Source organism: Bacillus sp. ISL-57, from assembly GCF_018613135.1.
Taxonomy (GTDB): Bacteria; Bacillota; Bacilli; order Bacillales; family DSM-1321; genus Peribacillus; species Peribacillus frigoritolerans.
This window is the reverse complement of sequence record NZ_JAGGQV010000017.1, coordinates 66,553-169,491: the sequence shown is the minus strand read 5'-3', so window position 1 is coordinate 169,491 and position 102,939 is coordinate 66,553. Positions and strand designations below refer to the sequence as shown.

The following is a 102,939-nucleotide window of genomic DNA, read 5'->3' as shown; positions in this document are numbered from 1 at the left end:
ATTGGCAGCCAAATGGCGATGACAGAGAAGTAGTTGCCCTTATACTGTTTTCCTTAAATGCTCTCTCAAATAAATTCAAGAACAGTATAAAGAAAACTCTTCGATTGGCGAAGCCGAAGGGATGTTCGTCAATTTGGAGTTTTCACTCTTGAATTGGGGTGTTTATTCGTCAATTTCGAGATTTCACTCATGAATTGGGATTTCCACTCGTGAATCGATACTTTTATTCGTGAATTTGAAGATTTTACTTAGGAATTGGAGTTTTACTCGTGAATTTCGGGCTTTTACTCGTGAGTTTTGCGTATTTACTCGTGAGTTTTGAGCTTTTACTCGTGAATTTGAAGGTTTTACTCGTGAATTTTTGCGTTCTCGTAAATTCGCAGCTTTCACTCGTTCATTTCTTTTGGGAGAAACAAGCAATATGAGTTGCCTTTATTTGTTTTTCTTTAATATTCCCCTTCCAGAAACAAAAAAAAGACGGGATTCCTTTTTACAAAAGGAATCCCGTCTTTTTAATTACAAATTATTTTGCAGCGCTGTAACGTTTTGCAACTTCATCCCAGTTTACAACATTCCAGAAAGAATTGATGTATTCAGGACGGCGGTTTTGGTAGTTTAAGTAGTAAGCATGCTCCCAAACGTCCAATCCAAGTAGCGGTGTTTTACCTTCTGATAATGGATTGTCTTGGTTAGGTGTACTTGTTACTTCCAACTCGCCATTGTTGACTGCAAGCCAAGCCCAGCCAGATCCGAAACGAGTAGTAGCAGCTTTAGCGAACTCTTCTTTAAAGCTGTCAAAGCTTCCGAATTTTGAAGTGATGGCATCCGCTAATTCACCAGTTGGTTGTCCGCCGCCGTTAGGTGAAAGGATTTCCCAGAATAAAGTGTGGTTAGCGTGTCCGCCACCATTGTTGCGTACAGCTGTACGAACAGCTTCAGGTACCGCGTCAAGGTTAGCGACGATTTCTTCTACGCTTTTGCTTAGAAGTTCTTGGTTGCCTTCAAGCGCATTGTTCAGGTTTGTCACATATGTGTTGTGATGTTTAGTGTGGTGAATGTTCATTGTTTCTTTGTCGATGTGTGGTTCTAATGCATCATATGCATACGGTAATTGTGGAAGTTCAAAAGCCATAATAAAATTCCTCCCTATGTAAGCTGTTTTTTTGAGGGCTTCAGTTCTCGAAAGATACCTAAAGCTCGCTAGCAATAGAGTATCAAATTTTTGTAACCGTTTCAAACCATATGCCTCAATTTTTCATTTTTCGATTAATTTTCCTATGAGAATACCACGAATATAAAATATCCTATCATCAGAAGCTGAATGATGCCTTTTGTGATTACGCTGCTTATAAAGCCTACAACGGAACCAAGGCCGATTTTGGAAGCAGTAACAGGGTCTTGTTTATGTACCAGGATCTCTGCCAGGAATGCCCCGATGAACGGACCTATCAGAATTCCTACGAATGGAATCACGAATGGCCCGACCAGGAGCCCAATCGTACTGCCCCATATCCCCGCTTTCGTGCCGCCATACTTTTTGACCCCGACCATGTTGGCAATATAATCGGCTGCAAATAAAAGGATGACGAATAAAATTTGGACCGTCCAGAAAAACCAGCCAAAAGGTTCAAAAGAATAAAAAAGTCCATATAACAATATTCCGCCAAAAATGAACAAAACACTTGGGATGATCGGAAAAATCAGACCGACAAATCCCATTATGAACATGAGGGTGATTATTATCCAAAATAGTGTGTCCATATCTCAAAATCCCCTTTGTCATTTAATTTATAAATTGGTTTATCTCTCCATAATTACCTCATTACTGTTGTTTGAAACCAATGAAGTTGAATACAGGTTGTTTTATTTTTCCCATATAGTTAAAATTGGTTAGAATCTTATATAGATAGGTGCTGAAAACATTGAACATATTCAAACAACTATGGGTTAGCATATTTTCCCCTAAAGATATTGCTTCCTTTCAAAACCAAGGTATCGGGAAAACGATTTTATACGTTTTCTTTATAAGTCTCATCGCCTTTCTCCCTTCAGCTTTTTATTTCGGTACAATGATAGTTGACGGGATAGATGCCATGCACGAAACAGTATCCGAAGACTTACCGGCATTTGAAATCAAAAATGGCACGTTGACGACTGAAGAAGATGAGCCATTTAGCCTGAATAAAAACGGATATCAAATTTTTGTGGATGGCACGGGAGCCTTGACCCCGGAAAAGGTAGCTGCAGAAGCTGATGAGGCTGTCGCACTTTTGAAGTCTGACCTGGTTTTCGTATCCGGAGGCAATGTGCAATCCTCTCCTTATTCAGTTTTGGAGGGAGATAATCAGGAAATATCCACTTGGCTTGATTCAGTTGAATCTGTGCTGCCGATCATTATTCCATTGCTTCTACTCATATTATACCTGTTTACTGCTAGCGGAATCTTCATTAAAGTGACAATCATTGCTGCATTTGGTCTTTTTTTCAAAAATGCTCTTAGCCGTCCACTTTCGTATAGGCATCTTTGGAGAATTAGTGCATACAGCATAACTCTTGCCACTGTATTCTTCACCATCATGGATGCTTTTCAAGCGATTGTACCATTCGCTTCCATTATTAGCTGGTTTGTTACATTAATGATGTTATATTTATCCATTAAAGAAACATCAGCCAATAAGATGGGAAATTGAGGTTAAATAAGATCCGGACCAACCTCGGTCCGGATCTTTTTGCTTTTGCACAAAACTGGGCAATCATTGCCATTACCTCATATGACTACAGTCATCATTTTTTATATCTACTTAATTCGACAAAATACTCACCAGGTTATTACTATACTTATGATTGAAATAGTATTTAAGAGGTGATAGACGTGAAGGAGAGTCATATTGATGTACAGTGGTTGTTACTCATATTGGAGGCAAAAAATAGTGGTCTGACACAAAAGGAAATTCGCTCCTTTCTCAGCAATCAATCAAATAATAAGGATGTTACTCAACTGAAATAGACAATTTGAATGGCCACTCTTACATTCCATTGAAAAATCGCCCATTTTTAGGCATATTTTTTGCCCACTCCAAGTATAGATGAATTAAAGACATGCTTGGGAGGATGGAAAATTGAAACGGCTTCTGATTTTTATCTCATTCTGTTTCACTTTATTTATTATTTATTTTGATTTGACTACGGGTACCCTGCCGGCTTCCCATCCACCTGCCTCTACAGGCGAACCGGCCGTGCCGGCCAGCCAGCCTGCATCCGCACCGTCTGCCGCTTATAAAGAAATCACCATGCAACCCGGGGATACCTTACTCTCCATCGTTGAAAAGGAAAAAGGCGAATCCAATCACCCAATTGAAACGATCATCACTGACTTTCAAAGTTTGAATGAAGGATTGAGGCCAGAAAATATGCAGATTGGCAAAACATATAAAATTCCCGTTTATAAATAACTTTCAAATGGGAATTTATGCCTTCACAAATACACTAAAGGGGATTTCCAACAACCAAATATATCCTGAAATAGGAAGTGTCACTTATTGAAAAAAGATTATGCGTCCTATTTCCTTGTCAAGCGGTAAGTACATTGATACAATATTTCAGAGAAACAAATTAAAAATCAAAACTGATTTTTTCCTAAAGGAGAGAATTCCACTTGAGTGAAATCATACATCGCACCAAAACGCGGCCAATTAAAGTCGGAAACTTAACGATTGGCGGCAATAATGAAGTTATAGTACAAAGCATGACAACGACAAAAACACATGATGTTGAAGCAACGGTTGCAGAAATCCTTCGTCTTGAAGAGGCGGGATGTCAAATCGTACGCGTCGCCTGTCCGGATGAAAGGGCAGCTGACGCAATCTCTGAGATAAAAAAACGGATAAACATCCCTCTTGTAGTCGATATTCATTTCGATTACAAACTTGCTTTGAAGGCAATCGAAGGCGGAGCGGATAAAATCAGGATAAACCCTGGTAATATCGGACGCCGTGAAAAGGTTGAAGCAGTCGTGAAAGCTGCTAAGGCCAAAGGAATACCAATCCGCATCGGCGTCAATGCTGGTTCTCTAGAGAAGAAAATCCTCGAGAAATATGGCTACCCGACTGCTGATGGAATGGTGGAAAGTGCTTTACACCATATCAAGATCCTAGAAGATCTGGATTTTCATGATATTATCGTTTCGATGAAAGCTTCCGATGTGAATTTAGCAATCGAGGCATATGAAAAAGCTTCAAAAGCATTCGATTATCCTTTACATCTTGGGATCACGGAATCAGGTACACTGTTCTCCGGAACCGTAAAAAGCGCTGCCGGACTAGGTGCCATCCTAAGTCAGGGTATCGGAAGCACGATTCGTGTTTCCTTAAGTGCCGATCCTGTCGAAGAGGTGAAGGTGGCAAGGGAGCTTCTAAAAGTATTCGGCCTTGCTTCCAACATGGCCACTTTAATTTCCTGCCCAACTTGCGGTCGAATCGAGATTGATTTGATTTCCATCGCCAATGAAGTTGAAGAGTACATCCAGACGGTTAAAGCGCCAATCAAGGTATCAGTGCTTGGTTGTGCGGTAAACGGCCCTGGAGAAGCCCGTGAGGCTGATATCGGCATAGCCGGCGCCCGCGGTGAAGGTTTACTGTTTAGAAAAGGTCAAATCGTACGTAAAGTGCCTGAAGAGACGATGGTCGAGGAACTGAAAAAGGAAATTGACAAAATCGCTGAAGAGTACTATGAAAAACAAAGAGCCGAAGCTGCTGCTGCAGCTTTACTAAATAAATAAAACAAAGAATCCCGAATTTTCATCATCGGGATTTTTTGTTTTTTTACCATTTGAAAAACCCTTTGATGTAATGACATCAAAGGGTTTAATGATGCTTAAAAGAACGGCGCGATAAATATGCCAACGATGATGGAAACAGCACCTATGCCGATGGCCCAAGTACCCAGGTTCGATCCCCGGCTTCTGGCCACTATTCCTACAATGATACCTACAATCCCTAAAAGGAAAGGCATCATGAATAACGATAAAATGGAGATGATCAATGCTATGACACCAATCGCTTTTCCTCTTGATGCCACTCCCCCTAAACCATTATCCTCTGCAGGCTCATCAGTTTCATATGACCTGATTCGCTGAGGCGGTGTGGAAATCTCGGCAGACGTTTCTTCCTGATACCGGTTATCCAAACTGGTTATGGTCCCACGGCTCTCATATCGTCTGTCATCTTCAGGTGTATCTTCATTATAATACCGCTCATGATGCTGATCATCCACAACGGATGGTTCACTGCCCTCTTTCGCCAATTGCATTTCATCGTCAATACTGGAGTATTGATCTTTTTCCATTCGTGCATCCCTCACTTTCGTTTGTGAAGCATTTATAGTGTATGTAAAAATCGCAGGAACCCATCGTGAAAATGGTTTCATGTCTTGGAAATAAATACGGGTTTTTACCAAAGCTATGATGGGATATGTTACACTATTACAAGTATTGAAAATGAGGAGAGATTCATCATGAAAAAACGTTTTGGCATCGATATAGACGGGACTGTCACAAGACCTGATTCCATGGTTCCCTTTTTAAATAAAGCATTTCAACTGAATTTAGCTTATGAAGACATAACCGAATATGACTTATTGCCTTTCGTGAATGTTCCTAAAGAGGATTTCACTAAATGGTTCATCGAGACCGAGCCGCTCATCTATTCCGAATCATTATTGGCTGAGGGTGCGAAAGATGTATTGGAAAAATGGACAGAACAAGCCAACCTTTATTTCATCAGTGCCAGGAGCTCCCGTTTATTGGATGTAACGAAGAATTGGTTCACGAACAATCAAGTCCTATATGATCATATAGAGCTTGTAGGCTCACACGATAAGATTGCTGCAGCCAAAAAATTCGAAGTCGATCTCTTTTTGGAGGACAAGCACGATAATGCAGTGGCGATTTCAGAAGAGTGTAAAATACCCGTGATTTTATTTAATACCCCTTACAACCAAGATCCCGTGCCTGAAAGGGTGATTCGGGTCAACAATTGGCAAGAAGCCTCTGCCTGGGTGAATCAATGGCTGTCAGGGGAACCGGCAACTGTAAAATGAGACAAGAAAAAACCATTGACTTGAGGTCAATGGTTTTTATGCTTCCAAAGATACGCTACATGCAGGACAGCGTCCGTAAATTTCAAATTTATGCCCCGAAACATCGTAGTCCTTCAAGCTTTCCTGAAGTTCCTGCATCGGGCACAATTCAATTTCTTTCGTTTTTCCACAGTTCAAACAGATGAAGTGGTGATGGTGGGAAGAATGACCGCATGTAAAACGAAATCGCTTTTCCCCTTCCAACTCGGTCGCTTCAAAGATGCCCAGTTCGACAAATAATGAAAGATTTCTGTAAATCGTATCGAAGCTTAAACCTGGATAATCCTGTTTCATATTCTCCAATACATCTTTGGCCGTTAAATATTTATCGCTGGAAGAGAAAAGCTGAAGCATTTCTTCCCTCTTTCCTGTATGCTTAAAGCCTTTATCTTTTAAAAGTTGCATGGCAGTAGTTACGTTCAAAATACATCACCCCATCTATCGATTTTTCCACTTATCAAACAAAATTGACAAGATGAGAATTAGTACAGCTATTATTACAATGGTCCCACCGGGAGCGAGGTCAAGGTTGTATGATAAGAATAATCCGCCTATGACGGAAACCTCACCGAATAATACTGAATAACCAATCATCTGCTTAAAGCCCTTAGCAAAGCGGAGACTGGCTGCTACCGGGAGCGTCATGAGCGAAGAAACAAGTAATATGCCAATGATTTTCATGGAAGCGGCAATAACCAATGCGACCATGACGATAAAAATGAAATGAATCGCTTTATAAGGGATTCCAGACGCTTTGGCATGCTCTTCATCAAATGATAACAGAAATAATTCTTTATACAATAAAGTGAGCATCAAGGCTACGACTAGCCCCACTGCCAAAATGACGTACATGTCCGCCCGGCTGACGGCACTGACACTGCCGAATAAATAACCATATAAATCGGTATTGAAACCATCAGCAATGGATATGAAGATGACACTAAGACCCATGCCTCCGGACATAATGATCGGGATTGCAAGCTCTTGGTAATGCTTGTACACCCCTCTTAATTTTTCAATGAATAATGAACCACCTACAGAAAACGCCATTCCAATATAAAGTGGATTCAATCCTGCTAAAGATAGAAAGCTCTTCTGCAGCAATAAACTGAACGCTATACCAGCAAGCGCTACATGACTGAGCGCATCGGAAATCATCGACATCCGCCTTACCACGACAAAAACGCCCACTAATGGCGCAATCGCTCCGATGATTATTCCGGTCAAGAATGCGTTCTGCAAAAATTCAAATTGCAATATCCCAGATATCATTGGGCTATCCTCCAAAACTTATTAATGATCATGATTTAAAAATTGGACTCCATGTCCATAAATGGACGAGAGTTCACCTTCATCCAACTCATTATATTCACAGGCATCCCCATGAAAATGAAGCTTTTTATTCAAGCAGGCGACATGTGTGACTTTATCGGTCACAGTACCAACATCATGGGTTACTAAAATCAGGGTTATTCCTAATTTTTTATTCAACATCTCAAGCATTTCATAAAATTGGTGGACGTTTTTTGAATCAACGCCAACAGTGGGCTCATCCAATATCATCAATTCCGGCTCGCTGACCAGTGAACGGGCAATGAATACCCTCTGCTGCTGGCCTCCGGACAATTCCCCGATATTGCGGTTTTGATATTCCAGCATGTCCACTGATTCCAGAGCCTTCTTAACCCTTTGCTTATCCTCTTTGCCAGCGAACTTAAATAAGCCTATTTTTTTGGTCAAACCGCTCTGAACCACCTCAAATACAGTGGCAGGGAATCCTGAGTTGAAAGAATTCGCCTTTTGGGAAACGAACCCGACCTTTTGCCAATCTTTAAAGCGCCGAATGTCTTCCCCGAATAATTCAATTTTCCCCTTTTGGAGCTTGAACAGACCAAGCAGCAACTTCAAGAGCGTTGATTTACCGGATCCATTCGGCCCGACGATAGCTAGGAATGCCCCTCTGGGAATCTCAAGCGAAACATGTTCCAGCACCAGATCTTTTGTATATTTGTAAGATATATCTTCAAATTTAACTATGGGGTTTACTACATTATCCAAAGAGATCACCTTTTTTTTAAGAATCATTACGATTAACAATCGTTAGTATAAATCAAAGAAGTCCAGATGTAAAGAATCCGGTTCTCCGAACAAGTGCCTTGGATCACAAAAAAAATAGTATCTGAACCAATTTCGTAATCAAACAAAGTTTCATGTTCACATACGTCCACTTCCTTCATATGTTTTAACAAAGGAGGAGATCGTTTGAAATTATTTGAAATGATGGTCAATCATAAAATCAACAGTATACGCCCAGATGAACTGCTTTCACTTGCTAAACAGCATAAGGTTGCACTCACCCAAAAACAAGCACAGGATATTACTGCACTTCTAGCCGGTAAAAATATTAACATTTTTGATATACGTCAAAGACAGAACGTACTTGGTCAAATTACAAAAGTTGCCGGAGCAAGCACGGCCAGGGAAATAGAATCCCTCTTCAACAACCTTACATCCAATTTTTAAAGATTCTAAGCCTTCTGGCGACAGTCTTTATTTGAGCATACTTAATCCAAATGCAAAATGAAAGGACGATTCATCTTCATATCGATGAATCGTCCCTTTCTATTTGTGATTATTGGAATTTGATCTTTTCCAATAAATCTTCTTCAAATTGTTTATTCTTGAACATATCAATTTCGAATTTATATGGGGCCTTTTTATCTTTTTTGTCTTCCCCTACATAAGGTGTTTCCAGGATTTTAGGAACAGAGCTTAATTGCGGATGGTGGACAATATCATTCAAAGCCTTAAAACCAATATGACCGAAACCAATGTTTTCATGGCGGTCCTTACGCGTGCCGCGTTCGTTTTTGCTATCGTTTATGTGAAGCACCTTGATTCGGTCAACACCGACCACTTTATCAAATTCATTCAGTACTCCATCAAAATCCTCGATGATATTATATCCGGCATCGTGAGTATGGCAAGTATCGAAGCAAACCGATAATTTTTCATTATGGGTCACACCATCAATGATCATCGCAAGCTCTTCGAAAGACCTGCCACATTCGGAACCCTTACCCGCCATCGTTTCAAGGGCAATCTGAACTTTATCGTCGGCAGTCAGCACTTCATTCAAACCTTCGATGATTCTTTTGATTCCCAGTTCGCTGCCAGCACCAACATGCGCACCTGGATGAAGTACGATCTGCCTTGCGCCAATCGCTTCGGTCCGATCGATTTCGCTGCGTAAGAAGTTGACTCCAAGTTCGTATGTGGCTGGATTCGTGGTATTTCCTATATTTATGATATACGGAGCATGGACGACGATATCACTGATTCCGTTTTCCTCCATATGCAATCTTCCGGCTTCGATATTTAAATCCTCGATTTTTTTACGTCTTGTGTTTTGAGGGGCCCCTGTATAGATCATGAATGTATTGGAGCCATACGAAGCCGCTTCCTGACTCGCAGCAAGAAGCATACCTTTCCCGCTCATTGAAACATGCGATCCAATCTTCAGCATCTGATTTCTCCCCTATTTCTTTCTCTGTATGCGACGTTCGCGTTTTTTAAAGTTTTCCACATCTCGTTGAATTTTCTTCTTGTATCCTGGCTTGACTTTAGTTGGCTTCTTAATGTGCCTGCTCGCTTTAACATCGATATCAGATTTTTGTTTTTTACGGTTTTTCCGTTTATTACGCTCGTCGATATCAACCCAATCACCGTTTTGGATATCGGCATCACGGAACTCGATGCCCATTTTTTCAAGGCGGTTCAATGCATCTTCATCAGAAGTATCGTAAATGGTAGTGGCAATGCCTGAATATCCTGCACGAGCCGTCCTTCCCGTCCTATGGATATAAAAATCCAAATCTGAAGGCAATTCATAGTTAATGATATGACTTACACCTTCAATATCGATTCCACGGGAAGCCAGATCAGTCGCAACGATGAATTGATACTCCAAATCATTTATTTGCTTCATCATTTTTTTACGCTCACGAGGCGTTAAATCCCCATGAATACGGCCGACATTCAACCCTTTTTCGATCAGGGAATTAGCCACATGGTCCGCCATTTTCTTTGTGTTCGTGAAAATAATCGCCAAATATGGATTATAACGAACGATGATGTCATGAAGTAACTGCTCTTTGTTCCGGTGGCGAAGCGGTACGAGAACATGTTCGATTTTCGAAGCGGTCGCCTGCTTGGGATTCACCTGAACATACTTTGGATTCTCCATATATTTATTCAAAAACGGCTTCAATTTTTCTGGGATGGTTGCCGAAAAGACAAGCATTTGAATTTTTTCAGCCATACGTGATGCAAATAAATCGACATCTTCTATGAATCCCATGTCTAGCATAAGATCCGCTTCATCGACCACAAGCATTTTTGCTGTATACACCTGTAATGCCTGGGCTTCAACCAAGTCCTTGATCCGGCCCGGCGTACCAATTACCAATTGCGGCTGTGTCTTCAATTTATCGATCATTCGCTGCTTATCAGTACCACCGATGAAACAACGGACTTGAATCTGCTCATCCTCAGGGAAATGGTCAGCAATTTTCAAAGCTTCTTTGTAGATTTGGTTCGCTAACTCACGGGTTGGTGCGGAAATAATCGCTTGTACCTCATTTTTGCCAGCATCAAGCCTGTTCATGATCGGCAGCAAATAGGAATGTGTCTTTCCTGTACCTGTCTGCGACTGTCCAATTAAGCTACTTCCCTTTAAAAGCGACGGAAGCACGCGCTCTTGAATTTCCGTCGGCTTATCGAACCCTAAAGTACGAACCGCATCTAGAATGTAGCTTTTCAAATTAAATCGTTCAAATTGATTTTGTTTCATCAAAAAACCCCTTTATCCTGTCAGTCATAAGACATGTCCTGTTATTATAATAAATTTTACACAAAAAGCGCAAGCGCCTGGGTTGCTCGTGAAGAAAATAGGGATTGTCCCATAAGGCGCTTTTTGCCTTGTGAGGGCAATCCTCTTTTTCACATCGAGCTAGGCGCTTGAAGCTGGATTACACAAAAAGCGCAAGCGCCTGGGCTGCTCGTGAAGAAAATAGGGATTGTCCCATAATGGGCATGACACCCACCTTTTTCGATGTGTCCCATTTACTTAAATATCACTAAAGCGCATGCGCTGAGGTTAGTTCTCTTAAAATGGACTCTTGCAAATGAAAAGCCCCTGTCCTGGTCATAGCGTATCCCCCGCAGACATGGAGCTAAAAGACTACCGTTACCATCTTACCTTCTTTCCGGTTACTTCACAACTGCCCAGTCACTCTTTCCTCAAACCTTTTTTGTCGAGTTGCATAATTTATATAGAAGATTACACCAGCATATAATATTCTTAGGAGGTGAAACCTATGTTCCCAAATAGAAATCGTCAACCCGGACCCGGTTTTCCGCCACCCAATGGTCTAAGGAGGCAGCAGCCCCCTTCTCCATTCAGGCAGTCACCGCAAATTCCCCAACCTTATCAGCAGATGTATCACCCGATGATTCCAAACAGACCGCAGGTGCCACATGGACCTCAAGGTTTCCGCGGCCCTTTCAACCAACAGCAGCGGCAGGAAATGCCGCCAGCAAAGAAAGAAGGGTTATTGTCAAAAATACTCGGTAAGTCGAAACAAAAAGCAGGTTCTCCGAATTTGTTTGCGCCAGCGGGTTCCACTAACCAAAGTTCTTCAAGAAGCAGCGGAGGCGGTATCTTAGAAACATTAAAAAACCCCGAAACCCTTAATAATATGCTTTCCAACACGCAAAAAGTGTTGCAAGCGGCGGAACAATTCACGCCTATGGTGGAACAATACGGTCCAGTGATTAAAAACCTGCCTTCCATGTGGAAAGTTTTCCGAAGCATATCATCAGCCGATGAGACCAAGGACGACGGAGCTTCCGTTGAAAGCGGGCCCGCGGTTGGGGCACAAGAAAACAGTGAGGTAAAATCGGTTTCGAAGAAAAAAGAAAAAGCTATAGAAGGTAACCCCACTACCCCAGTTCGTCCCGAAACCAAAAGGAAACGAACCTCAGGTCCCAAGCTTTATATTTAAAGGCTACAAAAAATTTACCAATAACTGATTTTATGTAAATATGATGTTTTGTAATATCATCTATGGTCTTATATAATAGAAAGGTATAAAAAGTGAGAGTTTCTTGCCTTGAAGGAGGACACATAGATGAAAGTGATTAAAATTTCCCCGCGCGGCTATTGTTATGGCGTTGTCGATGCCATGGTCATCGCCCGAAATGCGGCTTTAGATAAAACCTTGCCACGTCCCATTTACATTTTAGGTATGATCGTGCATAACAAACATGTGACGGATGCGTTCGAAGAAGAAGGCATCATCACGTTGGACGGCAGCAACCGCAACGATATCATCGAACAGGTGGACAGCGGAACCGTCATCTTTACTGCTCACGGCGTTTCACCTGAGATCAGGAAGATCGCTGAGAAAAAAGGGCTTGTGACACTTGATGCAACATGTCCCGATGTTACCGCAACACATGACTTAATACGGGAAAAACAAGCGGAAGGCTATCAAATCATTTATATTGGCAAAAAAGGCCATCCGGAACCTGAGGGTGCTGTCGGAGTTGCTCCCGATGTCGTTCACCTGGTTCAAAAGGATGAAGATGTTGAAGCCTTGACTTTGAATAGTGAAAAGATCATCGTCACCAATCAAACAACGATGAGCCAATGGGATGTTTTGGATATCATGGATAAGGTCAAGGAAAAGTTTCCACATGCCGAAGTCCATAAGGAAATTTGCTTAGCGACACAGGTTCGCCAAGAAGCCGTTGCCGAGCAAGCTGGCGAAGCTGATGTTTTAATCGTTGTCGGAGATCCTAAGAGTAATAATTCAAACCGGCTTGCACAAGTGTCCCAAGAGATTGCCGGGACGAGAGCTTATCGAATCGCTGACATTTCCGAGCTGAACCTTGAATGGCTAAAAGATGCAGAAACGGTTGCCGTCACTTCCGGGGCTTCTACACCAACTCCGATCACGAAGGAAGTTATCGCATTTCTAGAACAATATGAAGCAAATGATGAATCCACTTGGAATACCGAAAAGAAAACGCCATTGCATAAAATTTTACCTAAGATTAAGGTGAAGAAATGATTGCACAAATACAAAGGCAGCCACTAAGGCTGCCTTTTTCGTGTTATCAAATGAAGCGGAATGGGTCTGTATTCAGCCTGGATGGAATGAATTCCACACCGTAATTCTTTTCGCGGCACGTTTTTTCAAGGAATCGTGCCACCCCTTTTTTCATCACCTTTTCAACATTATGGCCGGGATCGACGATATTCAGTCCAATCATCATCGCGTCATGGGCTGTATGGTAATACATATCACCTGTAACGTAAACATCGGCACCCTTGAATTTTGCTGTCGTAAAGTATTTATTGCCGTCTCCGCCCAAAACGGCCACTTTTTTTATCGGGCTTTGCAGATCTCCAACGACACGCACCTTTTCAACATCGAGTGTCCGCTTCACATGTTCGGAAAATTGTTCAAGCGTCATTTCTTCGGCAAGTACACCAATTTTTCCTAAGCCAAGTGACTCCCCTTTATTCTCCAGTTTATATATATCGTGAGCAACCTCTTCATATGGATGGGCTTTAATCATCGCAGCTAGCACTTTCTTCTCGATATTTTCCGGGAATATCGTTTCAATCCGCATTTCAGCTACTTCTTCAAGCCTTCCTTCAGAGCCGATAACCGGTTCACTGCCTTCACCTGGCAAGAAGCGTCCGGTACCTTCCCCCGAAAACGAACAATTGCTGTAGTTCCCGATCGCTCCGGCCCCCGCCTTGCCCAGGGCTTCCCTCACCTTTTGTTCGTCGGTCTTTGGAACATATACGACCAATTTCTTAAGAGCTGTCTCATAGGTTGGAATCAATACCTCTGTGTCCTGCAATTGAAGCGCTTCGGCAAGTAAATCATTCACTCCGCCCTTAGCAACATCCAAATTGGTATGTGCAGCGTACACAGCGATATCATGTTTGATCAGCTTTTCGATGATGCGGCCTCCAGCAGTGGTTGTATCGATCCTTTTCAATGGTCTGTAAATTAACGGATGGTGGGCAATGATCAATTCCACGCCATGTTCGATCGCTTCGTCTACAACCTCTTCCAGCACATCAAGGGCAATCAGCACTTTAGTAACCGGCTTATTTAGCTGCCCGACATGAAGCCCGATTGGATCTCCCTCCATTGCATAATGCTTTGGGGAGAATTGTTCAAACATCTCAATGATTTTGTGACCATTCACTGTCTTCAACCTTTAAGCACCTCCTCAATTACCAAAATTTGGGATTTTAATTCATTGCGCTTCGTTTCCAGTCCGCTTCTTCCGCTTTCATCCAATTGTTCGATGATTCTCTCCAAATGTTTTTTCTCAAGCTGCCATTTTTTTATGAAAATATCACTGAATTGCTCTCTTAAGAATGGACCGAAAGTGAGGCCCGTTTGCTTGTTTACACCATAAGGGCGGAGCGGGTCTCCTTTTTTGGCAATTAAGATCTCATAGATCTTCCCATCTTCCTCAAGGATCTCCTCTCCACAAAGTTCCCAGCCGTTTTCGATTAGCCAGATGCGAACATTCGCTGCACCGACATTAGGCTGAAGGATTAGCCTTTCTGCCTTGCCGAGTTTCGCTTTTCCGCTTTCCAATATACTTGATATTAAAGTCCCTCCCATGCCTGCAATCGTAATGCATGTCGCTTCATCGGGATTCAATACTTCAAGCCCATCTCCTTTACGGACCTCTATCTTGTCTCCAAGACCCGTCATTGCCACTTGCTTGCGTGCAGACTGATAGGGTCCTTCTACAACCTCACCTGCTATGGCGCTGGCACACAAGCCGTTAGTCACCGCATAGCACGGCAAGTAAGCATGGTCTGATCCTATGTCTGCCAGGATGCTTCCTTTTGGTATATGTATGGCAACACGTTCTAATCTCATCGATAGTTTTTCATGATTCACATTTATCAACTCTCTTAATTCAAATAATGTCTTGCTATAATTACTTTCCCATTCGATTATACCAAGTTCAATCGAAAAATTACAGAAAGGAGAAATAGGGTTCTTCTTATCATGGGCAAAAGAAAAACCGCCATCTGGATTCTTCCTTTTCTGAATAAATGAAAAACTGACTCAAAAAGTTCGCTTTTCAACGATTTCTTGAGTCAGTTTCATGAATTATTTCAGTCCATGAATATATTCGGCCATGGCGTCAATGTTCTGTTCTTCGACTAAACCTGATGGCATTGCACCTCGTCCATTAGTGATCACGTCTTTAACCTCGTCCACCGAAAGGCGATCGCCAACTCCTTTTAGAGCAGGCCCGACACCGCCTTGATAGGCGTCACCATGACAAGAGATACAGTTTTGCTTATAAATGTCCTCAGGTGATGCTGAGGCACTTTCTGTTTCTTCTGTCTTTTCGCCGCCCTCTTTTTCCTTAGCAAGATCCTTGGCATCACCCAAACCTTTAAACGAAAGTAAAAACATAAGTCCAATACCAAAAACCATGATAATAATAAAAGGCATTACTGGATTGCGATTCATAGTATTTCCTCCCCTATGTAGAACCTAAACTTACCATATTTAATATTATATACAAACAGCTATATATTATTTTACTTGAAAAGAGTTTCAAGTAAAAGCCCAAAAATAGAAGATATTATATAATTTCTTAAAATTGTCAAAAACTTATGTATATTTCCAAACAATTTTACTTTTTCTTACATATGTTTCATAATACCCAAAAATCATTATTTAAAACCGCTGGAATGTCCTTGAATTATATTATTAAAAAGTAAAGAGTGACCAGTGCTCCAAGGCTTCCCGCTATGGAAAAATGGAGCAGCTTCAGCTTATTGCCCAATAAAATCCAGATTCCGCAATTAATGAATAAGAAAATATAAAGGATACCCGCTTTTCCGGGTGCCATGAATTCCGCCAAACTGACAGTTAATAAAAGCAATGATAGTACCATCCCCATCAACGCCATCTGAAAAATGATTTTCCTGCCTTTTAAGCGGCGGACCGCCAGCCCAAAGACAAGTATTGAAATTGTTGTCAGAAGCATTTGCATTCTTATGGTTATTTCAGTAAAATAATTCAAAAATACAATAAATGCAAAAAAGGTTCCAATCAACACCCCGAAAAAGATGCCGTTTTTTTTGCTCGCGGTTTCATTCGATTTTGATGGCGGAAGTTCGCCTTGACCGTATAATGCAAGCAGGTAATTACAATATTGCTCCGGAAGCATACGACTTTCCTTCCAGGAGTTTATTTCTTGAATGATGATCTTCTTTCTCATTTCATCCATGATCTCACATCCTCATGATGATCTTCTTTTTAGCGGCTTAGCGTTTAAATTTATTTCTGTTATATGGAAAAATGGATAACTATTGTTCTTATTAGGATATTTTTACACCGAAATTGAAAAAAAAGAGCCGCTCCCGAACGCTGGGCATTCAAAGAGGGCTCTGTTAAGGGCATATATTCTATTCAAGGAAATCTTTCAAGCGTTTGCTGCGGCTTGGATGTCTCAGTTTACGCAGCGCCTTCGCTTCGATTTGACGGATACGCTCGCGGGTGACCCCAAACACTTTTCCTACCTCTTCAAGAGTACGGGTGCGGCCATCATCAAGTCCAAAGCGGAGTCTCAAGACGTTCTCTTCACGGTCAGTAAGAGTATCCAATACGTCTTCAAGCTGTTCTTTCAATAGTTCATATGCTGCATGCTCCGATGGGGAAGTCGCATCCTGATCTTCAATGAAATCACCTAAATGTGAATCATCTTCTTCACCTATTGGCGTTTCCAACGAAACAGGCTCCTGAGCTATTTTCAAGATTTCACGAACTTTTTCGGGAGTCAGGTCCATATCCTCCGCAATTTCTTCCGGTGAAGGTTCACGTCCTAAATCCTGAAGAAGCTGTCTTTGGACACGAATCAATTTATTGATGGTTTCCACCATATGCACCGGTATCCGGATCGTTCTTGCTTGGTCGGCAATGGCACGGGTTATCGCTTGGCGAATCCACCATGTTGCATACGTACTGAATTTGAATCCCTTGCGGTAATCAAATTTTTCCACAGCTTTGATAAGTCCCATATTACCTTCCTGAATCAAATCAAGGAAAAGCATTCCCCGTCCGACATAGCGCTTGGCGATACTGACAACAAGACGGAGGTTAGCTTCTGCCAAACGGCGTTTCGCTTCTTCATCTCCATCTTCAATTCTCGTCGCCAGAGAGATTTCCTCTTCTGCCGATAAAAGGTCGACCCGACCAATTTCCTTTAAATACATGCGTACTGGGTCATTAATTTTTACGCCAGGAGGAACACTTAAATCATTTAAGTCAAATTCTTCTTCTTTTGCAAGTTTCTTCTCATCTGGATCATCTTCATCTTCGTCTTCCTCACCATCAGTGAGTATTTCGACGCCGTTTTCTGCTAACACCTCGTAGAACTCATCCATTTGATCGGAATCCAACTCAAAACCGCCAATCATTTCAGCGATTTTTTCTAAAGTCAAAGAGCCTCGTTTTTTACCTAGCTCTAGTAATTTTTCTTTCACCTGTTCAAGGCTAAATTCATTATCAACTTGTTTGGAACGTGCTGGTTTTTCAGCCATTAGTTCCCCTCCTTCCAGGACTTACACCTAAACGACTACAACATTTTACGCAATTTAATGATTTCCATGGCAATTTGTGCAGCAGTGACATAATCACTTCGTCTAACTGCATCTTTTTCTTCAACTTGTTTTTCTTTTATCTTTAACAACTTTTCATATTTCAACACTTGATTTATACAATCGGTCAGTTCTTTATCGGTAACTTCCTCATTCACTGACATCATTTCTATTTCCGAAACGATCCTTCTCAAGTTTGGATCCGGTAAATAAGTAAGGAAAAAGCTTGTATCCGGTTCGTGTCCATCTTCATAGAACGCATATAAATAGGTGATGATTGCCTGATGTTCATCTACATGAAAGACCGTTTGCCCAAGCATCTGCTGAATTTTGAAAGTCATATCCCTGCTTTTCAGCATATGGGCAATCAGCTTCATTTCAGCATTATGGTGAGCAGGCTTTAACTTATGCTCATATTGCAGGGCCATTTTCTTTTGGGCTGCTGGCTGCGGCAATGTCCCCTTCTTGCGTTCCGTAAAGAACACCTGACGCTGCTGCTGTTCCAGCGCATCCAATGAAAGGGAAAATTCAGAGGATAGCTGCCTGAGATAATGATCCCTCTCCACTGCATTGGGCAATCGCGAAATTTCTTTAAGGACTTCTTCGATATATTGAATTCGATCTCCTTCATTATTTACATTTTTCCCTCGACGTAAATAATGCATTTTAAATGCCATGTAGGTTAAACTGGCCCCTATTACTTCAGAAACAAAGCTTTTTTCACCGAATTCCTTTATGTAGTCATCGGGGTCCAGGTTATCAGGCATGAGAGCGACTTTCACGGAAAACTCATGGTCCTGTAGCATATTAACTGCACGATTGGCAGCGTTCAATCCCGCTGAATCCGAATCGTAGCAAATAAGTATCTGGTCAGTATTTCTTTTTAAAAGCTGGATATGCTGGTCCGTCAGGGCAGTGCCCATTGTAGCGACCGCATTCTCCACACCTGCGCCAACTGCTGAAATGCAATCGGCAAAGCCTTCAAAAATGACTGCTTGCTCTTTCTTTCGTATGTGTGGTCTTGCATGATGGAAATTATATAAAGTTTTACTTTTATTAAAGATTGGAGTTTCAGGACTATTCAAATATTTGGGCTCATCGTCCCCCATCGCTCTTCCTGAAAACGCAATCGTATTTCCTTGATGATCCATAATTGGAAACATGACTCTATTTCTGAAACGGTCAAAATATGACTCGTCTTTTTCCCTGAAAATAATAAGCCCTGCCTGCTCCATGTATTCCGCTGGGAACCCGCGTTTTAAAAGAAACTTGGACACGAAGTCCCATGAATCCAAAGAGTAGCCAATTTGGAACTTTTCTATCGTCTCTTCAGTAAACCCTCGTTTAAGTAAATATTCGAGAGCATCCTGCCCCTCTTTCGTATTAACGAGGAGATGATGATAAAACTTCCTCAGCAGGTCATGGGCTTCAACCATTTGCTGAGCGCCTGCCGGCATGTTGGAACGCTTGGAATCCTTATTGATTTCAACTTCCAAAGGAACATTCCCTTTTTCAGCTAAAACTTTTGCAGATTCCACAAAGCTGTAGCCTTCTATATCCATCAAGAAGGTAAAAATATTTCCGCCTGCCCCGCAACCGAAACAGTGAAAGATTTGCTTTTCCGTTGAAACGGAAAACGAGGGCGAGTTTTCACCATGAAAAGGACATAGGCCAAAGTAATTGCGCCCCTGCTTCTTCAGCTGGACATACTCCCCAATTAAATCAACAATGTCAACAGCTTCACGAATTTGATTAATTTTCTCATCTTCTATACGGCCATTTATCATTTTTCCACCTTGCAATATTGGTGATAGTTTCTTATTCGATACTGTTTCCTAATTCCCTGCAAAGTTCGACAATGTTTTCATAAGTTTATTTGTAAAACATGCACGATCTTCCTTTGTGAATGCTTTCGGCCCTTTCGTATGCTTCCCCTGCCTGCGGAGTTTCGCCGACTGATAACGCATATCCAAGAGCATGAAAATATTCTCTTCCGTGTATTCTTTTCCCCTTGGCGAAAGGACATAAACGTTTTTAGGAAGAAGCGTCCCAGCCAAACCAATATCTGCAGTAACGACAATATCACCCTTTTTTACTGAGTTTACTATATAAAGATCTGCCGCTTCTTTGTCTGCATCGACATATACCCATTTACCTTCAGGGTTATTCATCATATTTTTATATGATGCAACAAAACATACGTCAATTTCATGCAAGCTTGCACAATGAAGGATTTCGTCTTTCACCGGGCATGCATCGGCATCGACGTGTATCGTAGGTTTATTATTCATACCTTCTAATTCTACATCTTTCTGCATAATCCTTTTTCTCCCCTAAACTTTATGAAGTTATGGTGAATTTCCAGCATTGATTCAGAGCGTTCCCTCTAAAAGTGCAAACATTATCCTTCAAAGAATACCTTTTTATTCAAGTGAAAGCACCTCATTTGCCTTGAAAAAGACCAGCCCCTCCTGAATTATACGGAACATGTCGAATTATTTTTATGATAAAAACCTTGACATCTCATTAACCTTTAGTTTATTCCTTATTAATTAAGTCTAAACCTTAAGATTACTTTTTTCTCACAATTTTTTATTATAGTCTATTTGATTAGAAGATGCCAACATTTAAATTCCAAATGTTTTTTCATGCAAATCAATGGATTTGCATGCGGAAACTAAGAGGAATTTTATGTAATTATTTTGAATTTATTCTTATTAATCCCTTAATTGACCTTGGCATTAAAATGTGAGCTGACACAAGAGTGTCTAGCTCACATTTTGATTTGCCTTAATTTAAGGATCAACGGTTTTTGTTTTGAAGGATATTGATGATTAAATTGGCTGTTTCTTCAACAGCTTTATTGGTTACATCAATGATAGGACAATTCAGCCTTGATATGATTTTATCAAAGTATGTCAATTCTTCTTTTATGCGCTCCACATTTGCGTAAATGGCATGATCATTGAGCCCAAGTGACTTTAATCGTTCTTTACGAATATGGTTCAGCTTTTCCGGGCTGATCTTTAAACCAATGCATTTTTCAGGAGGTACCAGGAACAGCTCTTCTGGCGGTTCCACTTCAGGCACTAAAGGTACGTTCGCCACTTTATAGCGTTTGTGGGCTAAATATTGTGATAATGGCGTTTTGGAAGTGCGTGAAACACCCACAAGCACGATATCTGCACGTAAAATGCCGCGAGGGTCACGTCCATCATCATATTTTACAGCAAATTCAATGGCTTCCACACGCTTGAAATAGTCATCATCCAGCTTTCTTACCAGACCAGGTTCATTAAGCGGCCCTTTTGGAGCCCTTTCCTGAAGGATGTCCATGAGCGGCCCTAAAATGTCATAAGCAGCCAGGTTTTCTTTCTCTACCTGTGCTTTCATATACGCTCTAATAGCTGGCTTCACCAGAGTATAAGCAATGATCGCCCCATCCAACTTAGCCAGTGATATCACTTCATCCACGTTTTGTTCATCTTCAATATACGGAATTCTCTTTATGGAAAAAGCAGATCCCGAGAACTGGCTTGCAGCGGCTTTTGTGACCAATTCCGCTGTTTCCCCTACTGAATCCGATACAACATATATAATAGAACCGTTCATATTCTCCGTCATTCCTTTTGCAAGCCCCCTAATAGCCTTCATCAGCCAAAGCTACGAATGCTTTCGTAATATTGGTTTTTGTAATCCTTCCAATTACTTCATAGCCCTTTTCTGTGTCTTTGACGACCGGTAATGAGTCGATTTGTTTATCAATCAGTTTTTTTGCAACATCAATCAAAAGGTCTTCTTTTGAACACATTGTAATATTGGGCATCCTAGTCATGATGATATTGACTGGAATGGAGTTAAGCTCTTGTTTCCCAATACTCGCACGCAATAAGTCTTTCCTTGATAAGACACCGACAAGCAATGCATGCTTATCGACGACGAACATTGTTCCGACATCTTCTAAAAACATCATGACGATTGCATCATATACGGAAATGCCCTCGTCAACGACGACAGGTATCGATTGGTAGTCCCGTACATAAAGATGGTTAAGGCTATCTGTCAAAAGCTGTGTCCCTGACCTGCCTGTATAGAAATACCCCACTCTCGGCCGGGCATCAAGAAAACCTGCCATCGTTAAAATCGCTAAATCCGGGCGAAGTGTCGCCCTGGTAAGGTTCAATCTATCCGCAATATGTTCTCCAGTAATCGGTCCGTTTTCTTTTACAATTTGTAAAATTTGTTCCTGACGCTTATTCAATTGGATTATAATCACCACCCCACTGCTTTCGCAGAGTAAAGTAACAAAAGTTATTCATTTAATAATTATATACTAAATAATTTAATTAGGGCATTTTTGTCCCATTTATTGATCATTTATCTTTTTAAGAAATCGGAAACCCATATTCAAAGGGTTTCCGATTACATACATCCTTTCGATCATGTAAGGATGATTTTATTCATGGCAGCAAAACCTGCAACCAAATCGCTGATTTCCTTCATTAAGGATAAACGGTTGTTGCGGATTGCTTCATCCTCTGCCATGACCATTGTATTCTCGAAATATGACTCTATTTCCGATTGAAGCGAAACAAGCTCTTCAAACCGCTCATTCTCATCTTTAGATTCCATATAACGCATTGCCACTTTTTGATATTTTACATATAACGCATTTTCTTGATCATTTTCAAAGGCAGCAGGGTCGACTGTCACCTGATTGTCACATTTTACGGCAATGTTCATGATCCGGCTTAAGGCTTCCAGGCTTTCCTTAAAGCCTGCTTCTTCTTTTTTCGCATCCAATACATGTGCACGTTCCACGATTGAGTGGATATAACCGATTTCATTGAACAAAACTGCGTCAATCAAATCGTAACGGATTTGCTGTTCTTGAAGCATGTGTTTGACACGTGCTTTAAAGAATGTGAACATATCCGCTTTAACTTCTTCAAGATCACGTTTTAAGATACCTTTTGATTCCGGTCCTTTAAGACCTAAAACAATAAGCTCCTCTAATGAAATATTCCATTTCTTCTCAGCTAGAATTTGGACGACACCGCTCGCCTGCCTTCTTAATGCGTAAGGATCCTGGGAACCTGTCGGAATGACGCCAATAGCGAAGAACGAAGACAAAGTATCAATTTTTTCAGCCAGACTCACGACCGCGCCAATGACTGAAGGCGGTACATCATCATCCGCATGCCTTGGCATATAATGTTCATTGATAGCCGCGGCCACTTCTTTGGCTTCCCCTTTTAAGAGAGCATATTTTTCACCCATATACCCTTGCAATTCAGGGAATTCATAAACCATATTACTGACCAAATCGAACTTGGCAATTGCCGCTGTACGAAGCGCCATTTCTTTTTCCGCCTTTAAATTCAAAGCATCCGCAAGAGCACCGGTCACTTCAGTTACCCGGGCAGTTTTCTCGGCCAATGTACCGATTTCTTCATGATAAACGATGCTGTCAAGCTTTTTCAAAGCATCCGAAATCTCTTTTTTCTGATCTTCTTTATAGAAAAATGCTGCATCCGATAAGCGGGCACGCAATACTTTTTCATTTCCTTTAGAAACCTTATCCAAATGGCGGTCATCGCCGTTGCGCACGGTTACAAAGTAAGCAAGCAGGTTCCCTTCCTGATCTTTAACAGGGAAATAACGTTGGTGCTCCTTCATTGATGTGATAAGTACCTCAGCAGGAAGCTCAAGGAATTCTTCTTCAAAATGTCCAAATAACACTGTTGGATATTCTACCAAATTATTTACCTCTTCAAGCAGATCTTCATCGACAGGAATGATCCAGCCTTTCTCCTGCTCAAGCTCTTTAATCTGATCCAATATAACTTTCCGGCGTTTATCTGGATCTGCCATTACAAATTGTTCTTTCAGCGTATCTTCGTACCGTTCCGGCTGCTCGATGATGGCGCTATTGCCTAAGAAACGATGTCCTTTCGTTTCACGGCCCGTTTCCACATCAGCAATGCTGAATGGCACTATTTCATTGCCAAATAAGGCAATCAGCCATTTAATCGGACGGACGAAGCGGAGCTCCTGATTGGCCCAGCGCATATTTTTCGGGAACGTCATGCCGCTGATGATTTCAGCAAGCTCAGATAAAAGCTGAACGGTCTGCTGTCCTTTTATGAATTTATTCACATGGACATATTCCACACCCTTGAGTTCTTTAAAATAAATGTCCTCTGAAGTCATGCCTTGACCCCTGACGAATCCCAATGCTGCTTTAGACCAGTTGCCTTCGCTGTCCAACGCGATTTTTTTGGCCGGACCTTTTGCCTCTTCTTCGATATCCTTTTGGGATTCTTCCACGTCCTTCACCAATACGGCCAAACGTCTTGGTGTGGAAAAAGCTTCAACCGTCCCGAATTCTATCGCTTTTTCCGTAAGCCATTGCTGCACTTTATCTGACAACTGTTTCATTGATGCTGTCACAAAACGGGCAGGCAGCTCTTCCAATCCAATTTCCAATAACAAATCACGCTTGCTCATTTGTATTCTCCCCTTTCACTTTCAGGATCGGGAAGCCTAATTTTTCCCGCTCTTCATAGAAGGTTTTGGCAACCTTACGCGCTAAGTTACGGCACCGGGCAATATAACCCGTTCTTTCCGTCACCGAGATGGCACCTTTGGCATCCAAAAGGTTAAATGTATGGGAACATTTCAAAACATAATCATATGCAGGATGTACAAGTCCTTCTTCCATTTGTCGATGCGCTTCCTTTTCATACATCGTGAAAAGCTGAAACAGCATATCAAGGTCGGAGGTTTCGAACGTATATTTCGAATGTTCGTATTCCGGCTGACCAAATATATCGCGGACAGTGAATCCATCTGTCCATTCTAGGTCAAATACGTTTTCCTTATCTTGAATGTAAGAGGCGAGACGTTCGATCCCGTATGTAATTTCCACGGAAACCGGTTTACACTCAAGGCCGCCCACTTGTTGGAAATATGTAAATTGCGTGATTTCCATTCCATCAAGCCAAACTTCCCAACCGAGTCCGGCACACCCTAGAGATGGATTTTCCCAATTGTCCTCCACAAAGCGGATATCATGCTCGAGCGGATTTATCCCTAAAGCCCTTAATGAATCCAAATACAACTCTTGGATATTGTCAGGCGACGGCTTCATGATCACTTGGAACTGATGATGCTGATACAGTCGATTAGGGTTCTCACCATAACGACCGTCAGCAGGACGGCGGGAAGGCTCTACGTAAGCCACGCTCCAAGGCTCCGGTCCAATGGCTCTCAGGAACGTGTATGGGCTCATCGTTCCTGCCCCTTTCTCGACATCATAAGCATTCATCAATATGCAGCCTTGTTCAGACCAATGCTTTTGTAACGTTAAAATCATATTTTGAATATTCATCGTACACCTCCAGGTTATTTAAACGGCTTTTTAAGATTAAAGGTCGGAAACCCATTACATTTTGGCAAACAAAAAACTCCCGTCCCTATGCGAAATGCATAGGGACGAGAGTATACCCGCGGTTCCACCCTAATTGCCGTTTACAAAACGGCCTCTTTTCAAAGCAACATGCTCCGGAAACGCCCTTCCCTGTAAATCCATATCCCGGCTTCCACCGTCCCGGGTTCGCTTTTTATGGAGAATGACAGATACTCTTTTCCTTCAACGCAATCTTCTTATTTTGATGATTAGAATTTTATACAAACTAGCATGGAATGTCAATAGGTCAGAGCCTAAAACATATCTTTCATCGTATCAATCTGTTTCAGGAACTTTTTTGATTTCAAAAGCAGACCGGAATATTCCTCATAATATGCATCGATGATCTTCCGCAGTTCTTTTTTCGTTTCAGGCTTGACGGAAATGTTTCCGAGCCTTGATAAATCTAAATAATAAAAAATCCTAAGCAATTTAACTGCTGCAGGTGAAATTTTAAAATGATAAGGGTCTTTCCCCAGACAGCGGTGACAGATAAAGCCCGCTTCCCGAAGCGAGAAGGAGAATTCCCCTTCCGTTTCACCACATACAGCACACTGATTCAGCACTGGGTTAATCCCATTGACGGGCAGCATCTTCATTTCAAAAATGAATGTCAAAACCTCCGCGTCATATTCCTCGTTTATGTAATGCAAGGTTTGCGAAAGCAATTCATACAAATATGGATTCGGCTTCTTATCCTCGACGCTTTTATCAAGCAATTCAACAATATATGAAGCATAAGCGGTGGCAAAAAGATCCTCCCTTATGAAACGGAGTGAATCGACCATTTCGCCTTGCTGAAGACTGCCGAGTCCGGTTGATGTGGTTACAAGAAAATACCCGGAGCAAAAAAGCTGTGTGACGGCAGAAAGCCTGCTGTTAGGTTTACTGGCCCCTCTCGCCATGACGCCAATTTTCCCTAGCTCTCGGGTATATATAGTAATGATTTTGTTATTTTCTCCATATGCAGTTCGCCTTATGACAATGCCCTCACATTTTTGGAGCATACCAAGACACCACCCATGCTCGCCAAGGCTAACCTATGAAACAGGAAAATCAATTTCTGCTAGCTCATCATTCAATCCCAAGTGTCTTTCCTGTCTCTCGACTTCTATCTCCTTAAACAGCAAATAGGTGTCCACATTACCTGTTTCAGTAAATAATTCCCAGGTAAAATCCAACATATAAAGCCCACCTTTCATTTTTAACTAGCAATATGAATATCCGACCATATGATTAGCTTGACCGTTTTCCTAACTTTCATGATGCGTAAATTTTGTTAATTAATACTCGCTTTCATTGAAGCCGTAATCGCGAAGCTGGCTTGCTTTGTTACGCCAATCCTTCTGTACCTTCACCCACAGTTCCAAGAAGACTTTAGAACCCAATAGGTTTTCGATATCCACCCTGGCACGGCTGCCGACTTCTTTAAGCATTTTCCCTTGCTTTCCGATGACAATGCCTTTTTGTGAATCCCGTTCGACAACGATAGTCGCCATGACATTGATGGTGTCGCTATTGTCCATCTTTTTGATTGAATCAATGACAACAGCCACTGAATGTGGAATTTCTTCCCGTGTCAGGTGCAGCACCTTCTCGCGGACCAATTCCGAAATGATAAAACGTTCCGGATGGTCGGTCACTTGGTCAGCTGGATAGAACTGGGGACCTTCAGGCAGATGCTCTTTGATTTGTTCAAGCAGTGTATCCACATTATTTCCTTCAAGCGCAGAAATCGGGACAACTGCCGCAAAAGGGTAAAGCTGTTGGTATTTTTCAATGATCGGAAGTAAATCATCTGGATGCATCGCATCGATTTTGTTTACGACCAGGAAAACAGGCGTTTTTACGGATTGAAGTTTTTCGATGATAAACTCGTCCCCGCGACCGTACCCTTCAGTCGCATTGATCATGAAGAGAATCAAATCGACTTCTTTCAATGTATTCGTTGCCACTTTCATCATGAAGTCGCCAAGCTTATGCTTTGGTTTATGAATGCCGGGTGTATCGATGAAAATCATTTGTGAATCGTTTTGCGTAAGTACACCCTGGACCTTATTTCTTGTAGTTTGCGGTTTATCACTCATAATGGCAATCTTTTGGCCGATGACCCGATTCAGAAATGTACTTTTTCCAACATTAGGTCGTCCAATTATTGAAATGAAACCTGATTTGTAACCTTTTACTTGTGTATCGTCAAATAGTTTATCCATTTAAATCCTCCGGTGAAAAAGCTCCTGGAAGCAATTCCTGTACTGTTAGTTCTTTTATATCCCCATGTAAGTTGGTCAAAACGACCGGCATATCCTTTTCGCACAGTTCTGAAATAACCTGCCTGCATGCCCCGCATGGAGCGACGGGACCATCGGTATCCGCCACGACTGCAAGTTTGGTGAATTTTTTATCGTCATGGGCATAAGCGCTGAATAAAGCTGTCCTTTCGGCGCAATTACACATGCTGTATGCAGCATTTTCTATATTACAACCATGATAGACCTTTCCATCAGCTGTTAAAAGAGCTGCCCCCACCTTAAACTTAGAGTAAGGCACATAAGCTTTATCCCTTGCTTTTTTAGCTTCCTCAATCAATTCTTTTGTATTCAATTCACATCTTCCTTTCAAATTGAGTACCATCTCGGCAACCTACAGGCCAACCTTAGGCAAAAAGATAATCAATCCAACTATTATAGAAAATATAGCATATATGAATACAGCTCCGGCTGCAATATCTTTTGCCTGCTTGGCAAGCGGATGGATTTGGTCCGTTACCAGGTCCACTACCCTTTCAATCGCGGAATTAACGAGCTCCAACGTAATCGTACCGGCTATAGCCGCCAAAATGAAAAGCCACTCTATCCCATTCAATGAGAAGTGCCAACCAAAGAATACGACGATTGCCGTTAACGCGAAATGAATCTTGATATTGCGTTCAGTCCGAACAGCCTCCAAAATTCCCTGACAGGCGAAAGAGAAACTTTTTAATAAAGGATACTTTTTTTTATCCTTCTCTTGAAAGTCCATATTCTTCCAAGATCTCCTTTTGTTTTGTGAACATCACTTTTTCATCTTCTTCATTCATGTGGTCGAATCCCAATAAATGAAGAAAACCATGCAGTGCTAAAAATCCAAGTTCCCTGTCAAATGAATGACCATATTCTTCAGCTTGTTCTTTCGTGCGTTCAATGGAAATGATGATATCCCCTAACATGCGGGGCATTTCCGCTCCGACAATTTCCACTTCATCTTCCCCCATTTCTTCAAGCGCAAAAGAAATGACATCTGTAGCTGAATCTTTATGACGATATTCTTTATTGATTTCCCGAATCCTATCATTGTCTACAAATGTAACAGACAGCTCGGTGTCTTTTTCAATGTTTTCTTTTCTTGCCGCAAATTGAAGAATGCTTTCAACAAGCTGCTGAGCTTCCTCCGTTACTTCATTCGTTTCATCCATTAAATCGATAGCTAAAATCATTCTTTCACCTTCTGTCCTAATTTATCCGGCTCCGGATATTCAATCCTGGAGTGGAAGATACCATTCAGCGATTCACATAAGGAATGCTTCACGATACTTAATTCTCTCATAGTAATATCACATTCATCAAATTGACCATCAGAAATCCTGTCCTGAATGATGAAACTTACCAGCTCTTCAATCTTCTCCGGAGTTGGGTGCTTCATCGATCTCACTGCAGCTTCCACACTGTCGGCTATGCCGATGACGGCCACTTCCTTCATTATCGCCCTCGGCCCGGGATATCGGTAGGCCGCCTCGAGTGTGGACTCATCCTGTTTTTTTGCCTTATGATAGAAAAATTTCAATAATGTGGTCCCATGATGCTGCTCTGCAATATCCACAATCTCTTTCGGGAATTTGTGACTGCGCAGCATCTCTCCGCCATCTACGGCATGGGCAATGATGACATCCCTGCTCGTTTCCGGCTGCAGCCGATCATGCGGGTTCTCTTCACTCATCTGATTTTCGATGAAGAAGTGCGGCCGCTTCGTTTTACCGATATCATGATAATAACTGCCGACCCTTGCCAGCAAGCCATTCGAGCCGATGGCTTCACAAGCCGATTCCGCCAAATTGGCGACCATTACACTATGATGATATGTCCCCGGAGCCTCAATCAAGATCTTCCGCAATAACGGATGATTGGGATTCGCGAGTTCGATAAGCTTAATCGATGATAAAATCCCGAAACCAGCCTCGAAAAACGGTAACAGGCCCATTGTCAAAACGGCTGCACCCACTCCAGAACCTATGGCAGCAGAAGCATAATACAAGTACTCCATTCTAGTATAATGGCTGTCCATAATAAAGATGAGCGAAAAAACAAACGCCATATTGATTAAAGACAATAGCAGCCCCGCTACCAGCACCTTTGATTTGAAATTGGGCCTGGATAGGATGATGATTGCCGTCAATCCCCCGAAAATGATATATAGCCCCATCGAGAAATCCAGATTTCCAGGTGTATCACCATTAAATATAATCGTACCATACGAACCTAACAATATGATCATTGCTACCGCTAACCTATCATTCAATAATATCTTGATGAGCATCGCCGCCATGGCACCGGGAAAAATGTATTCCAAGTTCGAGTTTTTCAGGTCTGCCAGAATGCTGACCGTTTTCATGGTAGCCATTGAAAGGATAAAGACAAGACTGAAGATCAATAACTGATTGTACTTGTTATCCTTTTTGGAAATGGAAAAGTAGAAATAGTAATAAAAAGCCGCAAAAGTCAGGAATATGAATAACAGCAGGCCGATATACGGGTAAATGGTGGACTCCGTATTTAAAAAGCCTGCCAGTTCAAGCTGCCTATATACATCCCTGTCCACTAACTGATTTTCTTCAACGATGATCTGACCTTGAAGGATCCTGATCGGCTCCACGCTTTCAACCGCTTTCCTTCGCTGTTCCTCGGTTTTGTCCTTATCGAAAAATACATTCTGAATGATTGCCGTACGCGCAAGGGAAGTGGAGGCTTTTTTCATATCGCCACTAATGCTCATATAACCTAATTCCTCAACAACCTTTTTCTTGGCATTTTCGACGTCACTTGCAGCGATTCGGGAGCTCATTACATTATTCACTGCCGTAATGGTCGAATCCTTCGCTATTTTCAACTCATCTTCATCCGCCTGCACTAATGCTAGGAAAACGGATTCCTCGATATTTTTATTCACTTCATCAGTCAATTTTTCTTTTAATATCGAAACTTTTTGAGCATCCGTCTTTACGGTCTCTTTTTTATCCTCATCTTCTTTATGATCTTCATCAGGGTTCGTTTCTTTATTCACCTCAATCGCTGAATCGAAAATGGATGAAATCAGATCGACTTTATTTTTGGCATATTCTTTTTTTAAAGAATAAACATCCGCCACCTGTTTTGAAATCTCTTCTTTTTCCTGTTCCGTCTTATAGGTATCTTCCACAGTCTTGGTTGATCGGATCGTTTGTTCCGCAGGCTTAAAAAGCTCTACCTGAACCCTTTCCGGCTTCACATTGGAGAACATTAAACCATACGCAAACAAACCAAGTATGATGAACAAAAGCACTTGAAAAAAACGATGGACCAACAGCCCTTTTATTTGAGTGAAAAATTTCTGGATACGATTCAAGGAAGGTCCTCCTAAAAAAAATGATGTTTATTATTCTAGATATGTAAAATCATAACAGTTTTCATATGAATTTTCACCTTCGTATTGATAAATGTAAAGTTTCTGTCATTTTATATCCACTTTTTCACCATAAAGTTTGTCAGGCACATCACGAAAAATCCGCCGATTGAAATGGCGGATTTTTTCTTATGACTTCGCCTGCTCGTAAGCAGTAATGATTTTAGCGACAAGCGGATGCCTTACTACATCACTTTGTTCAAAATAAACAAAGGAAAGGCCTTTAACATTCTTCAATATCTCTTCGACTCGGACAAGACCTGACTTCATGCCTTTTGGAAGGTCAATCTGCGTCCGGTCTCCCGTAATGACCATTTTCGATCCGAAACCAAGCCTGGTCAAGAACATCTTCATTTGGGCTTCCGTCGTATTCTGGGCTTCATCCAATATGACAAAGGCATCTTCAAGCGTACGCCCCCTCATATAAGCCAGGGGAGCTATTTCGATCGTTCCGCGCTCTATCATCCTTTGCGTCTGTTCCATCCCTAGGAGGTCATGGAGAGCGTCATACAGCGGCCTTAGATAAGGATCTACCTTTTCCTTCAGATCACCAGGCAGAAAACCAAGGCTCTCCCCTGCTTCTACGGCAGGCCGTGTCAGGATGATCCGTTTAACATGTCCATTTTTCAAAGCATTGATGGCCATCACTACAGCAAGATAGGTCTTCCCGGTTCCAGCAGGCCCAATTCCAAATACAAGATCCTGTTTCTTTATTGCCTGGATATAGTATCTCTGCCCGATTGTTTTGACTTTAATGGATTTCCCCTTAGCCGTTTTTGCGATTTCCTCATCATATAATTCACCGAAATACTCCAATGTGCCTTTTCTTGCCAATTCAATTGCATAAAGCACATCTCTGGAACTGATTGCAATTCCTTTTCTGACTACAGTCAACAATGCCTTGAGGATTTCTTCCCCCATCGTTACCCGCTCGATATCCCCGGCAACACTCACCGCTTCACCTCGGGTTATGACGGAAATGCCAAGTTCCTCTTCGAGCACTTTTACATTTGAATCTCCATTGCCCAATAACGCGACCGCTTCATTGGGTGATTCGATTTCGAGCTTAATTACTTTCACATCATCTGCCATTCGTTAGTCTCCTTGAATGATTGGCTGTCCAATCGCTATATCTTCAATAACTTGGTAATGTATAGACAATTTAACTTTACCATTCTCCATGCTTTCGTGCAAAATTTTTTCTTCTACGATTTCATCTGCCTCGTCTAAATGTTTTTTCAATTCCGCTTTAGCCATTTTCCGGCCTTCCTCCACCGCTTCTTTCTCCGTATAGCTTCGGACAATATCTTCCTTGCTCCTTAAGGTCACTTGTTTATAAGAAATCGGCATTTCCCATTGAAGAAAGTGAAAAGGCCTCACCGTCGTTTCCTTTTCCTGTTTTTCATATCCCGGATCCTTGAAGCCCCATACCGGAAGGGAAAAGCCCCCCATTTTCAAAAAGTGCTTGCTCGTTTCATCTCCGTTAAAAACAGAAAACTTGGTTTTTAACGGCACTTCCACTTTCGCTTTATACCACGTTTTCCCTTTTATTACTCCCTTTGCGGATACAATTTCCTGTTTATCCTCTTTTCCAATCAATCCTGAAACAAGAAGTTGTCCTTTTCCTACATAATCATTCACATTAACAATAGATTGTCCTTTTTCAACGAACATATCAGTGATGATCGCTTTTTTTGATGCTACCAAATTCTGTGGAGATGTTTTCTCGACCTCTTTAGGCTGCCGTTTTTCCACAACCCGAAAATGATATGTCGTTCCCCTTAGCTCGACCCCCACCCATGTCAATGCACCCACCCGGTCCGACAGCTTACGCTGAATCGTATCAACATCATCAACAAAGAATTGCACTTTACCGATTTTCACGCCCATCTTGTCCAATTCTTTCCGAATGGCATGCTCGGTTGCCGGTTTGGCATCTTGAACCTCGATGCCCCATACCATATTGGAAAGTACAAATATACATAGCAGGAAAGCGATCATCCCCGCTAAAAACCCGCTGTTTTTCATGACTCTCTTCATCAGGAAAGGGAAACCCTTTCCCTGCATGAACTTTACTTTACAATCACTCTTACGCATGACCTGACGGAGTTTGGGAATATCCCTGATATCCATATGGAAAATCAAGGCTTCACTTCCGACACGCTTCACTTCCCAGATATGAAGCCCCCTTCTCGTCAGCATATTAATCAAACGTTCTGCACCTTTTCCATAAGCCTTCACCTTTACATAGCCTGTATAATAGTTTGTCCATTGGTTTTTCATGGAGACCTCCCGGGATCATTCATTGATAAAATAAACCTTGTCAATTTTGCCTTCGAGCATGATTTCTTCCGGCAAAATCGTCTTTATGACAAAGGCATTTCCCTTTATCAGCAGCTGCCCATTTTTCAGCATCAATCGTACTTCGCTGTCTGTAAAAGCCAATAAGCCACGATGGTTTTCAATATAAATATGTAATTGTCCGATCATTGTAATTCGCGGCAGGTCCATCATGACATCTTGCGGAAGGTCCATTGTTTTGGTCATGAGCTGTTTCACTTTTTTTCCCCAATTGCGTGCCATAAAAAAGAACCCCCTTTCATCTCAATGTATGAAATGAAAGAGGGTTCTAGCACAAAATTATAAGTGAATGAAAGTCTATTTTTTCATGCCCATTTTAAGGACGGTCTAAAAAAGCCCGGGGCTCCGAATCACCTTCTGGACCTCTGGAGACTTCTCTTCGCCCTTGGCGGTCCCAGCACCTCTGACATGATGATGCCATCAATCAGCTGTTTTTTGCCAAAAGACGGTCCTTTGCGATAAACCGGACTGTTATTATCAGAAATCGCTGATGTAAGTTGATCTGCCTTCGCTTTTTGATACAAACGCTGTTGATCATACTTCTGCTGTAGCCGTCTAAGCTCCGCAACCCTTTTGTTCGCTTCGTTCGTCGTCTCATCGATCACTTCTGCAGCCTGCGCTGCCTGCGGTTCAACTTTCCTTACGGGGGCAGGTGCAGGTCTTTGCTGCTGTTTCCCTTGCTGCATTTCACCTTGAAGCTCCTGCATGACCTCCTGCCATTTCTTTTTCGGAGGGGTGTTAGGATCTTTAGGCTGTTTTTTCTTTCCTAACATGGACGTTAAAATACCGATCAAGACAATGATAAGGAATGGGTTCTCGAGAAAGAAATCAATAAAATCTCCCATTTAAAGACCTTCCTTCCCTGACCTAATTATTATTATGGTTATTGTTGTTATCTTTTGGATTTTCGGATATTTTACTGATGGAACCGCGCATATCCGTATCGGCCGTGATATTTTGGATATTCATATAATCCATCACCCCAAGGTTCCCGCTTTTCAGTGCATCGGCCATGGCCAGCGGAACTTCCGCTTCGGATTGAACAACCTTCGCTCTCATTTCCTGAACACGGGCAACCATTTCCTGTTCAAGTGCAACAGCCATTGCACGTCGTTCTTCGGCCTTTGCCTGGGCTATTTTCTTATCGGCTTCGGCTTGGTCCGTCTGTAATATGGCCCCGATATTTTTACCGATATCCACTTCAGCAATATCAATGGAAAGAATTTCGAATGCCGTCCCTGAATCCAACCCTTTCGATAAAACCGTTCTTGAAATCAAATCGGGATGTTCCAGTACATCCGTATGCATTTGCGAAGCACCGATCGTCGATACAATCCCTTCCCCTACACGGGCAATGATCGTCTCTTCACCAGCACCACCGACCAGGCGTTCAATATTGGCCCGGACCGTGATCCTTGCCTTCGCTTTCACTTCAATACCATTCATCGCGACACCTGAGATGAATGGAGTTTCGATCACTTTCGGGTTAACGCTCATTTGAACGGCTTGCAGTACATCACGACCGGCAAGGTCAATGGCGGCACCCCGTTCGAAAGGTAACGTGATATTGGCGCGTTCTGCAGCAATTAATGCATTCACCACTCGATCGACATTACCGCCTGCAAGGTAATGGCTCTCCAACTGATTCGTCGAAACATTGATTCCAGCCTTATGGGCCTTGATAAGGGGATTGACGACCCTGCTTGGTATAACACGGCGAAGCCTCATCCCAACTAATGTAAATATACTGATTTTGACTCCTGCCGCTAAAGCGGAAATCCATAACATGACTGGTACGAATGTGAAAAACACTGCCAATACGATGATAGCAGCAATCACTGCCAGTACAATAAATACCGTTCCTGAAGTTATCACTTAATGATTCATCCTTCCTGTATCCTTTAATTTTAATTTGAATCCGGAATTTCCCGGACGACTACCCTTGATCCTTCAACTTTAACGATAATGATTGTCGAACCTTTGGAAATAAAGCTTCCTTCGGTCACGACATCCACTCTTTCTTCTTTGACCAAAGCTGTTCCTGAAGGCCTCAAATCTGTAAGGGCCTTCCCTTCTACACCTAATAAATCCAAACGATTCGGATTGCTGACATATCCCTGTTCCGTTTTTGTTGCATCGGTTAATATCATTTTCCTGAAAAATTTCATCTGTTTTCCAAACACCTTTACAAGTAGGATGAATACCAAAATGGATACGGTGACCGCAATTAGCAAGGAGATCGTCATATGGACCGGATCACCTGTCGCAAGGAATAGACTCCCCACTACCGCTGTAAACCCGAGCAGCCCGATAATCCCCCCTGGGATAAAAAATTCAATTAGTACGAGAATGACCCCAATGATGAACATCGCTAACGATTCGTATCCGGTGATACCGGCGACAAGATGACCATAGAAGAATAAGACAAGACTGGTGATTCCAATTACGCCCGGAATTCCAAAACCGGGTGAAAACAATTCCATCACAATCCCGATTCCCGCTATCGTCAATAAAATGGGAACGACGATCGGGTTGGTCAAAAAGCGGGCTAGTTTCTCAGGAAAACTTTCTTCGATCGACCGAATATCAGCATCTTCAACTCCAAGTATACTATACAGCTCCGCTTTTCCAGAGACGGTGCCTTCGCTATACCCAGCCTTTTTTGCCTGCTCGGCTGTAAATGTCAGCAGCTTCCCTTTTTCCGCTCCATATTCGGGTAGATCGATGTCAACATCCGCCATCGCCTGGGCGTATATGGGATCACGTCCATTTTGTTCAGCAGCGGTCTTCATGGCAGCCAACCAATAAGATTGCGCTTTCTTACTTGCAGCGTTCCCCGTTGAATCAATCACAGCTGCAGAACCCATGGTGGCACTCGGAACCATATAGATTTCATCCGCACTTAGAGAAATGTATGCCCCTGCAGATAAAGCCCTGTTATTGACATAGGCAACTGTCTTTATTGGTGAATCCGCCAGTAACTTTGCAATTTCCCCTGCTGCATCCACAGCGCCTCCAGGGGTATTCACCTCGAAAACGACAAGATCTGCATCTGCTGCTTCAGCAGTGGTCAGTGCCCGTTCCAAAAAGGCCGAGAGTCCCTTTTCCACCGTTTCTTCAATTGGTACATGGTAAACGATCTTCTCGTTTGCAGATGCCGTCGCTCCACCAAAAGAAGACATGGTGAACATCAATCCAAATAGGAGTACAGATAAATAACGCCAAATTTTCAACGGAACGCCCCCTTTCCCGTATTAAACGTGGTAAGTGCCCCATTATCCAGGAACCTGCCAGTAAATTCAGCCCGCAACTAAAATTCGAATAAGGAGCAATTGAAGCAGCCCTTTACCCTGTTCTTTAGTTATTACGTATGTATATGAAAAAGGTTTCAAAAAAAGCAAATAAAATTAAAAGTGCCCTATTATCTTGGGCTTCGTTTCAATAATGTACGCATAAAATTCATGAAATACACAAAAACCACAGGCAATTTGCCTGCGGTTTGGTTTCGAGTTTTAAGTTTAGAGTTTAAGATAGATGTTGTTGTACTAATTTGTTAACTAGAGAACCATCCGCTTTACCTTTAACTTTAGGCATTAAAGCTCCCATAACTCGGCCCATATCTGCTTTGGATGTTGCATTGACTTCTAAAATCGTTTCGTTAACGATTTTAGAAATGTCTTCTTCTGAAAGTTGCTGAGGCATATATGCCTCTACGTATACTAGTTCGGTGCGGACTTTATCCACGAGATCTGAACGACCTGCGTTTTCAAACTCCTGGAGGGAGTCTTTGCGTTGTTTTAATTCGCGAGAGAGCACTGTCAATTCTTCATCATCTGTTAAATCTTGTCTCTGCTTCAAGGCTTCGTTTTGAATAGAAGCTTTCAGCATCCGAATAACAGATAGTTTGTCCTTTTCCTTGTTCTTCATCGCTTGTTTCATATCATTATTTAAACGCTCGAGAAGACTCATCTTTCCACCCTCTCTTAGAATTTACGTTTTCTTGCAGCTTCAGACTTTTTCTTACGTTTTACGCTTGGTTTTTCATAAAATTCACGCTTCCTAGCTTCCTGAAGCGATCCTGCTTTAGATACAGTACGTTTGAAACGACGAAGAGCATCTTCAAGCGATTCGTTTTTACGAACGACGGTTTTAGACATCTCTTTCCCTCCCTCCGAAAACAACACACTAACTCAAGTTGTCAACATGTTATACATGTACTAAACAATTATAATATATCATCTTTAGCAGGTCAACCAATAAAATCAAACTTATTTTGAATATAATCGTGTTATTATCATAATTTTTCACTAAGCGATGATTCAACTTGCATGAAATTCCAATTTATAGCATGTCCCCCGTTGATGGGCCATAAGCTTACTATGAGGTGACAGTCATGCATGAGATATTTTTATTCATTTTATTCATTGCGATATTTTTGGCAGGCATGTCAGTTTTACGAATCGGACTGTTCAATATGTCCGGTGCAGCATTAAAAACTTTTCTCTCAAAGGTTACGGATAAGCCATGGAAAGGCTTCTTGGCCGGAACCATCTTTACCGGGATCCTGCAGAGCAGCTCGGCGGTCATGGTCATGACGGTCGGCCTCGTTTCCGCAGGAAGCTTAACCTTCCCGCAAACAATCGGGATCATTCTTGGAACGAATATCGGATCCACCTTCACAGCAGAGTTCATGACTTTCTCTTTGGATCGCTGGATCATTCCCGGTGTCGTAAGCGGCGCTTTCCTTTGCTTCATGCCAAAAGCATTACCGAGAAGCCTAGGAATGTCCCTGATTGGAATCTCGGCCATCTTCACGGCGATGAGCGGTTTTAAAACGCTTTCGACACCGATAGCAGCCTATCCATCCATACAAACGCTTATCCATTACATAGAGGGCCATATGAGTTATGCCCTGATTGCCGGGATATTATTGACGGCACTCATTCACTCCAGTTCTGCAACCATCGGGATAGCCATGAGTTTTTTGCTGAATGGGGAGTTATCCGTGTCCTCGGCAATCATCATCATGCTCGGATCGAATATCGGCACTTGCATCACCGGGTACATGGCGAGCATCGGTTCTGGCAGACAAGCTGCCTTCACTGCTTATGCACATATTTGGCTGAACGTCATCGGGGTTGCCGCATTCCTGCCTTTTGTGGACATCCTGGAAAGTACGGCTGCCTATTTCACCGAAAACAAGGGGACACAGCTCGCCCATGCCAGTGTCATTTTCAATATCTTGACTTCTTTGGCCGTCTTGCCATTCGCACGGCAATTCTCCAACCTCATTCTTTTGGTGCATCGGCCACACTTAAAAAAATAAGGGCTGTCCAAAAGTCATTGGCAACTGACTATGGGACAGCCATAAATAAGATAGACATAACCTAAACGCATAAATATTAAGGGCGGTAAACGATTTCAGCTAATCTTTTATAATTAGTAGGTCAAACCACTCAATATAACAACAGCTACTATCAAAATCAGCAAACTTTCATTAGAGAATGATGTGAGATAAAAAACAGGTAATGCCATTATAAATAAAATGGTTATTGAAGTGTACACCATGCATTTACCATTCATCGTTAATGGTGTTAATGATAAAAGACCCGATTAAATTTAAGCATGTTTACTTCCTGTTTGATACCTTCTAATATCTATTAAATCCACAATAAACTTATTTTTGAATGTATGGCCTCCAAAAATGATGCAGGACCTCTTTTTTATGGACGAAATAGGCCAATGCACAAAGGCAAGGGAAATTGCCAGTTGAATTATTTTTGGAGTCAATGAAAAGCAGGCGGAGAAAAAATAATTCATTTTTCTCCGCCTGCTTTATTTTTAGGGAATATACGTTCCGTACAAAATCAATAATCGGAATCAGCCGTTAAGCCCTTCACGATGGAGACACCTGCACTCGCTCCAATTCTTGTTGCACCAGCTTCAATCACATTCTGGGCATCGCTCGTGTTGCGGACCCCGCCTGAAGCTTTAACACCGATATCCGGGCCAACCGTTTTTCTCATAAGCGCGATATCTTCAACTGTCGCTCCGCCGGTCGAAAAACCAGTTGATGTTTTCACATAATCCGCTCCGGCTTTTACGGCCAATTCACATGCACGGACTTTTTCTTCATCTGTCAACAAAGAAGTTTCAATGATCACTTTTGAAAGAGCCTTACCAGTGGATGCCGCTACCACAGCACGAATATCCCGCTCTACCAACTCATCATCCTTGTCCTTCAATGCGCCGATATTGATCACCATATCGACTTCGTGAGCACCATTGGCGATGGCATCTTTCGTTTCAAAAGCTTTGGTTTCCGGTGTGGTTGCACCTAGAGGGAAGCCGATAACCGTACAAACTTTCACTTCTGAGCCTTCCAAAAGTTCACTTGCATATTTCACCCAAGTTGGGTTTACGCATACGGAAGCAAAGTTATACTCTCTCGCTTCTTCGCATAATACCTTTATTTGCTCTTTGGTTGCATCTGCTTTTAATAACGTGTGGTCAATTAAACCTGCTACATTTTGTGACATTAATAAATCCTCCTCAAAAACAATCTATACCTAGTTGTACGTACCTCTCATGATACCATAGTTTATCCATTTTGACGATATATATAGTCTTTACCCGAAAGTGCCAAGAAAACACATCTGAAAAAGGATAATAAAAAAAAGACAGCGAAAACCGCTGTCTTAGATATTGGATGCTTGTTGCAACGGAAAATCCTTCACGACCGTCACGAACTGACCTTCACTAAATGGATAGCCAGATTTTGTGATTTTAACTTTGACGATTTCACCGACCATTTCTTCCGATGCCGGGAAGACGACTTTCATGTAATTATCCGAGTAGCCCTCATAAAGACCATTTTCCAACTTCGTTTCAGGAATGACTTCCAGAACTTCGCCATCGAATCGGGAGGCATACTCTTTTGCCAGCTGATCGGACAACGTAATAAGGCGGTGGACTCGTTCATTCTTGATATCTTCATCCACTTGATCTCCCATACGGGCAGCCGGAGTCCCTGTCCGTTTTGAATAAGGAAAAACATGAAGTTCGGAGAATTTATATTTTTCTATAAAGTTATATGTCTCCATGAATTCTTCTTCCGTTTCACCCGGGAAACCTACGATGACATCAGAGGTGACAGCAAGACCCGGAAGTGCAATTTTCAGCTTTTCGATTCGATCACCGAAGAAATCCATCGTATATTTACGTCTCATCCGTTTTAGAACGGTATCGGAACCCGATTGGATTGGTATATGCAAATGACGTACCACTTTTTTCGAATTCGTCAGCACTTCAATGATCTCATCTGTAATTTGGCTGGCTTCAATGGATGAAATACGGATACGCTTCAGCCCATCGACTTTTTCCAAGTCACGCAGCAGCATCGCCAAATTATAGTCTTTCAAATCGTCTCCGTAGCCGCCAGTATGAATTCCGGTAAGGACTAGCTCTTTATAGCCTGCCTCGACAAGCTGTTCAGCCTGGTGAACGACTTCTTTTGGATCGCGGGAACGCATCAAGCCACGTGCCCAAGGGATGATGCAGAAAGTGCAGAAATTATTGCAGCCTTCCTGAATCTTCAGTGAAGCGCGTGTACGGTCTGTGAAAGCAGGTACATCCAACTCTTCGTAGACACGGTTTTTCATGATATTTCCTACGGCATTGATTGGTTCACGCTCAACCTTGAATTGCTCAATGTAATCAAGCAGTTTAACCCTGTCTTGTGTTCCTACAACAATATCCACACCTGGTATGGCCATGATTTCTGCCGGCGATGTCTGTGCGTAACATCCCGTTACCGCTATGACGGCATTCGGATTCTTACGAATGGCACGACGGATGACCTGACGGCTTTTCTTATCGCCAGTGTTTGTCACCGTACATGTGTTGATGACATATACATCTGATGTATTTTCAAACTCAACACGATCATATCCCCCAGTTTTGAATAATTGCCATATAGCCTCTGTTTCATAATGATTCACTTTACAGCCTAATGTATGGAAAGCGACCGTTGCCATTTTTCATCACCTCAAAAGTTCTACATGATAAGAAACAGCGGAAAGTGCATATAAAGGTGCTGTTTCAGTTCTTAATATTCTTGGTCCAAGACCGCAAGCCATAAAACCGGCATCAGTCAGTTTTTCAATTTCCTTATCTGCCAAACCACCTTCAGGCCCAAAAACGAATAGGATGGATTGCCCAGCAGTAATATCTTTCAAGACAGAAGCGAGTACAGACGCTTCCCCCCGTTTTGCCTCTTCTTCAAAAGCGATTAATTTATGATCGAAACCATTTGCATACCCAGCAAGCTGATCTGCCGTCATCGGTTCCTTGATGGCAGGGATAACCGTGCGGTGAGATTGCTCAGCCGCCTCTTTTGAAATCTTCTGGAGCCTCTCCAATTTCTTGCCTACCTTTTTGTGGTCCCATTTTACCACCGAACGAGCAGCAATAAAAGGGATAAATTCAACGGCACCCAGTTCAGTGCCCTTTTGAACGATATATTCCAATTTATCCCCTTTAGGCAGACCGCTCGCAATCACAACCCTTACAGGAAGTTCCTTTTCTTCATTCTTCCATGCGGTTACCGTACCTATTACAGCATCATCAGTAATTTCCGAAATTTCCGCAATAGCTGTCATGCCATTACCTTTCACCGTGATGATCCGCTCACCTGGTCCCATTCTCATCACTCTGGCGATATGGTGAAAATCATCACCTGATATCGTCACCATGTTTCCATTGATATCTGCTTCGTTAAGAAAATACCGTTGCACACTGCCACCTACTTCGTCTAGTCTAAATAACTTACAGGCTAACAGTCAGGAATCCAGAATGCAAGCCGTGCAAAGATTCAAGCTAAAAAAAGGTACTCTGACTATCAAAAAAACCGATAATCAGAGTAACTTTTCCAATTAAGCATTTCTTTTTGCTATTATTGCCACCCAATCTTCCATCAAGATCGTTTCCTCAACGGTGAAACCAGATGCTATAATCGCATCCTTCACATCTTGTTTCTTAGTTTGAATGATTCCGGAAGCGATGAAATATCCGCCAGGTTTAACGACTTTCGCTACATCATCCGTAAAACGCATGATCACTTCGGCAAGAATATTAGCCACGACGATATCCGCTTGTTCATTTACACCATCCAGTAAGTTGCCTTGTGACACGGACACTTTATCCTGCACGTTATTAATTTCAACGTTTTGCCTAGCTGACTGTACTGCCACTTCATCCAAATCAAGCGACTGGATTCGTTTTGCATCCAATAATGCTGCTGCAATGCTTAGAACGCCAGAACCAGTTCCTACATCAACGACTAAATCCCCAGGCGTTACTGTACGTTCCAGCGCTTGGATGCACATGACCGTCGTCGGGTGTGTTCCCGTTCCAAAGGCCATGCCTGGATCAAGTTCAATGATCAATTCGTCACTGCTTACTGGAGTATAGTCTTCCCACGTTGGCACGATGGTAAAACGTTCGGATATCTTGACGGGATTATAATATTTTTTCCAAGCCGTCGCCCACTCTTCTTCATTCACTTCACTAATTGAAACAACATTTTTCCCAAGGTCAATATCAAAAAGAAGAAGGTTATTGATTGATTCCTTAATAGCATCAATGGTATCGCCAAGGAAGCTGTTAACGGGCAGATAAGCCTTAATGATTACACCTTCATCCGGATAATCATTGGGGTTTAAGTGGTAGATTTCGCCAAAAACATTTTCACGTTCCTTGACTAATTCTAGAGGATCCTCAATGACAACACCGCTCGCACCTGCCTCATGAAGAATATTCGAAACAGGTTCAACCGCTTCATTCGTTGTTTGGATTGCAAATTCAGACCACTTCATAATCTACCAACTCCCAATTTGTTCTTTTACTTTTATTCACCTATCTTTGAAAGCACGCTTCACTTTTGAGAAAAAGCCATCTTCTTGTTCATCTACACCTTGACCGCTGATATCACTGAATTCACGAAGCAAGTCCTTCTGTTTTTCCGTTAATTTTTTAGGCGTGACCACTAATACGACCACATGCTGATCTCCTTGGCCATATCCTCTGACATTCGGGACCCCTTTGCCTTTTAAACGGAAACGAGTGCTTGTTTGTGTACCAGCAGGAATCTTCAGCTTCACTTTTCCATGCAGCGTCGGAACTTCTATTTCATCGCCTAATGCTGCCTGCGCAAAAGTAACCGGCATTTCACAATAAATATCATCGCCATCCCGCTCAAAGAATTCATGGCTGCGCACATGAAAGACTACATACAGGTCTCCTGCCGGACCGCCATTGATTCCTGGCTCTCCTTGGCCGGTTACACGCAACTGCTGGCCATCATCAATACCTGCTGGCACCTTGACTTGGATCTTTTTACGTTTTTGGACTTTTCCGTCGCCGCCGCATGTTGAACATTTATTAGGAATGATTTTTCCTGTTCCTTGACAATGGTGACATGCTCTCCGGTTCACAATCCTTCCGAACGCTGTGTTTTGTTCAACATTCAATTGACCGGTTCCATGACAATGTGAACAGTTTTCCACTTTTGTACCTGGTTTGGCACCGGACCCCTTACATGTATCACAATTCTCTTCACGCGGAATTTCGATTTCAGTTTCTTTTCCGAATGCCGCCTCTTCAAACGAAAGCGTCATCGTATACTGTAAATCCGCCCCTTGACGCGGTGCATTAGGATCTCTCCTGCGACCGCCGCCACCAAAGAAGCTACTGAAAATATCTTCAAAACCGCCGAAACCGCCAAAGTCCTGACCGCCAAAGCCCTGATTGGGATCTGTATGTCCGAATTGGTCATAATGGGCCTTTTTCTGTTCGTCACTCAATACTTCGTAAGCTTCCTTGATTTCCTTGAATTTATCCGCAGCATCGTCCGCTTTATTAATATCAGGGTGATATTGTTTGGAGAGCTTTCGATACGCTTTTTTGATTTCATCCTTCGAAGCACTTTTCGAAAGGCCTAACACCTCATAATAATCGCGTTTACTCATATCTAAAATCCACTCCCGATTCGATTCACATAAAGGTAATATTATCACTGAACGAAGATAATAATCAACTAGAAAAGTACAAACGGCATTAACACATTTTTGCAAATGGCATTGCCCGCCCCAATTTGCACACATTTTTCTCTAAAATCCCACGATTCTCCATCAGTGATTGCAACAAGTTTCCATTCACTGTAAAAAAGCCAAAGTCAAGATAACCTGACTTTGACTTTTTTACAATGGAGGCAGAAATACTGCCCAATATATGTGTGTCCCGATTGGGGCACGTATTATTTTTTCTCTTCTTCGTTCACTTCAGTGTATTCAGCATCAACGACATTATCGTCTTGAGCAGGCTCGCCAGCACCAGCTTCGCCAGCTTGTTGAGCTTTTGCCGCTTCTTCATAAAGCTTCATTGTCAAAGCTTGAACGATTTCGTTAAGCGCATCTTTTTTCACGCGGATTTCCTCAAGCTCATTTTTCTCGATTGCAGCTTTCAGTTCATCCTTCGCTTCATTCGCTTTTGTCACTTCCGCTTCGTCCACTTTACCTTCTAGATCTTTAAGCGTTTTTTCCGTTTGGAAAACTAATTGATCGGCTTCGTTACGAAGTTCAACTTCTTCTTTACGTTGTTTATCGCTATCGGCATTTTCTTCCGCTTCACGTACCATGCGTTCGATCTCTTCATCAGAAAGGCCTGAAGATGATTTGATGGTGATTGCTTGTTCTTTGTTCGTACCAAGATCTTTCGCACGAACGTTCACGATACCGTTTTTATCGATATCGAATGTCACTTCAACTTGCGGAACTCCACGCGGTGCCGGTGGAATGTCACTCAATTGGAAACGACCAAGAGTTTTGTTATCCGCTGACATTGGACGCTCACCTTGAAGGACATGGATATCAACTGCCGTTTGATTATCAGCCGCTGTCGAGAATACTTGTGATTTACTTGTTGGAATCGTAGTATTGCGGTCAATCAGTTTCGTGAATACTCCGCCCATCGTTTCAATTCCAAGTGAAAGTGGGGTTACATCAAGAAGGACAACATCTTTAACATCACCTGTTAATACGCCACCTTGAATTGCAGCACCCATAGCCACCACTTCATCAGGGTTTACACCTTTGCTTGGTTCTTGACCGATTTCCTTTTTGATCGCTTCAACGACAGCAGGAATACGTGTAGATCCACCAACAAGGATTACTTTGTCGATTTCAGATGCTGAAAGACCGGCATCTTTCAATGCTTGACGAGTCGGTCCCATCGTACGTTCCACAAGACCTGTAGAAAGCTCATCGAATTTAGCTCTAGTCATCGTTACATCCAGGTGAAGCGGTCCAGCTTCTCCAGCAGTGATGAATGGTAAGGAAATTTGAGTTGACGTTACGCCGGAAAGATCTTTTTTCGCTTTTTCAGCTGCATCTTTCAAACGTTGAACCGCCATTTTATCTTTTGAAAGGTCGATGCCGTTTTCTTTCTTGAATGCTTCAACCAGATAATCGATGATGACTTGGTCGAAATCATCCCCACCTAGACGGTTGTCGCCGGCTGTGGACTTAACTTCGAAAACGCCGTCTCCAAGTTCCATGATCGACACGTCAAATGTACCGCCGCCAAGGTCGAATACAAGGATCGTTTGATCTTCTTCCGTTTTATCCAAACCATATGCAAGTGCTGCAGCGGTCGGTTCGTTGATGATACGTTCCACTTCAAGGCCGGCAATTTGACCAGCATCCTTGGTTGCTTGACGTTCTGCATCATTGAAGTAAGCAGGTACTGTGATAACCGCTTTAGTGACTTTTTCGCCAAGATACTCTTCAGCGTATGATTTCAAGTATTGAAGGATGATTGCAGAAACTTCTTGAGGTGAGTATTCTTTTCCTTCAATTACTTCTTTATGGTTGGTACCCATATGGCGTTTAATGGAAATGATCGTATTAGGGTTTGTAATCGCTTGGCGTTTTGCCACTTCCCCTACTTGCCTTTCTCCATTTTTGAATGCCACTACGGATGGTGTTGTACGGTTTCCTTCCGGATTCGGGATTACTTTTGGTTCCCCGCCTTCAAGTACAGATACACAAGAGTTTGTTGTACCTAAGTCAATACCAATAATCTTGCTCATAGTTTCACTACCTCCCAATTATTTATATGTAAAAATCCTATTCGTTCACTTTTACCATTGCAGGTCGAATCACACGGTCTTTAAGAAGGTATCCTTTTTGGAATTCCTCGACGACGATGTTCGAACCGAAGTTTTCATCTTGAACTTGCATGACCGCTTGATGCAAACGCGGATCGAACTCTTCGCCAACCGAACTGATCGGTTCGATGCCCTCTTTAGCCAATGCACCAGTAATCGCTTTATAGACCATTTCCATGCCGGATAGCAAGGATTTCGTCTGTTCATTTTCCGCTTCGATCTTTGTTGCTCTTTCAAAATTATCAAGAGCCTCAACTAAATCACTAGCAATACTTTGAACTCTATATTTTTGAGCCGCCTCCATATCAAGCTTGGCACGGCGTCTTGAATTATCAAAATCGGCCTGCAGACGAAGATAACGGTTATCCATTTCTTCGATTTTCGCCTCAAGTTCGGCAATTTTTTCTTGAGCCAATTGAAGTTCATCTTTTTCAACAGGACTATCGTTTTCTTCCGCTGCTGGAATTTCTTCTTCAGCGAAAACTGCTTCTGCAGCGCTTTCCTCGATTGTTTCATTTTCCAATGTTTGTTCTTCGTTTTTATTTTCTGTCACAATCTCACCTCCCTAAAAGGGTTATACAATTTATGCTAAAGTAATATGCCAGGCCGCGGAATATACTCCTCCGCCACCTTAACAATATTACCTTTGCTACTATTTTTGATACAGTTTTGTCATCAGGGCCGTTAAATCTTTCGAGAAAAACGAAAGCAAACTGATCACTCTCGAATATTCCATTCTCGTGGGACCCAATATGGCCAATGTGCCAACTTGCTCCTGCCCGATTGAGTAGGTTGCCGTAATCAAACTGCAGTCATCGAGCACTGTGTTTTGATTTTCACGGCCGATCTTGACGTGGATGCCCGATGGATTTTGTGTAATTAGTTCATAAAATCCCTGTTCCTGTTCAATCATCGATAATAGCGTGCTTACTTTCGCAATATCATGGAACTCCGGCTGCCTCAGCATATTCGTTTTCCCGCCGAAAAATATTTTTTCGGGCTTTGTGTCCGTCAGGGTCTCCGCAAGGATCGAGACCATCGATCCATAGTTATGAATGTGGCGGCTCAATAGAACGGCAACTTCCTTATAGATCTTATCCTTTAGATCAACTAGCGGAACATCGACCAAACGGGAATTCAATATGTTCACCATCTTTTCAATTTCGTTTATATCAAAAGAAGGCGGTAAGGAAATCATTCGATTTTCCACATGACCTGTATCCGTAATAATGATGGCTATTGCCGTTTCAGGACTTAAGGGAATGATCTGGATTTTTTTCAGCTTATGCTCATTCACTTTTGGTCCGAGTACAATCGCCGTATAATTCGTCAGTTCCGAAAGTATTTTCGCTGACTTCTGAACGATTTTTTCCAATTCATAAATTCGTTCTACAAAAACGGATTTTAATATCTTCACTTCATTCTTTTTCGGAGCTTGAGGAGAAAGTAAATGATCCACATAATATCTATACCCTTTTTCAGAAGGGATCCTACCGGAAGAAGTATGGGTTTTTTCTATAAATCCCATTTCTTCAAGGTCAGACATTTCGTTGCGAATTGTGGCAGAGCTGAACGTGATTTCATCTTTCTTCGACAAGCTTCGTGACCCGACTGGCTGGGCAGAATGGATGAAATCCTCGATTATCACTTGTAGAATCAATAATTGACGATCAGTTAGCATGTATGATCACCTCTGTTAGCACTCTGTCTCATCGAGTGCTAATATACTAATAAATTATCAAATGCAGCTTATGATGTCAACAATGAAAACCGCTAATTCATCGTTAAAATAACATGGATTTCCTTCAGTCGGAATCAATAACGCCTAAAAATGTTTGGAACACTTCATTTCCTAGCAGTTTGCCCCGCTCAGTCAAGCGCACGAACCCGCCTTCCACCTTAAGCAACCCCTTTGCCGATCCTTCTTCGAGCGGTTTCCTGAAAATCTCCGTCATTTCTACAAAAAATTTATTCTTGAATATTTCCAATGAAACCCCTTGCGTTTTCCGGAGACCCAAAAACATCTCCTCTTCCATCCGTTCATGAAGCGGTACTGGGTGTTCTTCCAACACAGGCAGCTCGTTCGAAAGCAATGGAGTGATATATTTCTTCACAGGCCCATGATTGGCCACCCTTTTACCTCCAGTATAGCCATGTGCACCAGCACCAATCCCATAATACTCCACATTATCCCAATATGTCAGGTTGTGCCTGCTTTCAAACCCAGCTCGGGCAAAATTACTGATTTCATATTGATGCAGGCCATGCTTCTCCATCTCTTCCATCAGCCTCTCATACATCGAAGCCTCGAGCTCCTGCGGCGGCAGGATTAATTTACCTCTTCGCATCTGATTATAAAAAACCGTCTTCGGCTCAACGATCAATGAGTAGCTTGAGTAGTGCGGCAATTGAAGGGCGATCGCTTTATCCAGCGTATCCTTGTAATCTTCCATCGTTTGGCCCGGCAATCCATAAATCAAGTCGATGCTTATATTCGTAAAGCCAACTTCTTGAGCCAAATGGATCGTTTCATATACTTCTGAAGCCCGGTGAGTCCTGCCAATTCGTTTTAATAATTCATCATTGAAGCTTTGCACTCCAAAGCTAAGTCTATTGACCCCTGAATCATAAAGTATTTTGAGTTTTTCCCTTGAAAGATCCCCGGGATTGGCTTCAAAAGTATATTCAGCCTTCTTAGGGTCAAAGGGCAGGGTTTCATTGATTGCTTCACATAAGAATGCAAGCTGCTTTTCATCCAGTGAGGTCGGTGTCCCTCCACCGACGAAAACAGTATCCAAACCTGCAGTCGGGTATTTAAAAAGCTGCATCACCATTTCCCTTTTCATCATCTGTAAATATTCGTCGACCGGCTGTCCCTGCAAAAATACTTTATTGAAATCACAATAGTGACAAATATGTTCACAAAATGGTATATGGAGGTAGGCGCTTTTGATCATTGTGTTCACAACCTTTTAATCGAATGAGTCGATAGAAAAAGAGGCTAGATCTCCTCTACCCTCTTTTTTCTAACTATCGTTTATTTTATTTATTTTTTGGGTGTCGTATCATCCATTTTCAAAACAGCCATGAAAGCTTCCTGCGGAACTTCAACGGAACCTACTTGTTTCATCCGCTTTTTACCTTCTTTCTGTTTTTCGAGCAACTTACGTTTACGGGAAATATCGCCGCCGTAACATTTAGCCAATACGTTTTTGCGCATTGCACTAATCGAAGAACGGGCGATGATTTTTTGCCCGATTGCCGCTTGGATCGGCACTTCGAATTGTTGTCTTGGAATCAATTTCTTCAATTTTTCAACAATGACTTTACCGCGTTCATAAGCAAAGTCCTTATGAACGATGAAACTTAAAGCATCGACAGTTTCAGCATTCAGTAAAATATCCATCTTCACAAGCTTGGACGGTTTGTAGCCGATCAGCTCATAATCGAATGAAGCATAGCCTCTTGTATTGGATTTCAATTGATCGAAGAAGTCATACACGATTTCCGATAATGGAATTTCATAATGAATGCTCACACGAGTCTCATCGATATATTCCATATCAATGAAGTTACCGCGTTTATTTTGACAGATTTCCATGATCGCCCCGACAAACTCCGTCGGTGCCATCATCGTTGCTTTGACATATGGCTCCTCGACACGTTCGATCTTTTGAGCATCAGGCATGTTGGACGGGTTATCCACTTTCAGGACCGTTCCGTCCGTTTGCACCACATCATAAATAACACTCGGCGCAGTGGTGATCAGATCGATTTTGAATTCACGTTCAATCCGTTCCTGGATGATTTCCATATGAAGGAGTCCAAGGAATCCGCAACGGAAACCGAAGCCCAATGCTTGCGATGATTCCGCTTCGAACTGCAGCGCTGAATCGTTCAATTCCAATTTCTCCAATGCATCCCGTAAATCATTGAATTTCGATGCGTCAATTGGGTATAAACCGCAATATACCATCGGATTCATCTTCCTGTAACCCGGCAATGGTTCTGTCGCACTATTCACGGCACTCGTGATCGTATCACCGACAGTCGTGTCACCAACGTTTTTAATCGATGCCGTCAGGAAACCTACATCACCGACGTTCAGTTCATCCAAAAGCTGTGTTTTAGGGTTGAAAACGCCCAATTCGGTAACATCGAATTCCTTGCCAGTGGACATCATTTTGATTTTGTCGCCCACTTTAATGGAACCCTCAACAACACGGATATAGGCAACTACACCGCGGTACGCATCAAACAGTGAATCGAAAATAAGCGCCTTGAAAGGAGCATCCGGATCACCTTGCGGGGCTGGAACCAATTCAACGACCTGTTCCAAAATCTCCTCGATTCCGATTCCGGCTTTAGCCGAAGCCAAAACTGCATCGGAAGCATCCAATCCGATCACTTCCTCGATTTCTCCGCGCACCCGTTCCGGATCTGCACTCGGCAAATCAATTTTATTGATTACCGGAATGATTTCAAGGTTGTTGTCCAAAGCTAAATACACATTCGCAAGCGTTTGGGCCTCAATTCCCTGTGCCGCATCGACAACAAGGACAGCACCTTCACAAGCGGCAAGGCTTCGTGACACTTCATACGTAAAATCGACATGTCCCGGTGTATCAATAAGATGGAAGATGTATTCTTCTCCATCTTTCGCGTTATATTTCAATTGAATCGCATTCAATTTGATCGTAATTCCACGCTCACGCTCTAAATCCATGGAATCCAACAGCTGACTCTTCATTTCACGCTGAGTCATGGCGTTCGTTTTTTCAATGATACGATCCGCCAATGTAGATTTACCATGATCGATATGAGCGATGATGGAAAAGTTACGAATTTTTGATTGTCTTTTTAATTTTTCTTCTCTATTCATGACGTTCACTCCCACTAGTCGACACAATACACTATTTTTTATTATATCAATAGAAAATGCAAGATTCAACAGAATAGTTACAAAAGAAGCATCATTGCAGGACAAAGCATAAAAAAAGGCTGCATCCCGGATTCGGATGCAGCCTTTTGGCAGGGCTCAATCAACTTATTTCCTACCTAAATCATATTAATAAGGGCTTGAAAGGCACTTGATATGGTTTCTCCAAGCGTTTTGCCGATCGATGAGAAAAAGTTGAAAGCTTTCATTTCTTCAAGCTTTTCTTTTTTCGTCTCCAAATCATGACTCGTCACTTTTTCGCCAAGGATATCCGCTTCCATCTCCCCTTGGTCCGATTGGTTAATGATGAATGCACTATTCAAAGAGGGATCTTCATACCCCTTCATTTTTTTCATCCCGTCGTTCGCTTGCTGCATCCCGATTAGAACACCTAAAAATAATACGAGCACAATCCCTGTACATTTCAACCAAAATCGAACCATGATAAGAGAACTCCTTTCAAATTACCTCGCTTCCGAATCCCCGGTCTGGTTATCCACTGCTTTGGCATCCCAGTAAAATTCACTGAAAACCTCGGTAAAGGCATCAACGGTCAAGTACATTTCTTCGAAAGTATTATCAACACCGCCAACTTCAATAAGCATGGCATTGCCTGATAAATCCTGATTATATATACCATTATGGCTAGATCCGCCCTGTTTCATAACCCCTCGGGAAATACCTGGGTATTTTTTCTCCAATGCTTTATGAAGCTTATTGGCAAGCGCGGCATTTTTTTCATAGTTCGGGTTATTCCCCCCGATCACGAAGGCGATCTTGGCATACTCTTTACCTTTGATTGTAATTGTCGTATGTTTCTTCCGCTTTGAATCGCGGTGGATATCAATCAAATATTCTAAATCTTTGTTATTGGCCAATGCCGTCTGGACGGATTTTCGTGATTCTTGATACGATTTAGCATAATTCAATCCTTTATTATTCAGATTTCCCATGATATCCGTCTTATCGAGCGAGGAGCCGATTCCCTTATCAGCCAAATCTTCAACCATCCGTTCCCCGAGTTTCGTAATATTGATTTTAGAATGGTAGGCAAGGTCGGGATTGGTCACTCCTTTTAAATATGGAAGATATGACTCCCGGTTATGGCTATGGTATATCTCGACCACTTTCCGGCCATTGGTCGTTTGATTCGGCTCATTGGTCACTCCTTTATCCGGTTCTTCAATCTCATCCAGGTTTTGCAGGGATGCATCCCTCTCTTCATTCAGGACATCTACTGGCGGGGAGGATTCATAAGGCATATTGGTATAATTCGTTCCTTCCCCAGCAACGAGTATCTCATTATCAAAAATCGAAAAGCCAGGAAGTTCCCTTCCCAGTAAACTTCGCGGGTCCTCGAGTGAAATGTTGGTCGAGACTTTTATCAATTGATTCGTGATGATCGATTCCTGCTTACCTTCCGGCAGGGCATTAAACAGATAATGATTTTCATTGGCCAGCATCGAGAACAGCATTTTCCCCGAGAATTGATTGGCTACAGTATGTACGGAATTCGAAGATATCCGATACTCGGGTCTTAGGGAAGTCATGACCCCACTGACTGAAAAAACAAAAAGAAGCAAGGCGAGAATACCTAGAAAAGTTTTTATTATTGTTGATCCGTGAATGGCTGTTATGATTCCTGGGGAATTTCTTCTTTTCATCTTTCCACCCTCTCTATAGCTTGTCTATTAATACCTATGACTTTGCTAGAAAGGGTAGAACACCATTTTTGGGCACTGAATATGATTTAACGGGTGTAGTAGCCGGCATTATCTTGATTTATTGAATGATGCAGGGCTGCATTTAATCCATTAGCTATCAAATTGGCCATATCCTCGATGAAAACATCTACTTCCTTTGGTGTAACCATTAAATTATGACCAAGTGGCGAAAGCACCTCATAAATCAATTTCCTCTTCTCTTCATCAGGGAGCACACCTATCATTCCTAAAAAGGTTTGGCGTTCCTTTTCACCCGGCATATCTTCTTCGGTCAGCTTTGTCCGTTTTCCAAAACTGAATCCAGCAGGTGCCAATGAACGAGATGGTCTGTCCCCTTCATTCATTTCCTTGCCAAAATGCTTCAAAATATAATCAATCGTATCGCTTGCAATCGATACGGCATCCACGACGGTAGGTATTCCAATTGCAATAACTGGAACTCCCAGTGTAGCCTGACTCAATTCTTTACGTTTATTTCCCACACCAGACCCTGGATGGATACCTGTATCCGTAATTTGAATCGTTGCATTCACACGATCGATCGAACGGGCAGCCAATGCATCAACGACGATCAGGAAATCAGGGTTACTTTTTTCGATGACGCCTTTTATGATGTCACTCGTCTCGATTCCGGTAATCCCCATAACACCGGGGGAAATCGCACTGACCGGCCGATAGCCTTCCTTGACGGATTCAGGCTGCAATTCGAACAAATGTCTTGTGACTACAAGGTTCTCAACGACTGCAGGTCCCAGAGCATCGGGGGTAACATTCCAATTACCAAGGCCGACAACTAAACAACTGCTTTCCTTGTTGATTTTATTCCGTTTCAAGAAGTAAGCCAGTTCGTTGGCGAACACCTTTTCCACCCGTTGCTGTGTTTCCGTATCCTGCTGACGGATTCCCTGGACCTCGATGGTCAAATAGCTGCCCTGTTTTTTTCCGATTTCTTTTTCCCCCTCAGCCGTGACCTCGACTAAGGATACCTTCAAATCATCCACATCTTTTTCCTTAATTATGACCCCTTCAATATGGGAAACATCCACTTCCTCTACAACACCTTTATGTTCAAGGGCAATTTCCTTTGCCTCAATCGCCAAATCTGTCCGAATTCCGTATTCACTAAGGTCCAATTTATTTTCCATAACGGCCTCCTGATGTTTGAATTGTATCTAATCTAGTATTTTCAATAGTCTCTCTTAAACATTCTGTCGTTTTTGCTTTTTTATTATTCATTTTTTTGGTACAATGAATGATGACGAGATGAATTTATTACTGAAATTATAATTCCTTTTATAATTCCTTTTCGATTCTCAATCTGAAGTATTGCATATTTATGAGCAGTCTGATAGAATATCACTTGTGCTATTTGATATGGATTTGAAAAGTCGAGTTCATATAATCTCGATTTCTTTGTAGGAGGTGAACGGAATGCCAAACATTAAATCTGCTATTAAACGTGTAAAAATCAACGACAAAAAACGCGTTCATAACATTACTGTTAGATCAACTATGCGTACTACAGTGAAAAACGCTGAAGTTGCATTAGCTGGTGAAAACGTTGAAGCTGCTAAAGAAGCTCTTTTAACAGCTGCTGTGAAATTAGACAAAGCTGCATCTAAAGGATTAATCCATAAAAATGCGGCAGCCCGTAAAAAATCTCGTTTAGCGAAAAGACTTAACGCTCTTAACGCATAATGACAAAAAATTAAACGATCCAATCGGATCGTTTTTTTTGTGCCGTTTTTTTGCATAAAAAAGGTGACAGGATATCTGCCACCTTTTTTATCATCTGATTTTTAAAAGCAGCAGCTCAAGCGTGATTGCCTTATCTGCTTGTCCGGTCTTCATTTTATAATCCGCTTCCGCTAAGTCGTTCATGATGCTCAACAACTCGCGTTCCTGGAATTCCCCCGTCTTTTCAAGTGCCAGCTTTACCCTGTAAGGGTGCACCTTCAGTTGACCCGCAATTTTTTGCTGGCTATAGCCCTGACGGGAAAGCTCCTTCACTTGATACATGAGCCTGACCTGACCTGCCATGACACTCAAGATCTTGATCGGCTCTTCATTCTGCCTGAGAAGATCATGCAGTATCGTCATGGCACTCTCCATTTTTCTTTGTAACACATGATCAACGAGTGTGAAGATATTCTGTTCAAGGGATTTAGCGACCAGCTTTTCCACTACCTCGACAGTAATGTGCTTATCAGCTTCCGTATAAAGCACCATTTTATCCAGTTCATTCGTCAGCATCATCAGATTCGTTCCTGCAAGTTCAAGTAAAAGCTCCGTAGCCTGCTCATCTATTCGGACTGAAGAAGCTTCGACCCTCTCCTTCACCCACCCTTTTAACTCATGATCACCAAGCTTCTTCGCTTCAACAAGAACCGCCTTACGCTTCAGTTCCTTGGTGATTTTTTTCCGTTCATCCAGTTTCTCATAAGGTGCGGTCAATACGACAATAGAATATGGAACCGGGTCAGCCAAATACGCTTCCAGTCTTTTCACATTATGCTCAACTCTTGACTTCGTTTTTTCAGCTGTCAAAAAAAATGGGTTTTGCATGAAGACAAGGCGCCTTTCCCCGATAAACGGGAGGGTTTCGACATCTTCAAGCGCAGTTTCAACAGACGTCTCTTCTAAATCAAATTGAGAAAAGTTAAAATCCATCTCATCTTCGTGAAGGACATTCTCGATCAATAACTGCTTCGTTTCATTAATTAGATAGGCTTCCGTCCCATATAACAAGTATACTGGCGCGAATTGCCCTTTTTTTATACTTTTCCAAACGTCTAATACCAATAGAATCCGCCTCTTTACTATGTATTCTTCTCTAATGGTATAGGTGGATGGACCATTTGACAAGCTATAAAGGGAACTAGCCCTTAAAAGGGCTAGTTCCGGATCTATATGAACACTTTCAAGAAAGGCCCGGGTAATCTCCCTTGAAAGCGGGTAGAGTATTCATGTAGAACAAATGAGCTTTTCTTTTCGCTTGCTTTGTTTGTACTTTTATTTTGACCTCAAAATCCCAAACTATTTGTGACAACTCTTGTCAGTAAAGGAAATGAAGGAATGAAGCCTGTAGATTTTTTTTTGGTAATGTTTTATACTATTAGCAGAAATAGGAGGGGTAAATAATGAACGAATTCGAAAAGAATGTTCAATCAAAGACAGATGACGTCGCTGATTCCGCTATAGGATTCATCGGTTCTTTTGTATTTTTCGCTGCCATGTTCACCATAGCTGTCGTCATTAAAGCTGTCGGATCCTGATTTCATTCATTACATGCACTTATTTTTCCTGATGGAGGCTGCTGCTGCAGTCTCTTTCTTTTTGATTTTCTATATACTATGGGAGAGTCTTCCGAAAGGTTCCACTGCTTTTGTAATACTTGTAAATAATAGAACCATCCTTGTCCGTCCTGAAAACCTTTATGCCATTCCCCTCCAGATTCCCTATTACGTCTCCATGAGGGTGCCCGTAGCGGTTATCTTTTCCAACTGAAATAAGCGCCGCTTTCGGCTGCAGCTGTTCAAGGAAGGGCGTGGAAGAAGAAGTTTTACTGCCATGGTGACCGACCTTCAAGATATCCGCCTGCAACTGCGGGAATGTTCTCATAAGTTCCCTTTCCCCTTCCTCTCCCATATCGCCGGTCAATAACCATGACACTCCCCCAAGCTCCGTGAATAAAACGATGGATGAATCATTCTTATTTTCTTCTTGCTTAAATGGACTTAGCACAGCAAACCGCGCTCCGCCCGCCACCCATTGGTCCCCCCTTTTCAGGACGGTCATTTTCATTTTTTTCTCCCTCGCCACGGTTATTAGATCCATATCCCAGTATTGCTCTTCACTCCAGCCTCCAATGATGATCTCAGCAACTTTAAAATTATCTATCAATTCTTTTGCACTTCCCATATGATCTGCATCCGGATGGGTTAAAATCAGTTTGTCCAATTGGTGGATTCCTTTACTTTTCAATAATGGAATAATGATATCATCCGCCGTGTTGAACTTCTTTCTCTTTATCGCCCATTTATCGATTGGAAATGTAATTTGACCGCCCGTATCAATCAAATAATTGCCGCGGTTGAAAGGCAGGATAATTAAAATGGAGTCGCCTTGTCCAACGTCGATGATTTGCACTTCACCAAAAGGTGAGAACCTTTGTAAGTTATATTGCAAAAGTAAAAGGACGATTATCATTCCGCACCAGATTTTACTTTTTTCAAAGGATACTTCCCAAGTCAGGCATAACCCTATAAGGGAAATAACAAGTAGTAACATCATGAGGAAAGGCGGCTTTCCAAACGGAATGGAGGCGAGCGGCAATTCCGATGCTGCATCTGCGGCTTTATTGCAGAGTACGAAGGTGAAATTCAATAATGATATGAGAGGTTGACCAAAGGAAGGCAGTAATAAATGAATGAGGAGGGAAATCAGTGAAAATGGCAGCAATATGATGGAATAAAGCGGAACATACAATACGTTCAGAAACACGCCAAGGAAAGATACTTCAAAAAAGTGAAAAAGCAAAATCGGAAGGGCAGCCAGTTGGCAGATGGAACTGAGGATGAATAGCTGCATCGATTTCTTCGGGTATTGCAAGAAGATGCTTGAAGACATGATAATGGAGAATGTGACCGCGAATGAAAGCTGAAAACCTATATCATAGAGCATATTAGGCCGAAAAAACAAAAGTGCCATATAAGTCGATCCGATTGCAGCACCCGCCGAAATCCGCTTCTTGAATAGCAGGAGTAGAAAAAAAAGCATAGCCATTGAACAGGATCTCAACACTGATGGACTGGCTCCTGAAAGTAACATGTAACCCGGAAGGAAGAGTAGGATGGCCATCATCATTCTTTCCCGTGTAATCCCAACCCTGATGCCGATGTAAAATAACATCCCCGTTAAAAAACTGACGTGAAGACCGGAAATCGCCAGTAAATGAACCAAACCCAACCGCTGATAATTAGTAAGGTCCCCTTCATCTATATATCTCTGGTCACCGAATATGAGAGCAGTGACAAAACCGCTTGATTCTTCTGGAAAGTGTTCTCTAATATATGCAATCCCCTTCAGGCGCAAATTACGAATCGAAACCAGGATCGAGTTTCCACCCTCTTTGCATTCTTGAAATGAAATGGAATCCGCTTTCAATATCCAATGGGTGCCTTGGCGGAAAAGATAACGCTGGTAATCGAAACTGTTTTCATTCCTGTTTTTCTCGGGAATTTGCAATGTCCCTTCTGCCGGACATGATAAACCGATTCGCAGAAACCGACTCAGCTTTTCCTGTTCCAATTCGGTCGTGATTTTATAACGAAGCATTAGTCGTTCGCCTTTCTCACTGCCAATGAATCCTTTTAATGAATTTCCATCTATATTCGGTTGGTCTGTAAATGTGATGATAAATTGGCTTTCCGTTCCATGATAGGCAGTTTTGTTTCGGTGATCGGAGAAAGAGGCGGCACCTAAAAATATTCCCATGATCACCAAATGAAAACTAAGGGCCTTCACACTTAACCCCACCGAAAAATAAAGGAAACAGAGAAAAATAAGGATAACGATCAGCAGCTTTACATTTAAAAGAGAATGGGCCATAACACCAAATGTGGCTGAAACGGCCAGTAAGATAAGATGTCTGGCCATGCCTGCCCCCCGTCCTATTTAATTTCGAATATCAGATTGGCCTCTTTTTCCAGTTCCAATAAATCTTCTTTTCCCAGACCGTTTTGTTCAAGTTGTGCTAGCAATGAGAATACAAAGTCCTTTTTTTGTTTTCCATTAACATCGATGGCCCCTTTTGCTTCAACCTTCTCGGTCTTGACATCCGCCTGTTTGAATAATTCGAGGGCATATGGATGATTTTTGTAATCCTCGGCATAATATACAGCCTTTATGCCAGCTTGGATGAGTGATTTACAGCACTGAAGACACGGAAAATGCGTCACATATATTTCCGCCCCATCAGTCGGCACCCCAAATTTCGCACATTGTAAAAGTGCATTCATTTCTGCATGTATCGTTCTGACACAATGATTATCAATTACATAACAGCCGTCATCAATACAATGCGTCCCTCCCGCAATGGACCCATTATATCCACCCGCAATGATTCGGTTGTCCCTGACGATGGTAGCCCCTACAGTAAGGCGTGTACATGTGCTTCTTAAAGCTAATAAATGGCTTTGTGCCATGAAATATTGATCCCAACTAATTCTGTTCATGTTGTATCCCCTTACCTCTTGAATGATTTTCTTCAATTTTACCCTCTTCCTGTCCATTTGTGTAGCATATTCAATCATTCATTTCACCGAAATGGAATCCTGTAACCTTTCAAACGTTTTATCACCGATTCCCGTAACCTGCTTCAATTCATCGATCTCCTTGAATTTCCCTACCGTCTCCCTGTATTCCAGGATCGCATTCGCTTTGGATGGTCCAATTCCCGTCAAGGTTTGCAAATCTTCCTGTGTAGCAGTATTCAAGTTCACCAGCCCTCCTGACGTACCCTTAGTGACGGCATTACCAGACGTCCCGACTTGTATATTCTCCAAGTTCCCTTTGTCTTCTTCACCTATTTCCGGAACATAAATGACCATTTGATCTTCGATGATTTGGGCAAAATTCACTTTATCCGTGTCGGCCTTTTCCGTAAAACTGCCCGCAGCGGAAATCAAATCAATCACCCGGTCACCGGCCTGTGCAGTAAATATGCCCGGGGACTTGACCGCTCCTTTAACATCCACTTTAATGATCTCAGGTTCGGCAGCCGATTCATTTACACTTTGTTCCATCTCAGCTTCTTTTGCAGTAACGGAAAATATATCTTCCGTATCAGCCGGATCCTCCCCTTGTTGAGAAAAAAAGTAAATGCCCCCTGCCACAAATGCCGCGGCAACGGTAATCATCGTCATTTTCCTTTTTAAAATCCCTTCCATTTCTTTACCTCCTTATTGGATTTCGCACGATACATTGTCATAGGACAGATTAAAAATACATAGTGTTTTTAGGAGAATCAATCGCATAAGTGAGAGGAGTTGATCGGAATTGAAGAAAATCGGTGTTATCGGAACCGGAAATATGGGTACCATTTTAATCGAGGCATGGCTGGAGGCAAAAATATTGAATCCGGCAAATCTAATCATTACAAATCGCACACTTTCCAAAGCATTGGTGCTGAAAGAGAAACACCCGGGTATCAAAGTTGCGGAAAGCGCAGCCGAAATCGTCGAACAAGCGGACTTTATCTTTCTCTGTGTAAAACCATTGCAAATTAACAGCCTATTACAAGGCATCAAACAGCATATAAAAAGGGATCAGCTGGTTATTTCCATCACAAGCCCGCTTTCCGTCTCCCAGCTCGAATCGGCAGTGAATGCACCCTGTGCCCGTTTTATCCCGAGTATAACGAACCGTGTGGGTTCAGGCGTATCGTTACTGAGTTTCAGCGAGAGCTGCAGTAAGGAGAAAGTGTCAGCTTTATTTGATTTGGCCTCCGCCATATCGGCACCGGTCATCATTGAAAATGATATCACCCGGGTAGCTTCCGATATTGTCAGCTGCGGCCCTGCCTTCTTCAGCTATTTAGCTCAAGCTTTCATTGACGCGGCTTGCCAAACGACGAAGATTGATAAAGAAACGGCTACGACATTGACTGAGAATATGCTGGTTGGATTAGGGGAATTGCTCGGTAAAGGGGTTTATACATTGCCGACCTTACAGGAAAAGGTTTGTGTAAAAGGTGGAATAACAGGTGAGGGAATCAAGGTTTTAGAAGCTGAAACCGGGGAAATGTTCCATCATCTTTTTCAAGCGACACATGAAAAGTTTGCAGAGGATCTTCACGAAGTTGAAAAACAGTTCGGCCATCCTTATTAATATTCGTAATCAAGATCTCAATTCCTTCTAAAAAGTATAAAAAAGAAGAGGTCAGACCTCCACTCGTACTTGTACGAACGGGGATCTTGACCTCTTTATCATTTACTGGCCACAAACAAGATTCTTTCGGTTTCCGTTACAAGCGGTGCTTCTTCAAGATCCGCCAGAATTTCAGAAACCGTGAAACCTGCTTGCTCCAACCACGTTTTATATTGTTCAACCCGATAGGTCCGTTGATAATGCAACTCATCAAAACGGTCATAAAGGCCGCTTTCATCATGCCTTACAAAAAAACTTAAATCATGTTCCACACTGTAAGGTTCTTCACCCGGGAAGCAATCCCATATATAGGATACTTCTTCACCATTGACAGCAAACGTATGATCACGAAAAATTTCTTCCATTTTATAAACGGAATGGATATCAAACATGAATAATCCGCCATCCTTCAAATGCTCATGAACCCGGCTGAACGTCTTGACTATATCCTCTTCGTCGCGAAGGTAGTTCAGCGAATCACAGAAAATCGTGACACAATCAAATTGGCCAAGTCCTTCGAGTTCAGCCATATTCTGCTGGAAAAGCGGAATCGATAATCCAAGCTTAACCGCTTTTTCATTAGCAACAAGAAGCATTTCATCAGATAAATCCACGCCGGTGACTTCGAATCCGTGCTGCGCCAATTCAACGGTCATTTCCCCGGTTCCACACGCCAAATCCAGGACTTTCCTTCCACCAATTCCATACTGTTCCAGCTTCGCCGTAAGGATCATCAGCCATTTTTCATAAGGTGCGTCCTTCATCAATTCATCGTATACATAGGCAAAGCGTTCGTAAGTCATGAAGTCAGTTCACTCTCTAGATCTTCAAAAGGTGCATCTCCCCATAGACGTTCAAGGTTATAATAGTTTCTTTCATCTTTATGGAATATGTGGGCCACTACATCGCCAAGATCCACAAGCACCCATTTCGCCTCGTCAAAACCTTCAAGACGCTTTACATTGATTCCTGATTCATCAGCTTTGCTCTTCATTTCACGAGCTATTGCTTGTACTTGTTTTTCAGAATTACCGTGGCAGATCAAAAAGTAATCCGCTACAAGAGAAATACCTTGCATATTCAATGCCACGATATCCTCCGCTCTTTTATCATCCGCCGCTTTTGCTGCAATTACAAGAAGTTCACGTTCAGTCATTACATCTTCTCCTTCAAATTCATGATCAAATCATTATATGTCTTAAATGTGTCAGGGTAAATCGCCTGATTTCTTTTCATTAAAAAAACAACTGTATTCCTTAAAGCCTGGATGACAGCATGATCCAAATTTTGCTTTGCTGTCTGCCTTACTTCGTCGACACCGGGAAAAGAACGTCCCGGCTCGATATAATCAGCAAGGTATACGACTTTATCCAAAAGGCTCATGCCAACCCTGCCAGACGTGTGATAGGCAATCGCATCCAAGATTTCAGCGTCCTGAATGCCTGCTTCCTTATTCACCAGATAAGCCCCGACAGGAGCGTGCCATAGCTCCATATTGTATTCAAGTAACGCCGGGTCCATTTTTTCAGCGATTATTATTTGCTCCATTTCTTCTTTAGGTCGAAATTTTGCATAATCATGGAAAATGGCTGCAAGCTCGGCTTTTTTGACGTCGGCACCATACCGTTCAGCAAGTTCAATCGCTGACTCGACTACACCCAAGGTATGAATGTACCTGCGCTCGGTGATTTGTTCTTTGACCAGCGCCAATGCTTTCTCACGATTCATATAAACCATTCCCTTTAATATACTTCACCACTGGATCTGCTATTAAATATTTCACGGTTTTCCCTGTTCTTAACTTCCTTCGTATCATGGAAGACGAAATGAACATCTGCGGGACTTTCACCATCGTGATCGGGTATAAGGTATTCTCATTATATCCAGGACGCTTCACCCCGACGAAATTGACCATATGCACCAGCTCGTCGATACGATGCCAATTCGGTAAGTACTCAATCATATCTGCGCCAATGATGAAATAGAACTCATTGGCTGGCTCAAGCTCTTTAAGCAATTTTATCGTGTCATACGTATAAGATGTGCCTTTTCTTTCTATTTCAATACCCTCAATATAAAAAGATGGGTTTCCGGCTATCGCGTTTTCCAACATGGCCAGCCTGTCCATATCGGTTACTTCCTCCGATTTTTCCTTATGTGGAGGAACGTGATTTGGCATGAACCTGATTTCATCTAGCTCAAGGGCATCCAGCACTTCATTGGCTATAATTAAATGCCCGATATGCGGAGGATTGAATGTACCGCCAAGAATTCCAATTTTTTTCATAGATAGGTTCCTTAAGGTAATTTAAGTTGTTTGTTTTCTTTTGATTCTTTATACAGCACAATTGTGTTGCCGATAATCTGAACCAATTCCGCCCGTGCACCTTTTGATAAAGTAAGCCCCACATCATTGCGGTCCTCTTCACAGTTTTGCAGGATGCTGACCTTGATCAATTCACGTACTTCAAGCGCCTCACCAATTTGCTTGATGAGATTATCATTGACTCCGCCTTTACCAACTTGAAAAATTGGATTGAGGTGATGGGCCTTTGATCGTAAAAATCTTTTTTGTTTTCCTGTTAACATGTGTTACCTCCTAGTTTGTTCAAGACAATATCTGTCATTCTTGCTGTATCCGGCATAATGCCTGTCCATATCTCAAATGCAAGTGCGGCCTGGTTGATGAACATTCCCAGACCATTTTGCGTTTCCGCCCCTTTTTCCCTAGCTTCACGCAGCAGCTTGGTTTGCAGAGGGTTATAGATGATATCACTGACAATTGCACCGGTTTTAAGCTGATCGACCTTTAACGGCGAATGATCCAGTTCAGGACTCATTCCAGAAGAAGTCGTTTGGATGATTAAATCATATTGTGATAAGCTTTCTTCCGCTTCGATAATCGAGAGTGCCTTCGATACTTTATCATATGGGCAATCAGAAACAAGCTGGGCCGCTCTTTCCTTTGTCCGGTTTGCAATATCAACTTGCTTTACCCCTTCTTTCACGAGGGTAAAATAAATCGCACGCGCAGCACCGCCCGCTCCGATCACTAACGTTTTTTTAGCCTTGATGTCACCTGATATTTCATCGCATAAAGATTTAAAAAATCCTTTTCCGTCTGTATTATACCCTATAAACCGACCATTTTTGTTAACAACCGTATTTACAGCCCCGATTGCCAGGGCCAGTTCATCCACTTCATCAAGGAAAGGGATGATTGAAGTCTTATGTGGGATCGTGATGTTAAACCCTTCTATACCAAGGGCTTTCATGCCTTTCACGGCATCGTTCAAACCTTCTTTCGTCACATGAAAATGGTGATAAACCGCTTCTATATTTTCTTTTTCAAATGCATCATTATGAATGTCCGGTGACATCGAATGTGCAATTGGATCTCCCATTACCCCATATATCTTTTTCATAGACTAGACGACCCCTATATTTAGATTAATGATTTGCGAACGATCACATTGACGCCCTTTGGAACATGTGCAACGATTTTCGCCCCTGGCTCATTGACCGTCACCCAGCCAAGACCAGAAAACACAATATCCATTTTACCATCTTTCAAGGAAAATTCATGTGGAATCAGCTTCGGAAACTCCTCGATTTGTTCCGGCCTTGGGGGAGTCAGTAATTCCCCGGCATGGTTTTTATACAATTCATCGGCATTTTCCAGTTTCGTACGGTGAATATTCAATTCGTTCGAAAGGTAGCAAGTCAATGAACGCCTTCCGCCTGAGACATAGTCCAACCTGGCCAACCCTCCAAAAAATAGCGTCTGCCCTTCATTCAGTTGGTACACTCTCGGCTTGATTTCCTTTTTCGGCATAATCACCTTGAAGTCCCGTTTGTCCACATAGTGAGCCATTTGATGGTGATTAATGATTCCAGGTGTATCGATCAATGCCTGTTCATCATCCAAAGGAATTTCAATCATATCCAAGGTAGTCCCAGGGAAGTGGGAAGTCGTGATGATATCACTTTCACCGCTCACTTCTTTTATAAGACGGTTGATGAAAGTCGATTTTCCTACATTCGTACAGCCCACCACATAGACATCTTTGCCTCTGCGATACCGCTCGATCGCATCAGCAGCTTCAAGTATGTGCTTTCCCTTTTCCGCACTGACAAGCAGGACATCGATCGGGTTAAGACCCAATTCCTTGGACGATTGCTTCATCCAATTGATCAACTTGTTCGGTTTTACCGATTTAGGCAATAAATCGACCTTATTTCCGATCAGAAGAACATCATTTCTTCCTACAAATCGATGAAGGCCAGGCAGCCAGCTTCCATTGAAATCAAAAATATCGACGATTTTGACGATTAAAGAGTCGGTTTCGCCTACTTTATTCAAGATTTTCAAGAAGTCATCGTCTGTTAATGATACATCCTGAACTTCGTTATAATGTTTCAATTTAAAGCAGCGCTGACAAACGATGCTCTCTTTTTCCAGAGCCGATTTAGGGGCAAAGCCCAACTCCTTCGGATCTTCAGTCTGGACCTTCACACCGCAGCCGATGCACACTAATTCTTGATGATTGTTCAATTGTGATCCTCCCATTCTAGCATTCCTTTTCGTTTAAAAAACGCCATGATCTTTCTTTCAAAATAACGATTGATCCTTGTTCTGAATTCGTCGGTTTGTGCGACAGGGACCACCAAGATCGTATGAAACCCGCCTCTGTTCCCTCCCAATACATCCGTCAATAACTGATCGCCGATTACCACCGTTTCTTCTAATTTCAATCCCATTGTCTTACGGGCTTTATGGAAAGCCCTTGCCATCGGTTTTCTGGCCTGGAAAATAAACGGAATGTGAAGCGGATCGGAAAAAGCCCGAACCCGATTTTCATTATTATTGGACACAATCGTCACTAAAATCCCATGATCCCGCATATTGTCGAACCATTTGATTAAATCGGGGGTGGCAGTCGGCCTATCCCATTCAACGAGAGTATTATCCAAATCGGTAATGACGCCCTTAATCCCTCTTTTTTTCAATTCTTGAGGATCTATATTAAAAATGCTTTTAACATGTTCACTCGGCAAAAATAATTTAAGCATATTGGCACCTCTATATTTTCATTAAAATTTACCGTTTCCATCATATCGAATTTTCAGCCCACTTTCAAAAAAAATTAGGAAAGAATGGCTAACGGTAAAGAAACATCATAATGTATGTTTTCTGATATGGAAAGGCATTTTTCATTAAATAATGGGAAATTTGCAGGCAGACCAGAACCAAAGAACTAATTAGTCATAAAAGATTTCGACAAAAATTTCATTTATTCAACCTGTGGATAACTTTACTAACATTTTCCATACTGATGGACACCATTTCGTTCACTTTGTAAACAACTTAACCACAGGTTATCCACTTTTATCTGTGGATAACAGAACGATTGTTCTCCACGTTTATTTCTGATACAGTAGGGGTACATCAAGGAAGACTTATCAATATATGCAAGTAAACACCAAATTATTCCTCGCAATTCCTACTGGAGGTGAGCAGCCCTTAAGTGGCGTTCTGATGCAAAAACTATCTGATGACCTGTTGCTTGAATCCTATTTTAAAGCACAGAATTTAAAGTTGAGTACCGATTTCATCCGCCTCATAGAAACGGAAATTCATCGAAGGTCCCTAACACATAAAATCCGATCCATATTTTAATATGAAATACATAGGCTGACATCAAATGTCAGCCTCTTATTTTCATTTGAAGTTAGACCGCTCTCATGTATCCAATTGTTTCACCTACACGGACATCTGCGGGAATGGATATATTTTCTTCAAGTTCAAAACTTCCTTTTTCAAAAAGAAGCACAACTGTGGACCCAAAGCTGAAATAAGAAAACTCCTGCCCTTTTTCCAATTCATCCGCATCATCAGTAATGACGATCGAATTTATGAACATGGCACCGACTTTCACCATTGCCAGATTCCCCGCCTCATTTTGAAGTTCAGTTATTGTCCGGTAATTTTTTGATAAAGGCTCTTTTCCATATTTCATCCCCCATTTATTAACGGGGTATGATTTCCTTCCAAGCGTCCATCGTTTGACCACGGAACCCTTGATTGGCGCATGGATCCTATGGTAATGACTCGGGCTTAAGTATAACACGAGATATTTGCCGCCTAAGTACTTTTCCAATAGAAGCTCATCCCCGAGCATTTCCTCCATTGAATATACCTTTCCCTTAACGACGATCTTTTTATCAGCGCGTATCTCCCCTGAGTCCTCAAGTACACCGTCCACGGGACAAGCTACCGCAGATGGAACTGCCGTAATTGGCCTCGCGTCAGCCTTTAACTGCCTTGTAAATAGCTCGTGCAAATTGGTATATGCTTTTAACTCCTTACCAAATTCCTGTTGATTAAGGTTGAATGTTTTTACATAAAGTAAAATCAAGGGCCTGCTCCAACGAGATTGGCTAAAGTGCTTTAATAAACCTGATGAATACTGACCATTCGTCAGTTCAATAAGAACGCGATACAAAGACTGAAACAAAATATAACCACTCCAAATTGTTAAATTGTAAAATTATTCTAAAATCCCCTTGCATAAATTGTATTAAATAAAATATTATTATATAATAAATACTTATGTTTACTATATTTTGTTTTAATTTGTTTCATTTGAAAGGAGTGAAAAGATGTTTTTATTACACGCCCTAGATCAAACCATTAAAAAAGTGAAAGCACAAACAGCAAATATACTTACCCTAATTAATTTATCCCTTGGTGGATTTGCGATAATTGCCGTGATGCACGGTCAATTGAATTTAAGCTTGCTTTTAATCTTCCTGGCAGCCCTTGCAGATCGCTTTGACGGTATGGTTGCACGGAAATTCAACATTGAATCGGAATTGGGTAAGCAACTTGATTCCATGTGTGACATCATATCCTTTGGCGTCGCACCGGCTCTATTATTATACCAAGGAATATTGATAGAATTCGGAGCACCTGGCACACTCTTCACGGTTTTCTATATTGGCTGTGGCGCGTTTCGTCTCGCCCGCTTCAATATAAGTGAAAGCAATGGATATTTTACAGGAGTGCCCATTACGGTTGCGGGCTGCATCGCCACTTTAAGTTATCTAGTCATCCCGTATTTCCATCCGGTCTTTTTCTTATCCCTCATGATTATATTATCATTACTTATGGTCAGTCCATTTAAACTGAAGAAAGTTTAATAAGAAAGCGGATGTCCTAACCGGACATCCGCTTTTTTTGTTCCTATTCCAGCCTAAACCCATCTTATGCTTTTCGGACTAATGGGTCGGTCAAACGCATGAATTCTTCTACATCCACCATACAGGCATTGACCGCTTCTTCCCAAAAATCGCGGGTCTTTAAATCGACGCCTAAATGCTTCTCCGCCAAATCCTCGACATTCATGGAACCGGTATCCTTTAATAGCGCGATATATTTTTCTTCGAATCCTTCAGGTTCTTTCAGGGCATTCGCGTATATGCCTAATGAGAATAAGTAACCGAATGTGTACGGGAAATTATAAAATGGTACACCAGTAATATAAAAATGGAGCTTTGAAGCCCAGAAAGTTGGATTATAATCACTTAAAGCATTGCCATAAGCTTCTTTTTGTGCATCGACCATCAGTTCATTCAATCGTTCAGCACTGACATATCCTTGCTTTCTCTCGTCATAAAACCTAGTTTCGAATAAGTAGCGGGCATGGATATTCATCAATAATGCCACTGAACGCTGAATTTTATCTTCTAAAAGCACCAGCTTTTCTTCCTCACTGGCTGCTTCCTTCACAGCTGCATCCGCTACGACCATTTCAGCAAAAGTGGAGGCGGTTTCCGCCACATTCATTGCATATGACCGATTCAATGGATGGATATCCCTCATCGCATAAGAATGGAATGCATGTCCCAATTCATGAGCCAATGTCGATACATTGGACGGTGTGCCCGAATACGTCATGAAAATTCTTGACTGCTTATTTAATGGAAAGCCGGTGCAAAAACCGCCTGGTCTCTTACCTGGTCTGTCTTCAGCTTCAATCCAGCTGTCTTCAAAAGCTTTTCGGGTGAAGTTCGCTAATTGAGAGCCGAACTTAGAGAATTGCTGGATGATGAAGTCTGCACCTTCTTGATAATCCATTACTTTGGATTCTGCGGTAACAGCGAGCGGTGCATCCAAATCCGCCCAACTTAATTCATCCAAATCCAGTAACTCCGCTTTCCTTTTTAAAAACCTCACAAGCGGCTCTTTATGATCGGCAATTACATTCCACATGCTTTCGAGGGTTTCTTTTTTCATCCTTCCTATTTCAAGAGGCTCTTTCAAAATATCATCCCAGCCCCTTTTTTCATTCACACTGAGACGGAAGCCAGCCAAGTGGTTCAAAGTCCGGGCAAACAGGTCACTTTTTTCCTCCCAAGCCTGTTCCCACGAAGTAAATAATTCTTTCCGGGCCCTTTCATCAGGATCAGAAAATTTATTCGCCGCTTGGCCTACAGAAAGCTTTTCACCTTTATAAGGGATGGTCATTGAACCGACGATCGTATCATACATTTGGCTCCAACCTTCGAAACCGTCCATGGCCAATTGGGTGATTAATGATTCTTCCTTCACGGAAAGCTTTTCCTTTGCCTTTTCCCGACGTTCATTCAATACGAATTTCAATTCATTCAATGGTTCTTTTTCGAGGATTTTCTTAAAAAATGCATCATCAAGCTGTATCAACTTCTCATCCAGCTTGCTTAACACCATATTTAGTGAAGCGACTATCTTCATTTGTTTGATCCGCAGCTGACCAGCCTTTTTATCCTGCGCATTTTGAGCTTCCAGGCATCCAATGAAGGCACCTGCCTGTGAAGATTTCATATTTGTATTTTTAAAAAGATCAAATGCGTGTATTAAACTGATTTCATCATTTCCTACCGGATTGATATTGCTTACAAGCCTGTCTAATTCTTTTACCTCTTCGTTGAATTCATCTAAAAAAATCAGGAACTCCTTGGAAGAGCTTCCCCCTTTAAAAAAGATATCCAAATCCCATGTCATAGAATATCCCATACTAAATTGCCCCCTTTTTATCACTAACCCCATTATAGAGGTTCATTCATTATTTTTCTAATTAAAAGGAATTTTCAGTATCTTTCAGAACATTTTTCTATATCCCAGATTAAAAGCATGTTATGATGAATATATTCTTGGGAAAGGGGTGGTTGATTCATATGAAATTCTTTATTCACATGTCTGCCATCATCCTGCTCCTTTGGACACTGCCCATACAGTTCCACCATCATGCACAGCAGCTAACCATTGAAGAACATACCGATGTCCACCATTGGGATAAGGCTGACAAGAAACAGCCTTTCGTGCCGTCCTTTAGTTCATGGCAGTCACTTATCGTAATACTCATTTTCGAATTTTCCATTTTGGGCTTTCTTTATTTTCACTCGAATCTTCTACGGCGATATCTCAGTCCCGTTTTTTATCAGGCGAATTACGTAGCCTCACGCTCTGACATTTTATAAAAAATAAAATGGAGGAGTGATTCATATGTGGTTTCGACTAATTATGGTAGGGGTCTTTTCTTTAACCGCTTCACGTCTGTTCCTTTTTCAGGGAATCGAAATTTATCATGCATTTACAGATTTGATCAGAAATAAATATTAAAAAAAGAGTGCGGGGAAATTCCCTCGCACTCTCTTTGTTTACCATTCCTATCCTTTAGCTTTCTTTTCCTTCTCTTTTTCTGCCCTGTAAAATTCATGGAACATCTTCATCAAAGCACGTTTTTCGATCCTTGATACATAACTGCGGGAAATCCCAAGCTCTTTTGCGATTTCCCTCTGGGTTTTCTCCTTTTTCAAATCCAGGCCAAACCTGCCTACAATGACTTCCTTTTCGCGTTCATCCAAAATATCAATATACTTTTTCACCTTTTCAATTTCCATATTAAGCTGAATCGTATCGATGACATCCTCCGATTCCGATTTCAGCACATCGATTAAACTGATTTCATTACCTTCCTTATCCTGACCGATCGGATCATGCAGGGAAATATCTTTCTTCGTTTTCTTTGTCGCACGTAAATGCATCAAGATCTCATTCTCAATGCATCGCGCCGCATATGTGGCAAGCTTCGTACCCTTACCATCCGAATAACTCTCAATGGCCTTTATCAACCCAATTGTCCCAATCGAAATCAAATCCTCTGTATCTTCGCCCGTATTCTCGAATTTCTTGACGATATGGGCAACAAGCCTGAGATTATGTTCAATCAGGATGTTGCGGGCATCACCGTCCCCTTCACTCATAAGCTTCAGATATCTCTTTTCATCCTGAGATGACAAGGGCTGGGGAAAAGCATTGTTTTTCACATAGGAAACAAATAAGTAAAATTCTTTGATAATATAGCCGACAACTGTAAGTATTCCGGGCATTGGCTTCATCCCCCGTTTCTTTGGTTTCCCTATTCATACCTATGCAACAGTGGGCTTGTTCGTGTCTGTCCCACAAAAAGAAATCACGAAAGTATTAAATGTTCAAACCAGCCTGGATGAATTCACAAACGAACGAAGGCAAATGTTCATATAATGATAGGGAATTTTTTAGGGAAAGGGGGTTTTACGATGGGATATAACTATGGACCATACGGATGCAGCTATGGTTATCCGGCTCCTGCGCCTTGTTATGCAGGGTCCGGTTCCGGCTTTGGTTATGGCCTGTTTATTGTCCTCCTGGTTTTATTGCTCATTTTCGGGTTTTGGTGGTTGCCGGGATGTGGATTTGGTTATGGAGGATCAGGTCCGTGCTGCTGATTCAGGCAAAGAAAAAAACTCGGCCCGAGGGCCGAGTTTTCCCATTTTACCTATTCATATCTAACGTTGCCGTTTCGAGTAGATCAGCGTCATGACCATCTTGATCAACATCTCTTCAATTTATCATGTTTCCAATGGCATTTTCCGCTGTTCATATACATACAAACCATGACAATGCTGGCCATGCACCGGGAAATCCGTTAGCCGGTATCCTTCTCCTGCCAATAGCAACGCTTCTCTCCTTTTACGTAAAACAAGTTCAACATATTAACCTCCACCTTTCTTTAATTTTTTTATGAACGGAATACCTACCTCATATGTTTTTAGAAAAAAGGACGATGCTTCATCGCTTTATCTAGATGTTCTTCTCGAATCTTGTGGATTCTCTCCTGTTGCAAACATTCCTCGGCAGTCATTTTTTTCATTTTAATCGTGATTGTGAAAAAAAGCATATTCAGTGTCATAATATCACCTCCTTTAAGGGAGCGGCCCAACAAAAAGGCATAAAAAGGCCGCAGAAAGTTACGTCCTCCTGCGGGCTTTTTTAGAGAATATAAAAAGACCGCAGGATAAAACACTTCTCCCTGCGGCCGCTATGTCTGAATGATTAATAAAGCCAAATTGCTTTAGAAATATTCCGCTTGGCACAGGTCGAATGTTATGTGATTGTCATTTGAAACGGACCGGCTGATTGCGACGACTCCATGTAGATACAATGTCATTTTCTTCGACCTCCTTTGGAATATTTTTTATTACTTGGTAAGTATATCCACAAATTCGATATTTGTAAACGGCTTTTGCCTATTTATTTGAAAATTTCGATCTTTTTACCCATTTTCAATAGTCATTATTGCCTTAAGAAGGTAAATCGTATGATAAATCTGCCCCTTAATGGGCTACAACCATTGGAATAATAAAAAAACCTGATTCTTTAAAAGAATCAGGACAGACTGTAGATAAACTCGAGTTTGTCTACAGATTTAATGAGGGTTTGTAAAATCTCGAACGTCGATTTCCTCTTCAGGCACTCGCTTTCCGCGAGCGGTCCGGGAGCCTCCTCGGCGCTTTTGCGCCTGCGGGGTCTCCCCTCGACGCGCTTTCCCCGCAGGAGTCTCGTACCTTCCGTTCCAATCGACTTAGTTTATTACCCTTTGTCTAAACTAAGGTTGCTTCTATTGTTGTAAAGTGTCCTGGTCATCCATTTCGGCCAAGATCTTCTTATATTTTTTTGATAATGAGAAAAATACTATGGATATGCCCAGGAACATGATTGTCGCTCCCATATAGACATATGTGCCAATCATCGCTTTGTCGTCAGTGGGAAGGATGGTTCCTATATAGAAGAACGAACCAACACATAACAAAGTGATCGCAAATTGTTTAAAATCGACCATTTTCGAACGCAGCATTGCCGCCGTTTGTTTTTTGCGGTTTTTCATGCCATTCCACCTTCTTTCAAGCTAATAAGATATCGATATCTCATTCTACCATATTTATTCCAAATGACAGGGTGTAAATAATGGCAGTCAGCTATGAAGCGGTCCCTAAACGATTATCCTTGCAGCGCTTGTTCCAAGTCTTCCAATAAGTCTTCAACATCTTCCAGACCTACTGAAATACGAATCAACCCATCAGTTATCCCAAGTTCTGCACGACGCTCAGCCGGAATGGAAGCATGTGTCATCAAGGCCGGAATGGAAATCAAGCTCTCCACTGCCCCCAGACTTTCCGCAAGTGTAAAGTATCTCACTTTGTTCAAAACGGACTCGGCCTTTTCCGCACTGCCGACATCAAATGAAACCATACCGCCGAATCCACGCGATTGTTTTTTGGCAATATCATGATTTGGGTGGTTTTCAAGACCTGGGTAATAGATTTTCGAAACGCCTTCATGACCGGATAGGAAACGAACGATTTGAGATGTATTTTTTTCATGTTCTTCCATCCTGATTCCCAGCGTTTTAATGCCTCGCATCAGCAACCATGAATCCTGGGGCCCTAGCACGCCTCCTGTAGAGTTTTGGATGAAATGAAGGTCATTGCCAAGCTTTTCATCATTCACCACGACAAGACCCGCTACAACATCACTGTGTCCCCCCAGATACTTGGTTGCGCTATGAAGCACGATATCGGCTCCAAGTGAAAGCGGATTTTGCCAGTATGGCGTACTGAAGGTATTATCCACAATGGTGAGGATGCCGTTTTTTTTGGCTATTTTTGATACTTCTTCCAAATCGGTGATTTTCAATAATGGATTCGTCGGAGTTTCAATGAACAGTGCTTTCGTATTGTCCCTTATCTCTTTTTCGATCGAGTGTATGTCACTCGTATTGATGAACGTAGCTTCCACCCCGAAGCGGTTAAGCACTTTAGTGATGACCCGGAAAGACCCTCCATAAACATCATCTGTCATCAATACATGATCACCATGACTGAACAGCATCATAACCGCAGTCATCGCTGCCATTCCTGATCCGAAGGCGAAACCTCTTTTTCCTTCCTCGAGATCCTTGATCAATTCTTCGAGGGCATAGCGGGTCGGGTTGCCTGTACGGGAATATTCGTAGCCCCGATGATTCCCAGGACCATCCTGTTTATATGTGCTCACTTGATAAATCGGCACCGAAACCGCCCCTGTTTGTTCATCACCAAAAATGCCGCCATGGATCAATTGTGTTTTTTTTCTCATTTTACATTCCTCCCTGATAAATTTTTTTACTTAAGTAACGTTCACTTGAATCCGGAAATATGACGACGATATTCGCCCCCCGGGAAGCCTTGGCCGCTTCTTTCATGGCCGCTGCAAATGCCGCACCGGAAGAACTGCCGACAAGAAGGCCTTCTTTAATCGCCAATTCCTTCACCATAGCGAAAGCGTCACGATCGCTTATCGTATGGATTCGGTCAAAATACGTTTCATCCATATAGGCTGGTAGAAATTCCATCCCGATCCCCTCTGTTTTATGGGGTCCTGCTTTTCCGCCGTTTAAAATCGATCCTTCTGGTTCGACAATGACGGTTTTGACAGCAGTGTTCTTTTCTTTCAAATATCGCGATGTTCCCATGAATGTCCCGCCCGTCCCGGCACCGGCAACAAACACATCCACATCGCCTTCCATCTGTTCCCATATTTCAGGTCCCAGCGTTTTATAATAGGCATCAGGATTGGATGGGTTGGCGAACTGCTGGGGACAATATGATCCCGGAATTTCAGCCAGCAGCGCCTTAGCCTTGGCGATTGCTCCTGTCATCCCTTCCTCTGTCGGGGTTTGGATCACATTCGCTCCAAGGGCACGCATCAATTCCTGTTTCTCGGTGCTGAATTTCTCCGGAACGCAAAATATCACGTCCACCCCACTGTTTATCGCAGCCAACGCCAAGCCAATCCCGGTATTCCCGGCAGTCGGTTCGATGATCGTCCCGCCCTTTTTCACCTTCCCTGTCTCCAGCGCTTTGGCTAACAGCTCTTGACCAAGCCGATCCTTCACACTGCCTCCCGGATTGAAGTATTCCAGTTTGGCAAAGATACGGACTCCATCCGGAAGCGGGAAATGGGTGATTTCCATCATCGGCGTTTCCCCTATCAACTCATGAATGTTTTTAAAGACTTTCATATTCGGACATCCTTTCGTAGTTATCCTACCAATTTAATGAGGATTATGCAATAAAGAATGATCAGCAGAAAAGCTTCCGCTGACCACTTACCATTCATTTCATTTTTTCAACCATTTTCAAAATCAGCGCCGCTGAATGAAGAGCCGCAGTTTCCAGGAATTTATCAAAGGAAATATTGGACTCCTTACCTGCAATATCCGAAAGGGAACGAATGATGACAAACGGTGTTTTGAATTGGAAGGCTACCTGTGCAATGGCTGCCGCTTCCATTTCCACCGCGTATAAATCAGAGAATTTCCCTCTGACGAACTCAACCCTGTCAGGATCATTCATGAAAGAATCCCCCGTCACGATCAACCCTTTCGCCACTTGTATATCCTCGATTTCTTTTGCTGCTTCTTCTGCGATTGCAAAAAGCTTTTCATCCGGTGTGAAAGCTGCAGGCAACTGAGGGACTTGACCGTATTCATATCCAAAAATCGTCACATCGACATCATGGTGCCGCACTTCCGTGGATATGACCACATCCCCTACATTCAGTTCTGGGTGATAACCGCCGGCAGAGCCAGTATTGATGACCGCATCCGGTTTGAATTTTTCTAACAGGATTGCAGTGGACATTGCCGCATTCACTTTACCGATACCCGATTTAAGTAAAATGACCTCGATACCATTCAGTGTGCCTGTATTGAACTCGGAACCGGCAATGGTCACCTGCTCCAACCCTTCCAATTTATCACGTAAAATCGTAACTTCTTCTTCCATTGCTCCGATTATGGCTACCTTCATTAGTAAAAACCTCTTCCTATAATTTTTCCGCCTCCATGATCCAGACAAATTGATTGCAGCGCTCGAAGTTCACTTTATATCCATTTGCTTCAAGCACATTTTCCAAAAAAGGAATCGTAGTATAATATTCCGTTTGCAAATCGTTCGCCAAATTATGAAAGCCTGCCTGCCTTGCATCTTGAATCGCTCGTTCATGCGCTTCCTTTGATTGATACATTGTGTCAGCAAACACTATTTTACCACCAGTATTCAGTAACTTTCCATAGTTGGCTATCGCTTTTTCTTTTTCTTCATCGTTTAAATGATGAAACGCGTACGTACTCACGATCGAATCAACCTGTTCCGGCTTCGGAAAAACGATAAAATCACCATCTACAATTTCCGTTTTACCGCTCAGCTTGCTTTCCGCTATTTCCCTCATAGCAGGTGAAGGTTCTATTCCCGATACCTTTAGGCCCTTCTCCAAAAGTCTTTCCGTCAAATTCCCGGTACCCACCCCGAACTCCAGCACATGACCAAAAGCCCGATCGGTGACGCTGTCCAATATGCCATCATAATGTTTAAAAACCTCTTGATATTCAATATCGTGTCCACCAACCGTATCATCATACGATTTCGACCATTCTTCAAATAAACCTATAAATTCTCTGCCCATTTTTAATCACCTTTTATAATAAGATAATAAAACCTATAAGCATAATATGAAATAAAAAGAGAAACAGTTCTTGTTTTTAGGCAAATTCATTAAGTTCAGAATCGGGACAAATGGTGGTAAACTAACAGTATCTGAATTTTGGAGGGGAACAGTCATGAGTTTTCAACTCGACTTAAACTTATTCGAAGATAAAATAGAATTTTTCGAGGCAGAGAGCATCAAGAATCTTGAAGAAAAAATCCAATCGCAAATTGAAATCAATAAAGCGATCATGCTTCAGGTGGAATCCGTGTCACACCAAATGTATGTAAGTGAAGAAGGCAGACGTTTTTATAGTGCAGTCGTCCACTTTAAAGCTAAAAAATGATCATCATGAAAAACCCCCGAAAAGCGGAATTCCTTTCGGGGGTTTTTCGTTTATCCATTTTTTCTGGACATTATCTCTTATCGTTTGTCTTCAGCTCTTCGACTTTTACAGGTTTCCAACCTGATCCGTCCACCCATTCAATGTAAACCCGGAAGGTTTTAGGGTTGTCTCCTTCAGAAACCGTACCGATTGCCGTGGTCGGCGAACCGCCGTTTTGCAGCCACCATAGCTTCATGCTGCCTTCATCGATTCCAGCTCCGCTTGCTATCGCTTTACTCATTTCATTCCAATCGACCGAGTTCTTTTCGAAGCTGGTAGTGTGCTCTCCGGATTGCTCCGTTCCTACTGGTTTCCAGCCCTCACTTGTATATGTAGCCGCAACATTGCCATCGCCGCTGCCTTCCACTTCCACAAGTTCGGCATCTCCTGCTTTTTCTGAATCTGCATCATCTTCAGTCTTCTCTTCTGCATCTTCCTTTTTTGCTTTACTATCTTCTTTTTCGGCATCTTCTTCTGTTGCTTCACTATCACCTACTGCGTCTTCCTTCTCCGAATCCGTTTCTTCCTCTTTGCCAGCAGGTTTGTCCACTACTTTCCCCTTTTCTGTCTCGGCGACTTGCTTTGGTTCAGTGGTGGCTTTTTTTGAATCGGTGCCATCATCACTTAAGAAAATCGAGACTGCGACAATGACGATTAAAATGGAAACGATGGTGATTGCAATATTATATATTTTATTTACTTTTCTTTTTTGATCTCTCTGATTGAAACGTGAGCCCAAGGTCCATTCCTCCCCTTACCATTTCTTACTGCCTCATTTTAACATGATTTAGCCAGAGATAGAAGGGAATGGTTTCCTACACTTTTCGTCAATTCTCGTTTTTGTCCTGGTCCTTCGAGTACAGGACTTTTACAATATCTGAAAAAAGAGGCGTCATGCTGGAACTGTTTTCCTTCGTTTCAAAACTTACGGTGACAAGAGCATATTTGGGATCTTTATAGGGAAAGTAGCCTGCAAACCATTTATTGAGCTCCCCTTTTTCGATATTGGTCTGAGCTGTCCCGGACTTGCCGGCGACCTCCACAGGCAAATCTCTCAAGGAAGCGCCCGTCCCTTTCTCTTCCGTCACGACCTTCCTAAGTAGATGCTGCATCTTCATCGTTGTATATGGAGACAGTGTCTCCCCGCCAATACTTTGATTGGGAAAATCGACGACCGTCGTACTATTGTTAAATTCGACCTTGGAAACGGCTTTGACCTGTTCCTTCTTGCCGCCGCGGGCAATCGTTGCCATCATATTCGCGATCGCGAGCGGCGTCGTTTGGACATCCTGCTGGCCAATTGCCGTTTTGGCAACCATTCTGGGATCTTTTTTTAAATTGTCATCATGCCAGACCTTTCCTGTTTGCTCATGATGCAGCTGAGTGACTTCCGTGTGATATACGTCCCCTTGCCAGCCCGTTTCACCAACCAGCCCTAACTTTTTTGCATATTTGTCCAAAAAGTCCGGATCCTTCTCCGCTATTTCCTGTGACAATTCGGCAAACGTCCTATTGCAGCTTTGGGCAAAGCTATTTTCAAAGTTAAGTACGCCCAGTTCCCTCTGTTTATCCGTTTTGCCGTCTATCGTCAAATTACAGTTAAATGTCCGGGTGGGACTGGCCGCTTCATAATCGATGGCTGCTGCTGCCGTGACCGTTTTAAAGACGGAACCCGGCGTTTTTTGAGTCAGCATCATATTGACGGCCCCTTCGCCATTCGGATCTTTTATATTAAGCGCCGGACGCGATACCATGGCGACGATTTCACTTTTTTCGATATCGATCAGGACGAGACCGCCTTTTTTTATCCCGCGTTCATCGACTAGCTTCTCCGCTTTCTCCTGAATTTCTTTATCGATCGTCGTCATGACCTTCACCGGGTAAAGCGGATTTGCAGGTTCCACATATTTAACATCGACACCGAACATCGGTCCTCCGCTGGCGTCCACGTGAAAAACGAGCTTCGATTCCCCAGCGGAAAGCAAGAACTCATCAAAGGTCCTTTGCAGTCCCGTATTGCCTATTTTCGTTTCAGGAGATAAATTCATGTCCGGATAACGTTTTTTCTTTTCCGCATCAGATATGTTCGTCGTTCCGATCAATTGTGCTGCAGGCGTTTGATCATGATATAATTTCTCATTCACGGCAAAGACCCCTGGAATCTTCAATTCATTGATTGCCTTAGATTGGCTGGACGTCAACTCTATCGGTTCATCCCCGCCAAATACGAATGGTTCATCCGCTTCTTCTATCGCGCGTTTTAACTCCGCTTCCGATTTTCCTATTATCGAGGCCACTTCATCTATGGGCCATGTCATTTTTTTTAGAAAGGGAAAAAGGACGAGCGTCGGGATTTCTTCATGTGCTAGCGGTTCTCCATTTCTGTCATAGAACTTTCCGCGTCCATCATCAATCTTTAATATTTGTGAACGCTGATTCACGCTTGCTTCCAACAGGTTCACATCATGCTTTGAAAAAGATTCTGTCGATACAAGTTGGATGTAGGCAAGCCTGCCTATGAGCATCAGCATGAAAGTGGTCAAAAAAAGAGCCAGCAACTTCATTCGTTTCTTTTTCATAAAATACACCTCGGTAACCATTGTTGACGAGGTGCGAATTTTTAAACAATTATGAACAAATTTAACGCGGCACTTTTCCGATAAAAAAGAGGATGCCCCGATGGACATCCCCTTTTGCATTTTATTTAGTCGATGGATACAATCTTGACGCTCATTTCGCCGCCAGGTGTCATGATCGATACCTTGTCGCCGACCCTTTTCCCTATCAGGCTTTTCGCGATCGGGGAATCATTGGAGATTTTTCCTTCGAATGGGTCCGCTTCAACGCTTCCTACGATGGAATATGTTTCTTCGTCACCATTTGGAAGTTCCACGAAGGTTACCGATTTTCCAAGTGAAACTGTATCTGTATTCGAATCATTGCCTTCAATGATTTTTGCATTGCGGATCATGTTTTCGATTGTTGTAATACGTCCTTCAACGAAAGCCTGCTCCTCTTTTGCGGAATCGTATTCTGAGTTCTCGGAAAGGTCCCCAAAACTGCGGGCGATTTTGATTCTTTCCACCACTTCTTTACGTTTAACCGTTTTTAACTGTTCCAGTTCCTGTTCAAGTTTTAACTTACCTTCTTTAGTCATTGGATATTCTTTTTCAATTGCCAAAACCCTTCACTCCTTCAAATTCTTTACAGCAAGCATTCGCTGTGACAAGTTTATGTACTATATAGTGCTTAACCCTAAATCGAGTCAAAATATATAATTGCGCGACTTAAAAAGTCGCGCTTCGATACTAAGAAACAATCCGTTCCTTAGTATATAAACCGACTGCGGTGAGCAGCCGGTTCGTTCTGTATCAAGAATAGAGTATTGCGTTTTCCAACATTTGTCCAGTCTTTCCCATTAAATAAATGGTATTTTTAAATAAACGGAGGAAAATGGCACCTATCATTATTTATGCTATGTTATTACAAAAAAGACTTTTGTTCAAGGATTGTTTGAATTTTTGTCACCATAAGGTCAATCGCCACATGGTTTTGGCCGCCTTCTGGTATGATGATGTCGGCATAACGCTTCGTCGGTTCTATGAACTGATTATGCATCGGACGGACGACACTGATGTATTGTTCGATGACGGAATCTATGGACCGGCCGCGTTCTTTAATATCACGGGTCATCCGGCGAAGGATCCGCAGGTCTGCGTCCGTATCGACATATAGCTTCATATCCATCAGGTCTCGTAGGCGCTCATCCTCCAGTACAAGAATCCCTTCAAGGATGATGACATCCTGTGGCTCAACCGTGATGACTTCTTCCGACCGCGTATGGATCGAATAATCATAAACCGGTTTTTCTATCGTTTCATAGCGCAGCAAAGCGTTAATGTGATCGATTAGCAAATCATTATCAAATGCAAGTGGATGATCATAATTCGTTTTCAAGCGTTCTTCAAAAGGCAGATGACTTTGATCTTTATAATAATAATCTTGTTCGATCATCAAAATGGAATGTCCTTGGAAGAATTCAAAAATGGAACGGGTAACACTTGTTTTACCTGATCCCGAACCTCCGGTAACTCCAATGACCACTGGTTTCTTTCTTGTCATATCAATTCTCCTTCCGCATCATATTGTTCACATAAACTCTATTATCTACTTGAATGCGGACAATTTGAAGCGGATGGCGGGCTGCCTCCAGCTCCTTACCTGACTCATCCCAGATCGTACCGATTTTTTGAGTGAAGTTTTCGATTTCCGGTCCAAAAAACTCCACTTCATCCCCAGGCTTGAAGAAATTACGTTGCTGCATGGTGACGATTTTAGTTTCCTCGTTGTAATCAAGCACCAATCCTGCGAAGTCGAAGCGAGTCTTTACGGTATGATTCCCGAACATTTGCTGTTTATACCCAGGAATTTCCCCTTCCATGAACGATGATGCCGTCTCACGGTTCGCACACTTATCAAGCTCTTCCAGCCATTCTTGTTTAATCTTGAAATTGTCGGGATCGGCACAATATGCATCAATCACTTTACGATACACGCTGACAACCGTTGCAATATAATGAATCGATTTCATTCTTCCTTCGACTTTTAAGCTGTCTATGCCAATTTCAATCATGCCAGGCAGTGATTCAATCAGCTTCAAGTCTTTTGGACTCATTGCGAATGGAGCATCTTCTTTATCGAATAAAGCCTTTTCCCCATCTTGATCCAACTCATATAAATCATAATCCCAACGGCAAGACTGACAGCAGCCGCCGCGGTTCGAATCACGCGCCGTCATATGGTTCGAAAGGGTGCAGCGTCCGGAATAGGCAATGCACATGGCCCCATGAACGAAAGCCTCGATTTCGATATCGACCTTCTCCTTCATTTCACGGATTTCATCAGCACTCGTCTCACGTGCCAAAACAACACGCTCCAAGCCTTCCTCTTTCCAATACTGAACAGCCTTCCAGTTCGATAGCGATTGCTGTGTGCTTAAATGGATCTCGACTTTCGGAGCGACCCTTTTACAGGTTTCGATGATTAATGGATCGGCGACGATGATACCATGAACCCCTGCCTCCTGAAGACCTTCCAGGTATTCATCAAGACCATCGATATTTTCATTATGTGCGAAGATATTTGTAGTTACATATACTTTTGCACCATACTTATTGGCGAATTCGACGCCTTCCTTCATTTCCTCAAACGTGAAGTTACCGGCATTGGAACGAAGGCCATACTCCTGACCGCCAATGAACACGGCATCCGCGCCGTAATGGACGGCAATTTTTAATTTTTCAAGGTTGCCGGCCGGAGCCAGCAATTCCGGTTTTTTTACAATGACTCTCTTTCCATCAACGATCTTGGAAATTTTATCAGCAATAGCATTCAAGGCTATTCCTCCTCTTTCTCTTACCCTTTTCTTTAATAAACCGATTCTTTAAAGAAGAACCCGGTATCCAACTCACGGTTATCCGGCTGAACCGCTTTGACTTTTTCAAAAAGTTCCGATTTGATATCCTCATAGCGGTCAGGGTCTTCAGAGCATACGTCAATCGCTTCCCGATATAACTTTGTCATTTCAATGACATATTCCGGTGTTTGCAGTAACCCTTCGATTTTCAGAGAATCGATTTCCGCTTCAATCAATTCCTGAAGTTCATCAATCATGCACATATCATTCGGACTCATGATATGTGTACCATTTTCATCTTCATAAATCGGGTATTTATTTTCGCGTTCCTTATCATGCAAGAACATATTTCTATGTTCCTTCCGATTTTCCACTTCCAATGCCTTGCCTTGGTATTCAAAGTAATTACCTAGGAGCGTACGCTTCGATTGGAACATGCATGTCATGCCATGCACTTGCACTTCAATCTCCACTTCGGCATTTTCCTTCATTTCCACGATCTCGTCCAGACTTATCTCACGCGCAGCAACGGCACGGACGGCACCGCGTTTTCCCCAGTAATTACATGTGTACCAGTTCGTTACCGTCATCTCCGTATTCCAGTGCAGGGGCATATCAGGTGCCACGGCACGGACAGCCATCAAGACTGCGGGATCACCGAAAATGATCCGGTCGGCACCAGCCTCTTTAAGGAATGTAACATACCCTTCAAGCTCGTCCACTTTTTCATTATGAAAAATGGCGTTCATGGATACGTACACTTTCTTGCCCGCAGCATGTGCAAGTTCAATTGCCTCCTCTACATCTTCACGATTGAACTCACCTGCCAGCCTTAGCGCATAACGTTGTTCGCCAATGACGAAGGCGTCAGCGCCAGCATCGATGAGTTCCGTTATATGATCGACACTTGTCGGAGTCACGAGTAATTCAGGCTTTTTCATTTTTGTCACCTCTATGTTTACTAATGGCCACACCATCACCTATCGGCAAAATTACAGTATCGAAATGGGGATGGTCATGTAACCAGATGTTAAAGTCTCTGATTTTTTTGATTAGAGCTCGCTTTCTTCTCGTCATTTCCATTTCTTCAATGTTTTCGGCAACCAAGCCTTTGAATAAAACATTGTCAGTAATGATGATGCCAGCATCAGCAAGGAATGGTTCAAACAGTTCAAAGAATCGCTTGTACTGTCCTTTAGCTGCATCAACGAAGATGATATCGAACGGGCCATGCTCCATCACTTTCGGTCCCGCTTCAAGGGCATCCCCTTCAATGAGGGTGATCCTTTCCGACAGTCCCGCCTTCTTGAAGTTAGCCCTTGCCTGCTCAATACGGGCTTCATTCCGTTCAAGTGTGACGATTTCTGCTTCCGGAAGGGTCTCAGCCATCCTTATGGCCGAATAGCCAATTGCCGAACCTACTTCCAATATCGCCTTTGGCTGATGAAGCCTTAAAATCTGAAGCAGCACTTCAATTCCTTCGGGCTCCATGATCGGCACATTATTTTCCATCGCAAAATCTTCCAACTCCTTAAGCAAACCCGTACGCTCCGGAATTAAGGAATGGAGATATTGTTCTATTTTTCCGTTCAAAACGTTTCCTCCATTTATAAGGAAAACAAAAGCGCTTGGCCAGTAACATGAAAAAATTGATTGAACAATTTCTTCACAAGGAGCTGAAACAAGTATGCTTGACGATCTACATTTCCTTATCTTCAAAATAAAACCCGGCATTCGCCGAGTTACGTCACCGATAAAAATCGGATCAAAAATTCACTTGTACTATTCTATCATAAAAACGAGGGGAAAGTAATATCTCTCCCCCCTCAGTAGCCTTGCATTTTTTTCTTTATTTATTGGAAATATGCTCTGCCTTTTTGTTATTGTGGTCATCCAAGGTCTTGGAGTAAAGGACTTCGCCTTCAGGTGTTGCCAAAAAGTACAGGTAATCCGTTTTCTCAGGTTTCAATACCGCATCGATCGATGTCGTTCCGGCATTTGCAATCGGCCCTGGCGGCAGCCCCTTGTTCTTATACGTATTATAAGGGGATTTCACCTCAAGGTCTTTATAATACACCCTGCTCTTATGTGAACCCTTCGCATACAAAACGGTCGGATCCGTTTGAAGCGGCATATCTTCCTTAATACGATTGTAAAAGACGGAAGCTATCTTTCCGCGATCGACTTGTGCCGTCGCCTCTTCTTCGACAAGCGAAGCGAAGGTCAACATCTCGTGTACGGAATAATCGTTCTTGTCCATTTGGCCCTCGTAAGCCTGCAATGTCTCTTCGGTTTTCTTCAGCATCTCGATGACGATCGATTCAAGGGTCGGCTTTTCCTCATAAAAGTCATAAGTAGCTGGGAAAAGGTACCCTTCAAGCGGATATAAAACCTTTTCATTTTCGATTTCCGAGGTCAATAGCTGCGGAAATTGTTCTTGCATGGAATTAACGAACTTCTTATCATTCAATTCCTTGAAGACCTTTTTCGGATCTTCGCCCGTCTTGCCCGCGATGATATCGGCAATTTGGATTAGCTGCTTCCCTTCTGGGATCGTTATTCTCATTGCCGCTTCCTTCATGAGTTTTCCGGTTTTGATGCTTGTGACAATATCTTCAATCGGCATCGAAGGTGATAATTTATACTCCCCTGCCTGAAAACCGGATTCATTGCGGAATTTAATATAATATTTGAATACGCGTGCGTCCTTGATTATTCCCTGCTCTTCAAGCAGAGTTGAAATTCCGTTAACGGATGAACCGATCGGGATTTTCACTTTCTTGATGGTGTCATCATCCGGATCGACTGGTTTCATGGCTGAGTTGATATATAAAAAGCCCACCAGACCAACTATCCCAATTAGTAAAATAAGCGAAGCGATCGTAATCATGATGATTTTACGAACCAGCTTGGCTTCTCCTTGCTGTTCTAACAATTTCATTCGGATATGTTCCTTTTTAGATAAATTTTTATCTTTTTCATCCATGTTCATTCCCCCTGCAAACTCACACCAACTACAGAATGGTTTCTAGATGATGCTTTTTCTCTAATTAATCTTTGCTTCGAACATTATACTAAAATCAACAAATAATTACATGTTTTTTGCAAAACTACATTCATCAATACTCTATTTATGGCAAAAATGCACTAGTTTTGTCAATATACAGGTATTATTTAATAGGAAAATGAGGGGATATTGATTTCCGCACCAGGCACTCCCTTTGATGCGTTTTTCCCGCAGAGACCCGCTACCTTACTCCCCAATCAACTATTTATTAACTTAGAAACCATACTCGAGGAGTTGATGGTGCCGCTTGGGGTAAGTTGGTTCGGGAACATCATTTGATGAAAGATATGTTTCCGAACTCCTTTTGCCCACAGTCTTTTTATGGCTTGTACAATCTAGACGTTGATTTACGCTCCAGGGACTCACTTTCCGCGGGCTGTCTCGGGAGCCTCCTCGGCTTCCGCCTGCGGGTCTCCTTAGACACACTTTTCCCGCAGGAGTCTCGCACACCCGCTCCAATCAACTCTGTTTTAATTATACTCAGCTTAAAATGTTTCCTGCATATGTTGGCATTTTAGGGAAAATTACAGAAATATTCATATAGGAATGCCATAATAATTTGAGGAAAAGGAAAGGTGTGAAGGAGTTGGACCATTCTTATTTTGTAGGTTGGGGACATTGGCACTCATTAACGCCGGACTTGCTCAAGGGAAAAATAGGATGGCGCTGAACTGGTTCTTGCTATCATTATTTTTGGGTCCGTTCGCTACTTTTATGCTTTTATTCGCAAAGAAAAGATAAGTGGTTACTGGTACAAAAATGAAAAAACGACCTTTATGCCTGCAATTTTATACAGGTTTTTACAATTCGAACGTTTATTTCACTCCAGGTACTCGCTTTCCGCGGTTTTCGTCTGCGGGGGTCCTCCTTTGATATGCTTTTTCCGGAGAGGTCTCGCACACCCGCTCCAATCAACCTAAAATAGTTTCGTAAAAACAACAATCATTACGAAAAGAGCAAAAAAAAAACCGACCTTTAGGGGCCGGTTTTTTCTTTTATTCTTCTTCCGCTTCTTCTTGGTCAAGGAATGTATTTAACATTTCTTCGACAAGATCCCACTCTTCTTCTGTTTCGATCGGTGTAAGTTCACCATCTTTATTATCTTCGCTCGGTACGAATGATGAAGCGTGGATTTCAATTTCTTCCTCTTCATCTTCTGCAGACATCGGATAGTAAAGTACATAAGATTTGTTGAATTTATCTGAGTCGAATGTGAAAAGGATTTCGCAAAGCTGCTCGTTTCCGTTTTCATCTACTACTGTAATGTTGTTTTCGCCGTGTTCCATTTGTATTCACCTCATATTGAATTTGTTTGTCTGTCCAAGAATCCTTGCAGAATCATGACAGCTGCCATTTTATCAATGACTTTCTTGCGTTTGCTTCGGCTCACGTCCGCCTCAAGAAGGACACGTTCAGCCGCCATAGTTGTCAACCGTTCATCCCAGAGAAACACCGGCAGCTTGAATTTGTTTTCTAATCGTTTAGCGAAATCTTGGCTGATCTCGCCTCGCGGTCCAACGGTCCCATTCATGTTTTTAGGTAAACCGAGGACAATTTTAGAAACATCATGCTCTTTTATAATTTCATTGAGGCGTTTAAAGCCGAAGTCATTTCCAGCTTCGTTAATTTTGATCGTTTCCAATCCTTGTGCAGTCCAACCCATCGCGTCGCTCAAGGCAACGCCGATGGTTTTTGAACCTAAATCAAGTCCCATTGTGCGCATTAGTATTCCTCTCGATGGTTCTTAAGATACGACTTAACCAATTCTTCGATGATTTCATCGCGTTCAAGCTTACGAATAATGTTTCGAGCATCCATATGGCGCGGGATGTAGGCCGGGTCACCAGATAATAGATAACCGACAATCTGGTTTATCGGGTTATAACCTTTTTCCTGAAGTGCAACATATACTTGAGACAATACTTCTTGTACATCTCTTTCGAATGGTTCTTCGGGAAAATTAAATTTCATCGTTTTATCAAAGGAACTCATTAACATGCACCTCTCCTCAGCGTCCAGAATCCACTATTACCTTCATTGTACAACACTTTCCATTGATTATGAAATCGATAAGACCCATTCTTCAACAAAATTAAGTGCTGCATCCAATTTTTCAGGGTCTTTTCCGCCGGCTTGAGCCATATCTGGACGTCCGCCACCGCCACCGCCGCAACGGGAGGCAACTTCTTTCACCAATTTACCAGCATGGAAACCGCGTTCGATGTAATCCTTGGTCACCCCGGCAATCAAATTGACTTTATCGCCTTGGGCCGAACCTAATACGATAATGACAGAATCGAGCTTTTGTTTCAAATCATCCGCCATTGCACGCAGATTATTCATGTCGGTGGCATGAACCTTCGCCACCAATACTTGAACACCATTTACGTCTTTTACGTTAGTAACAAGGCTGCTTGCTTCAATATTACTTAATTTCGCTGTAAGGCTTTCATTCTCACGTTGAAGATCCTTCACTTCTGCCAGTACCGTTTCAATTCTTGAAGGTACGTCTTTCAAGTTCGTTTTCAATTTAGCAGCTGCGTCCTTCAAGACACCGATTTGATCGGTCATCAATTTGTACGCCCCGGCACCCGTTACAGCTTCTATACGGCGAGTTCCTGCACCGATGCCGCTTTCGGAAACGATTTTGAACAAGCCGATCACCGCTGTATTCGGAACGTGGACACCGCCGCAAAGTTCCAAGCTGTAATCGCCTATTTGAACGACACGGACAATCTTGCCGTATTTTTCGCCGAACAAGGCCATTGCGCCCATAGCCTTGGCTTCTTCGATGTTTTTATAATCCGTATTCACTTGTAAGCTTTGCCAAATCTTTTCATTTACAATCGTTTCGATTTGTTCAATCTCATCCGCCGTTATCTGGCCAAAATGAGAGAAATCGAAACGAAGGCGCTCAGCCTGTACGAGTGAACCAGCTTGGTTGACATGTGTACCAAGCACATCTTTCAACGCCTGATGCAAAAGGTGCGTAGCTGTATGGTTTTTCGTGATATGGATGCGATTTTCTTGATTTACCGCAGCAACGATATTGGAATCTGCTGTTAACGTGCCGGCCGTAACTGCTACTCGGTGCAGATTTTGGCCATTAGGAGCCTTTTGGACATCAAGGACATCAACCTTCACCGATTCACTGGCCATCGTTCCTTTATCGGCTATTTGTCCGCCGCTTTCCGCGTAGAAAGGAGTCTTGTCCAATATCACTTGAACTTCTTCTCCTTCTTGTGCCTCCGTTACAAGCTCGCCATTTTTAATGATGGCAGCAACTTTGGATTCGACAGCAACTTGATCATATCCGACAAATTCACTTTCAACTTTAATATCGCCCAATACCCCGCCTTGGATTTGCATGGAATCAACATCTTGACGCGCTGAACGGGCACGTTCACGCTGAGCATCCATCTCTTTTTCAAATCCAGCTTGATCGACCGCCATGCCTTCCTCTTCTGCATACTCTTCCGTTAACTCAATCGGGAAACCATATGTGTCATATAAACGGAATGCATCGCTGCCCGGAATGGTCGTATTGCCTTTTTCCTTTTCCTTTTTAATGACCTCGGAAAGGATGGACAGTCCATCATTCAGGGTTTCGTGGAAGCGTTCCTCTTCATTTTTGATTACTTTTGCAATGAATTCTTTATTCTTGAGGACTTCAGGATAGAAGTCTTTCATGATTTCACCGACAACCGTCACAAGCTCGAACATGAATGGTCGGTTGATGTTGATTTGCTTAGCATATCGAACCGCTCTGCGAAGTAAACGGCGCAATACATAACCGCGGCCTTCGTTGGATGGAAGAGCCCCGTCACCTACTGCAAAGGCTACCGTACGAATATGGTCGGCAATGACTTTGAATGCCACATCTTTATCTGCATCAACACCATACTTCACATCGGATATCTCTTCGACTGCGCGGATGATTGGCATGAATAAATCTGTATCATAGTTCGTCGCCACATCTTGAACGACGGAAGCCATACGTTCAAGGCCCATCCCTGTATCGATATTTTTCTTTGGAAGCGGTGTGTAAGAACCGTCCGGATTATGGTTGAATTGGGAAAATACAAGATTCCATACTTCCAGATGACGTTCATTTTCCCCGCCTGGATATAGTTCCGGATCATTCGGATCATCGCCGTATGCAGGTCCGCGGTCATAGAAAATCTCCGTATTCGGACCGCTTGGACCTTCTCCGATATCCCAGAAGTTTTCTTCCAGGCGAATGATCCTTTCAGCAGGAACACCGATTTTCTTATTCCAAAGTTCGAATGCTTCATCATCTTCAGGATGGATCGTCACAGCCAATTTATCTTTGTCGAAACCAATCCATTTTTCATCGGTCAAAAATTCCCATGCCCATGTAATGGCTTCTTCTTTGAAATATTCACCAATGGAGAAGTTTCCGAGCATTTCGAAAAACGTATGATGACGTGCCGTTTTCCCCACGTTTTCAATATCGTTTGTTCGGATCGCCTTTTGAGCATTCGTAATCCTCGGATTTTCAGGAATCACCCGTCCATCAAAATATTTCTTTAACGTCGCCACCCCGGAATTGATCCAAAGCAATGATGGATCTTCATGAGGAACCAATGACGCACTTGGTTCGATGTTATGTCCTTTTTCACTAAAAAAGTCTAAATACATTTGGCGGATTTGAGCACCAGTTAAATACTTCATATATATATCCTCCTTATAAAAATTATGTAATTTTGAGCACACAAAAAACCCCCATCCCAAAAACAGGGACGAGAGTTGACTCGCGGTACCACCCTGATTATGGACGCAGGAATTCATCCCAGGCCCATCACCTTCATAAAAGCCTTAACGCGGCGTGACGGCAGGTATTAGCTGCTCTCAGGACTAGCTTTCTGCTGCTCTTCACCTGGCAGTCCCTTTCAGCCTGGGGGACCCCTCTCTTTAGATGGACTTCAGCATACTTCATCCTTCAACGAATTATCTTATGTTATGGATTATATTCACAAGACTTTTATTTGTCAATAAGGGGCGGCTTCTTTCTAAAGTGAACGCGGGCATGAAGTACAAAAACTTTCAACACAGCCAAGATGGGAATCGAAAGGACCATGCCGACGATACCGCCTATTTCGCCTCCGGCCAATAATGCAAGCATGATGAACAGCGGATGCATATGAAGGCTTTTACCGACTATTAGCGGCGACAGGATATTTCCTTCAAGAAATTGAAGGACAAGCACGATGACCGCGATGATCAACACCATTTTAACTGACATTGTCGCGGCGATGACCACAGCAGGAATGGCCCCAATAATCGGTCCGAAATACGGTATGACATTCGTTATTCCGATTATCGCCCCCAAAAGAAGCGGATATTTCATTCCGGCTATCCAGAAGAGCAGCGAGGAAATCAAGCCGATCACGACACAGACGATGATTTGTCCGCGGATATAGCCGCCAAGCGACGCATCGACGTCACGAACGAATGCCCGTCCCTGATTGCGCCATTTTTTCGGGGTCATATACCATGCCATTTTTTTTAAAACGGTGAAATCCTTCAGGATATAAAAAGCAATGAATGGAATCAACGCAATCAGGACGATGAAATCAATCATCTTCATTGCATACTCCATCGCCTTTTCAGGTATGCGCTTCAGCCAGCCTTCGAAAAGGGTGACACCCTCTTCGAATCTTTCATGAATTCCGAACGGCCAGGCCGCCGTTTGATGATTGAGCTTATCAATCCTGCCGCGGTACTGTTCAACCAGTTCCGGCACGCTTTCCGAGAGCTCGCGAACCTGGCTGACGATCACTGGAATCCCTTTATAAACGGCAAAACCGATCCCCCCGAAAAACAACAAATAGATGATCGTGATCGAAAGCCAGCGACGCATCCCTTTCTCATTAAAATATTCCACTACAGGGTGCAGCAAGTAACTGATGAACGCACCGATCAAAAAGGGCAGCAGTACCGTCACACATACAGTAACGGCAGGTCCCCACATGGGCTTAAGTTTCATAAAAATATAGATGACGAAAAATAAGAGCAATAAAAAACCCAGGCGATAAAACCACTTTAGCCGAATACTCACAATAAACACCCCCCGCTCATTTATTGTTCGAAAGGCGGAAGGTTTTCATACATAAAAAAGAGTGCCCTCATTATCAGGACACCCATTCCTGCTATAATAATGACTTTAATCTTTTGCGTATTTTCTTCATGTTCCGTTTGATCATCTTCGAGTTCATCAAGTCAGAACCCATATTCATTAGAGTATTGCGTGAACGTTTAGCCATTGCAAACACCTCTTCCGTTATTTACATACCGAAGCGGCGGTCATTTTCCTCAAACAAATCGTCCAATGAGCTTAAACTTCCATCTTCCTCGACTTGGTGCGTATTGATGAGACCTTCGGACAGAGTCATTTCAATAAAGCAATTCCAACAATAATATTGATTTACGCCAATCTTCCCAACATCTTTACTGCGGCAATTCGGACATTTAATTTCCAAAATGGACACCTCACTGTTCATAAACTGAAACAATGATGGTGTCCTTCCCTAATGCAGGCGGCTGTTTTGATTCTATCACTGTCGACTCCGAGAAAAACCCATCCGTTGTTTCATACGCTATAATCGTGCCCATTTTTTCCTTGAAATATACATCCTGCAGTAAACCAAGTTCTTCGCCCATTTCTGAAAACAGCATGCGTCCCAATAATTCGTCCTTCGATAGGCAAATGGAATCCGCAGGTACTTTCGTTAAGATTGAATCTTGCTGGCTGATGACGATCCCATCTGGACCGAATGAAGAAATATCGTCAAGTCTCAAATGAAAAGCTCTTTTGAACAATGCTTGCTGATGAACGACCAAGCCCGTTACCTTTCCCATTTCAGAAATTGATAAATCGTGGACCGTGCCGATTCTTTCTCCTTTGATTGTAAAAACCGGCATTCCTTTCAATAAAGAAAACGTCCGCAAGGTCATCCCGCCTTTCCGAACATTTTTATTATCTCTTTACTCCTGAAAATAGATGTGCTGAAAGGTTTTCCATTGTTGGTCCAACACAGGGGCCATACATAAAAAAAAGACCGGTTTCCCGGTCAGATCCACCTGTTTTCACCAGCCCCTGCTGGCACCTCCGCCACCGGAACTTCCGCCGCCGCCGCCCCGTGGACCGCCGCTTCCGCCTCCACGGCCGCCTCCGCCGCGACTTATGAATATCAAAAGGATATTGATTAGCGTTTGAAGGAAAAACCCTTTAAAGAACTTGGCATCGAGGATGAATACGATGATGACGACGATGATAATGAAGAAAATCTGTAAACCTGATGGCTTAAAAGTTTCTGACTCCGGCTGAACGGAGAGATCTTGATAAAACTCGTCACCTAGGTTGTATTCTTTCGTGACGTCGTTATATACAGCCTTATAGGTCTCCGTCAGGGCAACATCATATTTCCCCTCTTTCAGCGCGGGGATAGCCACACCATCCAAAATCTGTCCAGATTTTATATCGGTAATGGCCCCTTCCAAACCGTACCCCACTTCAATTCGGATTTTCTGTTCTTCCATGGCCAGCACGATGAGGACTCCATTGTTCAGCTCGGCATCACCAAGCTTGAATGATCTAAATGCCTCGACCGAGTACTCCTCGATCTCGGACCCTTCCATCGAATCAACCGTCAAAACGGAAATTTGTGCTTTTGTGGCATCATCCAATCGTTTCCCTAGTTCGATGAGTTCGGATTTTTCCTGATCATCCAGGACTCCGGCGAAGTCCTGAACATATATATCCCCAACTGGTTCAGGAATGTTAGGTTGTGCTGCGGCCACGTTTGCTAGACTGAACGTGAGAATGAAGAATAGCGCAAACACAGCGAGTTTTTTCATTATTTATCGCTCCCGAAATCAACCTTTGGCGTTTCTTTTTCTTGATCGGTCACTTCAAAATATGGTTTGGCATCGAACCCGAAAGCTCCTGCCATCATATTCTTCGGAAAGCGTTTAATCATCTTATTATAGTCGGTCACTTCATCATTATAGTCTTTTCGTGCTACCGTCAGCCGATTTTCCGTGCCTTCCAAACTATCCATGAGACCTTTAAAGTTCTCATTGGCCTTTAAATCCGGATAGTTCTCGACAACAACCAAAAGACGGCTCAAGGCCCCACTCAATTCTTGATCGGCATCAATCGCATCTTCGGTCGAATTGGCACCTGCCAGCTTCGAGCGTGCATCACTCACAGCTTTAATGGCTTCCGTTTCATGCGAGGCATAACCCTTCACCGTTTCAACAAGATTCGGAATCAAATCCGCTCTTCGTTTTAATTGATTATCCACTTGTGACCATTTATTATCGACGTCTTCACTGGCACTAACAAGTCCGTTGTACGAAGATGCGCCATAAATGACCAGCAGAACGACAACGACTATCCCGATTATCCAACCTTTTTTCATCAAATCCCCCCTGCTCACATATAAGTTATATCCTTATTAGTTCCACCCAAACCATGAATTTTAAACAAAATTAATCAAAATGAACCTACATAAAATCATATGGCGTGACATTCTCCATCCCGATCATCGGGTCAGCATGCATAAGAATGTCAAGATAACTTGCCTCTTGATGTACCTCACCCTTTTCAACCGGCATTTCTTCTTCACTCAAGATCTCCCGCAGCTTTTCACGCAAAGTAGTTTTCCGCCGCATCTCATCATTACGCTCGATCCCTAAACGGAATGCATCTTCTTCACCACATAGGATCAAGAAATTTTTACTGCGGGTAATCGCCGTATACAATAAATTACGGCGGAGCATCCGGTAATAACTTTTCACTACAGGTAAAATGACGATGGGGAATTCGCTTCCCTGCGACTTATGGATGGAGCAACAATAGGCATGCGTAATCTGGTTCAAATCCTGCTTCGTGTAAGTCACTTCGATGCCTTCGAACGATATGATCACTTTATCGACAGAATCGGTATTTTCTTTAGCGAACAATATGGACACGATTTCCCCCATATCGCCATTAAAGACACCCTCTTCTGGCTGGTTCACCAGTTGAAGCACCTTATCTCCTGTTCTATATATCACATCTCCGAATTTTATTTCCCGCCGCTTTTCATTCGCATTGCTATTGAACACTTCCTGAAGCATTTTATTCAGTGCATCAATTCCGGCAGGCCCTCTATACATGGGAGCCAGCACCTGTATATCTTTGGCAGTGAAGCCTTTCGTCCTGGCATTGGCAACCACTTTCTCGATTACTTGGGGGATTTGGTTGGTTTGGCAGCGAATGAACGATCGATCTTCTTGCTGTTTCGTGACATCCTCCGGAAGCCTTCCTTTTTTGATTTCATGGGCCAATTCAATAATCGATGACCCATCAGCTTGACGATATATATGTTCGAGACTGACAGTCGGTACACAATTCGATGCAAGCAAATCCTTTAAAACCTGCCCAGGTCCAACAGATGGAAGCTGATCTTCATCACCAACCAATATCACTTGGACATTTTCCGGCAGAGCTTTAAACAATTGATGGGCCAGCCAAGTATCCACCATCGAAACCTCATCGATGATCACGATACGGCCATCCAGCTGATTATCTTCATCATGGGAAAAGCCTTCACTCCCGTTCCACCCCAGCAAACGGTGGATCGTAACTGCAGGGAGCCCCGTCGACTCGGCCATACGTTTCGCTGCACGGCCAGTAGGAGCCGCAAGCACGAATGGAAAAGGATCGCTTCCTTCTTTTTTATAATCGTTAATGTCCATGGATACACCATGCAGCTCTGCATATAGCTCAACGATGCCTTTGATGACTGTCGTCTTACCGGTACCCGGTCCCCCCGTCAAGATTAACATCGGTGATTGCAGGGCTGTTTGGATCGCTTCCTTTTGGGCCGGGGCATAGGAAACATCCAACCGCTCTTCCAGCTCCCCAAGTGCCAGCAAGAACTCCGATTCGGGGAACTGGTCCTCATACTCGGTTTGAGCAAGCAGCCGCTTGATGTTCATCACGATTCCCTTTTCCGAATAGAATAGCGAAGGCGGATAAATTCGTTGATCCTCGACAACTATTTTCCCCTCTTGCGTCAATTCGATTATTTCCGAGGAAATGTTGGTGAACTCAATGCGATCCCGTTTATTTTCCTCCAGCAGCCGTTTGACCGCTTCCAAAAGCTGCTCGGTTTCTATGTAGATATTTCCGTCCTGGAGACATTGGGATTCAAGCGTATACAAGCACGCAGCCTTGATTCGGTCGGGGTGGCTGCCGGAAATGCCCAGCTGATGCCCAAGCTCATCCGCCCTTCCAAAACCAATCCCTTCAATATCCTCTACGAGCTTATACGGATTTCCCTGAACCATTGTGATCGTATCCTGCTTATACATTTGATAGATTTTCATCGACAGCTGCGGACCGAAGCCATATTGATTCAGGGCGATCATAACCTGCTCCAGACCTTGATGCTCGACTAATGTATCATAGAGGCCCTTTGCCTTTTCCCCTGATAGCTTCGGGATATCATCTAGCAGTGAAGGCTGAGCCAGAATTTTTGAAATGGCCTTATCACCCAGTGTCTCGACAATGCTTTCGGCTGTTTTTTTCCCAATGCCCTTGAAAAGGTCACCTGATAAATAACTGACGATGCCTTCCTTGGATTGAGGCAGATCCTTGCGAAAATGCTCTACATGAAATTGAAGGCCAAAACGCGGATGTTCCTTCATGGCCCCATAAAAAATATAGATCTCATCCTCATGCATCCTTGGAAAATAACCTGTTACGACCGCTTCCTTCTCTTCATAATTCAGATTCGTTTCATGCACGCGAATTCTCACAACCGAGTACATATTTTCTTCATTATGAAAGATCGTCACTAAATGACTGCCTTTCATGAACATTTTCTCTTCTGAAAACAAATCCAACGAATCTTGCTGGCTCAACTCTTCTCCCCACCTTTCCATGCATATGCTTTTTATTTACTCAGCATTCATTTCTTCCAACAGTTTCTTACCGTGCGCTGCAAGCATATGGTCAGGCTGTGCTTCCAAAGCCTTATCAAAATAAACCATCGCGGCCTTGGCATCCTCACGATACCCTGCAAACGCAACGCCTAAATTATAATAAGCATCCGCATGGCCTGGATCCTGTTCCACAACTTTATTCAGTTGATTGATCAATTCATCATACAATTCCGCATTAGCAAGACATAACGCATATTGGAATCTTGCATCAACATCCTCAGGGCTCAGCTCCACCGTTCTCTGCAGATAAGGCATCGCCAGTTTCGGTTGATCCAATGCCATCAATGTCAATCCAAGCATGAAGTAAGCATCGCTGTTATCCAGTCCCAGGCGGATGGCCTTTTCAAACATATCCTTCGCTTCGACCAGTTTAGAATCAGATTCATAATATAAGTTTCCTAATGAATAGTACGCCGCTGCTGCATTTTCATCCAGCTCGATCGCCTTTTTGTAAAACTTGACCGCTTTTTCCGTTTCACCGACGGCAGTCAATACATTTCCAAAGTTTATGTAAGCAACAGGCTCATTCGGATTTTCCTCGATAGCCTCATTAAAAACTTTTGCCGCTTCTTCGTATTTGCCTTGCTGCATAAATTCAATACCTTGTTGATTCTTGTCCATATCCATTCACACTCCATTTTCATAATAAAAAGTATAGCATAAGCCAGTGGTCGAATTCAGGCGGTCACCCGCAATCCAAAAGAAGTCCCCAACCGCAAACACAGCTGGGGACATGATTATTTTACCCTACGTAAGTCAGTTTTTCACCTTTTTTAAATACTTCATCAATCGTACCGCCGCCAAGGCACACTTCACCATCATAGAAGACGACTGCTTGTCCAGGTGTGATCGCACGGACTGGCTCATCAAAGATGACTTCGACATCACCATTGTCCAAGACTTTCACCTTAACACCGCTATCGTCCTGACGGTACCTGAATTTTGCCGTGCATGTAAATTCATCGGCAGGCACATGTTCCGCCACCCAGCTGACATTCACGGCACGAAGGGAATTGGAATACAGCACATCATTATCAAAGCCTTGACACACATACAGTACATTGCGCTTCAAGTCTTTACCCGCAACAAACCAAGGATCGCCGCTGCCGCCAATTCCCAGACCGTGACGCTGACCGATCGTGTAATACATCAATCCGTCATGCTTGCCCATAACCTTGCCATCCATCGTGACCATATCACCGGGCTGAGCTGGGAGGTAATTGCTTAAAAACTCTTTGAAATTGCGTTCACCGATAAAACAGATTCCTGTGGAATCTTTTTTCGTTGCAGTGGCAAGACCCGCTTCTTTCGCAATTTCACGGACTTCCTTCTTATCAATATGTCCAAGCGGAAACATGACTTTTTCCAACTGTTCTTGAGTAAGCTGGTTCAAGAAGTACGTCTGATCTTTATTATTATCGACACCGCGCAGCATTTTGTATTCGCCATCCCGGTATTCAACCTGTGCGTAATGACCTGTAGCCACATAATCGGCACCAAGGCTTACCGCGTGTTCAAGAAAGGCCTTGAACTTGATTTCCTTATTGCACATTACATCCGGATTCGGGGTACGGCCCGCTTTATACTCATCCAGGAAATAAGTGAAAACTTTATCCCAATACTGCTTTTCAAAATTGACCGCATAATAAGGGATGCCGATTTGATTACAAACGGCAATTACATCATTGTAATCTTCCGTTGCCGTACAGACTCCGTTTTCATCTGTATCATCCCAGTTCTTCATGAAAATCCCGACCACATCATAGCCTTGATTCTTCAATAGCAGGGCTGACACAGAAGAATCCACGCCTCCTGACATACCCACGACGACGCGGGTGTCCTGTGGTGCTTTTCTCATTCTGTCACCTCATTTATTTAAAGTAAGAATTATCTTCTCACTAATCTGTTAACGATTTTCACGGTGGTTTCAGCCGCCTGCCTTACTTCCTCTTCCGTGTTGTTCAAACCGAAGCTGAAACGAATCGAATTCTTCGTCCGCTCCGAATCTTTCCCGAACATCGCCACAAGCACATGCGACGGATCGATTGACCCGGCAGTACAAGCGGACCCGCTCGATACAGCAACACCTGCCAAGTCCATATTTACGAGCATCGATTCCACATTCGTACCCGGAAAACTAACATTCAGCAAATGCGGCAGCGACTGTTCCATGGATCCGTTAATTTCATATTGTACATCCGCCTCATCAAAGACGGCAAGCAATACGTCTTTGAATCGCTTGTATTGCTCCTTTTTCTTTTCCATCGTGCTCTGTGCAATTATAACAGCTTCTGAAAAACCGGCAATTGCCGGCACACTCTCCGTACCAGCACGGCGCTTGCGTTCTTGTTCCCCGCCATATAAATGCGGATTCAGCTTCAATCCTTCACGAATATAAAGAAAGCCGATTCCCTTGGGACCGTTGATTTTATGCGCGGATACACTCAGCAAATCCACACCCAGCTCACGAACATCGATAGAGATCAAACCATATGCCTGGACCGCATCCGTATGGAAAATGGCTTGATGACCCTTGAGCACCTGCCCTATTTCAGCAATCGGCTGGATCGTCCCCACCTCATTATTGCCGAACATCACTGAAACCAAGATCGTGTCATCCCTCAATGCCGCCTTTAAATCGGCAATTGAAATAAGCCCCGCTTCATTCACAGGTAAATATGTGACCTCAAAGCCAGACTTCTCCAGGTATTGGCAAGTATGCAAGACCGCATGATGCTCAATCTCCGTCGTAATGATGTGCTTCCCTTGTTCTTTATAAGCATTCGCAACACCAATGATCGCCGTATTATCAGCCTCGGTTCCGCCGCTCGTGAAAATGATTTCATTCCGCCCGGCACCGATGCTCGCTGCAATGCTCGAACGCGCTTCATCCAAAACATGCCGCGCCTCCCGTCCAAAAGCATGAATGCTCGACGGGTTTCCGAAATCATTGCTCATGACCCTCATCATCGTATCGATCACATTCGGATGCATCGGTGAAGTCGCAGCATGATCTAAATATATTCTGTCCACTTTTTTGTCGCCTCCATTAAAAAACGCAAGCGCCTACATAATAGGCGCATTGCTGATCAATTAAATATAGTACATATAAGAATCGATTTCACCCGTATCCTTGTAGCTCGCCAAATCCATAAGCGTCGTATTATCCAATACATCCTTCACGGCATCGCGAATCCTGATCCAAAGCTGACGCTTCACCGGCTCTTCATCCTCTATTCCCTCAACAGGCGTAATCGGCCCTTCCAATACACGAATGACATCACCCGAAGTAATCTCCTGAGGATCCTTAGACAGGACATACCCGCCATAAGCACCGCGGACACTCTTCACCAACCCCGCATTACGAAGCGGCGCAATCAACTGCTCCAAATAATGCTCCGACAAATTATGCGTCTGGGCAATCGATTTCAAACTCTTCGGGCCTTCTCCATAATGTTTAGCAAGCTCGATCATGATCGTCAAACCATAACGGCCTTTAGTAGATATCTTCATACATATACACCTCAAATTATTTATCCGTTTCTAAATTCTTTTGAAATTATAGCATATTCCCGCCGGAAATGCATTCACCCGCCCTTCCTTTGTCAAATTATCCTAATTGGAGAGGTAGGTTAAGTGGAAATAAAGAATGAAATGTAAACCTTTCGAGGGGCATGATCGAATCATTCGAGACTGCCATAATGGGAAATCCCCCTCTTTTTATAGCATAATCAGCGCATTTACCCCATCAGTTGTGATACCTTATATAAAAAGGAGAGGTGCGCAATGAATATTAAACCGCTTGCTTTCCGGATGCGGCCTCGATCGATTGATGAGATCATCGGGCAGGAGCATCTGGTCGGTGAAGGAAAAATTATCGCAAGGATGGTAAAAGCCAAGCAGCTTTCTTCCATGATCCTGTATGGTCCGCCGGGAATTGGCAAGACATCGATCGCAAGTGCGATTGCCGGAAGCACGAAGTTTGCGTTCCGGACGCTGAACGCAGTGACCAATAATAAAAAGGATATGGAAATCGTGGCAGCCGAAGCTAAAATGTCCGGTAAAGTGATTTTGCTGCTTGATGAGGTTCATCGGCTCGATAAGGCGAAGCAGGACTTCCTATTGCCTTATCTTGAAAACGGGATGATCACCCTGATCGGTGCAACGACCAGCAATCCCTATCATGCCATCAACCCGGCCATCAGAAGCCGGTGCCAGATTTTCGAGCTCAAATCATTGGTAACCGATGATATAACCAAAGCGCTGGAACGGGCACTTCATGATGAAGAGCGGGGACTTGGTGCATATAAAACCGAGGTCAGCTTTGATGCCCTTACCCATTTCGCGACTGCTTCGAACGGAGATGTCCGCAGTGCCCTTAACGCACTTGAACTCGCCGTCATTTCCACAGAACCCGATGAGTCCGGAACCATTCATATAGATCTGCAAATTGCCGAGGAATGCATGCAGAAAAAAAGCTTCTCGCATGACAAGGATGGAGATGCCCACTATGATGTCCTGTCGGCTTTCCAAAAATCCATTCGCGGCAGTGATGTGAATGCAGCCCTTCATTATTTGGGTCGCTTGGTCGAAGCCGGCGATCTTGTCAGCATCGCCCGCCGCTTGGTCGTCATCGCTTACGAAGACATAGCTCTTGCCAATCCCCAGGCTGGCCCCAGGGCCCTCGCTGCCGTCGAAGCCGCTGAACGACTCGGTTTCCCTGAAGCCCGGATTCCACTTGCCAACTCAGTGATCGAATTATGCCTATCACCTAAATCGAACACGGCCATCGTCGCAATCGATGCAGCTCTATCAGACATCCGCAGCGGCCATAGCGGCGATGTACCAGATCATCTTAAGGATGCCCATTACAAAGGGGCCACAGAACTCGGCCGCGGCATCGACTACCTTTATCCGCATGACTACGAGAATGGCTGGGTGAAACAGCAATACTTACCGGACAAACTGCGCAGCAAAAAATATTACAAACCGAAAAAGAGCGGGAAATTTGAACAAGCACTTGCCTCGGTCTATGAAAATATCGAGAAAAAGAAATAACTCCGGATCACTTCCAATCCGGAGTTTTTTTATTGAAAACTTTCAACATGCCTCATGTTGACAAAACTTCCTCCCCATTGTCCATTCATCATCTCAATGAAGCCATCTTTCACCGCACTGATCATCCCACTAATCAAACGGACGCAAACTAAATTGAGCACGGACCGGTTTATTGGTTTGTAAACAGAAAAGTGTACAGCTACATTCCACGTCTATTAAAATCCGAACTCATGAATCTTTCCAAAGAGTTCCAGTTCAATATATTGACCAATATCCCGCAAAAAACCACCAATAAACCATTGTGTTTTAATCATTATAGGCAATATGTACAATTGTCAGCCGAACACTCCGGTTAGGTTCTTCCTTAAGAAACCGCTTAAGCTAAATTCCCTCTGATCGCCTTGCTTGGCCAATTTTCCCCGCAGAAAAAACAGGCTTCCCGTATCTAGTAAATGGATTACAATCCTAGAGTCAAGTACGGGTCTAGCGGCATGTCCCTTTACAAAAGAAGGCACAACAACTCTTTGGTTGCTGTACCTGTATGGTCAATCTTCGTCTTTATAGATACCCTTCGATGCTTTAATCATATTATCCAGCCACATTTTCTTAAATATATTCACACGACGAGGAGTGCCATTTTCCTCACTCTCAGCTGAATTTCCAGCGGAAAGGATTTCATTTGAATTGCCTTCATCTGATGAACTTTCCGTTGAACTGCTTTCATCTGATGAACTCTCCGTTGAGCTGCTTTCATCTGATGAACTCTCCGTTGAACTGCTTTCATCTGATGAACTCTCCGTTGAATCACTTTCGTACGAGGAGCTTTCCGTTGAATCACTCTCGTACGAGGAGCTTTCCGTTGAATCACTCTCATACGATGAGCTTTCCGTTGAATCACT

Annotated in this window: 109 protein-coding genes and 1 other annotated feature; of the genes, 18 read left to right on the top strand and 91 right to left on the bottom strand. The window is 42.7% G+C overall.

Going from position 1 to position 102,939, the window contains the following annotated elements; genetic code table 11:
* Positions 1-523 precede the first annotated feature (523 nt).
* Positions 524-1,132 (bottom strand): superoxide dismutase SodA, encoded by a 609-nt coding sequence (gene sodA / locus J7I90_RS20395; RefSeq protein WP_034308436.1) that lies wholly within the window; start codon positions 1,130-1,132, stop codon positions 524-526.
* Between the two features lie 143 nt (positions 1,133-1,275).
* On the bottom strand, positions 1,276-1,761 hold the full coding sequence (locus J7I90_RS20390; protein WP_048677991.1) for a DUF456 domain-containing protein: 486 nt from the start codon (positions 1,759-1,761) through the stop codon (positions 1,276-1,278).
* Positions 1,762-1,922: 161 nt separating this feature from the next.
* Between J7I90_RS20390 and J7I90_RS20385 the strand changes: the two genes are divergently transcribed.
* The 4 genes from J7I90_RS20385 (at position 1,923) to ispG (ending at position 4,777) form a co-directional block, all read left to right on the top strand.
* Complete coding sequence (locus tag J7I90_RS20385) at positions 1,923-2,690, top strand: DUF1189 domain-containing protein (protein ID WP_214773492.1); 768 nt, start codon at positions 1,923-1,925, stop codon at positions 2,688-2,690.
* A gap of 173 nt (positions 2,691-2,863) precedes the next feature.
* Positions 2,864-3,007 (top strand): anti-repressor SinI family protein, encoded by a 144-nt coding sequence (locus J7I90_RS28175; RefSeq protein WP_396020111.1) that lies wholly within the window; start codon positions 2,864-2,866, stop codon positions 3,005-3,007.
* Between the two features lie 112 nt (positions 3,008-3,119).
* Positions 3,120-3,452, top strand: coding sequence for a type IV pilus assembly protein FimV (locus J7I90_RS20375; RefSeq protein WP_214773491.1), 333 nt, complete (start codon positions 3,120-3,122; stop codon positions 3,450-3,452).
* Between the two features lie 203 nt (positions 3,453-3,655).
* Positions 3,656-4,777 (top strand): flavodoxin-dependent (E)-4-hydroxy-3-methylbut-2-enyl-diphosphate synthase, encoded by a 1,122-nt coding sequence (gene ispG / locus J7I90_RS20370; protein ID WP_034308444.1) that lies wholly within the window; start codon positions 3,656-3,658, stop codon positions 4,775-4,777.
* Between the two features lie 95 nt (positions 4,778-4,872).
* Here ispG and J7I90_RS20365 read toward each other — a convergent pair whose 3' ends face one another.
* On the bottom strand, positions 4,873-5,343 hold the full coding sequence (locus J7I90_RS20365) for a DUF4190 domain-containing protein (RefSeq protein ID WP_251025387.1): 471 nt from the start codon (positions 5,341-5,343) through the stop codon (positions 4,873-4,875).
* A gap of 168 nt (positions 5,344-5,511) precedes the next feature.
* On the opposite strand from J7I90_RS20365, the gene J7I90_RS20360 reads away from it, so the two are divergent.
* Positions 5,512-6,096, top strand: a complete 585-nt coding sequence (locus tag J7I90_RS20360; RefSeq protein WP_214773490.1) for a 5' nucleotidase, NT5C type — start codon at positions 5,512-5,514, stop codon at positions 6,094-6,096.
* A gap of 36 nt (positions 6,097-6,132) precedes the next feature.
* On the opposite strand, the gene J7I90_RS20355 is transcribed toward J7I90_RS20360, so the two are convergent.
* From J7I90_RS20355 to J7I90_RS20345, 3 genes are read right to left on the bottom strand one after another with little or no spacing between them, the layout of a single operon-like run.
* Positions 6,133-6,558, bottom strand: a complete 426-nt coding sequence (locus tag J7I90_RS20355; protein ID WP_034308449.1) for a Fur family transcriptional regulator — start codon at positions 6,556-6,558, stop codon at positions 6,133-6,135.
* A gap of 15 nt (positions 6,559-6,573) precedes the next feature.
* A complete protein-coding gene (locus J7I90_RS20350) occupies positions 6,574-7,407 on the bottom strand; it encodes a metal ABC transporter permease (RefSeq protein WP_192205561.1) in 834 nt (277 codons plus the stop codon).
* Positions 7,408-7,428: 21 nt separating this feature from the next.
* A complete protein-coding gene (locus J7I90_RS20345) occupies positions 7,429-8,220 on the bottom strand; it encodes a metal ABC transporter ATP-binding protein (protein ID WP_214773489.1) in 792 nt (263 codons plus the stop codon).
* Between the two features lie 177 nt (positions 8,221-8,397).
* Here J7I90_RS20345 and J7I90_RS20340 point away from each other — a divergent pair, with 177 nt between their 5' ends.
* The gene (locus J7I90_RS20340; protein WP_048677987.1) at positions 8,398-8,658 is read left to right on the top strand and encodes a DUF2624 family protein; all 261 of its coding nucleotides are present in this window, start codon (positions 8,398-8,400) and stop codon (positions 8,656-8,658) included.
* A gap of 109 nt (positions 8,659-8,767) precedes the next feature.
* On the opposite strand, the gene J7I90_RS20335 is transcribed toward J7I90_RS20340, so the two are convergent.
* Positions 8,768-9,661, bottom strand: coding sequence for a deoxyribonuclease IV (locus tag J7I90_RS20335; protein WP_214773488.1), 894 nt, complete (start codon positions 9,659-9,661; stop codon positions 8,768-8,770).
* 12 nt (positions 9,662-9,673) lie between these two features.
* Positions 9,674-10,987, bottom strand: coding sequence for a DEAD/DEAH box helicase (locus tag J7I90_RS20330; protein WP_034308462.1), 1,314 nt, complete (start codon positions 10,985-10,987; stop codon positions 9,674-9,676).
* Positions 10,988-11,513: 526 nt separating this feature from the next.
* On the opposite strand from J7I90_RS20330, the gene vrrA reads away from it, so the two are divergent.
* Both vrrA and J7I90_RS20320 read left to right on the top strand, forming a co-directional pair.
* The gene (vrrA, locus tag J7I90_RS20325) at positions 11,514-12,200 is read left to right on the top strand and encodes a VrrA/YqfQ family protein (protein WP_214773487.1); all 687 of its coding nucleotides are present in this window, start codon (positions 11,514-11,516) and stop codon (positions 12,198-12,200) included.
* Between the two features lie 126 nt (positions 12,201-12,326).
* Positions 12,327-13,271, top strand: coding sequence for a 4-hydroxy-3-methylbut-2-enyl diphosphate reductase (locus J7I90_RS20320; protein WP_214773486.1), 945 nt, complete (start codon positions 12,327-12,329; stop codon positions 13,269-13,271).
* 46 nt (positions 13,272-13,317) lie between these two features.
* Here the strand turns inward: J7I90_RS20320 and J7I90_RS20315 are convergent, their stop codons facing one another.
* The 26 genes from J7I90_RS20315 to rpsU form a co-directional block, all read right to left on the bottom strand.
* Complete coding sequence (locus tag J7I90_RS20315; protein ID WP_214773485.1) at positions 13,318-14,436, bottom strand: Nif3-like dinuclear metal center hexameric protein; 1,119 nt, start codon at positions 14,434-14,436, stop codon at positions 13,318-13,320.
* Positions 14,433-15,140 (bottom strand): tRNA (adenine(22)-N(1))-methyltransferase, encoded by a 708-nt coding sequence (locus J7I90_RS20310; RefSeq protein WP_214773484.1) that lies wholly within the window; start codon positions 15,138-15,140, stop codon positions 14,433-14,435. The genes J7I90_RS20315 and J7I90_RS20310 overlap by 4 nt, the downstream gene beginning before the upstream one ends.
* 216 nt (positions 15,141-15,356) lie before the next feature.
* Positions 15,357-15,725: a cytochrome c550 gene (gene cccA, locus J7I90_RS20305; RefSeq protein ID WP_214773483.1), complete on the bottom strand. Its 369-nt coding sequence runs from the start codon at positions 15,723-15,725 to the stop codon at positions 15,357-15,359.
* Positions 15,726-15,960: 235 nt separating this feature from the next.
* Positions 15,961-16,491 (bottom strand): hypothetical protein, encoded by a 531-nt coding sequence (locus J7I90_RS20300; RefSeq protein WP_214773482.1) that lies wholly within the window; start codon positions 16,489-16,491, stop codon positions 15,961-15,963.
* Between the two features lie 178 nt (positions 16,492-16,669).
* Entirely contained in the window at positions 16,670-17,803 is a 1,134-nt protein-coding gene (rpoD, locus tag J7I90_RS20295; RefSeq protein WP_034308477.1) for an RNA polymerase sigma factor RpoD, read from the bottom strand.
* A gap of 35 nt (positions 17,804-17,838) precedes the next feature.
* Positions 17,839-19,644 carry a DNA primase gene (dnaG, locus tag J7I90_RS20290; RefSeq protein ID WP_214773499.1) on the bottom strand — a complete coding sequence of 602 codons (1,806 nt, stop codon included), beginning with the start codon at positions 19,642-19,644 and terminating at the stop codon, positions 17,839-17,841.
* A 51-nt stretch (positions 19,645-19,695) separates the two neighbouring features.
* Positions 19,696-20,151, bottom strand: coding sequence for a YaiI/YqxD family protein (locus tag J7I90_RS20285; protein ID WP_214773498.1), 456 nt, complete (start codon positions 20,149-20,151; stop codon positions 19,696-19,698).
* A gap of 511 nt (positions 20,152-20,662) precedes the next feature.
* The gene (locus tag J7I90_RS20280; RefSeq protein ID WP_034311346.1) at positions 20,663-21,472 is read right to left on the bottom strand and encodes a pyruvate, water dikinase regulatory protein; all 810 of its coding nucleotides are present in this window, start codon (positions 21,470-21,472) and stop codon (positions 20,663-20,665) included.
* A gap of 28 nt (positions 21,473-21,500) precedes the next feature.
* The gene (gene ccpN, locus J7I90_RS20275; protein WP_161784850.1) at positions 21,501-22,136 is read right to left on the bottom strand and encodes a transcriptional regulator CcpN; all 636 of its coding nucleotides are present in this window, start codon (positions 22,134-22,136) and stop codon (positions 21,501-21,503) included.
* 164 nt (positions 22,137-22,300) lie between these two features.
* On the bottom strand, positions 22,301-24,370 hold the full coding sequence (glyS, locus tag J7I90_RS20270; protein ID WP_214773481.1) for a glycine--tRNA ligase subunit beta: 2,070 nt from the start codon (positions 24,368-24,370) through the stop codon (positions 22,301-22,303).
* The gene (gene glyQ, locus J7I90_RS20265) at positions 24,357-25,253 is read right to left on the bottom strand and encodes a glycine--tRNA ligase subunit alpha (protein ID WP_034308488.1); all 897 of its coding nucleotides are present in this window, start codon (positions 25,251-25,253) and stop codon (positions 24,357-24,359) included. The genes glyS and glyQ overlap by 14 nt, the downstream gene beginning before the upstream one ends.
* Positions 25,254-25,350: 97 nt before the next feature.
* Positions 25,351-25,527, bottom strand: a binding site (T-box leader).
* A gap of 58 nt (positions 25,528-25,585) precedes the next feature.
* Positions 25,586-26,338 (bottom strand): DNA repair protein RecO, encoded by a 753-nt coding sequence (gene recO, locus J7I90_RS20260; protein WP_034308490.1) that lies wholly within the window; start codon positions 26,336-26,338, stop codon positions 25,586-25,588.
* A 33-nt stretch (positions 26,339-26,371) separates the two neighbouring features.
* On the bottom strand, positions 26,372-26,515 hold the full coding sequence (locus tag J7I90_RS20255; protein WP_065310843.1) for a YqzL family protein: 144 nt from the start codon (positions 26,513-26,515) through the stop codon (positions 26,372-26,374).
* A 99-nt stretch (positions 26,516-26,614) separates the two neighbouring features.
* Positions 26,615-27,544 carry a GTPase Era gene (gene era, locus J7I90_RS20250; RefSeq protein WP_034308493.1) on the bottom strand — a complete coding sequence of 310 codons (930 nt, stop codon included), beginning with the start codon at positions 27,542-27,544 and terminating at the stop codon, positions 26,615-26,617.
* Positions 27,537-27,935, bottom strand: coding sequence for a cytidine deaminase (locus J7I90_RS20245; protein ID WP_048685709.1), 399 nt, complete (start codon positions 27,933-27,935; stop codon positions 27,537-27,539). The genes era and J7I90_RS20245 overlap by 8 nt, the downstream gene beginning before the upstream one ends.
* 39 nt (positions 27,936-27,974) lie before the next feature.
* The gene (locus J7I90_RS20240) at positions 27,975-28,352 is read right to left on the bottom strand and encodes a diacylglycerol kinase family protein (protein WP_214773480.1); all 378 of its coding nucleotides are present in this window, start codon (positions 28,350-28,352) and stop codon (positions 27,975-27,977) included.
* Entirely contained in the window at positions 28,330-28,806 is a 477-nt protein-coding gene (gene ybeY / locus J7I90_RS20235; protein WP_034308501.1) for an rRNA maturation RNase YbeY, read from the bottom strand. Before ybeY ends, J7I90_RS20240 begins: the two co-directional genes overlap by 23 nt.
* A complete protein-coding gene (locus tag J7I90_RS20230; protein ID WP_214773479.1) occupies positions 28,803-30,968 on the bottom strand; it encodes an HD family phosphohydrolase in 2,166 nt (721 codons plus the stop codon). The genes ybeY and J7I90_RS20230 overlap by 4 nt, the downstream gene beginning before the upstream one ends.
* Positions 30,969-31,154: 186 nt before the next feature.
* The gene (locus J7I90_RS20225; protein ID WP_063590603.1) at positions 31,155-32,117 is read right to left on the bottom strand and encodes a PhoH family protein; all 963 of its coding nucleotides are present in this window, start codon (positions 32,115-32,117) and stop codon (positions 31,155-31,157) included.
* Positions 32,118-32,120: 3 nt separating this feature from the next.
* Entirely contained in the window at positions 32,121-33,308 is a 1,188-nt protein-coding gene (gene yqfD, locus J7I90_RS20220) for a sporulation protein YqfD (RefSeq protein ID WP_214773478.1), read from the bottom strand.
* 15 nt (positions 33,309-33,323) lie between these two features.
* Positions 33,324-33,608 carry a sporulation protein YqfC gene (gene yqfC, locus J7I90_RS20215; RefSeq protein WP_034308511.1) on the bottom strand — a complete coding sequence of 95 codons (285 nt, stop codon included), beginning with the start codon at positions 33,606-33,608 and terminating at the stop codon, positions 33,324-33,326.
* Between the two features lie 128 nt (positions 33,609-33,736).
* Positions 33,737-34,231, bottom strand: a complete 495-nt coding sequence (locus J7I90_RS20210) for a hypothetical protein (protein WP_214773477.1) — start codon at positions 34,229-34,231, stop codon at positions 33,737-33,739.
* 22 nt (positions 34,232-34,253) lie between these two features.
* Entirely contained in the window at positions 34,254-35,237 is a 984-nt protein-coding gene (floA, locus tag J7I90_RS20205; protein ID WP_370023731.1) for a flotillin-like protein FloA, read from the bottom strand.
* A gap of 56 nt (positions 35,238-35,293) precedes the next feature.
* The gene (locus J7I90_RS20200) at positions 35,294-36,577 is read right to left on the bottom strand and encodes an NfeD family protein (RefSeq protein WP_214773497.1); all 1,284 of its coding nucleotides are present in this window, start codon (positions 36,575-36,577) and stop codon (positions 35,294-35,296) included.
* Positions 36,578-36,911: 334 nt separating this feature from the next.
* A complete protein-coding gene (locus J7I90_RS20195; RefSeq protein ID WP_034308521.1) occupies positions 36,912-37,355 on the bottom strand; it encodes a GatB/YqeY domain-containing protein in 444 nt (147 codons plus the stop codon).
* A gap of 14 nt (positions 37,356-37,369) precedes the next feature.
* Complete coding sequence (rpsU, locus tag J7I90_RS20190; RefSeq protein WP_028391853.1) at positions 37,370-37,543, bottom strand: 30S ribosomal protein S21; 174 nt, start codon at positions 37,541-37,543, stop codon at positions 37,370-37,372.
* A 236-nt stretch (positions 37,544-37,779) separates the two neighbouring features.
* Between rpsU and J7I90_RS20185 the strand changes: the two genes are divergently transcribed.
* Complete coding sequence (locus J7I90_RS20185) at positions 37,780-38,712, top strand: Na/Pi symporter (protein ID WP_214773476.1); 933 nt, start codon at positions 37,780-37,782, stop codon at positions 38,710-38,712.
* Between the two features lie 541 nt (positions 38,713-39,253).
* Here the strand turns inward: J7I90_RS20185 and deoC are convergent.
* The 13 genes from deoC to gpr all read right to left on the bottom strand — a co-directional run bounded on the left by deoC (position 39,254) and on the right by gpr (position 54,419).
* The gene (gene deoC / locus J7I90_RS20180) at positions 39,254-39,925 is read right to left on the bottom strand and encodes a deoxyribose-phosphate aldolase (protein WP_214773475.1); all 672 of its coding nucleotides are present in this window, start codon (positions 39,923-39,925) and stop codon (positions 39,254-39,256) included.
* Positions 39,926-40,084: 159 nt separating this feature from the next.
* Positions 40,085-41,422 (bottom strand): tRNA (N(6)-L-threonylcarbamoyladenosine(37)-C(2))-methylthiotransferase MtaB, encoded by a 1,338-nt coding sequence (gene mtaB, locus J7I90_RS20175; protein ID WP_191928922.1) that lies wholly within the window; start codon positions 41,420-41,422, stop codon positions 40,085-40,087.
* Positions 41,423-41,428: 6 nt separating this feature from the next.
* A complete protein-coding gene (locus J7I90_RS20170) occupies positions 41,429-42,181 on the bottom strand; it encodes a 16S rRNA (uracil(1498)-N(3))-methyltransferase (protein WP_214773474.1) in 753 nt (250 codons plus the stop codon).
* Between the two features lie 138 nt (positions 42,182-42,319).
* Positions 42,320-43,261 carry a 50S ribosomal protein L11 methyltransferase gene (prmA, locus tag J7I90_RS20165; protein ID WP_214773473.1) on the bottom strand — a complete coding sequence of 314 codons (942 nt, stop codon included), beginning with the start codon at positions 43,259-43,261 and terminating at the stop codon, positions 42,320-42,322.
* Between the two features lie 36 nt (positions 43,262-43,297).
* A complete protein-coding gene (gene dnaJ, locus J7I90_RS20160) occupies positions 43,298-44,413 on the bottom strand; it encodes a molecular chaperone DnaJ (RefSeq protein ID WP_053535735.1) in 1,116 nt (371 codons plus the stop codon).
* Between the two features lie 287 nt (positions 44,414-44,700).
* The gene (gene dnaK / locus J7I90_RS20155) at positions 44,701-46,533 is read right to left on the bottom strand and encodes a molecular chaperone DnaK (protein WP_095389811.1); all 1,833 of its coding nucleotides are present in this window, start codon (positions 46,531-46,533) and stop codon (positions 44,701-44,703) included.
* A gap of 37 nt (positions 46,534-46,570) precedes the next feature.
* The gene (grpE, locus tag J7I90_RS20150) at positions 46,571-47,164 is read right to left on the bottom strand and encodes a nucleotide exchange factor GrpE (protein WP_214773472.1); all 594 of its coding nucleotides are present in this window, start codon (positions 47,162-47,164) and stop codon (positions 46,571-46,573) included.
* 99 nt (positions 47,165-47,263) lie between these two features.
* A complete protein-coding gene (gene hrcA / locus J7I90_RS20145; RefSeq protein ID WP_214773471.1) occupies positions 47,264-48,292 on the bottom strand; it encodes a heat-inducible transcriptional repressor HrcA in 1,029 nt (342 codons plus the stop codon).
* Between the two features lie 124 nt (positions 48,293-48,416).
* Entirely contained in the window at positions 48,417-49,568 is a 1,152-nt protein-coding gene (gene hemW / locus J7I90_RS20140; RefSeq protein ID WP_214773496.1) for a radical SAM family heme chaperone HemW, read from the bottom strand.
* 89 nt (positions 49,569-49,657) lie between these two features.
* Complete coding sequence (lepA, locus tag J7I90_RS20135; protein WP_053535739.1) at positions 49,658-51,493, bottom strand: translation elongation factor 4; 1,836 nt, start codon at positions 51,491-51,493, stop codon at positions 49,658-49,660.
* 176 nt (positions 51,494-51,669) lie between these two features.
* Positions 51,670-51,993, bottom strand: coding sequence for a YqxA family protein (locus tag J7I90_RS20130; RefSeq protein WP_214773470.1), 324 nt, complete (start codon positions 51,991-51,993; stop codon positions 51,670-51,672).
* A gap of 21 nt (positions 51,994-52,014) precedes the next feature.
* Complete coding sequence (spoIIP, locus tag J7I90_RS20125; RefSeq protein ID WP_214773469.1) at positions 52,015-53,214, bottom strand: stage II sporulation protein P; 1,200 nt, start codon at positions 53,212-53,214, stop codon at positions 52,015-52,017.
* Positions 53,215-53,300: 86 nt separating this feature from the next.
* Entirely contained in the window at positions 53,301-54,419 is a 1,119-nt protein-coding gene (gene gpr / locus J7I90_RS20120) for a GPR endopeptidase (RefSeq protein WP_214773468.1), read from the bottom strand.
* Positions 54,420-54,705: 286 nt separating this feature from the next.
* Here gpr and rpsT point away from each other — a divergent pair, with 286 nt between their 5' ends.
* Positions 54,706-54,972, top strand: a complete 267-nt coding sequence (gene rpsT / locus J7I90_RS20115) for a 30S ribosomal protein S20 (RefSeq protein ID WP_034308554.1) — start codon at positions 54,706-54,708, stop codon at positions 54,970-54,972.
* Positions 54,973-55,062: 90 nt separating this feature from the next.
* On the opposite strand, the gene holA is transcribed toward rpsT, so the two are convergent.
* Positions 55,063-56,076 carry a DNA polymerase III subunit delta gene (gene holA, locus J7I90_RS20110; RefSeq protein ID WP_214773467.1) on the bottom strand — a complete coding sequence of 338 codons (1,014 nt, stop codon included), beginning with the start codon at positions 56,074-56,076 and terminating at the stop codon, positions 55,063-55,065.
* 338 nt (positions 56,077-56,414) lie between these two features.
* Here holA and J7I90_RS20105 point away from each other — a divergent pair, with 338 nt between their 5' ends.
* The gene (locus J7I90_RS20105; RefSeq protein ID WP_034308559.1) at positions 56,415-56,549 is read left to right on the top strand and encodes a YqzM family protein; all 135 of its coding nucleotides are present in this window, start codon (positions 56,415-56,417) and stop codon (positions 56,547-56,549) included.
* Between the two features lie 76 nt (positions 56,550-56,625).
* On the opposite strand, the gene J7I90_RS20100 is transcribed toward J7I90_RS20105, so the two are convergent.
* From J7I90_RS20100 to J7I90_RS20090, 3 genes are all read right to left on the bottom strand, one after another.
* Positions 56,626-58,932, bottom strand: coding sequence for a DNA internalization-related competence protein ComEC/Rec2 (locus J7I90_RS20100; protein WP_214773466.1), 2,307 nt, complete (start codon positions 58,930-58,932; stop codon positions 56,626-56,628).
* A 14-nt stretch (positions 58,933-58,946) separates the two neighbouring features.
* A complete protein-coding gene (locus tag J7I90_RS20095; protein ID WP_214773465.1) occupies positions 58,947-59,510 on the bottom strand; it encodes a ComE operon protein 2 in 564 nt (187 codons plus the stop codon).
* A gap of 78 nt (positions 59,511-59,588) precedes the next feature.
* Positions 59,589-60,224: a helix-hairpin-helix domain-containing protein gene (locus J7I90_RS20090; RefSeq protein WP_214773464.1), complete on the bottom strand. Its 636-nt coding sequence runs from the start codon at positions 60,222-60,224 to the stop codon at positions 59,589-59,591.
* Between the two features lie 109 nt (positions 60,225-60,333).
* On the opposite strand from J7I90_RS20090, the gene comER reads away from it, so the two are divergent.
* Complete coding sequence (gene comER, locus J7I90_RS20085) at positions 60,334-61,164, top strand: late competence protein ComER (protein WP_285289453.1); 831 nt, start codon at positions 60,334-60,336, stop codon at positions 61,162-61,164.
* A 98-nt stretch (positions 61,165-61,262) separates the two neighbouring features.
* On the opposite strand, the gene J7I90_RS20080 is transcribed toward comER, so the two are convergent.
* From J7I90_RS20080 to J7I90_RS20045, 8 genes are read right to left on the bottom strand one after another with little or no spacing between them, the layout of a single operon-like run.
* On the bottom strand, positions 61,263-62,006 hold the full coding sequence (locus J7I90_RS20080; RefSeq protein ID WP_214773463.1) for a class I SAM-dependent methyltransferase: 744 nt from the start codon (positions 62,004-62,006) through the stop codon (positions 61,263-61,265).
* Positions 62,003-62,359, bottom strand: coding sequence for a ribosome silencing factor (gene rsfS, locus J7I90_RS20075; protein ID WP_034308569.1), 357 nt, complete (start codon positions 62,357-62,359; stop codon positions 62,003-62,005). Before rsfS ends, J7I90_RS20080 begins: the two co-directional genes overlap by 4 nt.
* Entirely contained in the window at positions 62,359-62,931 is a 573-nt protein-coding gene (yqeK, locus tag J7I90_RS20070) for a bis(5'-nucleosyl)-tetraphosphatase (symmetrical) YqeK (protein ID WP_054400178.1), read from the bottom strand. Before yqeK ends, rsfS begins: the two co-directional genes overlap by 1 nt.
* Positions 62,921-63,490: a nicotinate-nucleotide adenylyltransferase gene (locus J7I90_RS20065; protein WP_034308571.1), complete on the bottom strand. Its 570-nt coding sequence runs from the start codon at positions 63,488-63,490 to the stop codon at positions 62,921-62,923. The genes yqeK and J7I90_RS20065 overlap by 11 nt, the downstream gene beginning before the upstream one ends.
* An 11-nt stretch (positions 63,491-63,501) precedes the next feature.
* Entirely contained in the window at positions 63,502-63,792 is a 291-nt protein-coding gene (gene yhbY, locus J7I90_RS20060) for a ribosome assembly RNA-binding protein YhbY (protein WP_034308574.1), read from the bottom strand.
* Positions 63,786-64,628 carry a shikimate dehydrogenase gene (aroE, locus tag J7I90_RS20055; protein WP_214773462.1) on the bottom strand — a complete coding sequence of 281 codons (843 nt, stop codon included), beginning with the start codon at positions 64,626-64,628 and terminating at the stop codon, positions 63,786-63,788. Before aroE ends, yhbY begins: the two co-directional genes overlap by 7 nt.
* Before the next feature lie 20 nt (positions 64,629-64,648).
* Positions 64,649-65,758, bottom strand: a complete 1,110-nt coding sequence (yqeH, locus tag J7I90_RS20050) for a ribosome biogenesis GTPase YqeH (RefSeq protein WP_222619913.1) — start codon at positions 65,756-65,758, stop codon at positions 64,649-64,651.
* Positions 65,755-66,276: a YqeG family HAD IIIA-type phosphatase gene (locus J7I90_RS20045; protein ID WP_214773461.1), complete on the bottom strand. Its 522-nt coding sequence runs from the start codon at positions 66,274-66,276 to the stop codon at positions 65,755-65,757. The genes yqeH and J7I90_RS20045 overlap by 4 nt, the downstream gene beginning before the upstream one ends.
* Before the next feature lie 466 nt (positions 66,277-66,742).
* Here J7I90_RS20045 and J7I90_RS20040 point away from each other — a divergent pair, with 466 nt between their 5' ends.
* Entirely contained in the window at positions 66,743-66,883 is a 141-nt protein-coding gene (locus J7I90_RS20040) for a sporulation histidine kinase inhibitor Sda (RefSeq protein ID WP_034311351.1), read from the top strand.
* 52 nt (positions 66,884-66,935) lie between these two features.
* Here J7I90_RS20040 and J7I90_RS20035 read toward each other — a convergent pair whose 3' ends face one another.
* Positions 66,936-67,721 carry a phosphatidylserine decarboxylase gene (locus J7I90_RS20035; protein ID WP_214773460.1) on the bottom strand — a complete coding sequence of 262 codons (786 nt, stop codon included), beginning with the start codon at positions 67,719-67,721 and terminating at the stop codon, positions 66,936-66,938.
* A gap of 145 nt (positions 67,722-67,866) precedes the next feature.
* Here J7I90_RS20035 and pssA point away from each other — a divergent pair, with 145 nt between their 5' ends.
* Positions 67,867-68,406 (top strand): CDP-diacylglycerol--serine O-phosphatidyltransferase, encoded by a 540-nt coding sequence (gene pssA / locus J7I90_RS20030; RefSeq protein WP_214773459.1) that lies wholly within the window; start codon positions 67,867-67,869, stop codon positions 68,404-68,406.
* A gap of 64 nt (positions 68,407-68,470) precedes the next feature.
* On the opposite strand, the gene J7I90_RS20025 is transcribed toward pssA, so the two are convergent.
* The gene (locus J7I90_RS20025; RefSeq protein WP_214773458.1) at positions 68,471-70,261 is read right to left on the bottom strand and encodes a M3 family oligoendopeptidase; all 1,791 of its coding nucleotides are present in this window, start codon (positions 70,259-70,261) and stop codon (positions 68,471-68,473) included.
* Between the two features lie 161 nt (positions 70,262-70,422).
* Between J7I90_RS20025 and J7I90_RS20020 the strand changes: the two genes are divergently transcribed.
* Positions 70,423-70,725: a hypothetical protein gene (locus tag J7I90_RS20020; protein ID WP_214773457.1), complete on the top strand. Its 303-nt coding sequence runs from the start codon at positions 70,423-70,425 to the stop codon at positions 70,723-70,725.
* A gap of 189 nt (positions 70,726-70,914) precedes the next feature.
* On the opposite strand, the gene sigK is transcribed toward J7I90_RS20020, so the two are convergent.
* Positions 70,915-71,637, bottom strand: coding sequence for an RNA polymerase sporulation sigma factor SigK (gene sigK / locus J7I90_RS20015; protein WP_048682796.1), 723 nt, complete (start codon positions 71,635-71,637; stop codon positions 70,915-70,917).
* Positions 71,638-71,826: 189 nt separating this feature from the next.
* Between sigK and J7I90_RS20010 the strand changes: the two genes are divergently transcribed.
* Entirely contained in the window at positions 71,827-72,015 is a 189-nt protein-coding gene (locus J7I90_RS20010) for a sporulation protein YjcZ (RefSeq protein ID WP_214773456.1), read from the top strand.
* A 323-nt stretch (positions 72,016-72,338) separates the two neighbouring features.
* Here the strand turns inward: J7I90_RS20010 and J7I90_RS20005 are convergent, their stop codons facing one another.
* The 6 genes from J7I90_RS20005 to J7I90_RS19980 all read right to left on the bottom strand — a co-directional run bounded on the left by J7I90_RS20005 (position 72,339) and on the right by J7I90_RS19980 (position 77,074).
* On the bottom strand, positions 72,339-72,479 hold the full coding sequence (locus tag J7I90_RS20005; protein WP_072273247.1) for a YrzI family small protein: 141 nt from the start codon (positions 72,477-72,479) through the stop codon (positions 72,339-72,341).
* Positions 72,480-73,187: 708 nt separating this feature from the next.
* Positions 73,188-73,454, bottom strand: a complete 267-nt coding sequence (locus tag J7I90_RS20000; RefSeq protein WP_251025384.1) for a YrhC family protein — start codon at positions 73,452-73,454, stop codon at positions 73,188-73,190.
* Positions 73,455-73,567: 113 nt separating this feature from the next.
* A complete protein-coding gene (locus J7I90_RS19995; protein WP_214773455.1) occupies positions 73,568-74,704 on the bottom strand; it encodes a bifunctional cystathionine gamma-lyase/homocysteine desulfhydrase in 1,137 nt (378 codons plus the stop codon).
* 1 nt (position 74,705) lies between these two features.
* Complete coding sequence (locus J7I90_RS19990) at positions 74,706-75,629, bottom strand: PLP-dependent cysteine synthase family protein (protein WP_214773454.1); 924 nt, start codon at positions 75,627-75,629, stop codon at positions 74,706-74,708.
* A 94-nt stretch (positions 75,630-75,723) separates the two neighbouring features.
* Entirely contained in the window at positions 75,724-76,419 is a 696-nt protein-coding gene (mtnN, locus tag J7I90_RS19985) for a 5'-methylthioadenosine/S-adenosylhomocysteine nucleosidase (RefSeq protein ID WP_048682777.1), read from the bottom strand.
* 16 nt (positions 76,420-76,435) lie between these two features.
* Positions 76,436-77,074, bottom strand: coding sequence for a class I SAM-dependent DNA methyltransferase (locus J7I90_RS19980; RefSeq protein ID WP_214773453.1), 639 nt, complete (start codon positions 77,072-77,074; stop codon positions 76,436-76,438).
* 154 nt (positions 77,075-77,228) lie between these two features.
* On the opposite strand from J7I90_RS19980, the gene J7I90_RS19975 reads away from it, so the two are divergent.
* Positions 77,229-77,441: a DUF2536 family protein gene (locus J7I90_RS19975; protein ID WP_048682770.1), complete on the top strand. Its 213-nt coding sequence runs from the start codon at positions 77,229-77,231 to the stop codon at positions 77,439-77,441.
* Positions 77,442-77,511: 70 nt separating this feature from the next.
* Here J7I90_RS19975 and J7I90_RS19970 read toward each other — a convergent pair whose 3' ends face one another.
* The 22 genes from J7I90_RS19970 to cymR form a co-directional block, all read right to left on the bottom strand.
* The gene (locus J7I90_RS19970; protein WP_214773452.1) at positions 77,512-78,219 is read right to left on the bottom strand and encodes a YrrS family protein; all 708 of its coding nucleotides are present in this window, start codon (positions 78,217-78,219) and stop codon (positions 77,512-77,514) included.
* 88 nt (positions 78,220-78,307) lie between these two features.
* Positions 78,308-80,059, bottom strand: a complete 1,752-nt coding sequence (locus J7I90_RS19965; RefSeq protein WP_214773451.1) for a peptidoglycan D,D-transpeptidase FtsI family protein — start codon at positions 80,057-80,059, stop codon at positions 78,308-78,310.
* Positions 80,060-80,184: 125 nt separating this feature from the next.
* Complete coding sequence (gene greA / locus J7I90_RS19960; RefSeq protein WP_034308617.1) at positions 80,185-80,661, bottom strand: transcription elongation factor GreA; 477 nt, start codon at positions 80,659-80,661, stop codon at positions 80,185-80,187.
* A 302-nt stretch (positions 80,662-80,963) separates the two neighbouring features.
* A complete protein-coding gene (gene udk / locus J7I90_RS19955; RefSeq protein ID WP_034308619.1) occupies positions 80,964-81,602 on the bottom strand; it encodes a uridine kinase in 639 nt (212 codons plus the stop codon).
* Between the two features lies 1 nt (position 81,603).
* Complete coding sequence (locus J7I90_RS19950) at positions 81,604-82,875, bottom strand: peptidase U32 family protein (protein ID WP_034308621.1); 1,272 nt, start codon at positions 82,873-82,875, stop codon at positions 81,604-81,606.
* 32 nt (positions 82,876-82,907) lie between these two features.
* Entirely contained in the window at positions 82,908-83,837 is a 930-nt protein-coding gene (locus J7I90_RS19945; protein ID WP_214773450.1) for a peptidase U32 family protein, read from the bottom strand.
* Positions 83,824-84,489, bottom strand: a complete 666-nt coding sequence (locus tag J7I90_RS19940) for an O-methyltransferase (RefSeq protein ID WP_034308624.1) — start codon at positions 84,487-84,489, stop codon at positions 83,824-83,826. The genes J7I90_RS19945 and J7I90_RS19940 overlap by 14 nt, the downstream gene beginning before the upstream one ends.
* Positions 84,490-84,745: 256 nt before the next feature.
* The gene (mltG, locus tag J7I90_RS19935) at positions 84,746-85,882 is read right to left on the bottom strand and encodes an endolytic transglycosylase MltG (protein ID WP_396020110.1); all 1,137 of its coding nucleotides are present in this window, start codon (positions 85,880-85,882) and stop codon (positions 84,746-84,748) included.
* A gap of 1,076 nt (positions 85,883-86,958) precedes the next feature.
* Complete coding sequence (locus J7I90_RS19930; RefSeq protein WP_034308630.1) at positions 86,959-87,249, bottom strand: DUF1292 domain-containing protein; 291 nt, start codon at positions 87,247-87,249, stop codon at positions 86,959-86,961.
* Between the two features lie 11 nt (positions 87,250-87,260).
* Positions 87,261-87,686, bottom strand: a complete 426-nt coding sequence (gene ruvX / locus J7I90_RS19925) for a Holliday junction resolvase RuvX (RefSeq protein WP_034308633.1) — start codon at positions 87,684-87,686, stop codon at positions 87,261-87,263.
* Entirely contained in the window at positions 87,686-87,955 is a 270-nt protein-coding gene (locus J7I90_RS19920) for an IreB family regulatory phosphoprotein (RefSeq protein WP_034311358.1), read from the bottom strand. The genes ruvX and J7I90_RS19920 overlap by 1 nt, the downstream gene beginning before the upstream one ends.
* 66 nt (positions 87,956-88,021) lie before the next feature.
* Entirely contained in the window at positions 88,022-90,658 is a 2,637-nt protein-coding gene (gene alaS / locus J7I90_RS19915; RefSeq protein ID WP_214773447.1) for an alanine--tRNA ligase, read from the bottom strand.
* A 310-nt stretch (positions 90,659-90,968) separates the two neighbouring features.
* Complete coding sequence (locus J7I90_RS19910) at positions 90,969-92,045, bottom strand: AI-2E family transporter (protein ID WP_214773446.1); 1,077 nt, start codon at positions 92,043-92,045, stop codon at positions 90,969-90,971.
* A 226-nt stretch (positions 92,046-92,271) separates the two neighbouring features.
* Positions 92,272-92,487: a hypothetical protein gene (locus tag J7I90_RS19905; RefSeq protein ID WP_034311361.1), complete on the bottom strand. Its 216-nt coding sequence runs from the start codon at positions 92,485-92,487 to the stop codon at positions 92,272-92,274.
* On the bottom strand, positions 92,477-92,941 hold the full coding sequence (locus J7I90_RS19900) for a PRC-barrel domain-containing protein (RefSeq protein WP_285289452.1): 465 nt from the start codon (positions 92,939-92,941) through the stop codon (positions 92,477-92,479). Before J7I90_RS19900 ends, J7I90_RS19905 begins: the two co-directional genes overlap by 11 nt.
* A gap of 132 nt (positions 92,942-93,073) precedes the next feature.
* The gene (locus tag J7I90_RS19895; protein WP_214773444.1) at positions 93,074-93,844 is read right to left on the bottom strand and encodes a TPM domain-containing protein; all 771 of its coding nucleotides are present in this window, start codon (positions 93,842-93,844) and stop codon (positions 93,074-93,076) included.
* Positions 93,844-94,413 carry a LemA family protein gene (locus J7I90_RS19890; protein WP_396020449.1) on the bottom strand — a complete coding sequence of 190 codons (570 nt, stop codon included), beginning with the start codon at positions 94,411-94,413 and terminating at the stop codon, positions 93,844-93,846. Before J7I90_RS19890 ends, J7I90_RS19895 begins: the two co-directional genes overlap by 1 nt.
* An 82-nt stretch (positions 94,414-94,495) precedes the next feature.
* Complete coding sequence (gene recD2, locus J7I90_RS19885; protein ID WP_214773443.1) at positions 94,496-96,901, bottom strand: SF1B family DNA helicase RecD2; 2,406 nt, start codon at positions 96,899-96,901, stop codon at positions 94,496-94,498.
* Between the two features lie 36 nt (positions 96,902-96,937).
* Positions 96,938-97,603 (bottom strand): tetratricopeptide repeat protein, encoded by a 666-nt coding sequence (locus J7I90_RS19880; RefSeq protein WP_214773442.1) that lies wholly within the window; start codon positions 97,601-97,603, stop codon positions 96,938-96,940.
* 121 nt (positions 97,604-97,724) lie between these two features.
* Positions 97,725-98,840, bottom strand: a complete 1,116-nt coding sequence (mnmA, locus tag J7I90_RS19875; protein ID WP_214773441.1) for a tRNA 2-thiouridine(34) synthase MnmA — start codon at positions 98,838-98,840, stop codon at positions 97,725-97,727.
* Positions 98,841-98,869: 29 nt separating this feature from the next.
* Positions 98,870-100,015 carry a cysteine desulfurase family protein gene (locus tag J7I90_RS19870; RefSeq protein ID WP_214773440.1) on the bottom strand — a complete coding sequence of 382 codons (1,146 nt, stop codon included), beginning with the start codon at positions 100,013-100,015 and terminating at the stop codon, positions 98,870-98,872.
* A 60-nt stretch (positions 100,016-100,075) separates the two neighbouring features.
* Positions 100,076-100,495, bottom strand: coding sequence for a cysteine metabolism transcriptional regulator CymR (gene cymR / locus J7I90_RS19865; RefSeq protein WP_034308657.1), 420 nt, complete (start codon positions 100,493-100,495; stop codon positions 100,076-100,078).
* Positions 100,496-100,774: 279 nt separating this feature from the next.
* Here cymR and J7I90_RS19860 point away from each other — a divergent pair, with 279 nt between their 5' ends.
* A complete protein-coding gene (locus tag J7I90_RS19860) occupies positions 100,775-102,040 on the top strand; it encodes a replication-associated recombination protein A (RefSeq protein ID WP_214773494.1) in 1,266 nt (421 codons plus the stop codon).
* A 545-nt stretch (positions 102,041-102,585) separates the two neighbouring features.
* On the opposite strand, the gene J7I90_RS19855 is transcribed toward J7I90_RS19860, so the two are convergent.
* The coding region (locus J7I90_RS19855) for a hypothetical protein (protein ID WP_214773439.1) at positions 102,586-102,939 on the bottom strand (354 nt) is incomplete at its 5' end.

Excerpts from the sequence above, each read along its gene's own strand:
- sodA (WP_034308436.1), bottom strand. The coding sequence starts at position 1,132 with ATGGCTTTTGAACTTCCACAATTACCGTATGCATATGATGCATTAGAA.
- J7I90_RS20390 (WP_048677991.1), bottom strand. The coding sequence starts at position 1,761 with ATGGACACACTATTTTGGATAATAATCACCCTCATGTTCATAATGGGA.
- J7I90_RS20365 (WP_251025387.1), bottom strand. The coding sequence starts at position 5,343 with ATGGAAAAAGATCAATACTCCAGTATTGACGATGAAATGCAATTGGCG.
- J7I90_RS20360 (WP_214773490.1), top strand. The coding sequence starts at position 5,512 with ATGAAAAAACGTTTTGGCATCGATATAGACGGGACTGTCACAAGACCT.
- J7I90_RS20350 (WP_192205561.1), bottom strand. The coding sequence starts at position 7,407 with ATGATATCTGGGATATTGCAATTTGAATTTTTGCAGAACGCATTCTTG.
- J7I90_RS20345 (WP_214773489.1), bottom strand. The coding sequence starts at position 8,220 with ATGATTCTTAAAAAAAAGGTGATCTCTTTGGATAATGTAGTAAACCCC.
- J7I90_RS20335 (WP_214773488.1), bottom strand. The coding sequence starts at position 9,661 with ATGCTGAAGATTGGATCGCATGTTTCAATGAGCGGGAAAGGTATGCTT.
- J7I90_RS20330 (WP_034308462.1), bottom strand. The coding sequence starts at position 10,987 with ATGAAACAAAATCAATTTGAACGATTTAATTTGAAAAGCTACATTCTA.
- vrrA (WP_214773487.1), top strand. The coding sequence starts at position 11,514 with ATGTTCCCAAATAGAAATCGTCAACCCGGACCCGGTTTTCCGCCACCC.
- J7I90_RS20320 (WP_214773486.1), top strand. The coding sequence starts at position 12,327 with ATGAAAGTGATTAAAATTTCCCCGCGCGGCTATTGTTATGGCGTTGTC.
- cccA (WP_214773483.1), bottom strand. The coding sequence starts at position 15,725 with ATGAATCGCAATCCAGTAATGCCTTTTATTATTATCATGGTTTTTGGT.
- J7I90_RS20300 (WP_214773482.1), bottom strand. The coding sequence starts at position 16,491 with ATGGATGAAATGAGAAAGAAGATCATCATTCAAGAAATAAACTCCTGG.
- rpoD (WP_034308477.1), bottom strand. The coding sequence starts at position 17,803 with ATGGCTGAAAAACCAGCACGTTCCAAACAAGTTGATAATGAATTTAGC.
- J7I90_RS20285 (WP_214773498.1), bottom strand. The coding sequence starts at position 20,151 with ATGAATAATAAACCTACGATACACGTCGATGCCGATGCATGCCCGGTG.
- J7I90_RS20280 (WP_034311346.1), bottom strand. The coding sequence starts at position 21,472 with ATGAACGGTTCTATTATATATGTTGTATCGGATTCAGTAGGGGAAACA.
- glyS (WP_214773481.1), bottom strand. The coding sequence starts at position 24,370 with ATGAGCAAGCGTGATTTGTTATTGGAAATTGGATTGGAAGAGCTGCCT.
- glyQ (WP_034308488.1), bottom strand. The coding sequence starts at position 25,253 with ATGAATATTCAAAATATGATTTTAACGTTACAAAAGCATTGGTCTGAA.
- recO (WP_034308490.1), bottom strand. The coding sequence starts at position 26,338 with ATGCTCCAAAAATGTGAGGGCATTGTCATAAGGCGAACTGCATATGGA.
- J7I90_RS20255 (WP_065310843.1), bottom strand. The coding sequence starts at position 26,515 with ATGTTGGATTTTACCTGGGAATTATTTACTGAAACAGGTAATGTGGAC.
- era (WP_034308493.1), bottom strand. The coding sequence starts at position 27,544 with ATGGATAAACTATTTGACGATACACAAGTAAAAGGTTACAAATCAGGT.
- J7I90_RS20240 (WP_214773480.1), bottom strand. The coding sequence starts at position 28,352 with ATGGACTTTCAAGAGAAGGATAAAAAAAAGTATCCTTTATTAAAAAGT.
- ybeY (WP_034308501.1), bottom strand. The coding sequence starts at position 28,806 with ATGATTTTAGCTATCGATTTAATGGATGAAACGAATGAAGTAACGGAG.
- J7I90_RS20225 (WP_063590603.1), bottom strand. The coding sequence starts at position 32,117 with ATGGCAGATGATGTGAAAGTAATTAAGCTCGAAATCGAATCACCCAAT.
- yqfD (WP_214773478.1), bottom strand. The coding sequence starts at position 33,308 with ATGAAAAACCAATGGACAAACTATTATACAGGCTATGTAAAGGTGAAG.
- yqfC (WP_034308511.1), bottom strand. The coding sequence starts at position 33,608 with ATGGCACGCAATTGGGGAAAAAAAGTGAAACAGCTCATGACCAAAACA.
- J7I90_RS20210 (WP_214773477.1), bottom strand. The coding sequence starts at position 34,231 with ATGGGAGATTTTATTGATTTCTTTCTCGAGAACCCATTCCTTATCATT.
- J7I90_RS20200 (WP_214773497.1), bottom strand. The coding sequence starts at position 36,577 with ATGTTCACCATGTCTTCTTTTGGTGGAGCGACGGCATCTGCAAACGAG.
- J7I90_RS20195 (WP_034308521.1), bottom strand. The coding sequence starts at position 37,355 with ATGAGTCTTCTCGAGCGTTTAAATAATGATATGAAACAAGCGATGAAG.
- rpsU (WP_028391853.1), bottom strand. The coding sequence starts at position 37,543 with ATGTCTAAAACCGTCGTTCGTAAAAACGAATCGCTTGAAGATGCTCTT.
- J7I90_RS20185 (WP_214773476.1), top strand. The coding sequence starts at position 37,780 with ATGCATGAGATATTTTTATTCATTTTATTCATTGCGATATTTTTGGCA.
- deoC (WP_214773475.1), bottom strand. The coding sequence starts at position 39,925 with ATGTCACAAAATGTAGCAGGTTTAATTGACCACACGTTATTAAAAGCA.
- mtaB (WP_191928922.1), bottom strand. The coding sequence starts at position 41,422 with ATGGCAACGGTCGCTTTCCATACATTAGGCTGTAAAGTGAATCATTAT.
- prmA (WP_214773473.1), bottom strand. The coding sequence starts at position 43,261 with ATGAAGTGGTCTGAATTTGCAATCCAAACAACGAATGAAGCGGTTGAA.
- dnaJ (WP_053535735.1), bottom strand. The coding sequence starts at position 44,413 with ATGAGTAAACGCGATTATTATGAGGTGTTAGGCCTTTCGAAAAGTGCT.
- dnaK (WP_095389811.1), bottom strand. The coding sequence starts at position 46,533 with ATGAGCAAGATTATTGGTATTGACTTAGGTACAACAAACTCTTGTGTA.
- hrcA (WP_214773471.1), bottom strand. The coding sequence starts at position 48,292 with ATGCTAACTGATCGTCAATTATTGATTCTACAAGTGATAATCGAGGAT.
- hemW (WP_214773496.1), bottom strand. The coding sequence starts at position 49,568 with ATGATCAAAAGCGCCTACCTCCATATACCATTTTGTGAACATATTTGT.
- lepA (WP_053535739.1), bottom strand. The coding sequence starts at position 51,493 with ATGAATAGAGAAGAAAAATTAAAAAGACAATCAAAAATTCGTAACTTT.
- J7I90_RS20130 (WP_214773470.1), bottom strand. The coding sequence starts at position 51,993 with ATGGTTCGATTTTGGTTGAAATGTACAGGGATTGTGCTCGTATTATTT.
- spoIIP (WP_214773469.1), bottom strand. The coding sequence starts at position 53,214 with ATGAAAAGAAGAAATTCCCCAGGAATCATAACAGCCATTCACGGATCA.
- gpr (WP_214773468.1), bottom strand. The coding sequence starts at position 54,419 with ATGGAAAATAAATTGGACCTTAGTGAATACGGAATTCGGACAGATTTG.
- rpsT (WP_034308554.1), top strand. The coding sequence starts at position 54,706 with ATGCCAAACATTAAATCTGCTATTAAACGTGTAAAAATCAACGACAAA.
- J7I90_RS20105 (WP_034308559.1), top strand. The coding sequence starts at position 56,415 with ATGAACGAATTCGAAAAGAATGTTCAATCAAAGACAGATGACGTCGCT.
- J7I90_RS20100 (WP_214773466.1), bottom strand. The coding sequence starts at position 58,932 with ATGGCCAGACATCTTATCTTACTGGCCGTTTCAGCCACATTTGGTGTT.
- J7I90_RS20095 (WP_214773465.1), bottom strand. The coding sequence starts at position 59,510 with ATGAACAGAATTAGTTGGGATCAATATTTCATGGCACAAAGCCATTTA.
- J7I90_RS20090 (WP_214773464.1), bottom strand. The coding sequence starts at position 60,224 with ATGGAAGGGATTTTAAAAAGGAAAATGACGATGATTACCGTTGCCGCG.
- J7I90_RS20080 (WP_214773463.1), bottom strand. The coding sequence starts at position 62,006 with ATGACTTACGAACGCTTTGCCTATGTATACGATGAATTGATGAAGGAC.
- rsfS (WP_034308569.1), bottom strand. The coding sequence starts at position 62,359 with ATGACTGAACGTGAACTTCTTGTAATTGCAGCAAAAGCGGCGGATGAT.
- yqeK (WP_054400178.1), bottom strand. The coding sequence starts at position 62,931 with ATGAATCGTGAGAAAGCATTGGCGCTGGTCAAAGAACAAATCACCGAG.
- J7I90_RS20065 (WP_034308571.1), bottom strand. The coding sequence starts at position 63,490 with ATGAAAAAAATTGGAATTCTTGGCGGTACATTCAATCCTCCGCATATC.
- yhbY (WP_034308574.1), bottom strand. The coding sequence starts at position 63,792 with ATGTTAACAGGAAAACAAAAAAGATTTTTACGATCAAAGGCCCATCAC.
- aroE (WP_214773462.1), bottom strand. The coding sequence starts at position 64,628 with ATGAAAAAGATATATGGGGTAATGGGAGATCCAATTGCACATTCGATG.
- J7I90_RS20045 (WP_214773461.1), bottom strand. The coding sequence starts at position 66,276 with ATGCTTAAATTATTTTTGCCGAGTGAACATGTTAAAAGCATTTTTAAT.
- J7I90_RS20040 (WP_034311351.1), top strand. The coding sequence starts at position 66,743 with ATGCAAAAACTATCTGATGACCTGTTGCTTGAATCCTATTTTAAAGCA.
- pssA (WP_214773459.1), top strand. The coding sequence starts at position 67,867 with ATGTTTTTATTACACGCCCTAGATCAAACCATTAAAAAAGTGAAAGCA.
- J7I90_RS20025 (WP_214773458.1), bottom strand. The coding sequence starts at position 70,261 with ATGGGATATTCTATGACATGGGATTTGGATATCTTTTTTAAAGGGGGA.
- J7I90_RS20020 (WP_214773457.1), top strand. The coding sequence starts at position 70,423 with ATGAAATTCTTTATTCACATGTCTGCCATCATCCTGCTCCTTTGGACA.
- sigK (WP_048682796.1), bottom strand. The coding sequence starts at position 71,637 with ATGCCCGGAATACTTACAGTTGTCGGCTATATTATCAAAGAATTTTAC.
- J7I90_RS20010 (WP_214773456.1), top strand. The coding sequence starts at position 71,827 with ATGGGATATAACTATGGACCATACGGATGCAGCTATGGTTATCCGGCT.
- J7I90_RS20005 (WP_072273247.1), bottom strand. The coding sequence starts at position 72,479 with ATGACACTGAATATGCTTTTTTTCACAATCACGATTAAAATGAAAAAA.
- J7I90_RS20000 (WP_251025384.1), bottom strand. The coding sequence starts at position 73,454 with ATGAAAAACCGCAAAAAACAAACGGCGGCAATGCTGCGTTCGAAAATG.
- J7I90_RS19995 (WP_214773455.1), bottom strand. The coding sequence starts at position 74,704 with ATGAGAAAAAAAACACAATTGATCCATGGCGGCATTTTTGGTGATGAA.
- J7I90_RS19990 (WP_214773454.1), bottom strand. The coding sequence starts at position 75,629 with ATGAAAGTCTTTAAAAACATTCATGAGTTGATAGGGGAAACGCCGATG.
- mtnN (WP_048682777.1), bottom strand. The coding sequence starts at position 76,419 with ATGAAGGTAGCCATAATCGGAGCAATGGAAGAAGAAGTTACGATTTTA.
- J7I90_RS19980 (WP_214773453.1), bottom strand. The coding sequence starts at position 77,074 with ATGGGCAGAGAATTTATAGGTTTATTTGAAGAATGGTCGAAATCGTAT.
- J7I90_RS19975 (WP_048682770.1), top strand. The coding sequence starts at position 77,229 with ATGAGTTTTCAACTCGACTTAAACTTATTCGAAGATAAAATAGAATTT.
- J7I90_RS19965 (WP_214773451.1), bottom strand. The coding sequence starts at position 80,059 with ATGAAAAAGAAACGAATGAAGTTGCTGGCTCTTTTTTTGACCACTTTC.
- udk (WP_034308619.1), bottom strand. The coding sequence starts at position 81,602 with ATGACAAGAAAGAAACCAGTGGTCATTGGAGTTACCGGAGGTTCGGGA.
- J7I90_RS19945 (WP_214773450.1), bottom strand. The coding sequence starts at position 83,837 with ATGAAAAAGCCTGAATTACTCGTGACTCCGACAAGTGTCGATCATATA.
- mltG (WP_396020110.1), bottom strand. The coding sequence starts at position 85,882 with ATGGATGAAAAAGATAAAAATTTATCTAAAAAGGAACATATCCGAATG.
- J7I90_RS19930 (WP_034308630.1), bottom strand. The coding sequence starts at position 87,249 with ATGGAACACGGCGAAAACAACATTACAGTAGTAGATGAAAACGGAAAC.
- ruvX (WP_034308633.1), bottom strand. The coding sequence starts at position 87,686 with ATGCGCACAATGGGACTTGATTTAGGTTCAAAAACCATCGGCGTTGCC.
- J7I90_RS19920 (WP_034311358.1), bottom strand. The coding sequence starts at position 87,955 with ATGAGTTCCTTTGATAAAACGATGAAATTTAATTTTCCCGAAGAACCA.
- alaS (WP_214773447.1), bottom strand. The coding sequence starts at position 90,658 with ATGAAGTATTTAACTGGTGCTCAAATCCGCCAAATGTATTTAGACTTT.
- J7I90_RS19905 (WP_034311361.1), bottom strand. The coding sequence starts at position 92,487 with ATGAACAGTGAGGTGTCCATTTTGGAAATTAAATGTCCGAATTGCCGC.
- J7I90_RS19900 (WP_285289452.1), bottom strand. The coding sequence starts at position 92,941 with ATGACCTTGCGGACGTTTTCTTTATTGAAAGGAATGCCGGTTTTTACA.
- J7I90_RS19895 (WP_214773444.1), bottom strand. The coding sequence starts at position 93,844 with ATGAAAAAACTCGCTGTGTTTGCGCTATTCTTCATTCTCACGTTCAGT.
- J7I90_RS19880 (WP_214773442.1), bottom strand. The coding sequence starts at position 97,603 with ATGGACAAGAATCAACAAGGTATTGAATTTATGCAGCAAGGCAAATAC.
- mnmA (WP_214773441.1), bottom strand. The coding sequence starts at position 98,840 with ATGAGAAAAGCACCACAGGACACCCGCGTCGTCGTGGGTATGTCAGGA.
- cymR (WP_034308657.1), bottom strand. The coding sequence starts at position 100,495 with ATGAAGATATCTACTAAAGGCCGTTATGGTTTGACGATCATGATCGAG.